The sequence below is a fragment of the Halomonas sp. EF61 genome, from assembly GCF_040147045.1.
GTDB classification, from domain to species: Bacteria; Pseudomonadota; Gammaproteobacteria; order Pseudomonadales; family Halomonadaceae; genus Halomonas; species Halomonas litopenaei.
The window spans coordinates 461,238-576,580 of sequence record NZ_JAMSHM010000001.1; the positions used below are offsets into that span (position 1 = coordinate 461,238).

96 protein-coding genes, 2 tRNA genes and 3 rRNA genes (2 of these 101 cut by a window edge) are annotated in these 115,343 nt (G+C 64.0%); 36 read left to right on the forward strand and 65 right to left on the reverse strand.

Annotation, left to right across the window (positions count from 1 at the left end; genetic code table 11):
* The 8 genes from NFI08_RS01900 to radC all read right to left on the reverse strand — a co-directional run.
* Positions 1-4, reverse strand: the beginning of a protein-coding gene (locus NFI08_RS01900; RefSeq protein WP_349586775.1) for a TraR/DksA C4-type zinc finger protein. The gene continues 419 nt to the left of window position 1, outside the view; the window shows 4 of its 423 coding nt (coding positions 1-4); the start codon lies at positions 2-4; its stop codon lies off the left edge, out of view.
* A gap of 418 nt (positions 5-422) precedes the next feature.
* Positions 423-881, reverse strand: a complete 459-nt coding sequence (locus tag NFI08_RS01905; RefSeq protein ID WP_222516081.1) for an acyl-CoA thioesterase — start codon at positions 879-881, stop codon at positions 423-425.
* Positions 871-1,206, reverse strand: a complete 336-nt coding sequence (locus tag NFI08_RS01910; protein ID WP_108132274.1) for a putative signal transducing protein — start codon at positions 1,204-1,206, stop codon at positions 871-873. Before NFI08_RS01910 ends, NFI08_RS01905 begins: the two co-directional genes overlap by 11 nt.
* Positions 1,207-1,398: 192 nt before the next feature.
* On the reverse strand, positions 1,399-2,589 hold the full coding sequence (locus NFI08_RS01915) for a class I SAM-dependent rRNA methyltransferase (protein WP_045991285.1): 1,191 nt from the start codon (positions 2,587-2,589) through the stop codon (positions 1,399-1,401).
* A gap of 64 nt (positions 2,590-2,653) precedes the next feature.
* Positions 2,654-3,583: a bifunctional DNA-formamidopyrimidine glycosylase/DNA-(apurinic or apyrimidinic site) lyase gene (gene mutM, locus NFI08_RS01920; RefSeq protein ID WP_349586780.1), complete on the reverse strand. Its 930-nt coding sequence runs from the start codon at positions 3,581-3,583 to the stop codon at positions 2,654-2,656.
* A gap of 155 nt (positions 3,584-3,738) precedes the next feature.
* Positions 3,739-3,894, reverse strand: coding sequence for a 50S ribosomal protein L33 (rpmG, locus tag NFI08_RS01925; RefSeq protein ID WP_016856547.1), 156 nt, complete (start codon positions 3,892-3,894; stop codon positions 3,739-3,741).
* A 112-nt stretch (positions 3,895-4,006) separates the two neighbouring features.
* On the reverse strand, positions 4,007-4,243 hold the full coding sequence (rpmB, locus tag NFI08_RS01930; protein WP_045991211.1) for a 50S ribosomal protein L28: 237 nt from the start codon (positions 4,241-4,243) through the stop codon (positions 4,007-4,009).
* Positions 4,244-4,641: 398 nt separating this feature from the next.
* Positions 4,642-5,316, reverse strand: coding sequence for a RadC family protein (radC, locus tag NFI08_RS01935; protein ID WP_045991212.1), 675 nt, complete (start codon positions 5,314-5,316; stop codon positions 4,642-4,644).
* A 317-nt stretch (positions 5,317-5,633) separates the two neighbouring features.
* On the opposite strand from radC, the gene coaBC reads away from it, so the two are divergent.
* The 5 genes from coaBC (at position 5,634) to slmA (ending at position 10,621) form a co-directional block, all read left to right on the forward strand.
* Positions 5,634-6,980 (forward strand): bifunctional phosphopantothenoylcysteine decarboxylase/phosphopantothenate--cysteine ligase CoaBC, encoded by a 1,347-nt coding sequence (gene coaBC / locus NFI08_RS01940; RefSeq protein ID WP_349586785.1) that lies wholly within the window; start codon positions 5,634-5,636, stop codon positions 6,978-6,980.
* Positions 6,981-7,040: 60 nt separating this feature from the next.
* On the forward strand, positions 7,041-7,508 hold the full coding sequence (gene dut / locus NFI08_RS01945) for a dUTP diphosphatase (RefSeq protein ID WP_253553723.1): 468 nt from the start codon (positions 7,041-7,043) through the stop codon (positions 7,506-7,508).
* A gap of 58 nt (positions 7,509-7,566) precedes the next feature.
* Positions 7,567-8,949, forward strand: coding sequence for a phosphomannomutase/phosphoglucomutase (locus NFI08_RS01950; RefSeq protein ID WP_045991214.1), 1,383 nt, complete (start codon positions 7,567-7,569; stop codon positions 8,947-8,949).
* A 21-nt stretch (positions 8,950-8,970) separates the two neighbouring features.
* Positions 8,971-9,876 carry an acetylglutamate kinase gene (gene argB / locus NFI08_RS01955; RefSeq protein WP_045991215.1) on the forward strand — a complete coding sequence of 302 codons (906 nt, stop codon included), beginning with the start codon at positions 8,971-8,973 and terminating at the stop codon, positions 9,874-9,876.
* 136 nt (positions 9,877-10,012) lie between these two features.
* Positions 10,013-10,621, forward strand: coding sequence for a nucleoid occlusion factor SlmA (gene slmA / locus NFI08_RS01960; protein ID WP_045991216.1), 609 nt, complete (start codon positions 10,013-10,015; stop codon positions 10,619-10,621).
* A 133-nt stretch (positions 10,622-10,754) separates the two neighbouring features.
* Here slmA and NFI08_RS01965 read toward each other — a convergent pair whose 3' ends face one another.
* Both NFI08_RS01965 and NFI08_RS01970 read right to left on the reverse strand, forming a co-directional pair.
* Positions 10,755-11,195 (reverse strand): VOC family protein, encoded by a 441-nt coding sequence (locus tag NFI08_RS01965; RefSeq protein WP_045991217.1) that lies wholly within the window; start codon positions 11,193-11,195, stop codon positions 10,755-10,757.
* A gap of 47 nt (positions 11,196-11,242) precedes the next feature.
* Positions 11,243-11,695: a DUF411 domain-containing protein gene (locus NFI08_RS01970; RefSeq protein WP_108449731.1), complete on the reverse strand. Its 453-nt coding sequence runs from the start codon at positions 11,693-11,695 to the stop codon at positions 11,243-11,245.
* 151 nt (positions 11,696-11,846) lie between these two features.
* Between NFI08_RS01970 and NFI08_RS01975 the strand changes: the two genes are divergently transcribed.
* Positions 11,847-12,380, forward strand: coding sequence for a DNA-3-methyladenine glycosylase I (locus NFI08_RS01975; RefSeq protein WP_045991219.1), 534 nt, complete (start codon positions 11,847-11,849; stop codon positions 12,378-12,380).
* Complete coding sequence (locus NFI08_RS01980; protein WP_349586793.1) at positions 12,368-13,528, forward strand: metal-dependent hydrolase; 1,161 nt, start codon at positions 12,368-12,370, stop codon at positions 13,526-13,528. Before NFI08_RS01975 ends, NFI08_RS01980 begins: the two co-directional genes overlap by 13 nt.
* A 110-nt stretch (positions 13,529-13,638) precedes the next feature.
* Here NFI08_RS01980 and NFI08_RS01985 read toward each other — a convergent pair whose 3' ends face one another.
* The 3 genes from NFI08_RS01985 to metE all read right to left on the reverse strand — a co-directional run bounded on the left by NFI08_RS01985 (position 13,639) and on the right by metE (position 17,700).
* Positions 13,639-14,244 (reverse strand): FMN-dependent NADH-azoreductase, encoded by a 606-nt coding sequence (locus NFI08_RS01985; RefSeq protein ID WP_045991221.1) that lies wholly within the window; start codon positions 14,242-14,244, stop codon positions 13,639-13,641.
* Positions 14,245-14,435: 191 nt separating this feature from the next.
* Entirely contained in the window at positions 14,436-15,191 is a 756-nt protein-coding gene (locus NFI08_RS01990) for a COG3650 family protein (protein ID WP_108132266.1), read from the reverse strand.
* Positions 15,192-15,399: 208 nt separating this feature from the next.
* Positions 15,400-17,700 carry a 5-methyltetrahydropteroyltriglutamate--homocysteine S-methyltransferase gene (gene metE / locus NFI08_RS01995; protein WP_349586797.1) on the reverse strand — a complete coding sequence of 767 codons (2,301 nt, stop codon included), beginning with the start codon at positions 17,698-17,700 and terminating at the stop codon, positions 15,400-15,402.
* A gap of 104 nt (positions 17,701-17,804) precedes the next feature.
* Between metE and NFI08_RS02000 the strand changes: the two genes are divergently transcribed.
* On the forward strand, positions 17,805-18,719 hold the full coding sequence (locus tag NFI08_RS02000) for a LysR family transcriptional regulator (protein ID WP_045991224.1): 915 nt from the start codon (positions 17,805-17,807) through the stop codon (positions 18,717-18,719).
* A 136-nt stretch (positions 18,720-18,855) separates the two neighbouring features.
* Here the strand turns inward: NFI08_RS02000 and NFI08_RS02005 are convergent, their stop codons facing one another.
* Together NFI08_RS02005 and NFI08_RS02010 are read right to left on the reverse strand one after the other, a co-directional pair.
* Positions 18,856-20,460 (reverse strand): ATP-binding protein, encoded by a 1,605-nt coding sequence (locus NFI08_RS02005; protein WP_045991225.1) that lies wholly within the window; start codon positions 20,458-20,460, stop codon positions 18,856-18,858.
* A 4-nt stretch (positions 20,461-20,464) separates the two neighbouring features.
* Positions 20,465-21,178, reverse strand: a complete 714-nt coding sequence (locus tag NFI08_RS02010) for a winged helix-turn-helix domain-containing protein (RefSeq protein WP_083970186.1) — start codon at positions 21,176-21,178, stop codon at positions 20,465-20,467.
* Positions 21,179-21,557: 379 nt separating this feature from the next.
* On the opposite strand from NFI08_RS02010, the gene NFI08_RS02015 reads away from it, so the two are divergent.
* The 3 genes from NFI08_RS02015 (at position 21,558) to NFI08_RS02025 (ending at position 26,247) form a co-directional block, all read left to right on the forward strand.
* A complete protein-coding gene (locus NFI08_RS02015; protein WP_045991227.1) occupies positions 21,558-24,446 on the forward strand; it encodes a ribonucleoside-diphosphate reductase subunit alpha in 2,889 nt (962 codons plus the stop codon).
* Positions 24,447-24,578: 132 nt separating this feature from the next.
* Positions 24,579-25,823 (forward strand): ribonucleotide-diphosphate reductase subunit beta, encoded by a 1,245-nt coding sequence (locus NFI08_RS02020; protein WP_045991228.1) that lies wholly within the window; start codon positions 24,579-24,581, stop codon positions 25,821-25,823.
* A 115-nt stretch (positions 25,824-25,938) separates the two neighbouring features.
* Positions 25,939-26,247 (forward strand): hypothetical protein, encoded by a 309-nt coding sequence (locus tag NFI08_RS02025; RefSeq protein ID WP_045991229.1) that lies wholly within the window; start codon positions 25,939-25,941, stop codon positions 26,245-26,247.
* A gap of 96 nt (positions 26,248-26,343) precedes the next feature.
* Here the strand turns inward: NFI08_RS02025 and NFI08_RS02030 are convergent, their stop codons facing one another.
* The 5 genes from NFI08_RS02030 to NFI08_RS02050 all read right to left on the reverse strand — a co-directional run bounded on the left by NFI08_RS02030 (position 26,344) and on the right by NFI08_RS02050 (position 31,575).
* The gene (locus NFI08_RS02030) at positions 26,344-26,580 is read right to left on the reverse strand and encodes a hypothetical protein (protein WP_045991287.1); all 237 of its coding nucleotides are present in this window, start codon (positions 26,578-26,580) and stop codon (positions 26,344-26,346) included.
* A gap of 109 nt (positions 26,581-26,689) precedes the next feature.
* Positions 26,690-27,643, reverse strand: coding sequence for an aromatic amino acid exporter YddG (gene yddG / locus NFI08_RS02035; protein ID WP_204248910.1), 954 nt, complete (start codon positions 27,641-27,643; stop codon positions 26,690-26,692).
* 48 nt (positions 27,644-27,691) lie between these two features.
* Complete coding sequence (locus NFI08_RS02040; protein WP_045991230.1) at positions 27,692-28,477, reverse strand: helix-turn-helix transcriptional regulator; 786 nt, start codon at positions 28,475-28,477, stop codon at positions 27,692-27,694.
* A gap of 315 nt (positions 28,478-28,792) precedes the next feature.
* Positions 28,793-29,047, reverse strand: coding sequence for a hypothetical protein (locus NFI08_RS02045; RefSeq protein ID WP_045991231.1), 255 nt, complete (start codon positions 29,045-29,047; stop codon positions 28,793-28,795).
* An 80-nt stretch (positions 29,048-29,127) separates the two neighbouring features.
* Positions 29,128-31,575: an outer membrane protein assembly factor BamB family protein gene (locus tag NFI08_RS02050; protein WP_349586807.1), complete on the reverse strand. Its 2,448-nt coding sequence runs from the start codon at positions 31,573-31,575 to the stop codon at positions 29,128-29,130.
* A 234-nt stretch (positions 31,576-31,809) separates the two neighbouring features.
* Between NFI08_RS02050 and NFI08_RS02055 the strand changes: the two genes are divergently transcribed.
* Entirely contained in the window at positions 31,810-32,427 is a 618-nt protein-coding gene (locus NFI08_RS02055) for a glutathione S-transferase family protein (protein WP_108449728.1), read from the forward strand.
* Positions 32,428-32,669: 242 nt separating this feature from the next.
* Positions 32,670-34,526 (forward strand): monovalent cation:proton antiporter-2 (CPA2) family protein, encoded by a 1,857-nt coding sequence (locus NFI08_RS02060; protein ID WP_108449727.1) that lies wholly within the window; start codon positions 32,670-32,672, stop codon positions 34,524-34,526.
* 143 nt (positions 34,527-34,669) lie between these two features.
* Here NFI08_RS02060 and NFI08_RS02065 read toward each other — a convergent pair whose 3' ends face one another.
* Together NFI08_RS02065 and NFI08_RS02070 are read right to left on the reverse strand one after the other, a co-directional pair.
* On the reverse strand, positions 34,670-37,006 hold the full coding sequence (locus tag NFI08_RS02065) for an ATP-dependent DNA helicase (protein WP_108449726.1): 2,337 nt from the start codon (positions 37,004-37,006) through the stop codon (positions 34,670-34,672).
* Positions 36,999-38,693: a VRR-NUC domain-containing protein gene (locus NFI08_RS02070; RefSeq protein ID WP_349586812.1), complete on the reverse strand. Its 1,695-nt coding sequence runs from the start codon at positions 38,691-38,693 to the stop codon at positions 36,999-37,001. Before NFI08_RS02070 ends, NFI08_RS02065 begins: the two co-directional genes overlap by 8 nt.
* A gap of 428 nt (positions 38,694-39,121) precedes the next feature.
* On the opposite strand from NFI08_RS02070, the gene NFI08_RS02075 reads away from it, so the two are divergent.
* From NFI08_RS02075 to NFI08_RS02090, 4 genes are all read left to right on the forward strand, one after another.
* Positions 39,122-39,901: a 3-hydroxybutyrate dehydrogenase gene (locus NFI08_RS02075; protein ID WP_045991236.1), complete on the forward strand. Its 780-nt coding sequence runs from the start codon at positions 39,122-39,124 to the stop codon at positions 39,899-39,901.
* Between the two features lie 121 nt (positions 39,902-40,022).
* On the forward strand, positions 40,023-41,051 hold the full coding sequence (locus NFI08_RS02080; RefSeq protein ID WP_045991237.1) for a patatin-like phospholipase family protein: 1,029 nt from the start codon (positions 40,023-40,025) through the stop codon (positions 41,049-41,051).
* 258 nt (positions 41,052-41,309) lie between these two features.
* Positions 41,310-41,690 carry a carboxymuconolactone decarboxylase family protein gene (locus tag NFI08_RS02085; protein ID WP_052704215.1) on the forward strand — a complete coding sequence of 127 codons (381 nt, stop codon included), beginning with the start codon at positions 41,310-41,312 and terminating at the stop codon, positions 41,688-41,690.
* Positions 41,691-41,750: 60 nt separating this feature from the next.
* Positions 41,751-42,140 (forward strand): cupin domain-containing protein, encoded by a 390-nt coding sequence (locus NFI08_RS02090; RefSeq protein ID WP_052704216.1) that lies wholly within the window; start codon positions 41,751-41,753, stop codon positions 42,138-42,140.
* Between the two features lie 372 nt (positions 42,141-42,512).
* Here NFI08_RS02090 and NFI08_RS02095 read toward each other — a convergent pair whose 3' ends face one another.
* Together NFI08_RS02095 and NFI08_RS02100 are read right to left on the reverse strand one after the other, a co-directional pair.
* Positions 42,513-43,547 carry an NAD(P)H-dependent flavin oxidoreductase gene (locus NFI08_RS02095; protein ID WP_349586817.1) on the reverse strand — a complete coding sequence of 345 codons (1,035 nt, stop codon included), beginning with the start codon at positions 43,545-43,547 and terminating at the stop codon, positions 42,513-42,515.
* A complete protein-coding gene (locus tag NFI08_RS02100; RefSeq protein ID WP_108132253.1) occupies positions 43,544-44,104 on the reverse strand; it encodes a retropepsin-like aspartic protease family protein in 561 nt (186 codons plus the stop codon). The genes NFI08_RS02095 and NFI08_RS02100 overlap by 4 nt, the downstream gene beginning before the upstream one ends.
* A gap of 134 nt (positions 44,105-44,238) precedes the next feature.
* Between NFI08_RS02100 and NFI08_RS02105 the strand changes: the two genes are divergently transcribed.
* Both NFI08_RS02105 and NFI08_RS02110 read left to right on the forward strand, forming a co-directional pair.
* Positions 44,239-45,504, forward strand: a complete 1,266-nt coding sequence (locus NFI08_RS02105; protein ID WP_349586821.1) for an E22 family MetX-like putative esterase — start codon at positions 44,239-44,241, stop codon at positions 45,502-45,504.
* Positions 45,505-45,691: 187 nt separating this feature from the next.
* Positions 45,692-46,330: a flavin reductase family protein gene (locus NFI08_RS02110; RefSeq protein WP_108449722.1), complete on the forward strand. Its 639-nt coding sequence runs from the start codon at positions 45,692-45,694 to the stop codon at positions 46,328-46,330.
* Between the two features lie 89 nt (positions 46,331-46,419).
* On the opposite strand, the gene NFI08_RS02115 is transcribed toward NFI08_RS02110, so the two are convergent.
* A complete protein-coding gene (locus NFI08_RS02115; protein WP_045991241.1) occupies positions 46,420-47,178 on the reverse strand; it encodes a sulfite exporter TauE/SafE family protein in 759 nt (252 codons plus the stop codon).
* 65 nt (positions 47,179-47,243) lie between these two features.
* Positions 47,244-48,593: an MFS transporter gene (locus NFI08_RS02120; RefSeq protein ID WP_231498595.1), complete on the reverse strand. Its 1,350-nt coding sequence runs from the start codon at positions 48,591-48,593 to the stop codon at positions 47,244-47,246.
* A gap of 164 nt (positions 48,594-48,757) precedes the next feature.
* Between NFI08_RS02120 and NFI08_RS02125 the strand changes: the two genes are divergently transcribed.
* Complete coding sequence (locus NFI08_RS02125) at positions 48,758-49,582, forward strand: helix-turn-helix transcriptional regulator (protein WP_349586826.1); 825 nt, start codon at positions 48,758-48,760, stop codon at positions 49,580-49,582.
* 9 nt (positions 49,583-49,591) lie between these two features.
* Here the strand turns inward: NFI08_RS02125 and NFI08_RS02130 are convergent, their stop codons facing one another.
* Entirely contained in the window at positions 49,592-51,757 is a 2,166-nt protein-coding gene (locus NFI08_RS02130; RefSeq protein ID WP_349586829.1) for an autotransporter outer membrane beta-barrel domain-containing protein, read from the reverse strand.
* A 274-nt stretch (positions 51,758-52,031) separates the two neighbouring features.
* On the opposite strand from NFI08_RS02130, the gene NFI08_RS02135 reads away from it, so the two are divergent.
* From NFI08_RS02135 to NFI08_RS02165, 7 genes are all read left to right on the forward strand, one after another.
* Positions 52,032-53,495, forward strand: coding sequence for an aminotransferase (locus tag NFI08_RS02135; protein WP_222569973.1), 1,464 nt, complete (start codon positions 52,032-52,034; stop codon positions 53,493-53,495).
* A gap of 124 nt (positions 53,496-53,619) precedes the next feature.
* The gene (locus NFI08_RS02140; RefSeq protein WP_349586833.1) at positions 53,620-54,201 is read left to right on the forward strand and encodes a Na+/H+ antiporter NhaC family protein; all 582 of its coding nucleotides are present in this window, start codon (positions 53,620-53,622) and stop codon (positions 54,199-54,201) included.
* 15 nt (positions 54,202-54,216) lie between these two features.
* Complete coding sequence (locus NFI08_RS02145) at positions 54,217-54,969, forward strand: Na+/H+ antiporter NhaC family protein (RefSeq protein WP_349586836.1); 753 nt, start codon at positions 54,217-54,219, stop codon at positions 54,967-54,969.
* Between the two features lie 8 nt (positions 54,970-54,977).
* Positions 54,978-56,150, forward strand: coding sequence for an agmatine deiminase (aguA, locus tag NFI08_RS02150; protein WP_108450150.1), 1,173 nt, complete (start codon positions 54,978-54,980; stop codon positions 56,148-56,150).
* Positions 56,151-56,292: 142 nt separating this feature from the next.
* Positions 56,293-56,541: a YMGG-like glycine zipper-containing protein gene (locus NFI08_RS02155; RefSeq protein ID WP_045991247.1), complete on the forward strand. Its 249-nt coding sequence runs from the start codon at positions 56,293-56,295 to the stop codon at positions 56,539-56,541.
* A complete protein-coding gene (locus NFI08_RS02160) occupies positions 56,513-56,776 on the forward strand; it encodes a hypothetical protein (protein ID WP_349586840.1) in 264 nt (87 codons plus the stop codon). The genes NFI08_RS02155 and NFI08_RS02160 overlap by 29 nt, the downstream gene beginning before the upstream one ends.
* A 132-nt stretch (positions 56,777-56,908) precedes the next feature.
* A complete protein-coding gene (locus NFI08_RS02165; RefSeq protein ID WP_045991248.1) occupies positions 56,909-57,151 on the forward strand; it encodes a YMGG-like glycine zipper-containing protein in 243 nt (80 codons plus the stop codon).
* Between the two features lie 63 nt (positions 57,152-57,214).
* Here the strand turns inward: NFI08_RS02165 and NFI08_RS02170 are convergent, their stop codons facing one another.
* From NFI08_RS02170 to NFI08_RS02185, 4 genes are all read right to left on the reverse strand, one after another.
* Positions 57,215-57,892 carry an extensin-like domain-containing protein gene (locus tag NFI08_RS02170; protein ID WP_349586843.1) on the reverse strand — a complete coding sequence of 226 codons (678 nt, stop codon included), beginning with the start codon at positions 57,890-57,892 and terminating at the stop codon, positions 57,215-57,217.
* A gap of 96 nt (positions 57,893-57,988) precedes the next feature.
* Positions 57,989-58,168, reverse strand: a complete 180-nt coding sequence (locus NFI08_RS02175; RefSeq protein WP_349586846.1) for a hypothetical protein — start codon at positions 58,166-58,168, stop codon at positions 57,989-57,991.
* A gap of 147 nt (positions 58,169-58,315) precedes the next feature.
* Positions 58,316-59,965, reverse strand: coding sequence for a BCCT family transporter (locus tag NFI08_RS02180; protein ID WP_045991251.1), 1,650 nt, complete (start codon positions 59,963-59,965; stop codon positions 58,316-58,318).
* Positions 59,966-60,327: 362 nt separating this feature from the next.
* Entirely contained in the window at positions 60,328-61,995 is a 1,668-nt protein-coding gene (locus NFI08_RS02185; protein ID WP_222569970.1) for a BCCT family transporter, read from the reverse strand.
* Positions 61,996-62,439: 444 nt separating this feature from the next.
* On the opposite strand from NFI08_RS02185, the gene NFI08_RS02190 reads away from it, so the two are divergent.
* The gene (locus NFI08_RS02190; RefSeq protein WP_349586851.1) at positions 62,440-63,435 is read left to right on the forward strand and encodes an LLM class flavin-dependent oxidoreductase; all 996 of its coding nucleotides are present in this window, start codon (positions 62,440-62,442) and stop codon (positions 63,433-63,435) included.
* A gap of 31 nt (positions 63,436-63,466) precedes the next feature.
* Here the strand turns inward: NFI08_RS02190 and NFI08_RS02195 are convergent, their stop codons facing one another.
* The 10 genes from NFI08_RS02195 to NFI08_RS02240 all read right to left on the reverse strand — a co-directional run bounded on the left by NFI08_RS02195 (position 63,467) and on the right by NFI08_RS02240 (position 74,944).
* Positions 63,467-65,038, reverse strand: coding sequence for an amidase (locus tag NFI08_RS02195; protein ID WP_349586854.1), 1,572 nt, complete (start codon positions 65,036-65,038; stop codon positions 63,467-63,469).
* Positions 65,039-65,115: 77 nt separating this feature from the next.
* Positions 65,116-66,588 (reverse strand): xylulokinase, encoded by a 1,473-nt coding sequence (gene xylB, locus NFI08_RS02200; RefSeq protein ID WP_108450154.1) that lies wholly within the window; start codon positions 66,586-66,588, stop codon positions 65,116-65,118.
* A gap of 61 nt (positions 66,589-66,649) precedes the next feature.
* Positions 66,650-68,122 carry a mannitol dehydrogenase family protein gene (locus NFI08_RS02205; protein ID WP_349586858.1) on the reverse strand — a complete coding sequence of 491 codons (1,473 nt, stop codon included), beginning with the start codon at positions 68,120-68,122 and terminating at the stop codon, positions 66,650-66,652.
* A gap of 60 nt (positions 68,123-68,182) precedes the next feature.
* Positions 68,183-68,806, reverse strand: coding sequence for a nucleoside triphosphate hydrolase (locus NFI08_RS02210; protein WP_108132238.1), 624 nt, complete (start codon positions 68,804-68,806; stop codon positions 68,183-68,185).
* Positions 68,807-68,831: 25 nt separating this feature from the next.
* Positions 68,832-69,635, reverse strand: coding sequence for an L-iditol 2-dehydrogenase (locus tag NFI08_RS02215; protein WP_349586861.1), 804 nt, complete (start codon positions 69,633-69,635; stop codon positions 68,832-68,834).
* The gene (locus NFI08_RS02220; protein ID WP_349586864.1) at positions 69,632-70,312 is read right to left on the reverse strand and encodes an HAD family hydrolase; all 681 of its coding nucleotides are present in this window, start codon (positions 70,310-70,312) and stop codon (positions 69,632-69,634) included. Before NFI08_RS02220 ends, NFI08_RS02215 begins: the two co-directional genes overlap by 4 nt.
* Positions 70,313-70,321: 9 nt before the next feature.
* Entirely contained in the window at positions 70,322-71,464 is a 1,143-nt protein-coding gene (locus NFI08_RS02225; RefSeq protein ID WP_045991259.1) for an ABC transporter ATP-binding protein, read from the reverse strand.
* A gap of 203 nt (positions 71,465-71,667) precedes the next feature.
* Positions 71,668-72,558, reverse strand: a complete 891-nt coding sequence (locus NFI08_RS02230) for a carbohydrate ABC transporter permease (RefSeq protein ID WP_045991260.1) — start codon at positions 72,556-72,558, stop codon at positions 71,668-71,670.
* A 56-nt stretch (positions 72,559-72,614) separates the two neighbouring features.
* Positions 72,615-73,505 (reverse strand): carbohydrate ABC transporter permease, encoded by an 891-nt coding sequence (locus NFI08_RS02235; protein WP_045991261.1) that lies wholly within the window; start codon positions 73,503-73,505, stop codon positions 72,615-72,617.
* A gap of 89 nt (positions 73,506-73,594) precedes the next feature.
* Entirely contained in the window at positions 73,595-74,944 is a 1,350-nt protein-coding gene (locus NFI08_RS02240) for an ABC transporter substrate-binding protein (protein ID WP_108450158.1), read from the reverse strand.
* A gap of 752 nt (positions 74,945-75,696) precedes the next feature.
* Between NFI08_RS02240 and NFI08_RS02245 the strand changes: the two genes are divergently transcribed.
* Positions 75,697-77,004, forward strand: a complete 1,308-nt coding sequence (locus tag NFI08_RS02245; RefSeq protein WP_108450159.1) for an MFS transporter — start codon at positions 75,697-75,699, stop codon at positions 77,002-77,004.
* Positions 77,005-77,143: 139 nt separating this feature from the next.
* On the opposite strand, the gene NFI08_RS02250 is transcribed toward NFI08_RS02245, so the two are convergent.
* From NFI08_RS02250 to NFI08_RS02265, 4 genes are all read right to left on the reverse strand, one after another.
* Positions 77,144-78,103 (reverse strand): sugar-binding transcriptional regulator, encoded by a 960-nt coding sequence (locus NFI08_RS02250; RefSeq protein ID WP_349586871.1) that lies wholly within the window; start codon positions 78,101-78,103, stop codon positions 77,144-77,146.
* Positions 78,104-78,171: 68 nt separating this feature from the next.
* A complete protein-coding gene (locus tag NFI08_RS02255) occupies positions 78,172-79,527 on the reverse strand; it encodes an ATP-binding protein (protein ID WP_349586874.1) in 1,356 nt (451 codons plus the stop codon).
* A complete protein-coding gene (locus tag NFI08_RS02260) occupies positions 79,524-80,201 on the reverse strand; it encodes a winged helix-turn-helix domain-containing protein (RefSeq protein ID WP_349586877.1) in 678 nt (225 codons plus the stop codon). The genes NFI08_RS02255 and NFI08_RS02260 overlap by 4 nt, the downstream gene beginning before the upstream one ends.
* A 48-nt stretch (positions 80,202-80,249) precedes the next feature.
* Complete coding sequence (locus NFI08_RS02265) at positions 80,250-80,639, reverse strand: PepSY domain-containing protein (RefSeq protein WP_349586880.1); 390 nt, start codon at positions 80,637-80,639, stop codon at positions 80,250-80,252.
* A gap of 167 nt (positions 80,640-80,806) precedes the next feature.
* Between NFI08_RS02265 and NFI08_RS02270 the strand changes: the two genes are divergently transcribed.
* The gene (locus NFI08_RS02270) at positions 80,807-81,286 is read left to right on the forward strand and encodes a PepSY domain-containing protein (RefSeq protein ID WP_349586883.1); all 480 of its coding nucleotides are present in this window, start codon (positions 80,807-80,809) and stop codon (positions 81,284-81,286) included.
* Positions 81,276-81,629, forward strand: coding sequence for a hypothetical protein (locus NFI08_RS02275; protein ID WP_349586886.1), 354 nt, complete (start codon positions 81,276-81,278; stop codon positions 81,627-81,629). Before NFI08_RS02270 ends, NFI08_RS02275 begins: the two co-directional genes overlap by 11 nt.
* A 34-nt stretch (positions 81,630-81,663) precedes the next feature.
* On the opposite strand, the gene NFI08_RS02280 is transcribed toward NFI08_RS02275, so the two are convergent.
* Positions 81,664-82,509 carry an ion transporter gene (locus tag NFI08_RS02280; protein ID WP_349586888.1) on the reverse strand — a complete coding sequence of 282 codons (846 nt, stop codon included), beginning with the start codon at positions 82,507-82,509 and terminating at the stop codon, positions 81,664-81,666.
* A gap of 221 nt (positions 82,510-82,730) precedes the next feature.
* Positions 82,731-83,954 (reverse strand): 4-hydroxybenzoate 3-monooxygenase, encoded by a 1,224-nt coding sequence (pobA, locus tag NFI08_RS02285; RefSeq protein ID WP_108450165.1) that lies wholly within the window; start codon positions 83,952-83,954, stop codon positions 82,731-82,733.
* A gap of 172 nt (positions 83,955-84,126) precedes the next feature.
* Here pobA and NFI08_RS02290 point away from each other — a divergent pair, with 172 nt between their 5' ends.
* Positions 84,127-85,059 (forward strand): helix-turn-helix domain-containing protein, encoded by a 933-nt coding sequence (locus NFI08_RS02290; RefSeq protein WP_108450166.1) that lies wholly within the window; start codon positions 84,127-84,129, stop codon positions 85,057-85,059.
* Positions 85,060-85,214: 155 nt separating this feature from the next.
* On the opposite strand, the gene NFI08_RS02295 is transcribed toward NFI08_RS02290, so the two are convergent.
* The 6 genes from NFI08_RS02295 to NFI08_RS02320 all read right to left on the reverse strand — a co-directional run bounded on the left by NFI08_RS02295 (position 85,215) and on the right by NFI08_RS02320 (position 93,071).
* Complete coding sequence (locus tag NFI08_RS02295) at positions 85,215-87,254, reverse strand: CocE/NonD family hydrolase (protein ID WP_349586892.1); 2,040 nt, start codon at positions 87,252-87,254, stop codon at positions 85,215-85,217.
* 138 nt (positions 87,255-87,392) lie between these two features.
* The gene (locus tag NFI08_RS02300) at positions 87,393-88,694 is read right to left on the reverse strand and encodes an ATP-grasp domain-containing protein (protein ID WP_108450167.1); all 1,302 of its coding nucleotides are present in this window, start codon (positions 88,692-88,694) and stop codon (positions 87,393-87,395) included.
* Positions 88,695-89,073: 379 nt separating this feature from the next.
* Positions 89,074-90,093: an IS110 family RNA-guided transposase gene (locus NFI08_RS02305; protein WP_108450237.1), complete on the reverse strand. Its 1,020-nt coding sequence runs from the start codon at positions 90,091-90,093 to the stop codon at positions 89,074-89,076.
* Between the two features lie 141 nt (positions 90,094-90,234).
* Positions 90,235-91,524 (reverse strand): TRAP transporter large permease, encoded by a 1,290-nt coding sequence (locus tag NFI08_RS02310; protein WP_349586897.1) that lies wholly within the window; start codon positions 91,522-91,524, stop codon positions 90,235-90,237.
* Positions 91,514-92,041, reverse strand: coding sequence for a TRAP transporter small permease (locus NFI08_RS02315; protein WP_108450169.1), 528 nt, complete (start codon positions 92,039-92,041; stop codon positions 91,514-91,516). The genes NFI08_RS02310 and NFI08_RS02315 overlap by 11 nt, the downstream gene beginning before the upstream one ends.
* Positions 92,042-92,045: 4 nt before the next feature.
* Positions 92,046-93,071, reverse strand: a complete 1,026-nt coding sequence (locus NFI08_RS02320; RefSeq protein WP_108450170.1) for a TRAP transporter substrate-binding protein — start codon at positions 93,069-93,071, stop codon at positions 92,046-92,048.
* A gap of 320 nt (positions 93,072-93,391) precedes the next feature.
* Here NFI08_RS02320 and NFI08_RS02325 point away from each other — a divergent pair, with 320 nt between their 5' ends.
* On the forward strand, positions 93,392-95,461 hold the full coding sequence (locus NFI08_RS02325; RefSeq protein ID WP_108450171.1) for a TonB-dependent receptor family protein: 2,070 nt from the start codon (positions 93,392-93,394) through the stop codon (positions 95,459-95,461).
* A gap of 169 nt (positions 95,462-95,630) precedes the next feature.
* On the forward strand, positions 95,631-96,188 hold the full coding sequence (locus NFI08_RS02330) for a HutD/Ves family protein (protein WP_162816548.1): 558 nt from the start codon (positions 95,631-95,633) through the stop codon (positions 96,186-96,188).
* 768 nt (positions 96,189-96,956) lie between these two features.
* On the opposite strand, the gene rrf is transcribed toward NFI08_RS02330, so the two are convergent.
* The 7 genes from rrf to ilvC form a co-directional block, all read right to left on the reverse strand.
* A 5S ribosomal RNA gene (gene rrf, locus NFI08_RS02335) occupies positions 96,957-97,072 on the reverse strand.
* Positions 97,073-97,167: 95 nt separating this feature from the next.
* Positions 97,168-100,055: ribosomal RNA gene (locus NFI08_RS02340) — 23S ribosomal RNA — on the reverse strand.
* Between the two features lie 200 nt (positions 100,056-100,255).
* Positions 100,256-100,331: transfer RNA gene (locus NFI08_RS02345), tRNA-Ala, on the reverse strand.
* Positions 100,332-100,458: 127 nt separating this feature from the next.
* A tRNA-Ile gene (locus tag NFI08_RS02350) sits at positions 100,459-100,535 on the reverse strand.
* 101 nt (positions 100,536-100,636) lie between these two features.
* A 16S ribosomal RNA gene (locus NFI08_RS02355) occupies positions 100,637-102,174 on the reverse strand.
* Together the 16S, 23S and 5S rRNA genes with 2 tRNA genes alongside form the textbook arrangement of a ribosomal RNA operon.
* A 799-nt stretch (positions 102,175-102,973) precedes the next feature.
* Positions 102,974-103,795, reverse strand: a complete 822-nt coding sequence (pssA, locus tag NFI08_RS02360) for a CDP-diacylglycerol--serine O-phosphatidyltransferase (RefSeq protein WP_045994259.1) — start codon at positions 103,793-103,795, stop codon at positions 102,974-102,976.
* Positions 103,796-104,058: 263 nt separating this feature from the next.
* Complete coding sequence (ilvC, locus tag NFI08_RS02365) at positions 104,059-105,219, reverse strand: ketol-acid reductoisomerase (RefSeq protein ID WP_260425399.1); 1,161 nt, start codon at positions 105,217-105,219, stop codon at positions 104,059-104,061.
* A gap of 83 nt (positions 105,220-105,302) precedes the next feature.
* Between ilvC and ilvY the strand changes: the two genes are divergently transcribed.
* Positions 105,303-106,190 carry an HTH-type transcriptional activator IlvY gene (ilvY, locus tag NFI08_RS02370; RefSeq protein ID WP_045994257.1) on the forward strand — a complete coding sequence of 296 codons (888 nt, stop codon included), beginning with the start codon at positions 105,303-105,305 and terminating at the stop codon, positions 106,188-106,190.
* Between the two features lie 74 nt (positions 106,191-106,264).
* Here ilvY and ilvN read toward each other — a convergent pair whose 3' ends face one another.
* Complete coding sequence (gene ilvN / locus NFI08_RS02375; protein ID WP_045994256.1) at positions 106,265-106,756, reverse strand: acetolactate synthase small subunit; 492 nt, start codon at positions 106,754-106,756, stop codon at positions 106,265-106,267.
* Positions 106,756-108,480 (reverse strand): acetolactate synthase 3 large subunit, encoded by a 1,725-nt coding sequence (locus NFI08_RS02380; RefSeq protein ID WP_349586907.1) that lies wholly within the window; start codon positions 108,478-108,480, stop codon positions 106,756-106,758. The genes ilvN and NFI08_RS02380 overlap by 1 nt, the downstream gene beginning before the upstream one ends.
* Before the next feature lie 863 nt (positions 108,481-109,343).
* Here NFI08_RS02380 and NFI08_RS02385 point away from each other — a divergent pair.
* Positions 109,344-110,720 (forward strand): sugar porter family MFS transporter, encoded by a 1,377-nt coding sequence (locus tag NFI08_RS02385; RefSeq protein WP_108449270.1) that lies wholly within the window; start codon positions 109,344-109,346, stop codon positions 110,718-110,720.
* Positions 110,721-110,975: 255 nt separating this feature from the next.
* Here the strand turns inward: NFI08_RS02385 and clpB are convergent, their stop codons facing one another.
* The 3 genes from clpB to rluD form a co-directional block, all read right to left on the reverse strand.
* Positions 110,976-113,558, reverse strand: a complete 2,583-nt coding sequence (gene clpB / locus NFI08_RS02390; RefSeq protein WP_045994253.1) for an ATP-dependent chaperone ClpB — start codon at positions 113,556-113,558, stop codon at positions 110,976-110,978.
* Positions 113,559-113,718: 160 nt separating this feature from the next.
* Entirely contained in the window at positions 113,719-114,474 is a 756-nt protein-coding gene (pgeF, locus tag NFI08_RS02395) for a peptidoglycan editing factor PgeF (RefSeq protein ID WP_045994252.1), read from the reverse strand.
* Positions 114,471-115,343 carry the 3' portion of a 23S rRNA pseudouridine(1911/1915/1917) synthase RluD gene (gene rluD / locus NFI08_RS02400; protein ID WP_349586912.1) on the reverse strand. It continues 87 nt past the right edge of the window, so the window shows 873 of its 960 coding nt (coding positions 88-960); the start codon falls outside the window, past its right edge — the gene reads right to left on this strand; its stop codon occupies positions 114,471-114,473. Before rluD ends, pgeF begins: the two co-directional genes overlap by 4 nt.

Sequence of the window (115,343 nt, forward strand, 5' to 3'; positions counted from 1 at the left end):
GCATCTCACCGCTCCTCCCGCCACGCCGATTGCACAAGGCGTCTGAGACCATCACACTCGCACAAAACGTTATGTTATAACATTTCTTTCGGGTGTCACAATACACCCGCAAATCCTGCCTCCCAGGGTCACCTCGCTGAGGCGGTCGTTGACCACGTCGCCGTCCACGGCCACCAGGCTGACCCTCCCGCCTCTACCTCGTGGTCCAAAGTGCTGCAGTTCTTCCATGAACCCAGGGAGTCTTTAGACGCATTCAGGAACAAAGTGCGACCTATCACACCCAGGGTCAGGACAAAAAAGCTGCCAGTATTGAGACTCGCCAACTTGACACCCAGGGAGCCAGAAAATTGCCGGGAGGGGTGGAGGCCAGCTGAGTACGCTCAGGTCGGTGTGGTCAGGTCTCTGTCGTCAGGACGTTATCGTCAGCTTTCCGCGACCAGGGCGCCGCCGTAGGCGCTGACGAATTCGGGAGGAAGACGGCGGGGACGGCCGCTTGAGAGAGCGATGCAGGCGTAGCGGGTACGTGCACGCAGCAGGGTGACACCATCCTGCGGGCGTATCAGTTGAAAGCGGCGGGTCAGGGTCAGGCGCGAGTCGCAGGCGACGATCCAGGTGGCCATGGCCAGGCGTTCGCCCTCGAAACCCGGCGCCAGATAGTCGAGTTCGTGACGGTGCACCGCCATGGCGCGATCCAGCGCCCGGTAGTGTTCCAGGGTCAGACCCAGCTGGCCGGAGTGCTCCCAGCTGGCCTGTTCCACCCAGCGCAGGTACTGGGCGTTGTTGACGTGGCCATAGTGGTCGATGGCCTCGGGCGCCACCAGGATGTCGATCACGAAGGGCCGGGGCAGATCCCAGTCGAAGGCACCCTGTTCAGCGGTCATGATCGTCCTCCTTGCGGCCACCGCAGTTCCAGCAGGTATCGAAGGCTCCTTCGAGCTCCTCGCCGCAGGCCCGGCAGCGCCAGGCGCTGTCCGGCGCTGGCTCCTCGAGCGCCTGTTTCACCAGCGCTTCGGCTCGCTCACGGTTGTGCTCGGCGACCCACACCTGGGGCTCGCACTCCAGCGGCGGCAGCTCCCCGGCGCCACCGCCGAGGGTCATGTTGCGCAGTTCGCAGGGGATCCCGGCGGCGTCGAGCAGGTTGCGCACGTGGCCCACCAGCAGGGCGTTGCCGTGGGCAAAGATCAGGGTCCAGGGAACCTCGGTCATGGTGTCTTCCTTGGCGCGGGCTTGCCCAGGCACGATGTGACACTTCCATCGCCCGAGGCAAGCCCCTGCGCCTTTTTCGGCCCAGCTAGTTCGGCCCAGCTAGTTCGGCCCAGCTAGTTCGGCCCAGCCTGTTCAGCCACGGCGAGTCACGTCGCGCCTATCTAGCTCATGCCTTGTTCAATCGCGCCTTGCTCAGTCGCGAAAGACGCGCACACCGAGCGCCTTGAGGTAGGCGGTTTCGGGGATCGCCGGGTGCACCGGGTGATCCGGCCCCTGATGGCCCTGGAACAGGATCTGTCCCTGACGATCCTGGTGACGTACCGCACCGCGCACCACGTCGACCAGGCGATCCTGTGCCAGGTGCATGGAGCAGGAGGCGGACAGCAGCAGGCCGTCGCGGCCCAGCAGGCGCATGGCGTCGCGATTGAGTCGGGCGTAGGCACGCTCGCCGTTGGCGATATCCTTGCGCCTCTTGATGAAGGCCGGCGGATCGAGCACGATCACGTCGAACTTCTCGCCGTCGGCCTTGAGCGCCGCCAGCGCCTCGAAGGCGTCGCCGTGACCCACAGCGACCCGCTCGTGCTGGCCGTTGAGCGCGGCGTTCTCGGCGACGCGATCCAGCGCCGACTCGCTGGCATCCACGCACAGCACTTCGCTGGCGCCATGGGCCGCCGCCTGCACGCCCCAGCCACCGACGTAGCTGAACAGGTCCAGCACCCGCTTGCCGGCCACCCGCTGGTTGAGCCAGGCGCGATTGATGCGGTGGTCGTAGAACCAGCCGGTCTTCTGGCCGTCGAGCACGGGGGCGGCGAACTGCACGCCGTTCTCTTCCAGCAGCACCTGCTCCGGCAGCTCGCCCTTGACCACCTCTACCACCTCGCTGAGGCCTTCCTGACGACGACCACTGGTGTCGTTGCGCAGCACCACACAGGCAGGGGACAGCACCTTGTCGAGTGCGTCGAGCAGCTCGTCCTTCACCGCTTCCATGCCGGCGGTGTTGAGCTGAACCACCAGCACCTCGGCGTAGCGGTCGATGACCAGCCCCGGCAGCAGATCGGCCTCACCATGGACCAGGCGGTAGAAGGGCTTGTCGAACAGGCTCTGGCGCAGCGCCAGGGCCTGATTCAGGCGATGCACCAGCAGCGAGCGATCCAGCCGCATGCTCGGGTCACGCGAGACGATGCGGGCGCAGATCAGCGAGTTGGGATTGACGTAGGCCAGACCCATGGGCTTGCCATTGGCGGCCTCGACGATGACCTGCTCACCGACTTCGAGCCCCTTGAGCGGCGTCTCGGCGATGTCGATCTCGTTGGAATACAGCCACAGGTGGCCGGACTTGAGGCGACGATCGGCGTTCTTTTTCAGGCGCAGCGGACGAGTCACGGTGATCACTCTCTCTACGGAAACTACATGAATAATTGGGCGAGCCCTTCAAGCATCGACAGGACTAACGTTGGCAACGAGGGCAAAACACACTGGCGCGCTGCCCCAGGGTCACGTGCTTCAGCTCACCGCCACAACGGCGGCAGGGTGCGCCGGCACGCCCATAGACGTTGAGGCGCTGGGCGAAGTAGCCGGGTTCGCCGGTGCCGCTGACGAAGTCGCGCAGGGTGGTGCCGCCCTGGGTGATGGCCGCGGCCAGCACCTCCTTGGCGGCGGCGGCCAGGCGATCGTAGCGCTCGCGTCCGATGCGTCCGGCCGCGCGGCGCGGATCGATACCGGCCAGAAACAGCGCTTCGCTGGCGTAGATATTGCCCACCCCGACGACCACGGCGTTGTCCATCAAGAACGGTTTCACCGCCGCCTGGCGCCCCCGCGACAGGGCGTACAGCCGGGCGCCGTCGAAGGCCTGCGACAACGGCTCGGGGCCTAGCCGCGACAAGCGGGTATCGTGGGCCTCGTCGTCCCGGAGCCAATCGACGAAGCCGAAACGACGCGGGTCGTGATAGCGCAGGATGACGCCGTCCTCGAGCACCAGGTCCACATGGTCGTGCTTCCTGGGCAGCTCACCGAGGCGGGCAATACGCAGGCTACCGGACATGCCCAGGTGCCACAGCAGGGTGCCCTTTTCGCGCACTCCGCCGCCGTCGTCCGCCCGGGACGCGACCGTGCAGGCACCCTCGGTGCTGGCGACCGTCTCGCCGATCTCGACGCTCTCTGCGCTCTCACCGCCCTCGCCCGACAGCACCGGCAGCAGCAGGTACTTGGCGCGACGGCGAATCTCGCCGAGGCGGGCGCCGATCAGACGATCGGCGAGATCCTCAGGCACCGGCACCCGCAGGCGCGACTGGCGCACCAGCACCTCACGGATCTCGCGCCCTTGTACGTGGGGGGCGATGCCGCGCCGGGTGGTCTCGACTTCGGGAAGCTCTGGCATGGCACACCTGGGGCCTGGGGTTAGAGCGGCGAGCAGCGAGCGACATCATGCCATCGCCCAGGGCCGCTGACAGGGACATACGCAAGAACCCGACCTCGGGGCCGGGTTCTCGGTGACAGGCGACAACTCGCCTGCGGTGGAAGCGAGATCAAGCCTTACTTGATCTTGGCTTCCTTGTACATCACGTGCTTGCGAACCACCGGATCGAACTTCTTCATTTCCATCTTGTCCGGAGTGTTACGCTTGTTCTTGTCGGTGGTGTAGAAGTGGCCGGTACCGGCGCTGGACACCAGACGAATCTTGTCACGCATGAGACTTCTCCCAGTTTGCCGCCTGGTACGCGTCGTGCACACCAGGCCAGTCATTCAAGTCGGCGGAGGCCGTTCGCTCAGGCGAACCAGTGGGCTCCCGAGGACGTCATCCTTAGATGGCGTCGCCGCGCTTACGGATATCGCTGAGCACCTCTTCGATGCCCTTCTTGTCGATGATGCGCATGCCCTTGGAGGAAACACGCAGGGTCACGAAACGCTTTTCGGACTCGACCCAGAAGCGATGGCTGTGAAGGTTCGGCAAGAAACGACGACGGGTCTTGCGCTGGGAGTGTGAAACGTTGTTACCAGTCACCGGGCGCTTGCCGGTAACCTGACATACTTTGGACATGAGAGCCTCCAACCGCGTGGCGAGTTGTTCAAAACCTGTCGGGCAAACCGGGAAGGGCGAGAACCGAAGGGATGTGTCGCAGACTGGCCGCGCGGTGCCGGCGAAAGTCCGCATTCATCATGCCCTCAGCAACCTCGAGCCCTGTCATGAGCCCCGTGCTTTTGACCCAAGGGAATTCAAAGGGTGCACTTTATACCAGACCCTGCCTCCATGGGCAAGGGATACACCAACGTTCGCCAGGTCGCTCGCTCACGGCCCGTGTCGAGGTGCTCGAAACGGCTCCGCTGCGTCGACGGCGATGACGTGACGTGTTCGGGTAGAGAGTCGCCCGGCCAGGACGCGATAGGATCGAGACGATCCTCGCCCCGCCTGGGCCAGCTCTCTTTGCGCGCGGCGCATTATACCCAACCTCGCTCGGCAAATGACACCACTTCTGCGTCTCCCACCACAAAATGATCCAGTACACGGATATCGAACAGGCCCAGTGCCTCTTTCAGGCGATCGGTGATACGCCGGTCGGCATCACTGGGCTCGGCCACCCCGGAGGGATGGTTGTGGCACAGGATCAAGGCGCCCGCCCCCAGCGCCAGGGCACGTTTGGCCACCTCACGCGGGTACACCGAGGCGCTGTCCAGGGTGCCGCGAAACAGCACCTCGAAGCGGATCACCCGATGCTGGGCATCGAGAAACAGTGCGGCGAAGGCCTCGTGGTCCAGATGACGAAGCTGGGCGGAAAGAAAGGTCCTGACCCGTGCAGGAGAGTTCAGCGCCTGGCCCCGCTCCAGATGGCTCGCCAGATGACGGCGCGACATCTCCTGGGCGGCCTGCAACTGAACGAAAGTGGCAAGCCCCAGGCCACGCTGGGCACAGACCTCCTGCTGATGCGCCTCGAGCAGGGCACGCAGTCCGCCGAAGGCACCCAGTACGTCCCGCGCCAGGTCCACCGCCGAGCGTCCTGCCACCCCGACCCGCAGCACAATCGCCAGCAGCTCGGCGTCGGATAGCGCGGTGGGGCCCAGCGTCAGCAGCTTCTCGCGAGGGCGTTCGCCCTCTGGCCAGTCTCGTATCGACATCCCTGTCTCCTGCTCCGTTTCTCGTCACGCCCTGTCGTCACACCCTGTCGTCACGCCCTGTCGTCACGCCCTGTCGTCACATCCTCTCGACACGCTCTGTCATCACACCCAGCCGCCACATCCTCTTCCCACATCCTCTTCCCACATCCTCTTCCCACATCCTCTTGTCACATCCTCCCTTCACGCCCTGTCGGCGAGCGCCGACATACCCGTTGAGTCTAGTGCGGTCTGCCTGATCTGGAGCCAGGGTGCGCGGCTACGCATGATCCGGTACCGGTGGTAAGGTAGAGGGCTGACTCTGGCTGCGGACTTTTTTCATGTTGCACGCTCCCTCCTCTTCCGGTTGCGGCCTGACCGGCTCAGGCCCCGGCGGCCTGCGCCCCGGGCAGCGGGTTGTGCTGGGCATCAGCGCCGGTATTGCCGCCTACAAGAGCGCCTCCCTGGCCCGACTGCTGGTGCAGGCGGGCTGCGAGGTGCAGGTAGTGATGACAGAGGGAGCCCAGGCCTTCATCACGCCGCTGACGCTGCAGGCGCTGACCGGACGCGCGGTGCGCACCTCGCTGCTGGATCCCGACGCCGAGCTCGGCATGGGTCATATCGAACTCGCCCGCTGGGCCGACCTGATTCTGATCGCCCCCGCCACCGCCGACCTGATGGCGCGCCTGGCCCAGGGCATGGCCGACGATCTGTTGACCACCGCTTGCCTGGCCAGCGACGCCCGGCGGATGCTGGCCCCGGCGATGAACCAGGCCATGTGGCGCCATCCGGCGACCCAGCGCAACGCCGCCCGGCTGGTCGAGGATGGCTGGGCCCTGCTGGGCCCCGACCAGGGTGACCAGGCCTGTGGCGACGTCGGCCCGGGACGCATGATGGAACCGGAGGCCATTCTCGGCGCCCTGCTGGATGCCGGCTCTCCCTCCACGCCCCGGACAGCGACAAGCGTCGTGGGAGAGAAAGGCGAAGCAGTGCCCCCGGACGCAGACCTTCATGTGGTGATCACCGCCGGCCCCACCCGGGAGCCGCTGGATCCGGTGCGCTACCTGTCCAATCACAGCTCCGGCAAGATGGGTTTCGCCCTGGCCGAAGCGGCCCGGGACAGTGGCGCACGTGTCACCCTGATCGCCGGCCCCGTCAGTCTGCCGACGCCCCCGGGCGTTGCCCGCCACGACATAGAAACCGCACAAGAACTCCTCGCCACGGCCGAAGGGCTGATGGATGGCTGCGACATCTTCATCGGCTGCGCGGCGGTGGCGGACTATCGCGCCGAGGCTCCGGCCGAGCACAAGATAAAGAAGCGCGATGACGACGACGGTCTTACCCTGAAGCTGGTCAAGAATCCCGACATCATCGCCACCCTGGCTGCCCGCGATCCGCGTCCGCTGATGGTCGGCTTCGCCGCCGAGACCCGCGACGTGGTGCGCTACGCCGAGGACAAGCTCGCGCGCAAGGGGCTCGACATGATCGTCGCCAACGACGTCTCCCGGGAGGGACTCGGCTTCGGTTCGGACCGCAATGCCGCAACCCTGGTGTGGCGCGACGGCGAGTCTCTCGCCCGCCGCGAAGAGACCGACCAGGACAAGGCCAGCCTGGCCCAGGCCATCATCGCCCAGGCCCGAGCCTGCCTCGAGGCGCGACGTCAGATGGTGCGGCCGAACCCGCGCTGAGCCACGACACCACTTATTTATCAGGAAGCCTGTCTGGCTGCCGAAGACCAAGGACCTTTCATGCACGACATCGCCTCGCGCCCTCGCCTCGCCGTCAAGATCCTCGATGAACGGATCAAGGAGCGCATGCCCCGCTACGCCACCGACGGCTCGGCCGGGATGGACCTTCACGCCCTGCTCGACGCGCCGCTGACGCTGGCCCCCGGGGATTGCGAACTGGTCCGCACCGGGCTCTCGATCCATATCGCCGATCCGGGCCTGGCCGGCATGATCCTGCCCCGCTCGGGGCTTGGCCACAAACACGGCATCGTGCTCGGCAACCTGGTCGGCCTGATCGACTCCGACTACCAGGGCGAACTGATGGTGTCGGTGTGGAACCGATCGACCACCGCCTTCACCCTCGAGCCCTTCGAACGTCTGGCCCAGTACGTGCTGGTGCCGGTGGTCCAGGCCGAGCTGGAAGTGGTCGAGGACTTTTCCGAGAGCCTTCGCGGCGGCGGCGGTTTCGGCAGCTCCGGCCGCCACTGACGCCCAGGTTCGACTACCCGTTCATTCAAGCGCCACGTCAAAAGGACAGGACCCTCATATGACTCAAGTCCCCTCCACGATCTTTCGTGCCTACGATATTCGAGGCGTCGTCGACGAGACCCTGACCGAAGCCGGGGTCGAGGCGATCGGCCAGGCCATCGGCAGCGAAGCCCAGGCCCGCGGCGAATCCCGTGTAGTGGTGGCCCGCGACGGGCGACTCTCCGGCCCGCGCCTGATCAAGGCCCTGACCCGCGGCCTCACCGCCAGCGGCTGTGACGTGGTCGACATCGGCATGGTGCCGACGCCGGTGCTGTACTTTGCTACCCACACCCTGGAAGGTACCCGCTCCGGGGTCATGCTGACCGGCAGCCACAACCCGCCGGACTACAACGGCCTGAAGATGGTGCTGGGGGGCGAGACGCTCTCTGGCGAGGCGATCACCGCGCTCTACACTCGCCTTCAGAACGGCGATCTGCGCGAAGGCCAGGGCCAGGTGTCCGAGCACGATGTGCGTGACGCCTACCTGAAGCGCATCCTCGAAGACGTCTCGCTGTCGGGCTCGATCAAGGCGGTGGTGGACTGCGGCAACGGTGTGGCCGGTGAACTGGGCCCGCGCCTGGTCGAACAGCTCGGTGCCGACACCGTGCCGCTGTTCGAGGACATCGACGGCAACTTCCCCAACCACCACCCGGACCCCGGCAAGCCGGAGAACCTCAAGGACCTGATCCACGCGGTGGCCGAGCACGGCGCCGACATCGGCCTGGCCTTCGACGGTGACGGCGACCGCCTCGGCGTGATCACCCCCAAGGGGCGCCTGATCTACCCCGACCATCTGCTGATGGCGTTCGCCGAGGACATGCTCGGTCGCAATCCGGACGCCCGGGTGATCTTCGACGTCAAGTGCACCGGCAAGCTGATCGAGGTAATCGAGAAGGCCGGCGGCACGCCGGAAATGTGGCGCACCGGCCACTCCCTGATCAAGGCACGGATGAAGGAAACCGGCGCCCTGCTGGCCGGCGAGATGAGCGGCCATATCTTCTTCAAGGAACGCTGGTACGGCTTCGACGACGGCCTTTATGGTGCCGCCCGCCTGCTCGAGATCCTGTCGCGCTTCGACGGCGACGCCGACACCTTCTTCGATCGCTATCCGCAGAACCTGAGCACCCCGGAGATCAACATCGAGGTCACCGACGAGACCAAGTTCGACCTGGTCGCGCGCCTGGCCCGGGAAGGTGACTTCGGTGACGAGGGCGTCAAGACCACCCTGGACGGCATCCGCGTGGACTACCCGGATGGCTGGGGTCTGTGCCGCGCGTCCAATACCACGCCGATGCTGGTGCTGCGCTTCGAGGGTAACGACGCCGCCGCGCTGGAGCGCATTCGCACGCGCTTTGCCGAGGCGCTGGCCGACGTGGACGCCTCGCTCACCCTACCCAACTGACGTGCAGGAGACATGACGCCCATGAGCGAACAGGCACGCGATCCGCGCCTGGTGGTGGAGGTCCTCTCCGAGGCCCTCCCCTATATCCAGAAATTTTCCGGCAAGACCGTGGTGGTCAAGTATGGCGGCAACGCCATGACCGAGGACGCCCTGATCGACTCCTTCGCCCGGGACATGGTGCTGATGAAGGAAGTCGGCATCAATCCGGTGGTGGTCCACGGCGGCGGCCCCCAGATCGGTGATCTGCTGGCCAAGCTCAACATCGAGTCGCGCTTTGTCGGTGGCATGCGTGTCACCGACGCCGAGACCATGGACGTGGTCGAGATGGTGCTCGGCGGACTGGTCAACAAGGATATCGTCAACCAGATCAATCAGTGCGGCGGCAAGGCCATCGGCCTGACCGGCAAGGATGGCGCCCAGATCCGCGCGCGCCAGCTCAAGGTCGAGCACCAGAGCCCGGAAATGACGGCGCCCGAGATCATCGACATCGGCCATGTGGGCGAAGTGGAACACGTCTCCACCGACCTGATCGAAATGCTCGCCGCCCGGGATTTCATTCCCGTGATCGCCCCCATCGGGGTCGACGGCGAGGGTCGCAGCTACAATATCAATGCGGATCTGGTGGCCGGCAAGGTGGCCGAGGCGCTCGGCGCCGAGAAGCTGATGCTGCTGACCAACGTGGCCGGGTTGATGAACCGCGACGGTGAGGTGATGACGGGACTTTCCACCGCTCAGGTCGACGAATTGATCGCCGACGGCACCATCCACGGTGGTATGCTGCCGAAGATCCGCTGCGCCCTCGACGCGGTCAAGGACGGGGTCGTCAGCGCCCATATCGTCGATGGCCGGGTGCCCCACGCCACCCTGCTGGAGATCTTTACCAACGCGGGTGTCGGCACCCTGATCACCAACGAATCGCCCAACTGAAGTACCCGTACCAAGGCGATACGAAAGCGACACGATAACGACGCAAGGAAGTGCGAACCGGGCACAAGCTCCGGACGCAAGGGAACTCGCCCGCCGGCGCCCCGGCGGGCCATCAACGACAAAAGAATTCGATATCATGACGCAGGAAAAGACCCCAAGTCGGCGGGACCAGATACTGCAGGCGCTGGCCCTGATGCTGGAAGAAGACAGCGGCAAGCGCATCACCATCGCCGCCCTGGCGCGCCAGGTCGGCGTCTCGGAGGCAGCGCTCTACCGCCACTTCCCGAGCAAGGCCAGGATGTACGAGGGCCTGATCAGCTTTATCGAGGAGACCCTGTTCGAGCGCATCACGCGCATCCTCGACGAGCAGCAGGAAGCGCTGCCGCGCTGCCATCAGATCATGACCCTGGTGCTGGCCTTCACCGAAAAGAACCCGGGCCTGTCGCGGCTGTTGGGCGGCGACGTACTGACCGGCGAGACGGCGCGACTGAGGCAGCGTATCCACCAGCTGTTCGAGCGGCTGGATACCCAGTTCAAGCAGGTACTACGCGAGGCGGAGCTGCGCGAGGGTCGCCGGCTGGCGATGCCGGCCAGCGCCGGCGCCAACCTGCTGACCGCCCAGATCGAGGGACGCATCGCCCAGTACGTGCGCAGCGACTACCGCCACCGCCCCACCGAGCACTGGGAAGACCAGTGGCCGGCACTGTCGTCACACCTGCTGAGAGACAGCGCCATCCCCGCCTGAGCAAACGACGCCCGCGCGGCGGGTCACGTGGCAAGCTGCAAGACAAGGCGTCGATGGGGGAGTCAGCTCCCCCATCCCTTCGCTGCCCCTTCGGCGCCGCTCGCTGGCACGATCGACAGCGGCCTTTCGCTCGCTACCAGCTGCCGGTGTTCTCCATCGAGGCCCAGGGCTCGGCGGGTTCCAGGGCGTCGCCCTTCTGCAGCAGTTCCACTGAAATGCCGTCCGGGCTCCTGACGAAGGCCATATGGCCGTCGCGGGGGGGCCGGTTGATGGTCACGCCGTTGTCCATGAGCTTCTGACACAGGGCGTAGATGTCATCGACGCGATAGGCCAGGTGGCCAAAGTTGCGTCCGCCCTGGTACTCCTCCGGGTCCCAGTTCCAGGTCAGCTCGAGCTCCGGCGCGTTGAGCTGGCTTGAGCGTTCCTCGTCCTCTGGCGCCGCCAGGAACACCAGGGTAAAGCGTCCCTTGTCGTTGTCCTTGCGACGCACCTCCTTGAGGCCCAGCAGGTCGCAATAGAAGTGCAGAGAGGCGTCGAGGTCGCTGACACGCACCATGGTGTGTAGAAATTGCATTCGGGTCTCCTCGGAGTTCAGGGGTAGGCCGCGTCTGCTGCGCGAGCTCAAGGGTAACGGGCCACTACCTTGGCGCGGCCATCGTCGACTGTAAAGCCAAGCACCGCGTAGTCATCGAGGCGACCGGTCTCCATCCCGGGCGAGCCATGGGGCATGCCCGGCACCGCCAGACCATCGATATCCGGGGACGTCTCCAGCAGCCAGGCCACCTGCTCGGCGGGGACATGGCCCTCGATCAGGTAGCGCCTGCCGTCTTCATTGGTCAGGGTAGCGGTATGACAGGACGCCAACGCCTGGGGAACCCCCAGGCGCTGCTTGACCGCCGCCATGTCGGGGCTATCGTGAAGACGCACCTCGAAGCCGGCCTCACGCATATGCTCGGCCCAGGCGCTGCAGCAGCCGCAGTTGGGATCCTTGTGCATGTCCAGGCCGGCGGCCAGTGCGAGCGGACTGAAGACACCCATGAGAACGGCGCCCAGGGCGCGAGAAAGACGTGTCATCGCGTATGATCTCCTGACGGAAAAAAGAGAAGGACAGGCCTCAGGATCGCAGAATCGCGCCATCAAGGGTATGCCGAGTCGGTACCCTTTTTGTCCTAGCGCAGATCGGTCCCAAGGGAATCGAGACATCCTACCAACAAGAGCAAGCCGCATGAGCGAGTACTGCGACCTGGCCCCGGGGCATCCGCTGCACGGGCCCTACCATGACAGCGAATACGGGTTCCCGATCCGAGGCGAGTCCGACCTGTTCGAGCGCCTGGCACTCGAGATCAATCAGGCCGGTCTGTCGTGGCTTACGGTGCTGAAGAAGCGCGAGGGCTTCAAGCGCGCCTTCGACGGTTTCGACGTCGATCGGGTCGCCGCCTACGACGACGATGATCGGGCACGTCTGCTGGCCGACGCCGACATCATTCGTCACCGCCTGAAGATCGAAGCGGTGATCCACAACGCCCGGGTGATCCAGGCCATGCGGGAGTCCCACGGCGGCTTCCAGGCCTGGCTGGATGCCCACCACCCACGTGAGCACGCTGACTGGGTGAAGCTGTTCAAGCGTCACTTTCGCTTTACCGGGCCGGAGATCGTCAAGGAGTTCCTGATGAGCGCGGGCTACCTGGCCGGCGCCCACCGCGACGACTGCCCGGTGCAAGCCCGAGTACTGGCGGCGGCGCCACCATGGACTCGCTGACCCAGGCCGCCCTCGGCGCGGCCCTGGGCGGCGCGGTTCTGGGCCGTCACCTGGGCCGCAAGTCATTGCTCGCCGGCGCGGTGGTCGGCAGCCTGCCGGACCTGGACGTGCTGATCGACTACGGCGACGCCGTGGCCAATGTCACCTACCACCGTGGCTTCAGTCATTCGCTCTTCGTATTGACGGGGCTCTCGCTGGTGCTGGCCGGGCTAGCTCAGCGACTAGCCCAGCGACTGGCCGAGCGTCGGGCCAGACGCCCGCCCCCGGCACAGGGCCGGGGCTTGAGCTCGGGTCTGAACCCGGACTTGCAACACCTTGGCTTGTTGCGCTGGTGGCTGTTCTTCTGGCTGTGCCTGGTGACCCATCCGCTGCTGGACTCGCTGACCACCTACGGCACCCAGCTGTGGTGGCCACTCGAGGTCACCGCGCCCAGCGCCACCCCGCTGGTGTTCATCATCGACCCGGCCTACACCCTGGCCTTGCTGGTCGCGCTGGTGATCGCACTGTGGCGTGGCCATCGGCCAGCGACCTTGCAACGCGCCGCCAGCTGGGGCCTGGTGATCTCGACGCTGTACCTGCTGCTGGCGCTGGGCGCGCGCGGCTGGGTCGATGCCAGGGCCGACGAGGCGCTCGACCGAGTCGGCATGGCCGAGGCACCGCGCCTGATCCAGCCGGCGCCCTTCTCGATCCTGCTGTGGCGGGTCACCGCCGTGGACGGCGATCGCCACGCCGAGACGCTGGTCGGCCTGCTCGACGGAGATACCCGCCCGGTCGTCGAACTGTTTCGACGCGGTACCGAACTCGAGGCTGCCGCCCTGGCGCTCGACAGCGGTCGCCGCCTGGCCTGGTTCGCTGGCCCCTTTGTGCGCTACGAGGTGGAGCGCAAGGGAGACGCCGAACGTCTGCTGGCCACCGACCTGCGCCTGGGCTTTCCCGGCTTCCATCCGTTTCGCTTCGCCCTGGCGCAACGCCAGAATGGCGCCTGGCGCACCCTGGAACCGACCCTGCAACTGCCGATGAGCGCAAGCCAGCGTCCCATGGGACAATTGTTCGAGCGCATGCTGTCACCACAGCCCGCGCTGTGTGTCGCTGACTTCGTCGATTCCCGCTGGCATCTGGGCGCAGGCGACGACTGCGACGCTCGCTGACACCCGGCCGGGTGTCGGCCTCTTCCCTGAGCGACGATCACCATACGCACGCCGCCGTGGCCCTGGCCACGGCGGCGTGCGAATCAGTGTCTTCAGACCTCGGGCGCGGCTTACAGCCTGGCGACCAGCGCCTCGATCTCGGCGTGGGCAGTGGTGAGGGCCGCTTCCTTGTGTTCGTCACCCATGCTGAGCCCTTCGGCAAACACCGTCTCGACCTCATTGATGCCGATCAGGCCCAGCATATGGCGCAGGTGCGGTGTCTGGGTATCCAGAGCACTACCGGCGTACTGACCGCCTCGAGCGCCGAGCACGATGGCACGCTTGCCCTCGAGCAGCCCCACCGGGCCATCCTCGGTGTAGCGGAAGCTCTTGCCCGCGCGCAGGATACGGTCGAACCAGGCCTTGAGCTGGGAGGGAATGCCCAGGTTGTACAGTGGCGCGGCGAGCACCAGCACGTCGTGGGCCTCGAGCTCGGCGAGACGCTCATCGGAGCGTGTCGCCAGCTCGCGCTGTGCCTCGCTGCGCTCTGCGTCCGCCACCTGCCAGCTGGACAGCTCGTCGAGGCCCAGGTGTGGCAGGTCGTCGGCGACCACGTCGCGATGGGTGATCTCGATATCGTCACGCTGGCGCGCCAGGCGCTCGAAGTGGCGTGCCAGCTGGGTGGACTGGCCCTGGTCGGCGAGGATGGATGAGGTGACAAGCAGTACGCGGGTCATGGCGAGTTCCTGTGGAAGATGATGTCTGCGCACAGTTTACCGCCAATAAAATTGTCGAAAAGCGAATAAATCTCGGAATATCTTTCGATAAAAACGAATAAAGCGCCGCTCGGCGCTTTATTCGCGTGTGCTGGCTACACAAGCCAAGGACGCTTTCGTCGGCTTGCCAAGCGCGTCCACGTCGCCCCCCGTCAGGGCGCGATGCCCTGCCCACACCCCTGCAGCTGACGTCCGTTGACGTTCAAGGTGACCTGGGCCGGCCAGGGCGTGCCCGCCATATCATCGAAGCAGGCACCGGCCTCGATGCGCAGCTCGAAGGGCGCATCGGCGCGGCCGCTTTCCAGGATCACTCGACCGGCACCGTTGTCCAGGGTGGTGACGCGATAGGGCAGGCTCACTTCACGCTCGCCGTAGTCCAGACTCATGTCGATGCGCGGCACGTCATTGGCCAGTTCGAGGTGCCAGCCTGGCTCGTTGCCCCGGGCCAGGAACATCACCCCGGGCTTGTCGCTGCGCCGTAGGGAGTCGCGGCGGGTACGGGCCTCGCACTCGAGCCGACCGCGGGAGCTCTTGATCACCGCCCGATCACCAATGATATGGGCGCTGAGTTCCCCTCGCTGGTAACGCTCGCCCTGGTCCACCACCGCCTGGGGCAACTGCTCGGCACCGTGGGTGGTCCACAACCTGAGCGAATCCTCCTGGGTCGCCGAGACCATGTCCTGACTCGGCGAACAGCGCCAGCCAACGAAGGTAGCGCCATCACCGACAAAGTAGGCAGAGGGCAGTAGCGGCGCCTTCTGCTCCACCGGCGCATCGGTAAAGGAACCGCGCCGCTCCGCGCGATCGGTCTGCTCGCTGGCAGGACCGGGAGCGCTGGTAGTGGCGCACCCCACCAGTCCACTCAGCATCACGACAAGGAGGGGTGAGACGACAGCGGGACGACACATGACAGGCTCCTTCGATCACGACATCAGTACGATTCCGTGGCCCCGCCAGGTGCCGTCTGGCGTGTCCCTGTCGGGGCCTACTGGCGAAGCTTACCAGCCACATCGTCAAAAGGCGCGGCTCTGCCACCATGGGATCGCCCCCTCGCACAATCGACGAACTTTCAACCGCGCTTCCCGGCGTCATGGGCCCTCTAGTGCTGCGCGGTCGTCAGGCGTGGCGTCGACGCAGCTCCTTGGCGGCCTGGACCATATTGGCCAGCGCCGGTGTCACCTCCTCCCACTGACGGGTCTTGAGGCCGCAGTCCGGGTTGACCCACAGCCGCTCCAGCGAGATGCGCTCGGCGGCCTTTTCCATCAGCGCCACCATCCAGTCCACCTCGGGCAGGTTCGGTGAATGGATGTCGTAGACCCCCGGTCCGATCTCGTTGGGATAGTCGAAGTCACGGAAGGCGTCGAGCAACTCCATGTCGGAGCGCGAGGTCTCGATGGTGATGACGTCGGCGTCCAGCTCGGCGATGGAGGCGATGATGTCGTTGAACTCGGAGTAGCACATGTGGGTGTGGATCTGGGTCGCGTCCGCTACGCCGCTGGCCGACAGGCGGAACGCCTCCACCGCCCAGTCCAGATACTCCTGCCACTCGGCCTTTCGCAGCGGCAGACCTTCCCGCAGCGCCGGCTCGTCGATCTGGATGGCGCGAATGCCCGCCGCCTCCAGGTCACACACCTCGTCACGCAGTGCCAGGGCAATCTGGCGGCAGGTGGTCGCGCGAGGCTGGTCATCACGCACGAAGGCCCACTGCAGCATAGTCACCGGGCCGGTCAGCATGCCCTTCATCGGCGCCCCGGTCAGCGACTGGGCGTAGCGGCTCCACTCCACCGTCATCGGTGCAGGACGGCTCACGTCGCCGAACAGGATCGGTGGCTTGACGCAGCGTGACCCATAGCTCTGGACCCAGCCGAAGCGGGTGAAGGCGTAACCGTCGAGCTGCTCGCCGAAGTACTCGACCATGTCGTTACGCTCGGCCTCGCCGTGGACCAGCATGTCCAGGCCCAGCTCTTCCTGCAGCCGCACCGCCTGGGCGATCTCCTCGCGCATCCTGGTGTGGTAGTCGTCAGCGGACAGGCGTCCTGCCTTGTGGTCACGACGGGCAGCGCGAATCTCAGCGGTCTGGGGGAAGGAGCCGATGGTGGTGGTCGGAAACAGCGGCAGTCCGAGGGCGCGACGCTGCTGCTCGGCGCGCTGCAGATAGGGGCTCGGGCGCTGGCTGTCGGCCTCGCCAAGCGCCGCCAGGCGTGCACCGACCTCGGGACGATGAATGCGTGGCGACTCACGCCGCGAGGCAATCGCCTGCACGCAAGCCGCCAGCAGCGCCTCGTCTTCGGGTCGCACCCGGCCAGCGAGCAGTCTTGCCAGGGTCACGGTCTCGTCGAGCTTCTGGCGAGCGAAGGCCAGCCAGCTTCTGAACTCGGCGTCGAGCTCGGTCTCGCGCTCCAGGTCCACCGGCACATGCAGCAGCGAGCAGCTGGGGGCGATCCACAGACGCTCGCCCAGACGGCTGGCGGCGTTGGTCCACTGATCGCGCAGGGCAGCCAGGTCGGCGCGCCAGATGTTGCGTCCGTCGATGACGCCCAGCGACAGCACCTTGTGAGGCAGCAGACGGTCGACCACCGTCTCGACCTGCTGTGGGGCACGCACGGCGTCCAGGTGCAGCCCCGCCACCGGCAGATTGACCGCCAGGGTCAGGTTGTCGCCGAGGCCGCCGAAGTAGTTGGCCACCAGCAGCTTGACCCCCGACCCCTGCAGATGATGGTAGGCACGTTCGAAGGCTACCTTCCAGTCGCCGGGCAGGTCCTGGGCCAGGGCCGGCTCGTCGAGCTGCACCCACTCCACACCCAGCTTGGCGAGTCTGGCGAACACCTCGGCGTAGACCGCCAGCACACCATCGAGCAGCGCCAGACGATCGAAGGACGACTCGCCCCGCTCCTTGCCGAGCCACAGCCAGGTCAGCGGCCCGACCAGCGCCACCTTGACCGCGTGCCCCTGCTGCTGCGCCTCGACGACCTCGTCGAACAGCCGCGTGCTGGCCAGGCGGAAGTCCTGACCCTGGTGCAGTTCCGGTACCAGATAGTGGTAGTTGGTATCGAAGTACTTGGTCATCTCGCAGGCGGCAGCGGGTTCTCCGCTGGGTGCGCGGCCCCGGGCCATGCGAAAGGCGGTGTCCAGATCGACTTCACCACGCTCGAGCTCGGCCTTGGCAGCAAAACGCGCCGGCACGGCACCCAGCAGCAGCGACACGTTTAGCACCTGGTCATAGAAGGCGAAGTCGCCCACCGTCACCAGGTCCAGTCCCGCCTCGCGCTGATCCTGCCAGTGACGCTTGCGCAACTCGCGACCGGTCGCCTCCAGGCTGGCCCGATCGGCGTCGCCCTTCCAGTAGGCTTCGGTGGCGCGCTTGAGCTCGCGGTCGGCACCGATGCGGGGATACCCCAGAATATGAGAAAAAGTCATGGTGATTCACCTTGATCATGAATGATACGACGAAGTGTCGCTGGCATCCGAAGGGTGAATCAAACTAAACTTCTTAATCTTTACTATGAAAGAAGCTCACGATAATGCTCGAACTCCGTCATCTGCGCACTCTGATAGCGCTGCGCGACGCCGGCTCCCTGGTGGAGGCCGCCGAACGGGTCCACCTGACCCAGTCGGCGCTGTCCCACCAGCTCAAGGATCTGGAGGAGCGTCTGGGCGGGCCACTGTTCCTGCGCAAGACCCGGCCGGTGGAGTTCACCCGGGCCGGGCTGCGCCTCTTGAACCTGGCCGAACAGATCCTGCCCCAGGTGCGCATGGCCGAGCGTGACCTGGCGCGCCTGGCCGGCAACGAGCAGGGCCGCCTGCACATGGCGATCGAGTGTCATAGCTGCTTTCAGTGGCTGATGCCCACCGTGGATCACTTCCGCGACCATTGGCCGGAGGTCGAGATCGACATCCCCGGCGGCCACCACTTCGATCCGCTGCCGGCGCTGGCCCGCGAGCAGCTCGATCTGGTGATCACCGCCGACCCCCAACCCCTGCCCGGCGTTCACTACGAGCCGCTGTTTCGCTACGAAGGCCTGCTCGCCGTGGCGCGTCAGCATGCCCTGGCCGGGCGCTCCCACGTCTCGCCCCAGGATCTGGCCGACCTGACCCTGATCACCTACCCGGTGGAACGTTCGCGTCTGGATGTGTTCACCCAGTTCCTCGACCCGGCCGGCGTCACCCCCAGGGAGGTGCGCACCGCCGAACTGACGATCATGATGATGCAACTGGTGGCCAGCGGTCGCGGAGTCTGTGCGCTGCCCAATTGGGCACTGACCGAGTACCTGGAGCGGGACTACGTCAAGGCCGTCGCGCTCGGCGAGGATGGTGTCTGGAGCACGCTCTTCGCGGCGATCCGCGAGGACACCCGGGAAGCGCCGTGGATGGTCGACTTCCTGCGCACCGCGCGGGAGACGTCCTTTGCGGTGCTGGAAGGGATCAAGCCGGCCTGAGCGGGAGACGTCCTTTGCGGTACTGGAAGGGATCAAGCCGGCCTGAGCAGAAAGCATCGTCGAGGCGCTGAACGAATCAGGCCCGCCCGAAACAGGGGCCGTTCACCGGCATTCAGGTTGGCCCGCGGGCAGATTCTCAGACCCGGCGGGGGATGATCAGCGAGAAGCGCGCGCCCTTCAGGCCGGGACTCTCGTCCACGCTGACGGTGCCGCCGTGCCAGGCCATCACCTTCTGCACGATGGACAGCCCCAGCCCGTAGCCGCCGGAGCGGCGGGTTCGGCTGTCGTCCAGGCGGGCGAAGGGCTTGAAGATATCCTGGCGTGCCTCCGGCGGAACCCCTTCCCCATCGTCCTCCACGTCGACCCTCACCTGGTTGGGTTCGTCGAGCAGGCTGACCTTGACCCGGGTGCGGGCGTGGCGGCAGGCGTTGGCCACCAGGTTCTGGGTGGCCCGTTGCAGATAGCGGGAATCGGCGTGGACCTCGATCTCCGGCCCCGCGGTCAGACGCACGTCAAGATTGCCGTGCAATGGCATCAGGGAGTCGATCACCCGCTCGCAGATATCACGCAGCTCCACCGGTTCGGGGGAAGCTTCGACACCGTGGATGGTCTCGCTGTCGAGGCGCGCATAGGTGAGGATTTCGTCGATCAGATCGTCGAGTTCATCGATGTCGCTGTCGACCCCCTGCAACTGGCGCCTGACCAGGGCATCCTCGGACATGTCCTCGACCATCTGCACCGCAAAGCGAATCCTCGCCACCGGCGTCCTGAGTTCGTGGGACACAGCGCGGATCATGTCCTGCTGGGCCCGCAACAGCGACTGCACCTGGGAGGCCATGCCGTTGAAGGCCATGCCGACACGCCCGAGAAAGTCGCCGCTCTCGACCTTGACCCGGGTATCGAGGCGACCGCTGGCAAGCCGGGTGGCGGCCATCTCGAGTCGCGCCATGCGCGCCTCGATACCCCGCACGATCAGGTAGATGACGATCGCCAGTGCGCCCATCAGCAGCACCAGCATCGACGCCAACAGCGCCGGCGGAAGCGCCTCGTAGCTGGCCATCGGCCCTACCGTCAGCCAGAAGGGGGCTTCGCCGGGCGGCGTCACCTGCATGAACAGCACCACCGACCAGTGCTCGGGCAGTAGCTGCATCATCACCTCGCCACCGGCCAGGCGGTTGCGCTGACGTGGCTCGAGGATATCCGGAGGGGACTGGCTGATCGATACCGGCAGATCGCCACGGGTCATGCTGTCGATGCTCGCCTGGCGCGCCCCCGCCGGCAGGCTGGCGAGCCATTCCCCGCTGAGCTGGGTCAGGCCCCGCAACTGGCGCTCCGACATGCCGGACAGCGACACCTGCAGGACCGCGCCACCGGCGGGCATCAGCCGCCAGAAGCGCCACTCATGGGGACTGTCACGCCCGACCAGCACGCCGCCGCGCTGCAGTCGAAGACGGGTGAAGTAGCTCGGCGACAGCGACGACAGGGGCACGATCGACATCGACATGTCCAGCGCCTCGGACTTCTCGGCCATCCACTCACGCCGCTCGCCCCGCGGCATGCTGTCGATCATCGTCGCCAACAGGTGCATGGGCGCCTCGGCCAGCTGTTCGCGATAGTGCTCGATGCGCACCTTGTCGATCAGCGTCATGCCCACCATCGCCACGCCGAGCGCCAGCACCAGGGTCGCCGCCAGCATGACGTAGACCCGCAGGAAGGTACTGTCGGCCAGGGCGCGACGCATGGGTTCAGCTGTCCTTCACGAACAGATAGCCCTTGCTCCTGACCGTCTTGATGCGGTGCGGATGATGGGGGTCATCGCCTATCTTGGGCCGAATCCGCGACACCCGCACGTCGATGGAGCGGTCCTGGCCGTCGTAGCGGATGCCACGCAACTGGGAAAAGATTTCTTCGCGGGTCAGCACCCGACCGGCGTGGCTGGCCAGCAGCCACAAAAGGTCGAACTCGGCGCTGGTCAGATCGATACGCTCGCCCTTGAGCCAGGCCTCGCGGGTGGCGTTGTCGATTTCCAGGTCCTGGAACGTCAAGCGGCTTTCGCCACTGACCTCGGCTCCGTCAAGACGACGCAGCAGGGCACGCATGCGTGCCAGCAGTACCCTCGGCTGCACCGGCTTCGGCACATAATCGTCGGCGCCCATCTCGAGCCCCAGGACCTGATCCATGTCGTCGGTCCGCGCGGTCAGCATCAGGATCGGACCACCGTAGTCGCTGCGAACTCGACGACAGATCGACAGGCCATCCTCGCCCGGCAGCATCAGATCCAGAATCACCAGATCCGGCTGCAGCGACAGAATACGATCGACGCCGCGACCGCCGTCATCCTCCAGGCTCACCCGGAAGCCGTTGGCTTCGAGGTAGTCCCGCGTCAGACCAGCGAGACGCTCATCATCTTCGATGATAAGTACGTGATCCTGTTCTCGTTGCTCTGAACGTTCTTCCATAGGGGGTCTCATTCCTTTTGGCGAATGCCGGGCATTATCCAACCTGGCCGAATGACTGGTGCTGAGCAATGTCACACGCGATAACACAAGGATACCCGAATTTTGCGCTGTCGCCTGCCCTCGCCCGGATGCGCATCAAGGCCGCCACCACGGCGTCCACGTCGGTTGTGCCCAGTTGCCCCCTTGATGACCACACCTCATCCACAGACTTATCCACTTGATGACGGGCAAGAAGCACACTATCTTGTGTCCGAACATCCAGAGAGACACCACATCATGTGTCTCTAGCAATATCACAGAAGCCTGTCAACTGCCTCTTTCTCGCAGTTGGTCACGCCTGTTTTCACGACTTTTTTACCTCATAGGGAGCCTCGGCGCCATGGATACCCTCGCTAGCCCGGACCGACCGTCCGTCTCCGTCACCGCCCCCGACACGCTGCGCGTGATCAAGCGCACCGGGGACGTGGTGCCCTTCGACGCCGGCAAGATCGCCGTGGCCATCAGCAAGGCATTCATCGCCGTCGAGGGGGACAATGCCGCCACCTCTAGCCGGGTCCGTGACTTCGTCAAGGAATCCGCCGAGGCCATCGAGCAGACCTTTGCCCGTCGCCTGGCCGACGGTGGCACCGTGCACATCGAGGATATTCAGGACCAGGTCGAGCTGGCGCTGATGCGCAGCGGCGAGCAGAAGGTCGCCCGCGCCTACGTGCTGTACCGCGAGGAACACGCCCGCGCCCGCGAGGAAAGCGGCATCGAGAAGCCGCACCCGACCCTCAACGTCACCGCCGCCGACGGCAGTCGTCGTCCGCTGGACCTGGGGCGTATCGAGACCCTGGTGTTCGACGCCTGCGAAGGCCTCGAGAACGTCGACCCCAACAAGATCGTCCAGGACTCGCTGAAGAACCTGTACGACGGCGTGACCATCGATGGCGTGTCCCAGGCGCTGATGATGACCGCCCGCACCCTGGTCGAGAAGGACCCGAACTACACCTACGTCACCGCTCGTCTGCTGCAGGACAACCTGCGCCGCGAGGCGCTGTCGTTCCTCGACGTGGCCGAGGACGCCACCTACGGCGACATGGCCGAGCTCTACAAGCCGGCCTTCGTGCGCTACGTCGAGCGCGGCATCGAGTTCGAACAGCTCGACCCCGAGCTTGCCAACTTCGACCTGGAACGTCTGGGCGAGGCGCTCGACCACAGCCGCGACAACCAGTTCACCTACCTGGGCCTGCAGACCCTGTACGACCGCTACTTCATCCACCGCGATGACGTGCGCTACGAGCTGCCCCAGGTGATGTTCATGCGTGTGGCCATGGGCCTTGCGCTGAACGAGGACGACCGCGAGACGCGGGCCATCGAGTTCTACGAGCTGCTCTCCAGCTTCGACTACATGGCCTCCACCCCGACCCTGTTCAACGCGGGCACCGTGCGCAGCCAGCTCTCCAGCTGCTACCTGACCACCGTGCCGGATGACCTCGAGAGCATCTACGGCGCGATCCGCGACAACGCCATGCTGTCCAAGTGGGCCGGCGGTCTCGGCAACGACTGGACCCCGGTGCGTGCGCTCGGCTCCTACATCAAGGGCACCAACGGCAAGTCCCAGGGTGTGGTCCCCTTCCTCAAGGTGGTCAACGACACCGCCGTCGCGGTCAACCAGGGCGGCAAGCGCAAGGGTGCAGTCTGCGCCTACCTCGAGACCTGGCACCTGGATGTCGAGGAATTCCTCGAGCTGCGCAAGAACACCGGCGATGACCGTCGTCGTACCCATGACATGAACACCGCCAACTGGGTGCCGGACCTGTTCATGAAGCGGGTGTTCAATGACGAGGAGTGGACCCTGTTCTCGCCGTCCACCTGCCCGGACCTGCATGACCTGTACGGCGTGGCCTTCGAGAAGCGCTATGCCGAGTACGAGGAGATGACCCGCAACGGTCAGCTCAAGCTGTTCAAGCGGGTCAAGGCCAAGGACCTGTGGCGCAAGATGCTGTCGATGCTGTTCGAGACCGGCCATCCCTGGATCACCTTCAAGGATGCCTGCAACATTCGCAGCCCCCAGAGCCATGCCGGCGTGGTCCACAGCTCCAACCTGTGCACCGAGATCACCCTCAACACCTCGCCCGACGAGATCGCGGTGTGCAACCTGGGCTCGATCAACCTGGCGCAGCACGTGGTCGACGGCGAGCTCGACAACGACAAGCTCAAGAAGACCGTGCGCACCGCGGTGCGGATGCTCGACAACGTCATCGACATCAACTATTACGCGGTGCCCCAGGCGCGCAACTCCAACTTCAAGCACCGCCCGGTGGGCCTTGGCCTGATGGGCTTCCAGGACGCGCTGTACGCCCAGGGCATCGCCTACGCCAGCGGCGAGGCGGTGGCCTTTGCCGACCGCTCCATGGAGCTGATCAGCTACCACGCCATCGAGGCCTCCAGCGACCTGGCCGCCGAGCGCGGACGCTACGAGAGCTTCGAGGGCTCGCTGTGGAGCCAGGGCGTGCTGCCGATCGACTCGGTCGACAAGCTCAAGGCCGAGCGTGGCGAGCAGTACATCGAGGTCGACACCAGCCAGACCCAGGACTGGGATCGCATCCGTGACAAGGTGCGCAGCCAGGGCATGCGCAACTCCAACGTGATGGCCATCGCCCCCACCGCGACCATCTCGAACATCTGCGGCGTGACCCAGTCGATCGAGCCGACCTATCAGAACCTGTTCGTGAAATCGAACCTGTCCGGCGAGTTCACCGTGGTCAACTCCTGGATGGTCAACGACCTCAAGGAACGCGGCCTGTGGGACGAGGTCATGATCAACGACCTCAAGTACTACGACGGCAGCGTCCAGCCCATCGACCGCATCCCGGACGACCTCAAGGCCAAGTACGCCACCGCCTTCGAGGTCGAGCCCAAGTGGCTGGTCGAAGCCGCCGCACGGCGCCAGAAGTGGATCGACCAGGCCCAGTCGCTGAACCTCTACATTCAGGGCGTGTCCGGCAAGAAGCTCGACGTGACCTACCGCATGGCGTGGTTCCGTGGCCTCAAGACCACCTACTACCTGCGCGCCCTCGGCGCCACCTCGGTGGAGAAGTCCACGGTGGACCGCGGCAAGCTCAACGCCGTCTCCAACGGTACCGCACCCCAGGCGTCTGCACCGGCGGCGGCACCCGCAGCCGAGGAGCCCCGCGGCATCGAGGACTTCCTCAAGGGCAAGGGTGGCCAGCGTCCGCCGTCCGCCGGGGAAATCGACGAGCTGGGCTGCGAGGCCTGCCAGTAACACCGGCGACAACGCCATGACGGACGAGCGGGCCAGGCCCGCACACCTCGCCCCGGCACCGCCGGGGCCACCAGACAACCCCACGCCGACGCCAGGCGCGTCGGCCGATCAGATGATCGGGAGACCGCAACAATGCTGAACTGGGACGAGTTCCACGAGGACGACACCGCCACCGCAGAAGTACCTGAGCCGAAGAAGGCACCCGAGCCGACCCCGGCCCCGGCTGCCGAGGCGACGGATGAGGTGCGCGAAAGCGCCGGCAACTACCAGGCTGCCGACCAGGACCGCATGGCCCGGGCACGCAAGTCGCTGGAAGAGCTCGACGTGGCCGCCGGCCTCGAGGAACTCGAGATGGGCGCCGCCCGGATCGAGGTCGACGACAAGAAGATGATCAACGCCCGTGCGGACCTGAACCAGCTGGTGCCGTTCAAGTACGAGTGGGCCTGGCAGAAGTACCTGGACGGCAGTGCCAACCACTGGATGCCCCAGGAAGTGAACATGAACGCGGACATCGCGCTGTGGAAGAGCAACGACGGCCTGACCGCCGACGAGCGCCGCATCGTCGAACGTTCACTGGGCTACTTCTCCACCGCCGACTCGCTTGTCGCCAACAACCTGGTGCTGGCGCTGTATCGCCTGATCACCAACCCGGAGTGCCGCCAGTACCTGCTGCGCCAGGCCTTCGAGGAAGCGATCCACACCCACGCCTACCAGTACTGCGTGGAGTCGCTGGGCATGGATGAGGGCGAAGTCTTCAACATGTACCGAGAGGTCCCGTCGGTCGCCGCCAAGTCCGCCTGGAGCCTCAAGCACACCCAGTCGCTGGCGCGTCCTGACTTCCAGACCGGCACCGTCGAGACCGACCAGGAGCTGCTGCGTAACCTGATCGCCTTCTACTGTGTCACCGAAGGCATCTTCTTCTACTGCGGTTTCAGCCAGATCCTGTCCATGGGCCGGCGCAACAAGATGACCGGCGTGGCCGAGCAGTTCCAGTACATCCTGCGCGACGAGTCGATGCACCTGAATTTCGGCGTCGACATGATCAACCAGATCAAGATCGAGAACCCGCAGCTGTGGACGCCGGAGTTCCAGGACGAGGTCACCCAGATGATCCTCGAGGGCACCGAGCTCGAGATCAGCTACGCCCGCGACACCATGCCCCGCGGCGTGCTGGGCATGAACGCGGCGATCATGGAGGAGTACCTGCACTTCATCTGCAACCGTCGCCTGGCCCAGATCGGCCTGAAGGAGCAGTTCCCGGGTGCCCAGAACCCCTTCCCGTGGATGAGCGAAATCATCGATCTGCGCAAGGAGAAGAACTTCTTCGAGACCCGCGTCACCGAGTATCAGGTCGGCGGCGCGCTGAGCTGGGATTGATCGAGACGACGCCCGGGCCTGACGGCTCGGGCGTCTTTCCTTCACTCCACCGACAACCCCACCAGGGAATGGCGACACCACCAATGTTCTGACGTGATTTCAGGAGGGCAACAGCATGGCTGTTTCCAATGGAAGACCCCAGCAGCATGACACCCGCGCCTGGCAGTCCGCCCTGGACCGGGCTCTGGCCGCCCACGGCGGCGAACGCGCCCTGGCCCGCTACGACCACCTGGCCCACGCCTTTCCTTCCCCCGAGTACGATCCCCGCGACGAGCACCACCCGCACCTCAACCTGGACGCCTTGAAGCGCTGGGCGCTATATCGCGGCTGGCGGGCGCAGCCCGATACCGACCGCATGAGCACGGCCAGTACCCCACCGATCTGCTTTACCCGCTTGTCGCGCCATCGCGTCAGGAGTCATTGACGACGGCCTCACTGGCATAAAAATGCGCAAGGCCCGTCACCGGGCCTTGCGTGTATCGAGCGCTCTGCCGGCGTCGTCGGCGTCTTCAGACAAGCCCTAGCGGCTGACCAGCAACCTCGCCTTGGGCTCCACCCTGATCACATCCTGCAGCGCACTGCGCATGGCCTCGCCGGAGCACGCCGCCGCGCGGCAGAACTGCAGCGCGATTTCATCATCGTGGGCCCTGCCGACCAGGGCGTCGCGGCAGCCGTCGTCACACAGCCGCTCGGCGAGATCCTCGGGGTTCACCCCTCGGGGCAGTCGAAAACGTAGTTCGAAATCGTGTTCTTTCATGACTGGCGTCCTCCTTGAAGACCGACGTTATTGTCGAACGCCGAGGCCAGTTTGAAAGACGCGCTTGAGGCTCCCTATTGTCCCAAGGATACAGTCGCCCGGCTGGGTATCAGTCCGACGCCCGGGACGACCTTCTACGCCCAATCCAGCCGCTGCCGATCAGCATCCCAAGGGTGATCAGCACCGCCGCCCCGGCAAGCCACAGGGTAGGCGCGGCGAAGCCGGTCACCACCAGCACCAGGGTCGACAGCAGCGGCGTGAAGTAGGCCAGCAGACCCAGCAGCCGCAGGTCCCCCTGCTTGACCCCGATATCCCAGGTAAAGAAGGCGCTGCCCACCGGTCCCAGGCCGAGAGCGATGACACCGAACCAGGCGCTGCCCTGGGGCCAGCGGCCGGGTTCGAAGGCCAGATGACACGCTGCCGCCAGTATCGCGGTGACCAGACAGAAGCCCCCCACCGCGGCGGTGGGTACCGTGCGGGTGGCCCGGGACAGCACCGAATAGCCACTCCAGACGAAGGCACAGGCGAAGGCGGCGGCGTAGCCCAGGAGGCTACCGCCGGCGTCGACGTCTCCGCCGATCAACAGCACCGCCCCGCCGAAACCGAGCAGGCTGCCGACCACGTGAAACCCGCGCAGGCGCTCGCCGGGCAGCAGAGCGACAAACAGCACGATCAACAGCGGCCAGAGATAGCTGATCAGGCCGGCGTTGGCCGGCGGCGCGTTCTGCTGGGCGATAAAGTAGAGGGCGTGGTAGCCGAACAGCCCGCCGACGCCCAGCGCCCAGACCAGTGGCGGCTGGCGCATCGGCGCCAGCACCGCCTCGCCGCGCAGGCACTGATAGACCACAAAGCACACAAAGGCCACGCCGAACGCCAGAGCGGTGAGCAGAAACGGTGGCACGGGCCCCGACAACTGGGTAAAGAGGGCCAGCATGGCCCAATTGAGCACCGTGGTGGCACCGATCCAGGTGGCGCGCCTACGCGAGATGTCGACCGCATCGGAGGATGCCCCCGCCTGGGCAGAGGAAGAAGATGAAGAAGAGGAAGATGAGGAAGAGCGCATAAAGACCTCCAGAGCACCGAGGTCTCGAGTGTGGGCCAGCCGCCCACACTAGGTCTTGTACGATTCTGACCTGTAGTGCCTGGCGGTTGCGGCTTGACGCCGCCAGGCGCCGGGAGAAACGTCATGGGCCTCGCGGAAGACGCGGGAAAAGTGGGCGGCGTCGTGGAACCCGCAGACCAGCGCGACCTCGCTGAGGGCCATGGCCGAGCCGGAACGAGTCCGGGCGACCAGCAACTGTCGCGCCAGGGCCAGCCGCTCACGACGCAGCCAGATCGCTGGCGGCACCCCGAGCAGCTCACGAAACTGACGGGCGAAGACCGCCTCGGACAGGTGGCACAGCGCCGCCATCTCCTTGACGCGCCAGGGGTGGGCCAGCTCGCCGCGTAGCCTTGGCAGCAGCTGGAGCAGACGCAGACGCGGCGCCGGGAGCGGCCTGCCGCGCCCTTCATCCAGCGCGTGCTGCAGGCGGGAAAGCCACCGGGCCAGCGCCTCGACGCCGGCGCCCGGGGCAGGCGCGGCCTCGACCAGGCTCGCCGGCGCGCGATAGCCCCTCGCTCGCTCGTTTTCGAAGATCCCCTCCACCCCCAGGGCCTGGCACCAGGCCACCGGCAGGTCAAGCACCAGAATGTCGTTGGCCCCCGGCGCGAGATAGTGGTGAGTCTCGCCGCTGGGGACCGGGGCCAGTACGCCCGGCCCTACGCGCAGACCACGTCCGCCAACGTCCAGTTCCACCATGCCGCCGCGGCCCAGCAACAGCTGCTGAAAGTCGTGGCGGTCACTCAACACTCGGTCTGGATAGTGTCGATGTTCGATCAGGGGGGCGTGGGTGCTCATCGGTCTAGCCCCGCACTCGCTGCGCAGGCAATGGTCGCTTCCCTTGATGCAGGTCAAATGTGATTTGATGGCAAAAGATATATGCTCTCATTTACAACCTCATCAGGCTCTGGTAGTGATGAGGACTATCGGAGGTCCTCTCCATGGAACATGCAGGAGGTCCGTCATGGCGACATCCAAGAGTGTCATCAAGCGAGTCTACGTTCCCACCCACGTCAAGACGCTGCCCAATGGCGAGCGCGTCAAGATCCCCGGCCACTATAAACAAAAGGCGCCCGGCGACTGAACAGAGCGCCAGCCTCTGTCCTGCGCCAGTCAGATCGAGGACGGCTCCCTGCACACCCGCCACCAGCCAAGCCCCACGGGGACCCCGTAAAGCAGCGCATGGACCAGCAACTCTTCGCCCAGGGCGTAGCCGTGCGACAGCCCGACGCTCAGGTTCCAGGCGCATATCGCCAGCCAGGCGAGGCTGAATATCCACATGGCGGTGTGCTGTCGCGGCTTGGGGCAGCGCCACAGCAACACCAGGACCACGACCACCCCGACGACGACAATCAACATGGTTCTCATGGGTGCCCCCTGCGTAACCTGCAATGTTGTTTTTCAGCATAGCCATGGCCGGGCGCGGCGGGACCGACGCCCGCCATCGCTCACTTCGTGCCCCCCCCTTGGGGCAAAGCCTCGGGCGCTGCGTACACCACCAGTTCGGCGGCCTGGTCTGAAGGCGCTGCACCTTGCGGCAGGACAAGCGCCACCACGTTCGCCTCGCTCCTGCCCTGGTGAGTAAGTTGGCTTGCACCCCGCGCCCCCTCGACCATTCGCTGGCGCCACAATGCCCGGCCATCATCCAGAGCGAAGGCGTAGAGCGCGACTGACCTTGTCTGGTCCGCGACGACCACCGCTGCGTCGCCGGAACTACCCGCGAGCATCATCGGCGTGGACAGGTTCGCCGTTCCGACAGGCAAAGAAAGCTCGAACGGCAAGCGCAACTCCTGGGGCAATTCGACGTCGAGGTCACCGACGGTACGACGCCAGACGATCGCCGAGCTATCGCTACCATCACTATCATCACTACCATCACTGCCGTGCAGAGCGTAAAGCGTGGACAGCTCGACCTTGACCAGCTCCCCCCAGGGAGGCGTACGGCAGGATAGCCAGGGATGACGAGGGTCGGCACCACGGGAGCCGACGCTGGCGTAGAGCGCTTGCCCATCCGGGCCGAGCCTCAGCGCCACACGGGGTGACGCCAAGGGTAGCGTCGGTCGGATCAGCCGCTCCAGCGACGCCGGCAAGGTGACTGGCCCAGCGCTGTCCCTGGCCCGCAGGCGAATACGGCAAAGCAGTTGATCCACCGGCGAAAGTCCCCACATGTCGCGTTCGCGCAGTGCCTTCGGGTCAGAGGGCGGGGTTCGCCAGGTCTCTGCCGACAGCGGCGGTGGTGGCATCAGGTCGAGCGACGCCAGGGTCTCCCCGCTGGGCATGTCCAGCATCAACAGCCGGCCCTCGCTCGTCGCCACCACCGCGGCCTGGGGTCGATCGTCCAGGCTGACCATGACAACATCCTTTGCTGCCGCCGACGCTGTGATCGCCGCATCGACAGGCATGGGGGCAAGATCCAGCGCTCGCGTCCATAGCGGTTCACCGGTGGTCACCTCCAGCGCCGTCACCCGGCCCCCCGGGCCCTGCTCACTCTCATCTCGGGTGTTGTCGCGGCGCTCGGCCCCAGAGGCAGCAGGGTCAGCAGGGTCAGCAGGGACAGCCACCATCAGCAGGCCCTGGGTCTCATCGACGGCGACGATCCGAAGGTTGTCGGCGCCTGGCGTCTCGGGCCGCCAGCGCCAGATGCGATCGCCGGTGGCGATGTCCAGCGCCACCACCTCGGGGCCGAACCCCGTCAGCAGTACCAGTCGCGAGGTGACCTGGATGCCAGCGGTTCCCTTCAGCACCTCGGCGGATGTGTCGGCACTTACGTCAGCCGCGTCAGCCGCGTCAGCCACGTCAGCCACTTCGGCCAGGTCGACCTGGCCGTCGGTGCCGAAACTCTCGCAGTGTCTGCCGGTGTCGGCATCCAGCGCCAGCAAGCGCCGATCTCGGGTGACAACGAACAGCCGCTGCGGACAGACCAGATCGCTTTCCGCGACCCCCTCTTCCCCGGCACCTTCATGGGTCGCCGACATTTCCAGGGGATCCGGCTCGCCCTCCCCGGGGGTCGGCGCAAAGACGCCCTCGACCATATCCTGCGTTCGCTCAGCGGCATCGTGATAGGCAAGCGTGCGACAGGGCCCCAGCGGCTCGACATTGTCCTCGTTGCCCTTTCCATCGCTGTTCGGGTGCCCGTCGCTGTTCGAGTGCGACCAAAGACGCTCGCCGGTAGCGACCATGCGGGCTTCGATACCGCTCGAGGTGCAGACAATCAATCTGTCGTCGATGATGACCAGAGGGAAGGCGGTGGCCAAGTGGCTCTCTGTCTCTCCCTCTGCCTCTGCCTCTGCCTCCGCCCTATCCTGCTCCAGCTCGAGACGCCATAGCGCATCAAGGCCAGTGGCGGACTCACCCTGGGGGTTTGCCGGGGCCTTGGGCACCGAGGAGCCAGAACTCTCGGGACGCGAAGACAAGGACGGTTCGACAGCAGGGAGAAAGGCCAGCAACAGCAGCAAGGACAAGCAAGAGAGCGTCATCAATCCCAGCGCCTGCCTACAGCAGGCGTAGGCACCGCGGGCGAACCAGGGCAACAGCAGCACCAGCCCCAGCAATGCCGGCAGGCCCAGACGCGGCAGCAGGCGCCAGGCGTCCAGCCCCACTTCCCACAGTGCCCAGCCAAGGGTTGCTCCAAGCAGTAAAGCGTAAAGCCCCGGGGCGAGGCGCCATCGTGCCATCAGGCCGCATCCCGTCAGCGCCAGCCCCCCCGCTGCCAGCACGTAGTACGCCGAGCCACCCAGCGCCAGCAGGTAGCCCCCGGCGGCCAGTGCAACCAACGCTGTCGCCAGCACCAACAGGCCAAGCAGTCGTGCTGGCCACCTTGCGGCACGCCTGTCATCCATCGCCTTACCTCCGGCATCCTTGACTTCGAGTCGGGCCAGCTCGACGCTCTTGCCCATCCTGCCGCTCTTGCCGCTCTCGCCGCTCTTGCTACTGGGGCGCAGCTCCATGCTACAAGGGGTAGACTACCCTTCGGTACGGGGCGGCCCTGACCGCCTGGAACAGGATAGAAGCTGCCAGATGCCACTGCGACTCCCGCAGCGTCGCTCAGTGCCGAATCGCGCTGTCGACCTTCCCGCCTCCCGCAATAGTGACACCATAGACTCATCATCCATGCACCAGGGGACACCTCCATGAATCTCTACGGCGATACACGCTCGGGAAACTGCTACAAGATCAAGCTGCTGGCATCGCTGCTGGACATTCGCATGGTGTGGATAGGCATCGACATCCTGGCCGGGGACACCCGCGAAGAAGACTTCCTGGGCCGCAACCCCAACGGCAAGATCCCCCTGCTCGAGCTGGATGATGGACGCTTTCTGGCGGAATCCAACGCTATCCTCCACTACCTGGCCAGCGGCAGTGAGTGGCTGCCCGAGGATCGTTACCGCCATGCCAAGGTGCTGCAGTGGCAATACTTCGAACAGTACAGTCATGAGCCCTACATCGCCGTGGCGCGCTTCATCTCGCTCTACCTCGGATTGCCGGAGGACCGGCGGGCCGAATTCGATGCCAAGCAGCAAGGCGGCTACAAGGCGCTCGGCGTCATGGAGCATCAGCTGGAGGCTACGCCCTTTCTGGTGGGCGAGCACCCCACCATCGCCGACATCTCGCTCTACGCCTACACCCATGTGGCCCACGAGGGCGGCTTCGATCTCGGCGCCTTTCCCGGCATTCGTGCCTGGATCCAGCGTATCCAGGCACTGCCAGGCTATGTCGCCCTCGGTGAGGACAGCCTCTCGTCCGAATGAGCAGAAGCCCCCGCTGCGGCCCACGGCGCTAAAGGTGGCGTGACGCCGGGGGCTGTCCAGCACCGCGAACCAGCCCCCGGCACCAGCACACCGCAGCAAAGCTCCGCCTCAGAGCCCTGCATCAGAGCCCTGTAACAGAGCCCTCCTGCAACAGAGCCCACGCTGCCATCGGCATAACATGCATGCCGGTGACATCAGGTATGCTATGGGGCCCACCCACGAGCCGCCCTGGAGACCCGACCTTGGCCACCGCGCTGCTTCTCAACGTCTTGATCTTTCTCACTGCGGCGGTGCTGGTGGTCCCGATCATCAAACGCCTTGGCCTGGGGGAAGTGCTCGGCTACCTGATCGCCGGCGTGCTGATCGGTCCCTCGGCCCTCGGCCTGGTACCGGACGCCGAAGGGGTACTGCAGTTTTCGCAGGTCGGTATCGTCTTTCTGCTGTTCGTCATCGGCCTGGAGCTGAAACCGGCGCGGCTCAAGCTGATGCGCAAGGCGGTGTTCGGCTTTGGCAGCCTGCAGGTGGCCATCACAACCCTGGTGCTGGGGCTGACCGCCCTGGCACTGGGCCTTCCGCCGGTGGCGGCGGCGGTGGTGGGCTTCAGTCTGGGGCTTTGCTCTACGCCGCTGGTACTGCACCTGCTGGGCGAGCGCCAGGAACTCAACAGCCGCCACGGACGCCATGCCTTTGCGCTGCTGCTGTTCCAGGACATGGCGGCCATTCCGGTACTGGCGGTGATTCCGATCCTTGCCGCCGACTCGCTGGTCAGCGGCGGCATGACTGCGGTGCTCAAGGAAGTCGCCATCGCCGTCGTCGCGTTCACCGGTCTGATCTTTGGCGGGCGCAAGCTGCTGCCGCCGCTGTTCCGCCTGGCCGCGGCCACCGACAGCCGCGAAGTGTTCGCCGGCATGTCGTTGCTGGTACTGATCGGTGCCGCCCTGCTGATGGAGCTTGCCGGACTGTCCATGGCACTTGGCGCCTTTATCGCCGGTATCCTGCTGGCCGATTCCGAGTATCGCCACAGCATCGAGGCCGACATCGAACCGTTTCGCGGTCTGCTGCTGGGGCTATTCTTCATGGCGGTGGGCATGACCGCCAAGGTCGGCCTGCTGGCACAGTCCCCTGGGCTGGTGCTGGGGCTGACCGCACTGCTGCTGCTGGCCAAGGGCGCCAGCCTGATGATCGCCGCTCGGGTCTACCGCTGCGGCTGGCGCGAGACCACCACCCTCGGCGTGCTGTTGTCACAGGGCGGAGAATTCGCCTTCGTGCTGTTGACCGCCGCGGGTTCCGCCGCCTTGCTGGCGCAGGACCTCGTGCACGTTCTGGTGCTGGTAGTGTCGCTGTCCATGGCCGCCACCCCGATCCTGTTTCTGGGCCACGAACGGCTGGTGCGGCCATTGTTCAAGAAGCCTCGGCCCAAGCGTGACTTCGATGCCATGGACGATGATTCGCCACGCATCATTCTGGTCGGCTTCGGTCGCTTCGGTCAGATCATGGGGCGTGCGCTTCAAGGGCTCGAGATCCCCTACACCGTCCTCGACATCAATGCCGACCACGTCGACTTCGTGCGTCGCTACGGCAACAAGGTGTACTACGGCGACGCTACCCGACTGGACCTGCTGGATGCCGCCGGCGCGCGTCATGCCCAGGTGCTGGTGGTCGCGGTCGGCGATCCGGATATCTCGATGCGCATCATCCATCGCGCCAGCAAGCGCTTCCCCCACCTCAAGATCTATGCACGTGCCCGAGATCGTCACCATGCCCAACTGCTGATGCGTGCCAAGGTTGGCTTTATCCTTCGTGAGCTGCTGCCGGCGAGCCTGGAAATGACCCGTGAGGTGCTGATCGGGCTCGGTGTGCCCCGCGACCAGGCCCAGCACACCATCGACACCTTCCGCCCCCACGACGAGGAGACCCTGCGGCGTCAGCTCGAGGTCTTCGGCAACGAGAAGAAGCAGATGCAGACCGTGCGACAGGCGGCCAAGGAGCTCGAGACTCTATTCGAGGCCGACGAGGACATCCTGACCCGGGTCGAGGAAATTCCCCGGCGCCAAGCCTCGGATGGCGACGACACCAAGCGCTCGGCCAACGAGTCCTGACCTCCGGCCCTCATGCCAGAACCTCCGGCCCTTGTGCCAGAAGTCGCTTGCACTGCCATTCACCGGCCACGTCGACGGCCAGTCTGCCCTGGCGAGGACAGAGAACGGACAAGGGCAGCGACAGGTCAGACACAGGGACGACGTCAGCGCCGGGCCGTTTCCCACCAGCGGGGCAGCCTCGCCTGCACCTCAGGTCTGGCGAAGCGATCGTCCAGCAATACCAGGGTGCCGGTATCCTGGGGCCCGCGAATGACCCGCCCGGCCGCCTGGACCACCTTGATCAGCCCGGGGATACGATAGGCGTAGTCGTCACCGCGACCGAAGCGTTGCTCGAGGCGTGTCTTCAGCGCCTCCTGGCGGGCATCGCTGGGGGGAAGTCCCAGGGTGGCGACAAAGGCACCGATCAAACGCTCGCCGGGCAGGTCGACGCCTTCGGCGAAGGCGCCTCCGAGTACCGCGAAGGCGATCCCCTCGCCCCCTGGCACAAAATCCTCCAGAAAGGCCTCTCGCTCCGCCTCGCTCATGGCGCGTCGCTGAGTGCGCTGAGGAATGTCGGGATGGGCCTCGGCCAGGGCTTCTCGCACCTGCTCCAAGTAGGCGAAGCTCGAGAAGAACGCCAGATAGTGGCCGGGACGTCGACGGTACTGCTCGCTCATGACGTCGAGTATTCCCGGCAGGGATCGCTTCCGATCGCGGTAGCGGGTAGACAGCTGCGCGCACACCCGCACCTCGAGCTGCTCGGCGACAAAAGGCGACGCGACCTCGGACCATACCGTGTCCTCGGCTAGCCCCAGCAGGTCGATCTGATAGCGTGGTGGCGCCAGGGTCGCGGAAAACAGCACGCTTGCGTGAGCCGCGGCGAAACGGGGCCGCAGGAAGTCGGCGGGCACCTGGTTGACGATGGCCAGTCGTGCCCGCCCGCGCCCGTGACGGGTGAGCTCGCACAGCGAATGATCACCGAAACGCTCCGCCAGCCGAACGAAGGCCAACGCCTCGAACAGGCAGTCGGTCAGCGCCGGCTGGGTGTCCTCCGGATGTTCGCCCAGGTGGTCGCCGATGGCACCACAGAGCCCCTGAAGGGAGCCGATCAACTCCGCCGGCAAGGCGTCGAGGGCAAACCAGCGTGGCGCTTCGCGACTGCCCGGGTCCTCTCCGCCGTGCTGACGCACAAGTGCCTGCCACTGCTTGATCACCCTGGCCAGAGGCTGGCGCAGCGCCCCCGGCGCCTCCTTTTGCAAACGAGCAAGACGGCGCTGGTCGAGGCTCGCCGAGTACATGCCACGGGCACGCTCGATCAGGTTGTGGGCTTCGTCCACCAGCACACCCAGGCGCCACTGTCGCGCCTGGGCCAAGCCGTGCAACAGCGCGCTCGAGTCGAAATAGTGATTGACGTCGCCGACCACCAGATCGCACCAGCGAGCCATCTCCTGGCCCAGGTAGTAGGGGCAGACGCGATGCTCAAGCGCCACCTGCCTGAGTCCGTCACGATCTAGCCAGCCCTGCTCCACTGCCGCCTGCCTCGCCTCCGGCAGTCGGTCGTAGAAGCCCTCAGCCAGAGGACAGCTATCTCCGTGGCAGGCCAGTTGCGGATGCTCGCAGGCCTTGTCCCGAGCGATCAGCTCCAGCGTGCGCAGCTTGCGCAGTGGGCCAGGGTCGAGCTGCGCAAGTGCCGCCAGCGCCAGCTGTCGGCCGGTGGTCTTCATGGTCAGAAAGGCGGCGCGGTCCAGCGCCTGGCGGGGCATCGCCTTGAGCAGCGGGAACAGGCTCCCCAGCGTCTTGCCGATGCCAGTCGGCGCCTCGATCAGCAGATCCCGGCCAGTGGCGACGGCCTTGTAGGTGGTCTCGGCCATCTCGCGCTGCCCAGGCCTGAACGCCGGGTAGGGAAACGTCAGACGGTCCAGCGCTTCATCTCTCCGCCGGCGATGTGAGGCCTCGGCCAGCGCCCAGGCTCGATAGGCGCGACAGGCCGACTCAAGCTCCTGCCACAGCGTGGCGGCCTCGGCCTCGACGCTCAGGCAAGTCTCGCGACCGCTGACCAGATCCAGATAGACCAGCGCCAGGGTAATCCGCTCGCGCCCCTGCTGGCGGCACCAAAGTGCGCCGTAGGCCCGCACCTGGGCCCAGTGCAACGCGCGCTGATTGTCGGCCATGCGCTCCAGGCGTCCCCGGTGGGTCTTGATCTCTTCGAGTCGCCCACCGTTCTCGGCCACACCGTCGATGCGCCCCTGGACCTTGAGTCCCTCGAGGGTGGCGACCACCATCACCTCACTGCGGTAGTCTTCGCCACGTCGGGCCACGACGCGGGCATGGCCCTCTATCCCTTCCCGCGAGCTGGGGGCCGGGGTGAAGCGGTGATCCAGATCACCGCGTCTACCGGTGAACTCGCACAGTTCACGCACGCCGACGCTGAGAGAGACCGACTCGGCCGTGTCCGAGGTAGCTGTCTCGGCATCGTCAGACGTTGAAGATCCCTCAGCCATCGGACCACCTCACGTGGCACACCGACACCGGAATGCCGTGGCACTGGAAGTGCTCAAGCCAACGTCGCTGGTTGTCCTGCAGCCGGTCTCCTGGCGCCTTGACCTCGATCAGACGATAGCGGGGCTGGCCCTGCCCAGCATCGGGAAAGAACTGGATCAGGTCCGGCCAGCCCGATCGGTTGGCCTTGAGATCCTCGAGAAGGCGCTCGAACAGCACCGCCAGGTGTTCAGGCGCAATACAGTGAAGTGCCAGTTCCAGCAAGGCTTCGTCGAGCACTTCCCAGTAGACGAAGGGGTTGGCCAGCCCCTGCTTGTCGCGCCAGCTGGCCCTGATACGCTCGCGGTAGTCGCCGCTCGCCAGCGCCTCCAGGCAGGCATCGAAGCGATCACGCCGCCGCGATACGAAGTCTGGCCGATACAGATCCGCCGGCCCGCGATGGAAGGGATGAAAGAAGGCTCCCGGCAAGGGGGCGAAGATGACGTCCCAGCAGAGCAGCCCGAAGAGCCCGCCGAAGAGGTGATTCTCGACGTAGAAGGCTGGGGCCTCATCCCGGGCCAGGTGATCACGCAGCGCCAGCTCCACCGAGCCACTGACCGCCAGCGATTGTGGCGGCAAGCTCAGGCTCCAGCTCTTCGGCGGCGCCTGTGCTGCCGGCTTGAGCACCGGCAGACCCAGGCGGCGCTGCAATCGCGGCACCAGCCGGGCAAGCGCCTGGCGCTCGGCGTCGTCCAGCGGTGCCTCAAGCGCCTGGGTCGCCAGCGTCAACGCCTGGTGATGCTCGCCCTCTCGCTCCAGCAGGCGCAGTCGACGCACCCGCGCTTCGCCCGGGCCAGCAAAGGAGAAGATCTCCAGCGCCAGCGCCACCTGCCCCTCTCGCTGGGCCTGCTGGCCCAGACGCAGCAGCAGGCGAGACCGCCGTGCCGCGAGCCAGGGGTTGTCGTCGGGCAGCCTTGGTACTGCCGACCAGATATCAGCCACGGCTTCGCCGTCGTCGAATCGCTCTCGCAGCCGATGCAGGCAGAGATAGGCATCCACCTCCTGACGCTGCTGAAACCCCCGCGACGCGGGATCGAAACTCACCCGTTCATAGCGCATATGGCCAAGCTCGGCCATCACGAAATCGGACCAGCTCTGGCGCAGATTGCCGAAGAACATCAGGCGCAGTCGATCACACTCCGACATTACCGAGACCCGCACCAGGGTCTCGTCGGACTCAGGCCACCAGACGCTCCAGCGCCGCGGCGTGAACTGGCCGTCCAGCGCCTCGCACAGACGCGACTTGGAGACCGAGGTGGGCAGACCGCAAGCGGACACAGTTTCGGCGAAGACCCGTCGAGCCTCGGGCAGGCGCAACTGTGCAAGCAGGTCATCGAGACTCAGCACGGGATCAAGCTCCACCAGCTGCGCCGCCGCCAGTCGGCTCAGCGCCTGCTCGAGATCATCGACCTCGGTGTAGACCAGGCGACTTGTGCGAAACAGCTCACCCTTGCGCGAGACCATGCGTACCAGCAACGCCTGGGCTGCCTCCGGCAGCTCGCCGAAGGCCATGATAAAGCGCTGTTCTGGCTCTGCCAGCAGGTCGGCGTGGCGTGCCATCACCCAGTCGAGCACAAACTGAAAGTGACGCAGATAGTAGAGAGGATCGTCGCGCAGGTCGGCGGGTAGCGTGGGCGACTTGGGATTCATGCAGGCATTTTACCAGTGGTTCGCTGCGCTCCCAAGGAAGTTACCGACGCGCGCCCGGGTATTCGTCAGGCGGCAAACGGCTTTGCTGCTAAGCATTGATGAGCATTATGTGGATAAAGCCATTTCAGCAAAAGCCGAATCTTGCATGCCAGTCTATGCTGGTGACACTGTCGAACAAGGCCATGACTAACGAGCCTGCTGCCGGCCTGTCGCCTGATCGGACTCGGTGAAACACGTCGAGCTCTGTGGGGCTGGTCGATGTCGATGACGGCATCGACAAAGCTCGTCGATACAGCCCGACGATGAAGCCATCGAAAAAGCTCGTCGACGAAGCGAGGCCAGTGAAGCGACCTATCGGTCAAGCCATGAACACGCTGCAAGTTCCTGCCGGCCAGCACCGGCGATCTCGTCTCTAGAGGAAGTGATCCATGCCCCAGCAGAAGACCGCCATCATCACCGGCTCCACCAGCGGTATCGGTCTCGGTATCGCCGAAGGCTTCGCCAAGGCGGGCATCAACCTGGTCATCAACGGTATCGAGGCCGCCGCGGACGTGGAGGCCACTCGCGCCAGTCTCGAAAAGCACGGCGTCAAGGTCGTCTATGACAACGCCAACATGATGGACCCCGGCGAGATCAGCGCCATGCACAAGCGGGCCGAGGCAGAATTCGGCAGCGTGGACATCATCGTCAACAACGCCGGTATTCAGCACGTGGCACCGGTGGACGAGTTCCCCGAGGACAAGTGGAACGCGATCATCGCCATCAACATGAATTCCGCTTTCCACCTGACCAAGGCCGCCTTGCCTGGCATGAAGGCACGTGGCTGGGGGCGAGTGATCAACATCGCGTCCGCCCATGCTCTGGTGGCATCGCCTTTCAAGTCGGCCTATGTGGCCGCAAAGCACGGCGTTCTGGGACTGACCAAGACCGTGGCGCTGGAAGTCGCCGAACACGGCATCACCGTCAATGCCATCTGCCCGGGATACGTGCTGACGCCTCTGGTCGAGAAGCAGATTCCCGACACCGCCAAGGCACGCGGTATCTCCGAGGACTCGGTCATTCGCGACGTCTTGCTCGCCAACCAGCCGACCCGCCAATTTGTCACCACCGAACAACTGGCGGCCACGGCGCTGTTCCTGTGTTCGGACGGCGCCGCCTCCATGACGGGAATCGCCCTGCCGGTCGATGGCGGCTGGACAGCACACTGAAGCACCGTTCGACAGGGTGAAGCATGCGGCGAACCTGCCGCCGACGCCGCTGCTGCCGCACTTTTCCCGGCAAGGGAAGACGGCCTCACGGACGACCGCACCAAGATGACAGGAGAGCTTGATGGCCAAGCCACCCAAGAAAATAAGTCTGGCACTTCAGGGTGGAGGCGCTCACGGCGCCTTTACCTGGGGGGTCCTCGATGCCCTGCTCGACGACCCATGCATCGAGATCGAGGCCATTTCCGGCACCTCCGCTGGCGCCATGAACGCTGTCGTTCTGGCCGATGGTCTGGTCCAGGGCGGGCGAGAGGCTGGGCGCGAAAAACTGGAAACGTTCTGGCGTGCCGTGTCCCAGTCGGCGCGCTTCAGCATTCTGCAGCGCACCCCCTGGGATCGTCTTAGCGGAAACTGGAGCCTCGACTACTCGCCGGGCCACGTGTACTTCGACCTGATGACGCGATTCTTCTCGCCGAGCCAGTTCAACCCCATGAAGTACAACCCCCTGCGGGACATCATCGTCGAGCAGGTCGACTTCGACAATGTGTGTGGCTGCGACCAGATGAAGGTCTTCGTGGCCGCGACCAACGCCGAGACCGGGCGCGTCAAGATCTTCGATCGCGCCGAACTCACCCCCGACATGGTGATGGCGTCGGCCTGCCTGCCCTTCCTGTTCGAAGCGGTCGAAGTCGACGGCGTGCCCTACTGGGACGGCGGCTATTCCGGTAACCCTCCGCTGTTTCCCTTCTATCACACCACCGAGTCCCGGGACATTCTGATCGTCCAGGTCAATCCGGTGGAGCGTGAGGGGTCGCCGACCAGCGCCCAGGAGATCCTCAATCGCACCAACGAGATCACCTTCAACGCCAGTCTGCTCAAGGAGTTGAGGGCGCTTGCCTTCGTCAAGCGACTGATCCACGAAGGCCACCTCGACCCCAAGAACTATCGCGACATGCTGGTCCATATCATCGATAGCCAGGACCTGCTGAAACCCCTCGGGGCCTCATCGAAGCTCAACGCCGAGTGGGACTTCCTGTGCCATCTGCGAGATCTCGGCCGCAAACGCGCCCAGGACTGGATCGAGCAACACTACGACGACATCGGCAAGCAGGACAGCGTCGACCTGAGAGCCATGTTCGAGGGCACCCACTGATCGGCAACGGGCCCCGATAGGCGTTATGGCATAGCGGTGCCGGTAAGGTTGCAGACCCGGCACCGACCAAGCTGAGCAAACGGATCAGTCCGACGCGAAATGATGACTCAGCAAGATAAAACAGTCGTATGTTTCAAACGACATAGAGATTGGTAGCGGCAAAAAAATGGCTTGTCTTCCTGCTGCCGCCGATTACGGAAAGGCCGACACGGAATGCGATTACCCCGACCACTATCGTCGCCATGAGGATGCTGGAAAATGAGTTCCACCGCCGTTTCACCCAACATGGAGAAGGGACTCGCCTTCTTCCGTAAGCACAATCCCGCCGCCGCACAAGCGTTGGAGGAAAAGCTCGGTGACTTCGCCCCCGACCTGATGCGCCTGGTCGCCGAATTCCCCTTTGGCGAAATGTACGGTCGTGATGGCCTGGACCCCAAGCTGCGCCAGAGCGCCACGCTCTCGGCACTGGCCTGTGGAGGCCACGAGAATCAGCTACGCATCCATATCGGCATCGCACGCTCACTGGGCTTCACCCGTGACGAGCTGGTCGAACTGTTCATGCAGCTGGCGCCCTATGCCGGCTTCCCGGTCACCATCAATGCGGTGCTGGCCGTCAAAGACATCTACCCCGATACCTGAAGATCACCACGGTGATACACGCCCCACCAAACCCAACGCTGCGCAAGAAGGAATTACGCCATGTTTGAACATCAGAAAAATCCGCCGATGGAACCCGTTGACGAGGTCGATACCACACTGGCCTACATCGACCTTGCGGACGTCAAGCTGCCGGCAGGCGCTGCACCGCTCGAGCAACGTCACCTGCGCTTCCGCCGCGTCGACGTGGCACCAGGTGGCATCGTGCCTTACCACTCCCACGAAAACCGCCCGGCTATCCTGTTCGTGTTCCAGGGCGAGATCGTCGAGTACAACTCCAAGCATGAGCAGCCGCGCGTTCACAAGGCGCCGTCGATCATCGCCGAGTTCAACGAGATCTGGCACTGGTGGAAGAATGAGACAGACGGTGACGTCATCATCTACGCCGCGGACCTGGCCGAGACCGAGAAGTGCGCCGAAGGCGAGTGCTGATCGACAGACCGAAAGCATGCTCGGCGATGTCGTTCGCCCCGCCACAAGGCGGTAATACATCGGTAAAGCAATAATCAACCGATATCAGCAGAAGCCGCGGCCACTCATCGCCGAGTGCCGCGGCTTTTTTATGCCAGAGCGAAGCTGGATGTTATGCCAGAGCGCCGAGGCCTTACGTGCCAGAGCAAAGCCGCAGGTTATGCAAAAGCGCCGCGGCCTTGCGTGCCAGAGCGAAGCCGCATGTTATGCAAAAGCGCCGCGTGATTTCCGAAGCGTTAGCGCTGCCTCGCGACCCTGACCTGCCCGCAGGAACCGCAATCTACGCTTGTCGCCAGGTTGGCGTTGCGAGCGCACAGAACGACGTGCCCCTCATTACTCCTCGAGTTCGCTGGCCAGCCACTGGAGTTGCTCGGCCACCGGTACCTCACGACAGTGGCGCCGATTCTGGCCCGCCCACAGCGGAGAAAAGTCACCGCTGCAACGGGACTCGTGGGCCGCGCGCAGCTCGCACAAGGCGCTGGCAGCCAGCGGAAAGTCGGGTACCTCATCCGACAGCGGCCCCAGCTCGCGCATGGCACGATTGACGATCCCGCGGGCGGGCCGACCGGAGAAGACATTGGTGATGTCGGTGGAGGCTTCATCATCCAGCAGCGCCCTTCGGTGGACGGCCCTCACCGAGGCCTCGGGGCAGCACAGCAGTGCGGTACCGATCTGGACCGCCTGGGCTCCCAGGTCCAGTGCCTGCCGGACCCCCTGGGGGTCGCCGATCCCTCCGGTCGCCACCACCGGCAACGAGATAGCCTCGACCACCCGGGGCAGCAATGACGCCAGCGGCAACTGAAGACTCAGGTCGTTACTCAAGAAATGTCCCCGGTGACCGCCTGCTTCAAGGCCCTGGGCGATCACCACGTCGGCGCCATGGGCTTCCAGCCACCGGGCCTCATCCACCGTGGTGGCGGTAGACAGCACCAGCGCTCCGCAGGCCTTCACCCGCTCGACCAGTTGTGCCTCAGGTAGACCGAAATGAAAGCTCACCACTGCGGGACGGTGGCGCTCGACGATGGCACAGGCATCGCTGTCGAACGGCCGTCTGGTAGGCGTGTCACTTGGAGGTGGCGGCGCGATTCCCAACTCTTCATGGTAAGGGGCCAGCAACGCTCGCCACTTCTCCAGTCGACTCGGTTGAGGCTCGGGCGACACATGGCTGAAGAAGTTGACGTTGACCGGGCCTTGTCCTTCCACCGCTGCAAGGGCCTGATCCAGCGCCTCGAGGGCCAGCATGCCGGCAGGCAGGCCTCCCAGGCCTCCGGCTGCGGTGACCGCAAGCGCCAGTGTCTCGTCCTGGGCGCCGGCCATGGGAGCCTGGAGGATGGGCCACTTCAGCCGCAATCGAGAGAGCGCGGTCATGGTTGAATCTCCTTGTGTGGAGCGGCGTCGGCTCTCGGTGACGAGGAGCCGCGCGCCTGCAATTCCAGGATATCGCCACGGATGGCAATGTCGAAGCGTCCGAGAAAGCTCATGCCCAGCAGCGCCGTCTCACCTTCCATGCCCGGGCTGATGGAGCCATCGACCCGAGTCGCCGACAGGCCGCCCAGGGTAACGCTGTCGAGGCGTGTCAGGGTGCCTTGTGCACGACCATTGGCGGTATGAAACCAGGCGCTGCCGAGGTCCGGCAACGACAGTCTTGCCGCCAGATCTCCCGGCAGAGCGACACGGGTAGCGCCGGTGTCGACAAGGAAGGTCACCGGCGTGCCATTGATACTGCCGGGCGCAACGAAGTGTCCGCCAGGCCCGCGCTTGAGCCTCAACGGCTCGCCCTCGGCCACCTGATTCAGGTTGGCATTGGGGTTCAGGCGCTGCTCCAGCCAGGACGTCGCCCACCAGCCACCGAGCCCCATGAACAGCACCCAGAACAACAGCATCATGGCGAGCCCGGGGCCACGTGTCCCCTGTCGCTGGGTCATCGGTTTCTCCTCACGGGCGGTTTCGTCCTCCTCGCGCCGGGACGACGAAGGCAGCATGGCGAAGGCGCCAGGTGAACGCTGTACTGGTGTCTGTACGCGGCATCGTCCGCGCCAACCACCACCAGGGAAGGTTCATGATGACAGTTTATGCGTCCGCTCTCCATGACCGGCGCCAGCCTGGCGCCGCCGTCGCCCTTGGCCTCCTCGTCGCCTCGATCTGGCTTATCGCCTCGCCGGCACTGGCCAGCGCCGACAACCATGACGAGGCGGCCTCCACCGGCCTGGACAATGTCACCAAACAGGTCTTCGAGATGCCAAGCTACACCACCGTCGGCGGTGACACCATCGCCCCGGTCAGAGTCGGCTGGGAGGCCTATGGCGAGCTTAACGAGGCAGGCGATAACGCCATCCTGATCACCCACTTCTTCTCCGGCACCAGTCACGCCGCCGGCCGCTATGACGGTGAAGAGACCCCGGGCTACTGGGATGCCATCATCGGCCCCGGCAAGCCGCTCGACACCGACCGCTATTACGTCGTGTCGTCGGACACCCTGGTCAACCTCAACGCCGGCGACCCCAGAGTCACCACCACCGGCCCTGCCAGTCACAACCCCGACACCGGCGAGCCCTGGGGCACCGACTTCCCGTTGGTGACCATTCGCGACTTCGTCAATGTGCAGAAGGCCTTGCTGGATGATCTCGGTATCCAGCGCTTGCACGCGGTGATGGGTGCCTCCATGGGGGCGCTGCAGGCTTACGAGTGGGCCAGCGCCTATCCCGAGCGGGTCGAACGCCTGATTCCGGTGATCGGTGCGGGCGTGGCCGATCCCTGGCTGATCGCCAGCCTGGACGCCTGGGCCGCCCCCATCACGCTGGACCCCAACTGGCGCGGCGGTGACTACTACGCACAGACGCCACCGCTCGACGGTCTACGCGAGTCGTTGAAGCTGATCACCCTGCAGGCCAACCACTGGCGTTGGGCGGACGCCACCTTCGACCGCGACTGGGCCGACGCCAACACCTCACCGATGAGCTCACTGGAAGCCCAGTACGAGGTCGAGGCGACCCTGGACAACGTCGCCGAACAGCGGGCTGCCACCGCCGACGCCAATCACCTGCTGTATCTGGTCAAGGCCAACCAGGCCTTCATGACTGGCCATGGCGACAGCCTGGAGGCGGGCCTGGCCGCCATCGAGGCCCCGACCCTGATGCTCTACAGCGAAGACGACCTGGTGTTCTCGCCCCAGAAGGTTCGCGAGACCGCCGCACTGATCGAGGCCGACGGCACTCCGGTGACCCTCGAGGCCCTGGAGGGTGACCGCGGCCACATCGACGGTGTGGTGAACATCCAGCAGGCCGAAAAACAGTTGCGTGACTTCCTCGAGGCACCGATTCCCTGAACGCTCGCCGTCGCCGACCAGGCACCGGGGCCTGATTGGCGGCCCTGGCGCCTTTCCAGGACCGAGGCGATGGCCTCGATCACGCAGCTCCGCCAAGGCTGGACCTGTCGGGCTCGGCGTGCTGGGATAGCGCCTGGACCGCCCCACGCCAACTGGCACCAGCACAACGGGTGCTGTTGCAACGACAATGAACACAAGGAGTTCGACAGTGAGCGACGACGCCACCCTCAAGGTCAGCGAGCTGGACGCCGGCCTGATCTATCGACTGTTCTCCGGAGCCATCGCTCCGCGTCCCATCGCCTGGGTGTCGACCCTGAGCGAGAGCGGTCACGCCAATCTGGCGCCCTTCTCGTTTTTCAATGTGGCCAGCGTCGATCCCCCCGTGCTGGCGTTTTCTCCATTGCTCAACGGCGAAGGCGCCACCAAGGACACCATCGCCAACCTCAAGCAGGTCGGCGAGTGCATCGTGCATATCGGTGGTGAGGCGCTGGCCGAGGCGCTCAACGCCACCAGCGCAAGCCTGCCGCCCGAGGGAGACGAGTTCGACCATGCCGGGTTGACCAAGGCCAGCCTGGGAGACCTGCGGGTACCGCGTATTCAGGAGGCACCGGTTGCCTTCGGCTGTCGCCTTCACGATATCCTGCACTTCGGCGACCGTCCGCTGTCAGGCAACCTGGTACTGGCCGAGGTGACCGTCATCCACGCCGATCCCCGGGTGTGGAACGGTCGACACGTCAGCTGCGACGCCCTGGCCCCGATCGGGCGCATGGCCGGCAGCGACTACGCACGCTGCACCGACCTGTTCTCACTGGAACGTCCGAAGTAACGAACCCTGGGGCGCCCCGGCAACCCCTGACGGCGCCTGCAACGGCCCAATGCAGCTCTCGATGAAGCTCGGGTCGCCCGGGTCGTTGCTCAAGCCGCAAGCAGCGAACGCGTCACCAGGTAGCCGCCCATGGCCAGCAGGCCAAGCAGAAACACCTGGCGAAAGCGCGCCTCGGATAGCCGGCGTCTGAGCCAGGCGCCCCACCACATGCCAAGACTCGCCGGCAGCAGCGCCAGGCTCGACGCCAGCAGCAGGTCGGTGGAGAGCAAGTCCCTCTCGCCGAGTGCCAGCGCCAGGCTCAGGGTCGACAGGCTGAACAACAGCCCCATGGCCTGAACCAGGGCGTCCCGTGACAGACCGATGGCCTGCAGAAAGGGCACCCCGGGGAAGACGCTGGAGCCTGTCAGCCCGGTCAGGACGCCATTCATCGCGCCGACGGCGCCGGCCTGGACCGGGCTTCCCGAGAAGCGCAGCCGTCGCCCGCTCAGATTCATCAGTGCGTAGAGCATCAGCAACAGCCCCAGCAGCAACGACAGCCAGTGAGCCTCGACGCTGGCCAGCACCCATACCCCCGGCCAGACCGCCAGCACCGCCGCCAACAGAAACAACCAGAGCCGACGGCATAGCGCCAGCAGATGCCCTCCCACCAGGGCCTGCCAGACGTTGGTGACCACCGTGGGCACCAGCATCAGCGCCATGGCCAGAGGCAGCCCCAGGGTCGCGGTCAACAGCGCCAGCAGTACCGTGGGCATGCCCATGCCGAGCACTCCCTTGACCAGTCCTGCCAGGACGAAGATGGCCGACAGCAGGATCAGGGTATCGGGTGCGAACAGCGCGTCCGGCAGCATTCAAACGTCCTCGGAGCGGGTCTCTCGGCCAAGGTCCTCGATAGCGTTCCCTCGGCCCAGGTGGTTCAGTGCGTATCGTCCAGCCTGGCTTCCCACTCCCCTGCCACCCGCTGGCCGCGGCGCTGATTGACGCCAGCGCAGATCACGATGGCGATGATGAAGAAGGCAGCGCACAACAGGATCGAAGCCTTGAGCCCCACCGCCGCCTGCAGCAGTCCCAGGCCGACGATACCGATGACCCCCGCCAGCTTGTTGGCCAACCCCCAGAACCCGAAGAACTCGGCCGCCTTCTGGCGGGGCGAGAACAGGCCTACCAGGACCCGGCTGGCCGACTGGCTGGAGCCGAGGCTGAGGCCCGCCAGGCAGCCGACCACCAGAAACAGTTGCTCGGCCTGCCAGTCGAGTCCCCAGGTAGCGTTTAGCCAGGCGGTGACCTCGGGGGTGGCCCAGATGGCCAGGATCGCCAGCACCCACAGCACCAGAGTCATCAGATAGGTCACCAGGGTACCGATGCGGTCCTGGATAAAGCCAAATCCGAGTGCCCCTGCCGCGGCGGTGATCTGGACGATGATGAACATCAGGTTGCGGGTGCTTTCCTGCCAGCCGATGACCTGGGCGCCATAGATGAAGGCGAAGGCGATGATGATGTAGACGCCAGCCATGGAGAACAGCACCGAGGTCAGAAACAGACCCAGGTCACGGAACCGACGCAGCTCGTGCAAGGTGGTCGATACCCGCTGCCAGGCGATGCGGGCGAAGGGCTGGCGATGGGGCTGTGGTTCGGCGCGCTCCTTGAGCCAGACGAAGGTTGGTATCGCCGCCAACAGGAAGAATCCCGCGGCGAAGGGCCCGACCCAACGGATCCGCTCGAAGTTATCCGCGGTGGCCTCGCCCAGTATGGCCAGGGTGAAGCCAGCTGCCACCAGTCCGCCGACGTAGCCCAGCGCCCAGCCGAAACCGGAGATGGCGCCGAGCTTCTCTGGCGGCCCAAGCCCCGGAAGAAAGGCCGCGATAAAGGACTCACCCATGGAGTAGGCGTAGTTGGACAGGATGATCAACACAAAGCCCAGCGCCACGTAGCCCGGCTCGACGAAGTAGAGCATGGCGGTGGTGGCGATGGTGGCCAGATAGCTGGCAAACAGGAAGCGCTTCTTTTCGGCGCGGTAGTCCATCACCGCACCACACAGCGGACCGGTCACCACCACCAGCAGAAAGCTCAGCGCCAGCGCCAGGCTCCACAGCAGGTTGGCCAGGCGAAAGTCGTCGCCTCGGTCGCCGACGATCACCGTGGTGAAGAGTTCACCGAACACCACGGTGATGATCAGCAGGGTGTAGGCCTGATTGGCGAAGTCGAACATCGCCCAGCCGAAGATCTCGCGCCGGCTCGCCCTGTCGCCGCCCCTTGGAGTCGTCATGCTCACGCTCATGCTGCCGTCCCGTTGGCAAAGGAGTCCAAGATAGCAGCCCGACTCGCCCCAGCGCCACGTCACGCCGAGCCCGGCAGACCCTCGGGACGACCACTGACACCAATAACGAAGTGATACAGTGTGGGCTTCAGACTTTCGACCCAGCGAGCCTCATGACTCCCATCGACTACCTGGCATCCAGCGCGGCCCAGGCCTGGCACCAACGACTGGCTGGCCTGATTCAGGGTGCCGATCGCAGCGACCTTCCGCGACAGCTGGAGCAGGCACTCGCCGAGCTGGTGCCCATGGACACCCTGATCCTGCATGCCTACCAGGGCCGAGGCCGTCCGCGAGTGGTCCATGACAACTATCCCCCCGAACGCCGCCAGCGCGACATCGACCCTTATCTGAGTCGCGTCTACCTGCTCGACCCGATGTTCCAGGCCATCGAGTCTGGTCAGGATAACGGTACCCATCGACTGCGCGATCTGGCGCCGGACCGTTTCGAGAGCAGCGAGTACTACCACCACTACTATCGCGGCCTGGGACTCAAGGATGAGATCGGACTCTTCGCACGGGTCAGCGACGACACCGTGATGGTGCTGTCTCTCGGCTTCCGTACCCAGTCGCGACCGGTGACTCGGCGCACCGTACAGGCGCTACGCCACCTGACGCCCATCGTCGAAGCCCTGCTTCAGCGGTTCTGGAGCTGGCAACGCAGTGCCTTCGAACCGCAACACCAGGAGGTCGAGCCCGTCGACGCCGCCTTCTCGAGTTTTGGCCAGGGTGTGCTCACCCGCCGCGAGCAGGATATCGTGCGCCTGCTGCTCGCGGGCCACTCGGCCAAGTCGGCGGCGCGAGAGCTCGGCATCAGCGACGGCACCGTCAAGGTCCACCGCAAGCACGTCTATCAGCGCCTGCAGGTCACGAGTCAGGCCGAGCTGTTTCGCGCCTTTCTCGATCACGTAGCGCTGATCTCCCGCCAGCAGCGTGACTGACGCACCCGCTCAGAAGCGGTAGGAGAGATACAACCGCCCCTCCCAGATATCCAGGTCATCATGGCCGATGCTGAGATAGCCGGCGCTGGCCTCGAGCAGGGTGGCCTCGCCGACAAACCAGCGGGCGCCAGTGCGCAGGGTACCCGTCAGGTCAGAAGGGTCCTCCCACTCCAGATCCTCGTTGAGGTAGCGCCCGTCGTTGGGCTGCTCGAAGGCCCAGTCCACCCCCAGTTCGGCGTAGGGCATGATCAGACCCGCGTGGTCAGTGTGGTAGATACGGCTAAGCTCACCACTGACCGACGCGACGCCAGTGCTGTAGGAGTCGCCGGGCACTTCCACCTCCACCGGTATCCCCAGGATCTTGCCGTCCAGGTCATAGTCGTCGCTGCGCTCACGGGAGTAGAACAGCGAGACGGTGGGACGCAACAGGGCCTCCCCCCAGCGGTACTGACCGTGGGCATTGAGCGCGCCGCCGAAGCTACGGGTGTCGAAGCTGCCTTCCAGGGTCGCCAGTTCGGTGTCATTGTCACCCCAGCGCCAGATCAGTGATGCGTCCAACGCCCAGCGCTCGGACAGTCGATAGGCGACATAGGGCGAGATGCTGAAGCCATCGCTGTCGCTGTCCCAGGCGCCGCCAAAGTTGTCAGAGCGGCTCGAGTCGACGCTGAAACTGACCCCCGCCACCGTCTGCTCCGACACCCAGCGGTCGACACCCACCGCCACTACCTGGGCCTCGCCATCCAGATCCTGGCCATCACGGTCATCGGAGATATCGGTATAACGAGCATCCACCCAGGTGTTCCAGGGAGAGACCGGCTCTCCCTGACGCCCTGCGGTGATCGGCACCTGTTCCATCACGGTGGCCTCCAGCGCGTTCCGGGTTCTTGCCTGGGCGTGCTGGCGCAGCAGGTTCTCGGGGCAGGTCACCACCGGCAGGGTACCGTCGGCCAGCGGTGCGCCCCCGAGCCTGGGGTCGTGACGAGGGTCGATGCAGCGGTTAGCCGGCAGCGGCACCCGCCCGGCATACCACTCGGCCGCGTCGACACGGCCAACGATCTGGCCCTGGGGCATCGATGGCACAGAAGGTGTCAGACCCGACGGCGGACGCTGTTCAGGCGGTACGACGCCGATGGGAGGTGTCACCCCGGAAGGTGGCCTGACATCCGGAGGCACGACACCGATGGGGGGCGCTACCTCGCCCGGCCGCGCAACGTTCGGAGGAAGGCTCCATTGCCCCAGGGTGGGCCGCCCCGGCGTCACCCCCACCGGCGGACGCTCGGGGGCGGGCACCGTACCTATCGGCGGCGTTACGCCGGTGGGGGGCCGGAAGCCTGGAGGCACCGTACCTACCGGCGGCGTCACCCCGGTCGGGGGTCGGAAGCCTGGCGGCACCGTGCCTATCGGTGGCGTCACCCCGGTCGGGGGTCGGAAGCCTGGCGGCACCGTCCCTATCGGCGGCGTCACTCCGGTGGGCGGCCGGAAGTTCGGAGGCACCGTACCGATCGGCGGCGTCACCCCGGTCGGCGGCCGGAAGCCTGGAGGTACCGTGCCCACCGGCGGCGTCACCCCGGTGGGCGGTCGGAAGCCCGGAGGCACCGTACCTATCGGCGGCGTCACCCCGGTGGGTGGCCGGAAGCCTGGCGGCACCGTCCCTATCGGCGGCGTCACCCCGCCAGGGCGGGAAAAATCCGGAAAGATCTTGCCGATGGGAGGGGTAATGCCCGGACGCTCCGGCATCGGGATCTGCCCGGCCGGCGGCAATGTGAAGCCACCCTTCTGGTTCTGGGTATCCAGCAGACAATCCTTGTTGCCCCCCAGATCCAGAAGCTTGTGCACACCACCGTTGCCGTTGGATACCACTGGCGACAGGGTCAGGTGCAGGCCGCCGGCATTGCGCGTCCACTCATCGACGCTCTGCTTTCCCTGCGCCGCCTCCAACCCGAAGTCACCCGGCGAGGTCCCCGACAACCACACCGAGCGCGAACCATCGTTGGTGACACCGACAAAAGCCAGCCCTCCCGAGGCACCACAGTTGGCGGCGATAGCGGGTAACGGGGCCGACATCAGAAAGGCGACAAGGGTGCCCAGGGCACGACGAGTAAAGGGTGGTGCTGGCAACATGGCAAAGTATCCGGACTGACCATTCAGCATCCGCCGCGCCAGAATCTGGGCCACCTCTTCCGGCACCTGCGGATCATTACGGCACAGCCTACACCAACGTCGGAGGATCGCTACGTCTGCCTCAAGTCTCGGTAGTGCCGTTTCGCGCACCCCTCTCTCAATCATGAGGTAGATCAAGGTCATGGCAACCTGAGTCGATCATAGGCTACCCCATCGGTGATACCGGCACTGCCGCCGCCTGGCGGCCCGAGGAGACCTACCCTCATAAGGATATGTCATCGACAGGGGCAGTCTGGCGAGACTGGAGACCTTCCCAAGGAGGTTTCCAATGACAACACCCGACACTCGCCTCTCGTCCCGCCCCTCGACTCCCGTCGCCGACACGGCTCCGGTTCCGGCCCCAGTCCCAACAACAGTGGATGCCGAGACCCTGTGGCGCCAGGATCGGGACCACTTCGTCCATCCCTTCACCGACTTCAGCGTCTTCCACGACAAGGGCTGCGAGCTGATCACCGATGCCGAGGGCATCCACGTTCAGGACATTCACGGCAACCGCTTTATCGACGGCATCGCCGGGCTGTGGTGCGTCAACGTTGGCCACGGTCGCGCCGAGATCGGCCAGGCCATGGCCGAACAGGCCACCCGCATGGCCTACTTCTCGACCTTCAACAATCTGTCCAACGCACCGGCTACGCGGCTGGCCGCCAAGCTCGCCGAACTGGCCCCGGCCCACCTCAACCATGTCTTCTACAGCTGCGGAGGCTCCACCGCCAACGACGCCACCATCCGCCTGGTGCACTACTACTTCAACCGCCTGGGCAAGCCGAACAAGAAGCGTATCCTGTCGCGCCGCAACGCCTACCACGGCACCACCTACCTGGCCGCGAGCCTGACCGGCATCGAGAGCAACAACTGGGAATTCGACACCCTCGATGGTCTGGTCACCCATCTAAGCGAGGCCAACCTCTATCGTCGCCCCGAAGGCATGGATGAAGCACAGTACTGTGATCATCTGGTCGCGGAACTCGAGGCCACCATCGCCGAGATCGGCGCCGACAATATCGCCGCCTTCATCGCCGAGCCGATCATGGGAGCCGGCGGCGTACTGGTGGCCCCCCGGGGCTATCACGCCCGCATGCAGGAGGTGCTGCGCGCCCACGACATCCTGTATATCGCCGACGAGGTGGTCACCGGCTTCGGTCGCCTCGGCCACATCTTCGCCTCGGAAGCGGTATTCGACACCCAGCCCGACGTCATCAACCTGGCCAAGGGCCTGTCCTCGGGCTATGCCCCGCTCGGCGCGACCCTGATCTCCGACCGCCTCTACGAGGTGCTGGGCACGCCCCAGGGCAAGGGCGGAGTACTCAGCACCGGCTTCACCTACTCCGGACATCCGGTCAGTTGCGCCGCGGCGCTCAAGAATATCGAGATCCTCGAGCGAGAAGAGCTTTGCGCCAACGTCCGCGAGGTCGGCCCCTATCTGGAGCAGGCACTGGCGACGCTGTCACGACATCCCACCGTCGGCGACGTGCGCGGCAGCCACTTCATGATGTGCATCGAGAACGTGGCCGACAAGGACACCAAGGCGCTGTTCCCGGTGGACGCGCGTGTCGGCGATCGGGTGGCCTTCGAGGCCCAGCAGCGCGGACTGATCATTCGCCCGGTGGGGCATCTCAACGTGATCTCGCCGCCCCTGATCTGGACCCGCGACACCGTCGACGAGGCCGTCGCCATCCTCGACGAGGCGCTTGCCGCCACCGCCGAGTCCCTGCGTCGCGACGGCTATCTCTAGCCACGAATGCCCCTGCAACACGAGGCCGCACGCTTTTTTGCCGCGCGGCCAGCGCAGGGCTCGCCCCTGCGCGATAGCTTCCGTCCAATAACAACCGTCGCCACAGGCGATACAAGGAGCTTGCATGGAAACCTACGGCGTCTGGAGCCTGGTTCCCACCCTGGTGGTGCTGGTCACCGCCATCATCACTCGTCGCACCATCGAATCACTGCTTGCCGGCTGCCTGGTCGGGCTCTTGATGATCGCCCCCAGCGAGGTCGTCACCCGCGGGTCGGACATCCTGCTCACGGTCCTCGGCAATGACACCGTCACCTGGATCATCCTGGTCTGCGGCCTGTTCGGCAGCCTGATCGCCCTGCTGGTCAAGACCGGCGGCGTGCTGAGCTTCGGTGACGCCATGACCAAACGACTGCACAGTCGTCGCCAGAGCCTGCTGACCACCTGGGTGCTGGGGCTGGTGATCTTCGTCGACGACTACCTCAACGCCCTGACCATCAGCGCCTCGATGAAGAAGATCACCGATCGCTTCGGCGTCTCCCGCGAAAAGCTGGCCTATCTGGTGGATTCCACCGCCGCCCCGGTGTGCATCCTGGTGCCCTTCTCGACCTGGGCGGTGTTCTTCGCCGGCCTGCTCGAGGACAACAACGTCGCCGACAACGGCATGTCGCTGTACATCTCGGCGATCCCGTACATGGCCTACGCCTGAGTGGCGGCGGCCCTGGTGCCCCTGGTCGCGCTGGGCTGGCTGCCTGACATCGGCCCGATGAAGACCGCCGAGGCCCGTGCCAAGGCCGGCCAGCCGGTGCCCGATGGCGGCGAGGAGCACGCGCTGCAGATCGACACCAACTACGATGGCCAGAGCCCGCATCTGCTCAACTTCCTGCTGCCCATCGCCAGCCTGATCGTCGCCACCTGGTACTTCGATATCGACATCCTGCGCGGGGTCATCGTTGCCCTGGCCGTCACCCTGGTGCTGATCGCCGTCCAGCGTCTGCTGAGCTTCAATGACACCTTCGATACCGCCCTGGAAGGCTTCAAGGCGATGATCATGCCGCTGGGCACCCTGGTCGCCGGCTTCTCGCTCAAGGAGGTCAACGACGTCCTGGGCCTCACCGAGGTGGTGATCCAGGCGGTACAGCCGCTGATGACCGCCGGCCTGCTGCCCGCCGTGGTATTCGTCACCATGGCCTTCCTGGCCGTTGCCACCGGCTCCTTCTGGGGGCTGTTCGCGGTGGCCATGCCTATCGTGCTGCCGTTGGCGATCAGCATGGACGCCAATATGCCGCTGGTGGTCGGCGCCTTGATCTCGGCCAGCGCTTTCGGCAGCCACGCCTGCTTCTACGGGGACTCCACGGTGCTGTCGGCCCAGGGTAGCGGCTGCAGCCCCATGGCCCACGCCCTGACCCAGATCCCCTACGTGTTGATCGCCGCGGCCCTGGCCACCGGCGTGTTCCTGCTGATCGGATTCTTGTGAGAGCCTACATGAACCAGACACACCATTCGTCTTCACCGACCCCGGCCCCTATCGCGTCCCCTATCGCGTCGCGTTCCGCTGGCAGCGACGCGCACAGTCCCGCCCGACTTGGCTGGTCCATGCCGGCGGAATTCGCCCCTCACGACGCCTGCTGGATGCTGTGGCCCCAGCGCCCGGATACCTGGCGCCTGGGAGCCAAGCCCGCCCAACAGGCCTTCGTCGCGGTGGCCAGCGCCATCGCCGAGAGCGAGACCGTCTACGTGGGCGTCAACGACGATCAGTACGAAAACGCCCGTTATCAGCTTCCGGAATCAATTCGCGTGGTCGAACTATCCAGCAACGACGCCTGGATGCGGGACGTGGGCCCGACCTTTCTGACCCACCCCGAACATGGCCTGGCGGTGGTGGACTGGGAATTCAACGCCTGGGGCGGACTCAAGGGCGGGCTTTACTTTCCCTGGGACAAGGATCGCCGGATTCGCCCCAAGATCGCCGAAATGCTGGGCATCCCCCGCTTCGATGCCGGTATCGTGCTGGAAGGCGGTGCCATTCACGTCGACGGCGAGGGCACCCTGATCACCACCGAGGAGTGCCTGCTCAACCCCAACCGCAACCCGGGTCTGGATCGCGCCGCCATGGAGGCGCGCCTGGGTGAGCAGCTGGGCATCAGCAAGGTCATCTGGCTTCCCCGGGGCTGCTACCTCGATGAAACCGACGGCCACGTCGACAACCTCTGCTGCTTTGTGGGCCCCGCCGAAGTTGCCTTGACCTGGTGCGACGACGCCGCGGACCCGGAGTACCAGATCTGCCGCGACGCCCTGGCGGTGCTGGAAGCCAGTACCGATGCCTGCGGTCGACCGTTCACCGTGCACCGCCTGCCCCAGCCCGGCCCGCTGTTTATCGGTGAAGACGAGGCCAGCGGCATCGACCGGCTCTCGAGCTCGCACCCACGCCAGCCCGGGGACCGCATGGCGGCCTCCTACGTCAACTTTTACATCGGCAATCGAGTGGTGGTCATGCCCCTGCTGGATGAACGCCGCGACAACGAGGCTCGCGACATTCTGGCGAGGCTTTTTCCCGAGCGTCGGGTGATCGGCGTGCCCGCCCGAGAGATCCTGCTCGGCGGCGGCAACGTCCACTGCATTACCCAACAACAGCCGAGGGATCCAAGACGTACCTGACAGGCGGGCGTCGTCGTCGGTAACGACACGGCACCAGAAAATGTCTGCTGAAAGCGACACCGCATCGGAGAATCAAGGGGTTGTGCTCGGCTCTCTTGGCCAATAGGCTCGATATGGCACATAACAGCATAGGAGAAACATCATGAGGAAGGGTTCCATCAAGACACTCTCCAGCCTGCTGCTGGCCACTTTCATGACCTTGGGCCTCGCCGCCTGCGGCACCGGCACCGGTGAACGCGCCGCCAGTGGCGCTGGCGTGGGTGCCGCCGTAGGTGCCGGCGCCGCCGCCGCCACCGGTGGTGACGTCGCCGAAGGCGCCGTGATCGGCGGTGGCGTAGGCGCGGCCACCGGCGCCGCCACCGATGAGGACGACGTCGACCTGGACAACTAAGGTCCTGGGCCTGGGGCGAGGCGAGGGCGCCTCGTTCCAGACCTGCTCGACGCACAAGAACACCGCCGGCTTGCCGGCGGTGTTCTTGTATCTGGCCGGTCGTGTATCTCGCCCGGGTCTGTCCGGCCGGGTATCGCGCCTGGGTCTGGCCGGTCGGGTATCTCGCCTGGGTCTGGCCGGTCGGGTATCTCGCCTGGGTCTGGCCGGCCGTGTGTCTGAGCTGTCGTGTGTCTGACCTGGTTCGACCAAGCGAGCACGGCTCCCACAATTGGCGCCAATTGGCGACAATTGCTGCATATTTGCTTCACTTGCTCCTTTCTGTGCCGTTGTTACTGTTAGGGTCATCCCCCAGCATGAGGACGACGACATGAAACTTCTGAAGATGACCGGGCTGAGCGCTACTGCCCTGACCATGGCCCTGGCACTGTCGGCCTGCGGTACCGGTACCGGAGAACGGGCGCTGAGTGGCGCGGGGGTCGGTGCAGCGGTAGGTGCCGGCGCGGCGGCGATCACCGGCGGCGACGTGGGCAAGGGCGCGGTCATCGGCGGCGGCGTGGGTGCGGCGACCGGTGCTGCCACCGATTCCCGGGACATCGACCTCAGTCGCTAAGTCCAGGCCCGAGGAGTCCAGGCAGGTTTCGACCCCGCCCCGATCCGAGCCAGGATGCCGCCCTCAGCGGCAGACCCGACCGCCCACGCCGAGATGAAAGTGATCGGCGTGGGCAGCATTGTAGTCCGGCCCCAGCACGGTGCCGAAGACCTTGCAGGCGCGCTGCCCCACTTCCTTCAGGAAACGTCCTTCGGCTCCCTTGCCCCAGTGGCCCGACAAGCTGACGCGACGACCGTCCTCGAGTTCGAAGGCGGCCACATCCAGGGCCTCGGCACTGGCATGCTGGCTGCGACGTCCCTCGGCCCGACCATAGATATTGCGGCAGGCGAAGCTGCCAAAGTGTTCGATCTGGGCCACGTCCACGCCAAGGTGGGCGCGCGCAGCGGTGTTGAGCTCATGACGCTCGAACACCGCCCAGGCCACCGCCAGCGGGCAGCGTGTCATCACGCTCGGCTGCATGCGCGACTGGCCACCGGCGTACCGCACCAGATTGGAAAGCTCGCACTGGCCCCGGGTGACGTCATCCAGTGGGGTATATCGCTGGGGCGGGTCCGCCGCCAGCACCGCACGGCAGGCCTCGGGGTCATCCGCCAGCCGCGCCAGCTTCCAGCCGAGGAAAGGACCAGGCGGCGTCTCGATCAATATCGGAGTCCAGGGCAACCAGCGATCCGGAATTGCGATCATCCCCTTGTCCAGGGCAACGCCCAACACCAGCAGCATGATCAACAGCCACTGCCCCATATAGTTCCTTCCTGTGCCCGACCCTTTCTGTGCCCAACCCTTCCTGCGCCCGACCCTTGGCCACGGTTCATCCCACGACCGGGGCGTCGAGTACGATCAGGGGTCCACCAACAAGGATAGCGCCAGAGCGACGATACCGACCGTCACGGCGGTTACCACCGCCAGGATGACGATACGGTCCAGCCAGCGATCGAAGGTGACCCAGTTGAATGTCAGCCGCCTGCGACGAGGCGGAGGCCCGCGGCGGGTCGCGCCGCGGGCAGGGGGTGAAGACATGGCCGAGATCCTTCCGACGATACCCTGAGCTTACGTCCTGGCACTCTTCCTGACTACCAATGCATCGTGGATACTGCATTTTGCGCCAAGTTTCGTTTGACGGTGCTCGCCCGGGGTCACAGATCGCCGGTGCCGGTCGACGTCACGTCAGTGGTTGATGCGCCGGTTGACCACGTTGGGGGCACGCCGCAGACGCTCCTCCTCGGCCAGATTGCCGGCCTCGAACGGATCCGCGCCCACCGGGGTCTCGCCATGCTGACGGTACAGCTGTGACAGCATGTTGCGGCGATCCGCCTGCAGCTCCTTGACCAGCACGAACATCATCCCGAACAGGATGAACGAGAACGGCAGGGCCGCCAGCACAGCGGCGGACTGCAGTCCCTTGAGCCCACCTGCAACGATCAGCGTCAGACAGATGGCGGCAATCAACAGCCCCCAGCAGATCCGCTTGTACAGCGGCGGCGCGATGGAGCCATGGTCGGTCATCTGGGCGACGATAAAGGAGGCGGAGTCTGCCGAGGTGACCAGAAAGATAAAGATCAGGATCATGGCGAGCACCGACAGCACCGTGGAAAACGGCATCAGGTCGAACATCTCGAACAGTGCCACGGTGATATTGTCCTGGGTGGCGGCAGCCAGGCCGGCATCACCGCCCAGCTCCATATGCAGGGCCGCCCCGCCGAACACCCCGATCCATAGACACGCCAGCAGCGGCGGCACCACCAGCACGCCGAGTACGTACTCGCGGATGGTCCGTCCCCGCGAGACCCGAGCCACGAAGGTGCCGACAAAGGGCGACCAGGCGATCACCCACGCCCAGTAGAAGATGGTCCAGCTGGAAGCCCAGGGGTCATCGTTGTAGGGCGACATCTTGAGGCTCATGCCGATGAAGTTCTGCAGGTAGTCGCCGATGCCCAGGGTGATGGTCTCGAGGATCTTGACCGTGGGGCCGGTGAACAGCACGTACAGCATCATCGCGATGCACAGCGCCATATTGAGGTTGGACAATCGCTTGATGCCCTTGTCGAGCCCCGACCAGGTCGAGGCCATGTACGCCACGAACATCACCCCGAGGATACCCGCCTGCCAAAGGCCGCTTTCCGGCAGCCCGAAGACCGCATTGAGGCCACCATTGACCTGCAGTACCCCGAGCCCCAGCGAGGTCGCCACCCCCATCACCGTGGCGACCACGGCGAAGATGTCGAGCCAGTCGGTGTAGGGGCGCAGCGCCGGGCGCTTGGCGGTCATCGACGACAGCACCGAGGAGACCAGCCCGGCCTGGTCCTTGCGGAACTGGAAGTAGGCGATGATCAGCCCGACCAGCGAGAATGCCGCCCACTGGTGCACCCCCCAGTTGAAGTAGCTCATCTGGATGGCGTAGCGCGCCGCTTCCACGCTTTCGGCGGGGACCGCGCCATAGGGAGGCTCGGCGAAGTGGGTCATGGGCTCGGCCATGCCGTAGAACACCAGACCGACGCCGAAGCCGGCCGCCAGTAACATGCTGATCCAGGAAAAGGTGCCGTAGGTGGGGGTGCTATCCTGGGGCCCCAGGCGCACCTTGCCGTACTTGCTCATCGCCAGCGCCACCAGAAAGATGACGAAGGCGAACACCGCCATCAGGTAGAACCAGCCAAAGTAGTGGGTCACCTGGCTAAGCGCGGTGTTGGCGGCGTCACCGAAGGCGTCGGGGAAACTGGCGCCCACGGCGACCAGGGCGATGATGATAAGGGCAGATAGACGAAAGACGCGATCCTTGCCAGACAGCGGCAGGCGCTCCTGCAGCGCTCGACCGTTCATGGACACTCCTTGCCAGACGGCGGTCATGATGTGAGGGGCGTAGCACCCTAACAAAAGTCGGACTCTCCATCACGGTAGGCGAATATTCGATTCGGCACAAAAAATTGCCGGCACCCTGGGGTACCGGCAATAGTGCCGGAAATAGTACCGGCAATAGTGTCGGAAATAGTGCCTCCAATAGCGCCGTCAGTTAACGACATAGCAGAAGGCCCGCCATGGGGCGGGCCTTCTGGTTTCCTGCGGTCAGGTCTGGCTCCGTCTGTCCTTTACCAGCCTGCTTTTTACCGGCCGCCCGTCCAGCAGGGGCCAGTCCAGCCGGGTCTATCACAGACGGGTGATCGAGGCCCGGCCGCCACTAGTGGTTACTGCGGTTTCGGTGTGGCCATCGCCTCGCTGGAGCCACCCTCCTCACTGTCATCCATTTTCAGCGCTTCCTCGGGGGGCTCCATGCCTTCGGTCTTGGCCTGGTCACGCGCCTCGAAGGCGTCTGCACCGACCGGCATCTCGCGGTAATGCTGATAGAGACCGTCGAGCATCAGCTTGCGATCCTTGCGCAGCTCTCTCACCAGCACGATCACCATCATGTAGAGGATGAAGGTGAACGGCAGCGCCGACAGCACCGATGCCGACTGCAGTCCCTTGAGGCCGCCAGCGGCGATCAGCGTCAGGCAGATGGCGGCGATCAGCACACCCCACAGCACCCGCTTGTAGAGGGGAGGATTGATCGAGCCGTTGTCGGTCATCTGGGCAACGATATAGGACGCCGAGTCTGCCGAGGTCACCAGGAAGATGAAGATCAGCATCATCGCCATCACCGACAAGAGTCCCGAGAAGGGCATCAGATCGAACATCTCGAACAGCGCAACGGTGATGTTGTCCTGGGTCGCCTGGGCCAGGCCGAGGCCCTCGTTGGCCAGTTCCATATGGATGGCGGTGCCACCGAACACGCCCAGCCACAGGCAGGCCAGCAGTGGCGGCACGAACAGCACGCCGAACACGTACTCCTTGATGGTGCGGCCCTTGGAGATGCGCGCCACGAAGGTACCGACAAAGGGCGACCAGGCGATGACCCAGGCCCAGTAGAAGATGGTCCAGTTCTGGGCCCAGGGATTATCGTTGTAGGGCGACATGCGCAGGCTCATCACGAAGAAGTTCTGCAGGTAGTCGCCCAGTCCCAGGGTGATGGTCTCCAGCAGCTTGATGGTGGGGCCGGTGGCCAACACGTAGACCATCATGGCGATACACATGATCATGTTGAGGTTGGACAGTCGCTTGATCCCCTTGTCCAGGCCCGACCAGGTGGACGCCATGTAGGCCAGGAACATGCAGAACAGGATGATGAACTGCCACAGGCCGTTCTCCGGAATGCCGAACACCGCGTGCAGGCCGCCGTTGGTCTGCAGCACGCCAAGCCCCAGCGAGGTCGCCACCCCCATCACCGTAGCCACCACGGCAAAGACGTCCAGGGCGCCGTTGAACTTGCGCAGCCCAGGTCGCTTGGCGGTCAGCGGACGCAGCACCACCGACACCAGGCCCGCCTGCTCCTTGCGAAACTGGTAGTAGGCGATGATCAAGCCCACCAGGGCGAAGGCCGCCCACTGATGAATCCCCCAGTTGAAGAAGCTGTACTGAATCGCGTAGCGGGCCGACTCCGCGCTTTCCGGCGTCATGTCTGCGTAGGGTGGTGCAATATAGTGGGTCATGGGCTCGGCCATGCCGTAGAACACCAGGCCAACCCCGAAGCCGGCGGCCAGCAGCATGCTGACCCAGGAAAAGAAGCCGTATTCTGGCTTGCCGTCCTGCGGCCCCAGGCGCACCTTGCCGTACTTGCTCATGGCAAGGCCGAGCAGGAATACCACGATGCCGGTGACCGACAGCAGATAGAACCAGCCAAAATAGTGGGATACGCCTCCCAGGGCGCGACTGGCGACTTCGCCGAAACCTTCAGGGAACATGGCCCCCAGGGCCACCAGAATCAGGATGATGATCGCGGAGACGTAAAAGACCCGCTGTCCTTCATTGCGTTGCATATCGCCTTCCTTTTGTTCGACTGCTTGTTGGAAGGCCTGTGCAGCGCCGCTCCGGCGAAGACCACGCTCGGACGCTCCTTATCGAACGCTTCTGCCCGGGCATTCGCCGAGCAGCCTTTGCAGACCCGTACTTTGATAACAGTTAGGTTGTTATCTATCATCCCCGGGCAGCCCACCGATCCGGCTTGGCACTAAGCTGACACTGGACTGCCACTGGAGAGTCGAAGCACCGATGAGGCACCTCGGTGACATCATAGTGAAGTTCGCCACCAAGACAGCGGAATCCACCACCCGCCAGTCGGCGCAGCAAAACATCCGCCAAATTCGTCGCCTCAGGTACGAATTTTCCCGGCCAAAAGCACGGCTACAGGCACGGCCAGAAACCCGGCCAGAAACCTGACCAAGAACCCGGCCAGAAACTCGGCCCAAAAGAAGGAGAGCCCCATGGCCCGTCTCGACACTACGCCCCTTTCGGTCCTGGACCTGGCGCCGATCCGGGATGGAGGCACCGTCGCCGACAGCTTCCACGACAGCGTTGCCCTCGCCCGCCTGAGCGAATCGCTTGGCTTCACCCGCTACTGGCTGGCCGAACATCATGGGCTGGAGGGGATCGCCAGCGCGGCGACCTCGGTACTGATCGGACACCTGGCGGAGAAGACCTCACGCATCCGCGTGGGCAGCGGCGGCATCATGCTGCCGAACCATCCACCGCTGGTGATCGCCGAACAGTTCGGCACCCTGGAGACGCTCTATCCGGGCCGCATTGACCTGGGACTGGGCCGGGCTCCGGGCTCGGACGCGGCCACCATGGCGGCGATGCGCCGCGATCCACACGCTGGCGTCGAGGACTTCCCCCAGCGTCTGGCCGAACTGGAAGGCTTTCTTGGGGAGGCCCGACCGGAGCAGCGGGTCCGGGCGGTGCCCGGCCAGGGCACCCGAGTACCGATCTGGCTGTTGGGCTCGAGCCTGTACAGCGCCCAGCTGGCCGCCCACAAGGGGCTGCCCTTTGCCTTCGCCGCCCAGTTCGCCCCGGCCCAGCTCGACGAAGCGCTGGCCATCTATCGCCGCGACTTCCGCCCCTCCGAGGTGCTCGCGGCGCCCTACGCCATGGTCGGTCTGCCGGTGCTGGCCGCCGCCACGGACGAGCGCGCCGACTACCTCGCCAGCACCGCAAGACAGAAGTTTCTGGGCCTGATTCGCGGCCAGCGCGGACGCGCCCGGCCACCGGTGGCGACGCTGGACTGGACCCCCATGGAGCGCGCCCAGGTGGAAGGGTTTCTTGGCGCCGCGGTGATCGGCAGCCCGGCGACGGTACGCGACGGGCTGGAGCGCCTGCTCGAACGCACCCAGGCCGATGAGCTGATGATCAACACCGACACCTATGCCCTGGAGGATCGCCTCGAGAGCTACCGCCTGGTCGCTGAGGCCTGGCAGGGCTGAGCCCCGCCAGACAACGTGGCGCGACGGGTGCTCAACGCGGCGGGTGAGCCCCGGGCGTACGCCATTCGGGCTCGCGCTCGAGCCAGTCGGGAGCGGCCTGTTCGAAGGCATGAGCCCAGCGCAGCAGGTCGCGATCACGGCGATGGGGAGCGATGAGCTGGACGCCCATGGCCTGGCCGCGCGGGTTGAAGCCTGCGGGCAGATTGATCACCGGGCACCCCGACAGGGAGCCGGCGATCACCACCTCCATCCAGCGATGGTAGGTGTCCATCGTTCGCCCGGCGATCTGCCCGGGCCAGGGTGTGTCGACGTCGAAGGCAAATACCTGGGCGCTGGGCAGAGCCAGCGCATCGAAGCGCTCGAACAGTCCGAGCAGACAGGCGTACCAGGCACTGCGCTCGACGTTGGCGCGGTGCACATCCAGCGCCGTTCGGCCCATGCCCTGCTCGACCTCCCAGCAGGCCTCGGGCTTGAGCTGGCAACGACGGCTATCGTCGGCCCAGACCTCTGACAGACTGCCCGCCACCGCCCACTGGCGCAGCACCAGCCAGCTTTGCCACAGCCGCTCGGGTGACATCTCCGGCACCACCGGCTCGACCCGGGCACCGAGGCGCTCGAACACCGACAGCGCCCCCTGGCAGACGTCCAGCACACCCTCTTCCATCGCCAGGTAGCCCTGCCAGTCGCCGAGCCAGCCGATACGCAGGCCCGACGCCGCGTCAGCGTCATCGAACGGATCGGCGAGACGCTCGGGATCATCGGCGAGTGACAGGGGAGCGCGGGGGTGGGCCCCGGCCTGGGTCGCCAGCAGCCTGGCAAGGTCGCCGACGCTGCGCGCCATGGGCCCTTCGGTGGCCAGCTGATGGCCGAAGATATCAGGGCCTGGACCATGGGGAACGCGACCGAAGGAAGGCCTCATCCCGAACAGGTTGTGGTAGGCGGCGGGGTTTCGCAAAGACCCCATCATGTCGCTGCCATCGGCCACCGGCAGCATGCGCATGGCCAGGGCGGCAGCGGCCCCGCCGCTGGAGCCACCGGCGCACAGGGCGGGATCGAAGGCGTTGCGGGTCGCGCCGAAGACGCGGTTGTAGGTCTGGGAACCGAGGCCAAACTCCGGCGTGTTGGTCTTGCCGACAAAGATGGCACCGGCCTCACGCATCCGCCTGACCATGATGCCGTCCTGCTGTGGCACCTGACCCTTGAACAAGGGCGAGCCCATCGAGGTCGGCAGGTCACGCGTGGCCGAAAGGTCCTTGATCGCCTGGGGAATGCCGTGGAGCCAGCCGCGAGAGCGCCCCGCCGCCAGTTCGCGGTCGCACTCCCCGGCCTCTTCCATCAGCACCTCGTGGTCACGGCGAGAGACGATGGCGTTGACCACCGGGTTGGCCGCGTCGATCTGTGCCAGGTAGGCGTTCATCACCTCGCGGCAACTAAGCTCTCGTGCATGGATCGCCCGGGACAGCGCAAGCGCTCCCAGCGCCAGGATCTCGCGCTGGGCAGGGCTGGTGGCGCCCTCGCCCACGGACGGAGCAGAGGATGAAGCGCCGGGCGGTGAGGTGGGCGAATCAGACGGTAAAGGTGACGATGGCGGTGGAATAGGCATGGCGTCCTCGCTGCACGGCATTGAGACGAGCGGGCTGGCCCGACATGTTCCAACGCTAGCGGGCGGAGCCTCAGCTGTCATCCATGCAAACGGTCGAGGGCGACCAGCCAGCCCAGGTAGACCTCACCATAGCGCTTGACTCGGCCTGCGTCGGGCTCGGCCCGGGAGCCTTCATCCAGCTGCACCAGCGTCTGACACAGCTCGTCCAGCTCGCCCTCCCTGGCACACCAGGCCGCCTGGATGGCGCCGCCAAGCGCGGCGGCGTCGGTCACCCGGGGGCACACCACCTCGGTGGCGGTGATGTCCGCCACCATCTGGCGCCAGGCGGCGCTGTGGGCGCCGCCGCCGATCAGCCGAATCTGGCGTGCCTGGTCGGCCAGCGGCCCCATCAGGTCAAGGCCGTAGCGCAGACAGAAGGTGGCGCCCTCCACCACCGCGCGACACAGATGGGCGGGGCTGGTATTGCGACTGGTCAGGCCGAGAAAGGAGGCGCTGGCCTCGGGCAGGCTCGGTACCCGTTCGCCGTTGAAGAACGGCAAGACCGTCACGCCATCGGCGCCGACAGGCGCCTGGGCCAGGGCCTGGTTGAACCCCGCCAGGTCGAGACCGAACAGCTCACGCACGCGATTGGTGGCCGAAGTGGTGTTCATGGTGCAGACCAGCGGCAGCCAGCCCGCGTGGCTGGCGCAGAAGTTGGCGACCATGGCGGAATCGGCCAGCACCGGGTGATCGGAGTGGGCGCAGACGGTGCCCGAGGTGCCAAGGCTCATGGTTACCTTGCCCGGCACGATGTTGCCGGTGCCGATGGCGCCGAGCATATTGTCTCCGCCGCCGCTGGCGACCGCGACGCCAGGGGAAAGCCCCAGCTCCCGGGCCAGCACCGGCCGGACCTGCCCTGCCGTGTCGCGGGAATCGATCAGTCTTGGCAGCACCCGGGCCGGGTCCAGCTCAGGGGCGATCCACTGCCACACCTCAGGACTCCAGCGCCGTGAGCGACTATCGAAATAACCGGTACCCGAGGCGTCTCCCGCCTCGCTGACACGCTCGCCGGTCAACCACAGATTGAGGTAGTCGTGGGGTAACAGCACGCCATCCACGCGATCATAGATGTCGCGATGGTGCTCGCGCAGCCAGGCCACCTTGGAGGCGGTGTAGCCGGTCTGAGGCACCAGGCCGAGCCGCGCCAGGCAGCCCTCTTCCCCGCCCAGAGCGCCAATCAGGGCCTGGTTGTGGGCATGGGTCTCGGTATCGCACCACAGCTTGGCCGGGTACAGCACCTGGTCCCTGGCATCCAGCGCCACCATGCCATGCTGCTGGCCGGAGACACCGATGCCGCGGATATCACCGGCGCTGACACCGGCCGACGCGATCGCCGCGTGGAAGGCGCCGATAAAGGCCTCGATCCACTGTGCCGGGTCCTGCTCGCGCCGCCCCCTGGCGCCCTCGATCATGCGGTGGGGTCGACTGGCCTCGCCAATAGTGGCGCCACGCGCCAGATCCACCACCACCACCTTGGTGCTCTGGGTGCCGCAATCCACACCGAGATACATGAAAAGATTCCTCGTTGGCGCATCGACACGGTGCGTCGAAGCCGACGCGCTCAGCGGTGGGTCAGGACGCCAGCGCCTCCAGGGTCGCCCTGGCGCCCTTGTCCTGCAACAGCTTCAGCGCCTCGACGTAGGCCACCACGAAGCGCGGCGAGTCGGCGAGATCCCCGAACAGCTCACGGTTCTCGATAAAGGCGGTGGGGTGCTCGCGCTGGGAACCGGCGAGCTCGGTCAGCCGATCCTTCCAGCGATCGACGATCACGATGGGCTGGCCCTGCTCGTCCACGCCTTCGGCGTAGCGCGCCCAGCTTGCCACCACCGCGGCAGAACGCTTGAGTTCGCCGCCGTGTTCGAGCTGGTGACGAATGACCGGCAACAGCCACTTCGGAATTCGGTCCGAGCTTTCAGCACAGAGTCGCGATAGCGTGTCCCGAACCTCGGGGTTGGCGAAACGCTCGATCAGGGTGTGCCGGTACTGATCGAGATCGACGCCAGGGACCGGAGGCAGTGTCGGGCTGCCCTCCTCGGCCATGTAGCCAAGCAGGAAGTCGATGAACAGCGGATCCTGACAGACCTCATGGGCGTAACGATAGCCGGCCAGATAGCCGACATAGCAAAGCGCCTGGTGGCCTGCGTTGAGCAACCTGAGCTTCATCAGCTCGTAGGGCTCGACGTCCTCGACCAGCTGCACGCCGACCTCATCAAACGCCGGTCGGTCACTGGCAAAATGATCCTCCAGCACCCATTGGGTGAAGGGTTCGCAGATCACCGGCCAGGCGTCTTCCAGTCCGAAGCGCTCGGAAAGCTCCTCGATGTCGCCCGGCGTGGTCATCGGCGTGATGCGATCTACCATTGAACTGGGGAAAGGCACTTCCGCCTCGACGTACTGCCCGAGCGCGCGATCACGAGCGTAGGCAAAGGCCGTGAACATCCGCCTCGCCACCTCGCCGTTGCCCGGGATGTTGTCGCAGGACATCACCGTGAAGGGCGGGACGCCGCGCTCGCGCCGACGCTCGATCGCCGCCACGATCAGGCCAAAACTGGTACGCGGACGCTCGGGGTTGCACAGGTCATACACCACCTCGGCGGCATCGAGATCGAACTCGCCGGTGACCGGGTGGACGTTGTAGCCGCCCTCGGTCACCGTCAACGAGACGATCCGGATGGTCGGGTCCGACAGGGTCTCTATCACCGTCTCGGGGTCGTCCGGCGCGAAGCGGTAATCGATGATCGAACCGATGACGCGGGGTTCCAGCGCGCCATCGGGATGCTTGACCACCAGGGTATAGAGGTGGTCCTGGCTGGCCAGCGCCTCCTGCATGCGCTTGTCGCCTGGCATCACGCCGATGCCGACGATACCCCAGTCATGGGCCTGCCCGGCTTCCATCAGACGATCCAGGTACATGGCCTGATGGGCCCGATGAAAACCGCCGACGCCGAAATGGGCGATGCCCGGTGTCAGCGCCCGACGATCGTAGCTGGGCACCGAGATATGCGGAGCGAGGCCAGCCAGTTCCGCGTTGCAAAGTCGTGTCATGAAGGCTCTCCGCCAGATGAACAATGAGAAAGCAGAGCCGCTTTCCAAAAATGGGAATGGCTAGTGCCAATGGAGATCGGCGGTGATCGAGCGGGTCTTGATCAGGCGCGCGTTGAGCATGTCCTTGTCCCGGGTCTTGGCGATGGCCCCGGCCTGGTCCTGGCCCATGCCGAGCCAGCGCTCGATCAATCGCTGCTCGAGCACCGTATCGGCGACCTCGAGAAACAGGCTGAAGTCGAAGTAGTCCGCCAGCGCCGGCCAGGGCCCGTGATCCAGCAGCAGGTAGTTGCCCTCGACGATCAGCACCCGATGACCGGGCGTGATCACCCGGGCGCCCGCACGCGCCAGGTCCAGCGGTCGGTCGAATACCGGTACGGCCACGTCCCGGTCGGCTCGTTTCAGCCGCGCCAGGTCATGGCGCAGGCCATCCACATCGAAGGTTTCCGGCGCGCCCTTGATGGGCAGCAGCCCCTGCGATTCCAGCACGCCGTTGTCGAAGTGATAGCCATCCATGGGTACCACCTCAGCGACGCCGGGTTGCCGCTCGTTGAGCTGACGCGCCAGCCAGGCGGAGCGAAAGGACTTGCCGGCCCCCGGCGGGCCGGCCAGAGCAACGATATAGCGCGCCCTGCCCTCGCTGCGCGTCAGCAGTTCGTCAGCGATCGCTTCCATGGTGGGGGTCATCTGTCACCTCGCTCGTGCCCGTGGCTCAACTCATCCAATTGCCGCCATCGACGTTCAGGGTCTGGGCGATGACATAGTCGCTGTCGGCGCTGGCCAGAAACACCGCAGCGCCGGCGTAATCGTCCGGTCGCCCCATGCGGCCACAGGGTACCGCCTCGCCGACCAGTCGCTTCTTCTCGCCGAGGGGGCGTCCCTCGTAGCGGGCGAACAGGGCGTCGACCTCGTCCCACATGGGGGTATCGACCACCCCCGGGGCGATAGCGTTGACACGGATACCGTGGCGAATCAGGTCCAGCGCGCAGGACTGGGTCAGACTGATCACCGCTGCCTTGGTGGCGCAGTAGGTGCTGACCAGAGGCTCGCCACGCCGCCCGGCCTGGGAGGCCATATTGATGACGACACCGCCACGTTTCGCCTCGACCATGGCCCTGGCCACCGCCTGCAGGGTGAAGAACAACCCCTTGACGTTGACCGCGAACTGCCGCTCGAAGTCGGCCTCATCCACCTCGAGCACCGGCGCCATGCCAAAGACCGCCGCATTATTGACCAGCACGTCGATAGCGCCAAAACGTTTCTCTACCTTTCGAACCATAGCAGTGATGGCGGCGTTGTCGCGGACATCCAGCGCAGTACCCATCGCACGCTCGCGGTCGAAGCCTTCCAGCGCCTCGTCGATGGCCTCGCTGTCGAGATCGGCGATCACCACGCGCGCGCCTTCCTCGGCGTAACGCCGGGCGATGGCGAGCCCGATCCCGCGTGCACCACCGGTGATCACGGCGGTCTTGTCCTGGAGCTTGCCCGCCACCGGGCCAACAGAGCCGTTTTTCATACGCTGGCCTGCTGACGCTGCTGCCAGTTGGACACCAGGGCGGGCAATTGCGCCATATGGGTCATCACCTGCCACACACCGAGTTGGCTCAGCCGTTCGGCGTGATCGGCGGGCAGATGGCTTGCCCCGACGAAGCCGATGACCGTCATGCCGGCGGCCAGCGCGGCGCTGGCACCGGCGATGGAGTCCTCGACCACCAGGCAGGCACCAGGGCTGACCCCCAGGGTCTCGGCGGCCAGCAGGTAGACGCCGGGATCGGGCTTGGGCTTGTCGACCTGCTCGGCACAGAAGATCGGCGCCGTGCCCAGCACCTGATCCAGACCAGTGCGCGACAACGAGGCGACGACCCGCTGACGACGACTGTTGGAGACCACCGCCTTGGCACCGGGAATCGCCGCCAGCGCCTGCGCCACGCCATCGATGGCGGTGAGTTCGCGAGCGAGGCGGGCTTCGATCTCGTCGTCGAGCAGGGCCAGCGCGTCCTTGGGCAGCGCGTGGGCGCTCTGGCCGTCGAGAAGTTCGAGAATCGCCGCGGTGGTGCGGCCCAGGGCTTCATTCAGGGCCGCCTCGACGTCGAGGTCGGGTAGCCACTCGGCCAGCCGCTCGGCCAGGGTCGCCTCGGCGATCACCTCACTGTCCACCAGCACGCCATCGCAGTCGAAGATCAGGGTCGTCATGGTCGCTCCTCAGGCTTCCGCGGTACTGGCGGCACGATTGTCCTGGCGGGTCAGCGACGCCAGCGGGTGACGCTCCAGACTTGCCAGCGCCAGACCCTGCTCACCGAACAGATGTGCCCGGCCCGGCTCGAAGCCGAAGCGGATCTCGTCTCCCACCCGGTGGGTCACGTCGCCATCCACCATCAGCGTCAGCAAGTCGCCGTCCATTTCCACGTACAGCGAGGTCTGTCCGCCCAGCCGCTCGATCACGCTGACGCTGGCTTTCAGCGGTCCCTGGTCGTCGAGCATCAGATGCTCGGGACGGATGCCGAGCTCCAGCGCCTGGCCCTGGGCCACCTCGTCGCCTTCCACCGGCACCTTGACGGTATCGCCGCCCGGCACACGCACCTCGACCCCCTGGGCGTCACCGGCAACGGCCTCGACCTTCAGGAAGTTCATCTTGGGCGAGCCGATGAACCCCGCCACGAAACGATTGCGCGGATGGTGATACAGCTCCATCGGCGAGCCGACCTGTTCCACCACGCCGCCCTGGAGCACCACGATCTTGTCGGCCATGGTCATGGCTTCGATCTGGTCGTGGGTCACATAGATCATGGTCGCCTTGAGCTCTTCGTGCAGACGCGCCAGTTCGATGCGCATCTGGACCCGAAGCGCCGCGTCCAGGTTGGACAATGGCTCGTCGAACAGGAAGATGCTGGGGTTGCGCACGATGGCGCGGCCGATCGCCACGCGCTGGCGCTGACCGCCGGAAAGCGCCTTGGGCTTGCGCTCGAGCAGGGGCTCCAGCTGCAGGATCTTCGCCGCGTCCAGCACTTTCTGGCGGCGTTCCTGCTGGGACACCCCCGCCAGCTTGAGGCTGAAGCCCATGTTGTCCTCCACCGTCATGTGGGGGTACAGCGCATAGCTCTGGAACACCATGGCCAGCCCCCGCTCCGCCGGCCCCAGGTCGTTGACCCGCTGGCCGTCGATGACGATATCGCCGTCACTGGTGCTTTCGAGTCCCGCGATCATCCGCAAAAGGGTCGACTTGCCGCAGCCGGACGGGCCGACGAAGACCACGAATTCCTGGTCCTTGACCTCCAGATCGACGCCCTTGATGACGTGGGTGTCGCCGAAGCTCTTGACCACCTGGTTGAGTGTCAGTGTTGCCATCTTGTTGTCCTCGAAGTTCTGTCAGGGGCGCCTCGGCGCCGCCTGGAATATCTGTCTGCCGGTGCGTCGTTCACCGCGCCGAAGATCGGTTTTTTCATCGCGCCGAAGATCGCTCACTTCACCGCGCCAAAGGTCAGGCCACGGACCATCTGTTTCTGGATTTGTGAAGAGCACCATCCAAGGTTTCTTTCCCGTCGATCCTCTCACTTCACCGCGCCAAAGGTCAGACCACGGACCATTTGTTTCTGAGTCAACCAACCAAAAATCAGGATCGGCGCGATGGCCATGGTCGAGGCCGCCGACAGCTTGGCCCAGAACAGTCCCTCGGGGCTGGAGAAGGAAGCGATGTAAGCGGTCAACGGCGCCGCCTGAGAGGTGGTCAGGTTCAGGCTCCAGAAAGCCTCGTTCCAGCTCAGGATCACCGACAGCAATCCGGTGGAAGCGATCCCCGGCAGGGTCAGCGGCAGCAGCAGGTACCACACCTCCTGGAAGGTACTGGCACCGTCCATGCGGCCCGCTTCCAGAATCTCCCTGGGCAGGTCCTTGAAGAAGGTGTAAAGCATCCACACCACGATCGGCAGGTTCATCAAGGTGTAGACGATGGTCAGGCCGATTCGGGTATCGAGCAGGCCGAAGTCGCGGAACAGCAGATAGATCGGTACCAGCACGCCCACCGAGGGCAGCATCTTGGTGGACAGCATCCACAGCAGGGTGCCCTTGGTGCGCTTGGTCGGCAAAAAGGCCATGGCATAGGCCGAGGGCACCGCGATCAACAGCGCCAGCAGGGTCGAACCAAAGGAAACGACAACACTGTTCCAGGCGAACTTGAGATAGTCGGCCCGCTCCTGTACCTCGACATAGCTTTCCAGCGTCGGGGTGAAGATCAGGCTCGGATCGGCGATGGCCTCGGCTTCGGTCTTGAAGCCGGTGACGATCATCCAGAAGATCGGAAAGAAGATGATCAGGGCCACGCCCCAGCCCAGCAGGGTGATGCCGAACTTGCGCCTGCGCTGGGCGCGCAGGGCCGAGGCACCTCGCCCGGCGTCGGCGACCGGCGCCTTGACGCTGTCGCCGGTGGTAGTGGTGGTGGTCATGTGGTGCACCTCGTCAGCTTGTTGTTGGTCGATGGGTCGTCAGCGGCCGCAAGGCGCTACTGCTCGAGGTTCTTGGCCACCATGCGCACCAGGAAGATGGCGACGATGTTGGCCAGGATGATGGCGATGACGCCGCCGGCGGAGGCGGTGCCCACGTCGAAGTCGAGCAGCGCGCGGATGTAGATCAGGTAGGCCAGGTTGGTGGTGGCCAGCCCCGGTCCGCCCGAGGTGGTGACGAAGATTTCGGCGAAGATCGTCAGCAGGAAGATCATCTCGATCATCACCACCACACTGATGGCACGCTTCAGGTGCGGCAGGGTGATGTAGAAGAAGATCGCCACCGGGCCTGCGCCATCCATGCGCGCCGCCTCGACCTGGTCGTCGTCCAGCGACTGCATCGCGGTCAGCAGGATCAGCAGTGCAAAGGGCAGCCACTGCCAGGACACGATGATGATGATCGAGGTCAGCGGCAGGCTCGAGAACCAGTCCACCGCCGGCAGCCCCAGGCTCTCGGCGAGCCAGGCGAACACGCCGTTGGCCGGGTGCATCATCATGTTCTTCCACACCAGGGCACTGACCGTGGGCATCACGAAGAACGGCGAGATCGCCAGCACTCGGGCGACGCCACGCCCCATGAAGTCCTGCTGGAACAGCACCGCCAGCAGGGTGCCACCGACCACGGTGATGGCCAGTACCCAGCCCACCAGCAGCAGGGTGGTGCCCATCGCCGACCACAGCGCCGGGTCGGTCAGCAGGTATTCGTAGTTCTCGAAACCGGCAAAGCCGGTCATGCTCGGCATCAACAGGTTGTAGCGCTGAAACGAGAACCAGACGGTCATCGCCAGCGGCACGATCATCCACAGCAGCAGCAGAGTAACGGCCGGCGCCTGCAGCGAGAGGGTGCGAAGCCCTCCGACGGTGCGCCCGGAAGTACGGTTCTTGTTCATGGGGGATCACGCTTGGTCAGGCCTGCGGGGTAAGTCCGCAGGCGATCGGAGCCAGGGGCCGACCGTGGAGGCCGGCCCGCGAACGAGCTTCAGTCGGTGTAGCCGGCGCGCTTCATGGTGCGCTCGGTGGCCCGCTGGGCGGCGGACAACGCCTGCTCGACGCTGGTCTCGCCGGTCAGGGCCGAGGCCACCATCTGGCCGACCTGGGTGCCGATGGCCTGGAACTCGGGGATGCCGACGAACTGGACGCCCACGTAGGGGTTCGGCTCGAGGCTCGAGTCGAGCGGGTCGGCCTTGCTGATGGCGTCGACCACGAAGCTGGCGAAGGGCGCGGCCTCGATGTACTCGGCGTTGTCGTAGGTGGACTGGCGGGTGCCGGGGGGCACGCTGGTCCAGCCTTCACGCTCGCCGACCAGGGCCACGTACTCCGGCGAGGTGGCCCAGGTCACGAACTGACGAGCCGCATCCTTGGCATCCGAAGAAGCGGGGATGGCCAGCGCCCAGGCCCACAGCCAGTGAGAGCCCTTGGGGGTCTCGGCCACCGGCGCCGGGGCGAAGCCCAGTTGGTCGGCGACCTGGGACTCATCGGCATCGAACAGCTTGCCCGCCGCCGAGGTGGCGTCTACCCACATGGCACAGTTGCCGCGCGAGAACAGCGCCAGGTTTTCGTTGAAGCCATTGGAGCTGGCACCGGCCGGCCCGTAGTTGTCGAGCAGGTCGACGTAGAAGGCGACCGCCTCCTGCCAGGCCGGACTGTCGATCTGGGCGTTCCAGTCCATGTCGAACCAGCGGCCACCGAAGGTGTTGGTCAGGGTGGAGACGAAGGCCATGTTCTCGCCCCAGCCCGGCTTGCCACGCAGACAGATGCCGGCCACTTCGCCGTCGTCGTCGTGCAGGGCTTCTGCCCAGTCACGCACCTGGCTCCAGGTGGGCTGCTCGGGCATCTCGATACCGGCCTCGGCGAACAGATCCTTGCGGTAGTAGAGCATCGAGCTTTCGGCGTAGAACGGCAGCGCGTAGAGGCTGCCTTCGTGGCTCAGGCCATCGCGCACGGGTCCCAGCAGGTCATCGACCTGATAGCTCTCGGGCAGATCATCCAGCGGCTCGAGCCAGCCTCGCTCGGCCCAGATCGGGGCCTCGTAACTGCCGATGGTCATGACGTCGAACTGGCCACCCTGGGTGGCGATATCCGTGGTCATGCGCTGACGCAGCACGTTCTCTTCCAGTACCACCCAGTCGAGGGTGATGTCCGGATGCGCCTTCTCGAACGCTTCGGTCAGGCTCTGCATGATCACCATGTCGTTGTTGTTGACGGTGGCCACGGTGATGGTCTCGGCCTGGGCGGCTGACGCGCCCAGCGACAGCACCAGCGCGCTTGCCGGCACCAGCGGCCTGGACAGCGCCGCGCAAAGAGGACGGAGGGTGTAAGACGGCTTCATGGCGCACTCCTGATCGTTACCCGCTTGGCGGGGATATTGTTGTACCGCCGACGCGAATCCTCGGACTCGTCGTGGTGGTCGGGCCTTGCGTGCATCCGAGCAAGCCAACGCTGCGGATACCTCTCCCAGAAAATGATCAATCAAATCTCTTGATGATCAAATGATCGGACACAGCCACACAAAACGCAAAGCCGATAGCTTTAGACTTTAGCGGTACACGGACGCCTTTCAGCCCCTACCCCGGCAACCACTCATCGACGTAAATCAGCCAAACGTCTGGCCTTCACCGAGCTCGCACAAAACAGCAAATATTAGATATTCAGCCTCTTCATTACCTTGTTGTTTAAAGGCTTTTCATCCTCCCATCGTATTTTCCCGTTCCTGGCTTCAGCCTGGCCCCTTACATCGAAAAGCCGTTGTAGCAGTCAGTACTTTCTTTAAAATCAATCAACTACCCCAAGCTCCTCCTTATTTTCCATATATAGAAACCTTATTCCCTATATGGAATAAAATTGACGCTCTCAGACCCGCCTCCTAGGCTTCGATCGATCGCTGATCCGGCAGTTCGATGCGTCCTTTGCGGCACTTCTGCAGATCCACCGCGCGACCTGTCATTTATTTCCCCGCCTTCTCGTCCGGTGCCCCGGGGCCCTTGCGTGAAGCGCCGGCCAGGGCCTCGCCGAGCATGCCTGCAGGCCCCACGCCACCACGCATGCCAAGCCAATCGATCCTGGATCGAGGGAGCCACAACAATGACAGACCACGCTGCTCTGCCTCCGGCCATCGCCAACAAGTCCAATCGCAAGCGCTACTTTCAGTTCAGTCTGATGCTGCTGGCGGCAGGGTCCATCTATCCCCTGCTCTACCTGCGCCAGAACTTCGAAACACCGATCCTCGAGGTCTTCAACATCACCTCGAGTGAACTCGGTAACTTCTATTCCATGCTGGGTGTCGTGTTCTTCCTGTGCTACCTGCCCAGCGGCTGGCTCGCCGACAAGTTCTCGCCCCGCCTGCTGGTGACGGTCTCCATGGCCGGCACCGGGCTGCTCGGATTACTGTTCGCGACCATCCCTTCCGGCGTCATGCTGACGATGGTCTTTCTCGGCTGGGGACTGACCTCGGGACTGACCTTCTGGTCGGCGATGCTGAAGGGGGTGAAGATGCTGGCCAAGAAAGACGAGCAGGGCCGCTTCTTCGGTATCCTCGATGGCGGGCGCGGACTGATCGAGGCGATCCTGGCGACCATTGCGATCAGCCTGTTCGCGTACTACCTCAACGACCAGCAGGACAACACCACCGAGGCGCTCAAGGTGGTGGTCTACATGTATTCGTTCACCTGTCTGGTGATCGCCGCCTTGACCTTCATCTTCTTCACTCGCCATGACGGCTCCGAGATACGCGCCAAGAAGTTCAAGACCAACGGCAATGTACTCGCCGACCTCAAGCATCTGGCGTCGATTCCGGCGCTGTGGCTGGTTGCGCTTATCATCCTGTGCGGCTACCAGCTGTTCTGGGCGACCTATTCCTTCTCGGCCTATGTCCAGGAGGGATATGGCGTCACCGCCGTCGCCGCCGGCGCCATCACCGTGGCCAAGCTGTGGATGCGCCCTATCGGCGGCATCACCGCCGGCTTTCTCGGTGACCGCTTCGGCAAGACCAATGTGCTGGCACTGCTGTTTTTAGGCGCCACCGCCTTTCTGGCCACCTTGATCCTGATGCCGACCTCGGTGGGCACGGTGGCCTTGCTGGCGGTGGTGCTGATGATCGGTGTGCTCACCTATGCGTTGCGCGGACTGTACTGGGCGATACTCGACGACTGCGATATTTCCATGGAGGTGGCGGGACTGGCCATCGGCGTAATCTCGCTGCTCGCCTACACCCCGGACATCTTCCTGCCGCAGATATACGGCTTCCTGTCGGCACGCTTCGAGGCGGTCACCGCCTACCAGCTGTACTTCGGCTACATCGCCTGCATGGGCATCGTCGGGATGCTGGCATCGCTCAAGCTCAAGGCGATCACCACGCGCAAGGAGCAGCAGTTGCAGCACCAGCAGGCGTGAAGGCATGAAGGCAAGCAGGCCAGATCCACACGAAGTGACGAAGCAGCGCATCAGACAACTCCCTCGCGCCCCGGCGGGGCGCGAGGGCGCCAGGAAGGGGGCCAGGCAAAGGCGCTCGACGATACAGCAGCCGTGCTGCCTAGATGTGCGAGGAAAGGCGCTCGACGATATAGCGCGCCGCCTGATCGTCGGTGATCAGACTGGTCAGCCAGCCGCCGCGCAGCGCGGCCAGGATGGCCGGCCCCTTGTCGCGGCCGCCGGCCACCGCCACCATCGCCTGACGCTTCAGCGTGGTCAGCGGCAGGCTGGTCACTCGCTGACTGGTGGAGCAGTCGATCAACCGGCCATCGGCATCCATCGGCCAGCCCACCAGCTCTCCCACAGCGTCCAGCGCCAGCAGTTCGTCGAGTTCCGACTCGCTGATGAAATGATCCTGAAACAGCGTCGCCTGGCGATCGATCCGCCCTACCCCGACGAAGGCCGCGCTGGCCTGTTCGGCCACCTCGCCGATGGCGCGAAACAGCGGCTGTGCCGCCAGCGCCCGCTTCTCCTCGACCGAGCTGGCGACCACCGGCGTCGGCAGCAGGTAGCGCTCGCCGCCGGTCTTGTCCGCCGCCACCATGACCCCGTCGTAGCGGTTGGACGAGCCGTCCCTGGCCACGTTACCGACCAGCGAGACGAAGCGATGACGTGGACGGTCGATCCGACTCAGGGCCTCCACGGTCGCACGAATCGAGCGGCCGGAGCCCAGCGACAGGGTCTGCGGCTCGCTGCGCTCGATGATGCGTGACAGACGCTCGGCGCCGGCCACCGCCAGGTAGGGGGTACTGTCCTCGGCGGTGGCGGACGCAGGCACCACGTCGCAGTAGTCCAGTTCGAAGCGTTCACGGATGGCCTGGGACAGTGCGGTGCAGTGGGCCACGGGGTGGTCGATATGGACCTTGATCAGGCCTTCCTGCCTGGCCAGCGCCAGCAGTCGCTGCACGCCCGGCCGGGAGACCCCAAGCTGTGCGGCGATCTCATCCTGCGTCTGTCCACCCACATAGGAAAGCCAGGCGGCTCGTGCGGCCTGGTCCAGCTTGACCTCGAACTTGTCCACGCATCGTCTCTCTGGCTGATCGTACAGCCTGCATCATCGCAAGCCAGGGACACCGGCACAACGCAGGCTTACTCGGCCGGCGCCTTTTCCAGCAAGCCGCCGGGCAGCGTGACGCTTACCCTCAGTCCACCGAGCGCCGCGGGATCCAGGGTCATCGTGCCGCCGTACAGTGACACCAGTTCCTCGACGATGGAAAGCCCCAGCCCACTGCCGGGGCGGCGCTCATCCAGACGCACGCCGCGCTTGAGTACCGCCTCACGCTCTTGCGCGCTCATGCCCGGACCGTCATCTTCCAGCCGCAGGCGCACGCTGTCCCCCTCGAGCCAGAGATCGAGCTCGACCCGGGTGCGCGCCCAGTCGATGGCGTTCTCCAGCAGGTTGCCGGTCAGCTCCTGCAGATCGTTGGGATCGATGCGCAGCGCCAGCCCATCCGCCACGCGGGTCTCGAGACGGATACCGCGACGCGTTGCCAGCCGAGACAGGCCGTCCAGCACCGGCGCCAGCACCCTGGCCAGACGTACCCTGGCGGCCAGGGCGGCGCTGCCGACGGCGCTGGCACGGGCCAGGTGGTGGCGCACGGCAGCATCGATACGTCCTAGCTCCTGGCGCATCCTGGCTCGCTCGGTCTCGGGAAGGCGTTCCGCCTGGGTCATCAATACGCTGACCGGCGTCTTGAGCGCGTGGGCCAGATTGCCGGCGGTGGCGCGACCGCGCTCGATCAGCCGCCGGTCATGGTCGAGCACCTCGTTCATGGTCACCGCCAGTTCCGCGAGCTCGGTCGGCAGCCGGGTATCGAGGCGCTCCCGCTGGCCGCCCTTGACCGCCGCCAGATCCGCGTGAAGCGACCTCAAGGGCGCCAGCCCCCAGCGGATCTGCAGCGCCAGACCGGTCAGCAACAGCACGCCGAGCCCAAGCAGCGACAGCCATAGCAGCCATTCGAAGCGTGCCACTTCGGCATCGAGCTCCTGACGGCTGACCGCCAGGCTGACGTGAACGGGGTGGGGATGTCCCGACAGCCTGAGGGAACGCTCGACCAGCCTCAGCCGCTGCCCACGAGGCCCTTCGATGGTACGCCAGACGGTGTCCGGGGAGGCGGTGATCGGCAGGCGCTGATCCCACAGCGAACGCGAGCCCCGGGAAAGGCGCTCGCCGTCGCTGATCTGCCAGTACCAACCGGAGAACACCTGATCGAAGCGCGCATCGCCGAGACTGTCGTTGACCACCAGGGCACCGCTCTGGGGGTCTCGATCCAGGGCCGCCAGCAGCACCCGGTGCATCGACGACAGGCGTTCGTCGAACGAGGCCGAGGCGGATTCGCGAAAGCTGTAGGACAGCCCACCGCCGACCAGCGGCAGGATCACCAGCACCAGCACCAGCGACGCCAGCAGCAGCCGCCGGGTCAGCGAACCGCGCGGCGGCGTCACGGCGCATCCTCTCCCGCCGGGGTCACCAGGCGATAGCCCTCGCCGCGCCGTGTCTCGATCCGCTCGCTGCCCAGCTTGCGCCGCAGGCGACTGATCTGGACGTCGATGACGTTGGAATCGGGTTCATGGTCACGGTCGTAGACGTGCTCGGCCAGCTCGGCGCGACTGACCACCCGCTCGCGGGCGTGCATCAGGTAGGACAACAACCGTGACTCCTGGGCCGTCAGTGCCACCGGCCTGCCGGCCAGCGTCACGGCCCCCGTGTGGGTGTCGAAGCTGAGCACCCCGGCGCTGAGCACAGGGTGGGCGTGGCCGTGGCTGCGGCGCACCAGGGCCCGCAGCCGAAACATGACTTCGGCGGTCTCGAAGGGTTTGGTGACGTAGTCGTCGGCCCCGGCAGAAAAGCCCGCAGCCTTGTCGGACCAGCGCTCTCGCGCGGTCAGCACCAGTACCGGCAGGTCGATGTCGTCGTCGCGCCACTGGGCCAGCCAGCGCGTGCCATCGCCATCCGGCAGTCCCAGGTCGAGCACGACTGCGTCGTAGCGCTCGGTGCGCAGCAGAAAATCCGCCTCGCCTCCGGTCGCCGCGACTTCCACCAGCAGCCCGCCTTCCTCAAGGGAGGCCGCGAGCGCTTCGCTCAGCGCCTGGTCATCCTCGACCAGCAGAATCTTCATGCCACGCCTCCTCCGGCGTCATCCCTGTATTGCGGTGATCCCCGCGGGCTAGTCGGCATCGCGCGGCGCGGGGCGCTGCATGGCATCGATGCCGACCCCTTCGATGCTCAACAGCTCACCACTGCCTGCGTCGAACTCGAACTCCACGACCTGTCCCTGGGCGCCGACCAGTTCGATCTCGTAGAGGATTCTGCCGTCGTCACGTTCGAGCTCCACTTCGAGCACCTGCCCGTCGTAGCGCTCATCGAGCCAGTCCAGCAGCGTCGGCAACGCCACCAGCCGGCCTTCACGCACCTCCTGGTGCAAGTCACGCCAGTCGTCATCCGCGCTGGCGAAACCGATTCCCAGCGACTCGCTCGCCAGTGCCGCGAGGCTGACGTCGTCGCTCGGGCGCGGGGCCTGGGCCAGGCTCGCGGCCATCACGGACGTGCATAGCAAGAAAAGTGTCTTGGAGGTCATGAGGCGAAGTCTGACCCACTGCAGATGAATGAAAGATGAACGATCCCGTCAGGCTGGCGACAGGTCCCCCCTGCCAGGATGGTCCCACTCGCCGAGATCACCAAGCACACGGTGAGCTTACCTCAACAGCGAATGGAGTCCCCAGCATGAACAAGACTGTCACCCTGAGCCTGGCCGCCCTGACCTTGAGCGGCACCCTCGCCACCACCGCCATGGCCGACGATGAAGCGGTCAACCGGGAGGAGATCGACCGCCTGCTGGCCAGCACCGGGGAGTACGGCTTCACCCACTACGATGAGCTGGGTATCGACGACGGCGATCGTTTCGAGGCGGAAGGCTGGCGCGACGACGGCTGGCGCCTCGACGTCGACATGGACCTCAGCGACGGCAGCCTGCTGGGCGAACACCGGCGCCAGAGCGAGATCCCGACCTGGAGCCTCAGCGGCGACGATGTCGGCACGGCACTGGACGCCGCCCAGTCGGCCGGCCTGGAACTGTTCAGCTCGCTGGATGTCGACCGTACAGGTGATATCGAGATCGAAGGCTACGACGCCCAGCACCAGGAGCTCGAGGTCCGTCTCGATCGCCAAACCTTTGACGTGACCGGAGTCCAGCATGACGACTGATCATTCCTTCAGCACCGACGACTACCAGCACAACGCCGCCTGGAGGGCGGCGTCCCGTTGGCAGCAACGCGCTCGCCAGGCACGCCCCGCCCGCCGGATGGGTGGCTTCAAGCTGGCTCTCGCCACCCTGGTCGGCGCCGTCACCCTGGTGCTGGCCACCATGATGGCCCTGGTGCTGAGCCTGGTGGGACTGGCGCTGATGCCGCTGGTGCGTCACCGCATGAAGAAGCGCATGGAGGCCTACCGCGCCGATCATGCTGACGACATCACGCCGGGGGTGACCACCCGAGCCCCCGGTCAGGACGATGCCCGCGTGTGGGAAGGCCAGTATGAGGTCAAGTGAAGCACCCGGCGGGCGATGCAGCGACGAGTGCGCGTCACTCGCGCGGATCGCCTCCCGGCAGCCGTTCGGGACCGGGCTCGGGCACCTGATCAGACCCGCCTGCCCGGTCTTCGCGGGCAACCTGCCCGCTTGACGGGGCGTCGCTGCTCCCATCGAGTGCCCCCCTCAGGGCCACCACCTCGGCCTTGAGTTCTCGCACCTCGCGGTGCAACTCTCGCAGCATGTCTCGATTGATCCGATGCAGCCGTTCGGACTCGTCCTCCTGATCATCGATGAAAAGTGAACCGACGTAGGCCGCGAAGCTACCGAACAGACCCACACCGGCCACCATCAACAGCGCCGCCACGACCCGTCCCAGCGACGTCACCGGATAGTAATCGCCGTACCCCACCGTGGTGACGGTGACGAAGGCCCACCACAAAGCCTCTTCGGCGGTATCGATGGCGCTTTCCGGGTTGGGGCCTTCCACCACCAGGATCACCACCGAGCCGAAGATCAACAGCAGTACCGTGGCCGAGGCCACCGAGGCGAAGATGCCCTTGGCCTTGTTGCGAAACAGCAGGTTCCAGATCAGGTGTACCGACTTGATCGCGCGCAGCATGCGGATGATCTGCACCACGCGCACCAGACGGCCAGCCATGAAGAAGCTCACCGGGATGCTCGCCAGCAGATCGATCCAGCCCCAGCGCATAAAGCGCCACTTGCTTTCCGCACGGTGGAAACGGATGCAGAAGTCGGCAAAGAAGAAGCCGCAGACCACCAGGTCCAGCTTGAAAATCAGGTCATCGACCTCCGGCGGCAGGTCATTCAGCTCCTGCACCGCCATGGCACCAAGCACGTAAAAGGAGAGGATCAGAATCAGGATCTGAAATGGAGTCAAGCGCTCTTGTTTCATGGGGTTCGACATCGACCGGGAAGCAGAATCACGACCTTACGCGATGCACCGGAAGCTGCCTAGCGGCAGGACACGCCCCGAGCCCTCACCAGGTCAACGTCGACCCCATTGCACCTTTCCCTGTCGATGCCCCGATGTCGGTATTGCCCCTGACCGAGAGCCGCTTTTCCCTCGCAGGTCCCTCGCCGGCAGATACCTCTATGACGCTACTCCAGGGGTTCGTAGGGCAGCCCCACGTAGTTTTCGGCGATGGTGGTCAGGCCCGCTGTCGAGCCGGTCAGATAATCGAGCTCCGCCAATTGCATGCGCGCCTCGAAGTCTTCCTCGTCGCTGAAACGATGCAGCATCGACGTCATCCACCAGGAGAAGCGCTCGGCCTTCCAGATACGCTTGAGGCACACCTCGGAGTAGCGCGGGATCAGATCGCTGCGCCCTTCGTTAAACACCTTCACCAGCAGGCGATACAGGGTGTTGACGTCACTCGCCGCCAGGTTCAGCCCCTTGGCACCGGTGGGCGGCACGATATGGGCGGCGTCCCCCACCAGAAACAGGCGACCATACTGCATCGGCTCGACCACGAAGCTGCGCAGTGGTGCGATGCTCTTTTCGATCGAAGGTCCCGTCACCAGAGTCTCGGCCACGTCATCCGGCAGGCGCCGTTTCAGTTCGTCCCAGAAACGCTCATCGGACCAGTCCTCGACCTTCTCATCGAGGCCCACCTGCACGTAGTAGCGGCTGCGATTCTCCGACCGCATGCTGCACAGGGCGAAGCCCCGCTCGTGGCGTGCGTAGATCAGCTCATCGGTCACCGGTGGCGTATCGGACAACAGCCCCAACCAGCCAAACGGATAGACCCGCTCGAAGGTCTTCAGACGCTCCTGCGGGATCGATTGGCGTGACACGCCGTGGTATCCATCGCACCCCGCCACATAGGCACAGCGCAGACGGTACCCCTTGCCTTCATGCTGAAAGGTGAGGGAGGGCGACTCGCTCTCCAGATCATGGGGGGTGACGTCGCTGGCCTCGTAGTAGCTGATACCGCCTTCTCGCTCGCGTGCTTCCATCAGGTCCCGGGTGACTTCGGTCTGGCCGTACACCATCACCTGCTTGCCATCGGTGTGCCCCGCAAGGTCGACGCGTACCCGGCGGTTGTCGAAGGCAAGCTCAAAGCCGTCGTGGGGCAGGCCCTCGGCATCCATGCGTTGGCTGACGCCGGCTTCACGCAGCAGGTCGACCATGCCCTGCTCGAGCACCCCGGCACGAATACGTCCCAGCACATAGTCGCCGCTCTTGCGTTCGACGATCACATTGTCGATCCCGGCCCGGCTGAGCAGTTGCCCCAGCAGCAGTCCGGAGGGCCCGGCCCCGATGATGGCGACCTGGGTCGTGAGTTCACTATCGATACGCTCGGGGGAAGATGTTGTCGTCATGGTGGCTACCTCGTCAGCGGAACGTTATGGTTATGCCTTGTATTTTTCGCTGAAACACCACCCCAGATAAGGCATATTCCTCGCCACAAACTGGACTTTTCGCGGAATCTACCCTGACATTTGTCGTAGTCACGCTCAATCACCCCCCCGGCAACCGCCAGGAGCGCAGACCATGAACCCCGAGACCCCGTCCACCACGATATCGTCAGCGGTTCCCACCTTTACCCTTTACGGGGAAACCGGTAGCTGGCCGACCCCCGACCTGCTGCACTGCGAGTCCATCGCCGAACGCAGTCGGCTTCACGATTGGCGCATCCATCCTCACCGCCACGTCGACCTGACTCACCTGCTGCTGCTGTACGCGGGCGAGGTCGAACTGCAACTGGAAGACAGCCGACAACGGCGGGCCGCCCCGCTGCTGATCCTGGTGCCTGCGCTCACCATTCACGGGTTTGCCTTCGCTCCGAACATCCAGGGCCACATCCTGACCCTGGCGGCACCGCTGGTCAGCCACCTCGAGCAGGTACTGCCGGACGCCAGCAGGGTCTGGCGCAGCGCGGGAGTCACTGCACTAGCCGACGCCAGACACCGACTGCAGGCATTGGTGGAACATATCGACGGGGAATACCGACGGCCGGCGCGGGACCGCGACGTGCTGCTCGACGCCTTGATCCAGGCGCTGACGGTGGAAGCGGCTCGCCTGGCGACGCATCCGGCCACCCGGGCCAGGTCTGCCGTGAGCACCGATCCCGGCCACGGCCACCTGGCCCGCTACCAGACACTGATCGAGCGGCGCTTTCGCCAGCAGCCGAGCATCGAGGAAATGGCGCGCGAGCTGGACATCAGCGCGGCCCACCTCAACGCCCTGTGCCGGCGCCTGGCGGACCAAAGCGCCCTGGCGGTGCTGCACCAGCGTCTACTGCTCGAAGCCAAGCGCGAGTTGACCTATACCAACCTGACCATCGCCCAGATCGCCGATGGCCTGGGATTTTCCGAGCCCGCCTATTTCACCCGCTTCTTCAAGCGGCTCAGCGGAGTGGCTCCCCGCGACTTCCGCCGCCGCCAGTTCCATCGTCAAGGCGACGGATCGCCAAGCTCGCCCTAGGCGCTGTCCGAAAAGTCGACGAGCGAAGGTTAGACAAGGCAAAAATCGGTGAGAAAGCGCAGTTTACGGGGTGTAAATGAGTATTTTGACCGGGCTGGCGTACCAGACGATTTTTAACGCCGTATTACCGAGCGCAGGCACTTTTCAGACAAGCCCTAGACCAGATCCCGGGGGAAGACCTCATCCCAGCTTCGCGAGAAGATTCGAGTATCGCCCTGCCAGGCGTCCAGGGTGGCACGCACCCGAAAGCTGTCGGCGTCGCTGGTCAGCCGAGTGCGGGTCAGGGTGTGGATCTCCCAGTCCCCCCGGCGGAAGGTACGTTGCCACTCGGTCCAGCCGGTAACACTGTCGTAGTTGCCGTAGGAATAGCTGTAGCGCTCGGTCACCGAGCCGGAGATGTCCAGCGCGATATCGTCCAGCCGGTAGCTGCCCTCGTCGTGGAACACCTCCAGTGTGGTCTGGTCATTGGCCAGATCTCGGATCACCTTCCAGCTTTCCTGGGAAGGCTGCAGCAGCGTCTTGGCCAGCGGTGGCGCCCCTTCCGGCTCCTCGAAGGGGCGCAGAGCCGCTTCTTCCGCCGGCCTGGGGACCCTGGTCGGCAGCACCAGGCGACAGGCACCAGGCCACAGTGTCAGGCGTACCGGCCTTGGCGCAGGCCATACCAGCGGCCAGTAGCTGGTCGAGATCGCCAGCCGGATGGCGTGCCCCGCCGGAAACTGCTGGGCAATATGCTTGAGACACACCGTCACGCGGTAGCGGCGCCCCGGCACCAGAGGCTCCGGGTGTTCGTCGCTGTCACGATGGGTCAGGTTGAGCACCCCATAGGACACCCGTGTCGCCTTGTCGTCTTCGGCGATATCGACAAGACGCAGCGCCACCATCGCCACCGGCTGGTCGGCGGACAGTTCCAGCTGCACCGATGGGGCACCACAGATTTCCAGATCCTGCTCGAGCCGGGGCGTCTGGAAAATCAGGGCGCCGCCGTCCTCGTCACGCTGGTCGTGAGGCAGATCCGGCGGTGCGTTGTAGGAACACCACTTGCCGGCATACAGGCCCACCGACAGCGGCGAGCGGATATCCAGGCTCTCGTCGTCATCGCCGTCCTTCGCGTCGGTGCCGTCCTCGCCACGCAGGTCATGTCCGCTGGTCAGCCGCCAGCTCCGGGACATGATGTGGGGAGAGGGCCAGCTCGGCTCGGCGACCCAGCGACCGGGACGAGCGCTGTAGCGCGCCGATGGCGGCATCGATTGCTGCATCCAGACCCTCAGCATCGGTTCGTCCATGATCCCGGTATCCTGGTCCTTCAGCCAGTGGTCCCACCACCGTAGCCCTTCCTGCAGGAAGCCGATGGCCGGCCCCGGTACCCCGAGGTGGGGGTACTTGTGAGCCCAGGGGCCCACCAGCCCCTTGCGTGGCGAGGTCAAACCGGCCAGCAGCCGGAAGACGGCGTTGCAGTAACCATCCGCCCAGCCGCTGATGGCGTACACCGGCACCTGGATACGGCTGTAGTCCTCGCACACCGAGCCATGTTTCCAGTAGTCGTCACGTCGCTGGTGCTGAAGCCAGCGCGAAAGCCAGAGGCCGCTGCCGTCCAGGCGATCGAGCCACATCCTGAACCAGTCGCCACCCACCAGCGCCGGGTCGGGCGGGATGGCATTGCCATCGAACATGGTCGACGCCCAGGAAAGATTGTCGGCCAGCAGGCAGCCACCCATATGGTGGATATCATCGGCGTAGCGGTCATCGGTAAAACAGATGGTGATGACCGCCTTGAGCTGCGGTGGGCGCATGGCGGCGATCTGCAGGCCGTTGAAGCCCCCCCAGGAAATACCGACCATGCCGACACTTCCCGTACACCAGGGCTGGCGTTCCAGCCACTCGAGTACCGCCACCCCGTCGTCCAGTTCCTGCTGCAGGTACTCGTCGGTCAGTACGCCATCGGATTCGCCGGTGCCTCGGATATCGACGCGAACCCCGGCATAGCCATGCCCGGCCCAGTAAGGATGCACCTGAGCGTCTCGCTCCGCGGTCAGGTCACGCTTGCGATAAGGCAGGTACTCGAGGATCGCCGGCACCGGATCATCGTCGGCGTCGACCGGCCGCCAGATACGGGCAGCCAGACGCGTGCCGTCGGCCAGTAGAATCCAGGTTTCCTGCTCCATCACCTTGCGCGGAAAATCGCTGACCACCCGCATCGTCGCTCCTTGCACTGGCTTCAAGCTCACCCTGTCGAGATCGCCCTGTCCATACCGCGCTGCCGAGATCGCCCTACCCCTGCAACCTGGCCACTCCAGCGCTCTCGGTGACGCTCGGTACAGCGGCGGCGCGCCGACTCAACTATCGATATCGCCGAATGCGAAGGTCAGTCGGGCCGCCAGTTGCTGATAGCGACGAAGCAGCGTCTGATAGTCGTCGCCCCCCATCCAAATATAGGCCAATGCAAAGCTGTAGCTATCCTGTTCTGGCAGGCTCGACAGACGCTGCCCCTCCTCCACCTGCAGACTGATCACCGTGCCGGGGTAGTCCTGTTCGAGTTGTGCGAGGGTCTGCGCCGACGGAACCCGTTCGACGGTGGCGTCATGGAAGAACACGCGGTAGAAGAACTTGGCCGCGACCGCGTAGGCGCCCTCCCGGTGGGGCAGTCTCGGACGCTGCCCCAGCGCCAGGTCCACCGTCACCTGCTGATGGCTGATCCCGTCGACCTTCTCGAACAGGTCGCAATGTGACTGGGAAATGCGTGTGTTGATCTCGAGCAGCCAGATGCGATCCTGGAGTTCGTCCCAGAAAAACTCGACGTTGAACGCGGATTGATCGAAGCCGGTGCGGGTCATGACCAGGCGGGTGGCGTCGATCATCTGCTGCTGAACCCTTTGTGGCAGGGCCGAGGGGTACAGATAGTGGAAGAAGCTCAACACCCCTGGGTAGCGAATCGAGTCGACCACACCATAGACCACGACCTCGCCATCGTGGACGTAGCCTTCCAGCGTGCATTGCCAGCCGCCGATGATTTCCTCGGCCATGCAGTAATGGCCATCGATCGCCGCGATCTCCGGAGGCAGGTTGGCCTGATCCAGCACGCTGTTGAACGGCTCGGCGATGGAACCGATCTCCGCCTTCAGACGGTCAATGGCAAGCGCAAAGTCTTCCGGCGTCTCGATGCGAAAACCGAGCCGTGAGCCCGACGACTTGATCGGCTTGACGAAGAAGGGAAAGGACAGCCCCGCCGCACCGATCTGACCCAACGCCGCATCGTCGAAGGGGTCGAAGGCGGTGAACCCGGGGATGTACTGCGGCACCACCTCGCGCTGAACGCAACGGCTCCAGTACTTGTGCTCACATTTCAGCAAGCTTTCCAGCGACGTCGATCGGGTACCGAATCGCTTGCACAGGATCGGCAGCATGGTGGATACCGGAAAATCCATATAGCCGATGATCGCGTCTATCGGCCTGCCGAATCGGTCCAGGGTCTGGCCGGCTTCCTCGAGCATCGCGGGAATATCGAATTCCTCGGTGTCATAGACCGCCTCCGGCGCAATAATTCGGTGAAAGCGCCATTCTTCGGCACCCTTCAAGCGCAGCAGACGCTCATGATTGTCATCGTTCAGCCCCACCACAAAAATATTGCGCGCACTCACGTCAAGCCCTCGCGTCATTACGATGGTGTCACGCTGCAAGCTTAGTGAAACGCGCCTCCCACAAAGGCTCATATTGGACTAGAGCGCCATATCAGAAACCTCATCCAACCGACATTAAATGCATCAAAATGTATGGTCAGCCTGGCTTTTGCAACGTGGATCTACGACATTGACAAAGTGGGCTTGCGCCAATGTATTCGGGCTCTCGATGGGCACGCATCACTGGCGCCCGGCCCTCGATGAGAAGCCGCGCCTGTCCGACCTCAAAAAAGCCTCAGCATCAATGTGCTGTTTTTGTTGTCAGGTTCTCGGACAGGCAGTGAGCCGTTTGTCGTCATCGTGATCCTACGCCGCAAAACCCGTGACAGGGTATCTCCTCTCAGGCGAGTGTCGCCCCCGGCGATGGACGGAACTCACCCCCTTTGGCCAGGATCGCCCAGGCGATTCTGGCCATCTTGTTAGCCAAGGCACAGGCCACAACATTCGAATGCCGTCGGCAACCCAGTGCTCTCAGCCAGTCACCTAATTGATCGTTACGCTGATCCTGGCGCTGCATCACCGCGCGGGCACCCTGCACCAGCAAGCGTCGTAGATGGCCATCGCCGCGTTTGCTGATACCCAGGAGTCGCGGCTTTCCGCCGGTTGCGTACTGGCGAGGCACTAGCCCCAGGGCGGCGGCGAACTCACGCCCCGAACGGTAGTGCGAGGCATCACCTACCGCGCCGACGATGGCGCTGGCCGTGATGGGTCCGATTCCTGGCACCGTCATCAAGCGGCGGGCACCATCGTTACAGCGGGTATGCTGCTCGAGCGTTTTCTCGAGAACCGCGATCTCGTCACTTAGCCAGGTATAGTGCCCTTGGAGGCGTTGAGCCAACGCCACGAAAGCGGGTGGCAAGCCTTCCAGATAGCTCGTGAGACGACGGATCGCCGCATGCCCGACCGGCAAGGCCACCCCGAATTCGAGCAGGAAGCCGTGCAGGCGATTCATGATCGCGGTGCGTTCGGCGACCAGCCCTTGGCGAGTACGGTGTAGCGCACAGAGGATCTGCTGGTCTTCGCTCTTGATCGCTGCGAAGCGCATGGCCGGACGTGAGGCCGCTTCGCAGATCGCCTCGGCATCCACGAAATCGTTCTTGTTGGTCTTGACGAAGGGCTTGACGTACTGGGGCGGAATCAGCCGTACGTCGTGCCCTAACGCCTGGATCTGGCGGGCCCAGTAATGGCTTCCGGCACAGGATTCCATGACCACCCGACAGGCAGGCTGCTGGGCCAATTGCGACAGCAGTTTCTGGCGTGACAGCGCCTTGCGGAACAAGGGTTTGCCGTGGCGAGTTTGAGCATGCAGATGGAAGCTGCGTTTGCCCAGGTCGATACCGATGATGGCGGGAGCGGTCATGAGCGTGGTCCTCTGAAAAGAAGAAGCCCAGCAAGCATAGCCTGCTGGGCTTCGAGGTCAGGCTGACCATCTCATTAAAGCCCGCCGTATGGCGGGCTTGGGGTGAGCTGAGCGTAATACTGGCCGCCGCTTGGATGCCGACTACAGCAAAAAGAGGGTGCTCAAGGTCGGGAACAACAGCAACAGAGCCAGGCGCACAAAGTCAGACACGATAAAGGGAGAGACGCCTCGGAAGATCTCTCCCAGTCCCACATGGGGCGCCATGGCCTTGATCACGAAGACGTTCATCCCCACCGGGGGCGTGATCAGCCCCAACTCGACCGTCAGCACCGTGACGATGCCAAACCACACCGGGTCGATACCCAGGCTCTGAATGATCGGGAACACCACCGGCACCGTGATCACCAGCATGGCGATCGAGTCCATGAACATGCCGAGCAGGAAGTACATGGCCAGGATGCACAGCACGACAACGAAGGGCGTCAGCTCCATGGCAAACAGACTGTCGCTGATGGAGAACGAGATGCGTGAGAGCGAAATGAAGTAGCCCAGCGCCTCGGCACCGACCAGCATGAAGAACACCACCGCCGACAGCGCCAGGGTCTCCTGGACCGCAGACCACAGCTCCTGTGCACGCAGCCCCTTGACCAGGGCGTAGATCAGGGTGGCAAAGGCACCGACGCTGGCCCCCTCGGTGGGAGTGAAGATGCCCAGGTAGATGCCCAGGATCATGACCAGGAAGACCGCGAAGAAGGGCACCAGCCCGCCGAGCGAGGCAAGCTTCTCGCCCCAGCCCGTCGCTTCCCCTGCCACCGCCAGATCCGGCTTTACCCGCATGACCACGCTGACGGTCAGGGCGTACAGCACCAGCCCCAGGAGCCCGGGCACCAGACCCGCCATGAACATGTCACCCACCGACTGCTCGGTCAGGATGGCATAGATCAGCAGGGCGATACTGGGCGGAATCATGATGCCGAGGGTGCCGCCCGCGGCCAGCGCCCCGGTGGCCAGGCCACGATGGTAGCCATATCGCTCCATCTCCGGCAGGGCCACCCGGGTCATGGTGCTGGCGGTGGCCAGAGAAGATCCGGAAATCGCCGAAAAGACGCCACAGGAGCCGACGGCGGCGATCGCCAGGCCGCCCTTCCAGCCACCGCAGATCACCCGAGCCGACTGGAAAAGCTTGCCGGCCATGCCAGAATGCGCCGCCAGCACGCCCATCAGGATGAACATCGGAATCGCGCTGAAGCTGTAGTTGGACAACACCTCCACCGGCACCGACTTCAACATCGATACCGCCGCGCCTAGATCGATGATCGAGGCAAAACCACCGACACCGACCAGCAGCATCGCCAGAGCTACTGGCACCCGCAGGATCATCAACACCAGCAACAGCAGCAGCCCGAACCCGCCGATCGTCTCAGTCGCCATGGGACACCTCCGCACTCTGGCCGAACAGCGCCCCCAGGAGCGCGTGCAGCAGGCTGCGCAACGCCAGCAGAGCACTGAGCACTGCAGCGACAAGATAGATCGGCCCGAGCGAGATCCTCAGGTCCTGGGTGACCTCGCCGTACTCGACAGCGGCGTGGGCCGCACCCACCAGGCCCGTCGCCAGCACCCCGCCAAGCACCGCAAAGCCCAGCAAATAGACGCCATGCAGGCGCGCTGCGATGGACGCAGGAAGACGGTGGGAAAAGGCCTCGACCACCACCTGGCTCTTCTCCACGCTGGCCGACATGGCCGCCAGCAAGGCAAACAGCATCAGGTAGCTGATCAGTTCGACGCTACCGAAGACCTGAAAGGAGATGGCGCCATCGGTCAGACGCTGCAGGTAGCGTGTCACCACGTCGGCGATGGTCACCGCCAGCATCAGTATCAGACAGCCGCCCGCCACCCAGCGACAGACCAGGGCCAGCCAACGGCTGGCCCCTTCCAGAAAGGGTTGCATGGCGTCACTCCGTCCCGGCGCAGCTTTCACGTGCCGCCAGCGCCGCCTGATAGACGTCATGCGCCTGGCTCAAGCCGCGCTCCTCGAGTCCGCTCAGGTAATCCTCGATGCCCTGCTTGAGCGGCGGTGCCCAGTCGGCGTTGTCGAGGGGCGCATCGACCACCCGAATGGTGTGACCGGCATCCACCGCTTCCTGGCGCCCCACCTCGTCGATGGCGTGGAACACCTCCCCCGCATTGAGTGCCCACTGCATGCCGGAGTTGGCATCGATGACCGCCTGCTGCTCCGGCGTCAGCCGATCGTAGGCACGCTGGCTCATGGTCGCCACAAAGATCAGCGAATAGAACGGCACTTGGGTGTGGTATTCGACCAGTTCGTTGATACGAAATCCCTTCATGCCTTCCCAGGGAAAGCTCAAGCCATCGAGCACGCCCCGCTGCATGGAGGTATAGATATCCGGGGCGGGCATGCCTACCGGGCTTGCCCCCATGTTTTCGAGGATATCGCCTGCCACCGCGGTCGGGCGACGGATTCGCAGCCCTTCCAGATCAGCCGGTACCTGGACGTCGGTATCCACGGTATGGATGTAACCGGGACCGGTGGTGAACATGAACAACACGCGAGTGTCGTCGTACTCTCCTCCCAGGCCGCCATCGTCGTGCAGGGTCTGCAGAATGCATGAACCCTGTATCGCAGAATCGGCCACCCCGGGGAGCTCGACGATCTGCGACAGCGGGAAGCGCCCGGCGGTATAGCCCTGAGCGGTGGCACCGATATCGGCGATGCCGTTTACGGTCGCCTCATAGATGTCGTCAGCCTTGGCCAGGGTACCGGAGGGAAAGACCTGAACACGCAGATCACCGCCGGAGTCTTCCTCCACCGCCTTGGCCCACTGCTCGAAGATCTCGGTATTGATACCAGAGGCACCAGGCCAGAAGTGGGCCATGCGCAGCGTGGTCGCCGCTTGAACCGAGGCACAGGAAAGGGCCGTCAGGGATGCGGCCATCAGGCACGCGAGGGGGGTCTTCATGGGGATCCTCCGGACTTTATCGTTATCGGCGACGCGCGCTCATTATTGGTCTCTCGCTCGACACCGTTTCCGGCAACTCGACCAGCGGCGCTCGTTCGCATAGTGAACTTCTGTTCGTTTTTTCAGTTCAAAAGATAAACTACCTGGCCACACAACGAAAAGCGACTTTGGTCTAGCGGAAGGCCTCCACCGACGGGAACCAGGCTCTCTTCACCAGAGTGGTGCCAAGGATGCGACTTCTCTAGAATTGTGCTTAAACGATAAAGATGCTCTTTCGAGCCACCACTCCCTTCTCGCCTCGCCGTTCAAGGATGAACCTGATGACCTCTCGCCCGGCCGCCGCCCTGCTGCTGCTCCCGCTGGCAACGCCTGTCACCGCACAGACTGCCGCAACCGACGACCGCGCCGTCGAGTTGCAGCACCCCGTGTTGACGGTGTCGGCGCCGCGCCTGGAGCGCGAGCTACTCACCACCCCGATGGCTGTCTCGGTGGTCGATGAAGACGACATCCATCAAGGTCAGCAGCGGGTCCGTCTCGATGAATCCCTGGTTCGAGTGCCCGGGGTCTTCATCCAGAATCGCGACAACTTCGCCCAGGGTGCTCGTGTCTCCATCAGGGGCTTTGGTGCCCGCGCTCCCTTCGGCGTGCGCGGCATCACCATATTGGTGGACGGTATTCCCTACACCCTCCCCGATGGCCAGGCCCAGCTCGATGCCATCGACCTGGACAACGCAGAACAGATCGAGGTCATCAGGGGACCGGCGTCGGTTCAGTACGGCAATGCCGCCGGTGGCGTCATTTCGGTCACGACGGCGGACGGGCGTGACGAAGGTGACGACTCGACGACGATACGTGCCGGTATCGGTAGCGACGGCTACAACAAGCAATCCCTTTCCACCGGCGGCGAGCACGACGGCTGGGCCTACCACCTGGGTGCCTCGCGACTGGAACTAGCCGGCTATCGGGATCACAGCCGCACCGAGAAGCGCTTGCTGAACGCCAGCCTGTCACGGGATATGGGCGATCAACGCCGTCTCACCGCCATCATCAACCTGCTCGACAACCCCCGTTCCGAAGATCCTGGTGGCCTGACCCAGGACCAGGTCGATGAAGATCGCCGACAGGCGGGCCGCTTCACCGAGGACTACGACACCGGCCAGGAGGTGGACCAGCAGGTCGTGGGATTACAGTACGAGGATCTTGGCTTCGGCCCCGGGGAGCTCTACCTCAAGGGATTTACCACCTGGCGAGACTTCGAACAGCAATTGCCCTATCCGGGCGACAGCTTGATCGACTACCGACGTCACCACTTCGGTGGCAGCGCCGAATATCACCAACGCTTCAACCTAGCCGGCATGACGCTGGACAGCATGGTGGGTATCGACGGCGCTCGCCAGGAAGACGACCGCCATCGCCGCGATGTAGCCTTCGATGGCAGCGTGACGGGAGAAGTGGCCGACGAGACCCAGACGGCGACCAGCCTGGGTATCTTCGCCCAGGGCGACCTTGCCCTGAATGAGCACTGGACACTGTCGGCCGGCGGACGCTTCGATCGCATCGACATGGAAATCGATGACGACTACGACAACGATGGCGACCAGAGCGGTGAACGCACCTTCCACGAAACCAATGGAAGCCTGGGAATCAGCTACCGCTTCCATCCCTTGCACCAGGTCTACGCCAACACCTCCACCGCCTTCGAGACACCGACCTTCTCGGAGTTTGCCAATCCCGCAGGTGGTGGCTTTAACCCCGACGTCGAGCCCCAGGAGAGCTGGAGCCGTGAGCTCGGGGTGCGCGGCACCCTGCCCACCGGACTGGATTACGACGTCACCCTATTCTCGATCGACGTCGACGATGAACTGGTCCCCTACGAGATCGATGGTAGCGATCGCACCTTCTACGAAAACCTTGGCGACACCAGCCGCGACGGGCTCGAAGTCGCGCTAGGATGGCAGCCCTCGGCGCGTCTGGAGCTCAATACCGCCCTGACCCTGGCACGCTACGAGTTCGACCAGGTTTCCGGTAGTGACCTGGACGGCAACCGTCTGCCCGGGCTTCCGGAGACAACCTGGGTCAACCAGCTCACCTGGTACGGGACAGGCAGCCAGGACACACGTTACTTTGCCACCCTGGAAACCCAGTATGTGGGCGACATGGTCGCGGACAATGCCAACCGGGTAGACGTCGACAGCTACTGGCTGGTCAACCTTCGTGCGGGTGACGGCTGGCGACTGGGCGGCAACCAGATACTGTCGACCTACCTCGGCATCCGCAATCTGTTTGACGAAGACCACTATGCCAATGTCCGCATCAATGCCAGCAACGACCGCTATTTCGAACCGGCGCCAGACCGTTCCTTCTATGCGGGCGTAGAACTATCATTTTGATGTAAGCACAATTTTTTCGCCGTACTGTTGCGATTCGGGAGTCAGCGCCGAGCGAGAGTCGCTCTACCCCAGCATCTCTTGAGCCAGATCAAGCACGTCGACTTAAACCCTTGAGACGATGAAACGATCCTTGGCAAAAGGAGACGCAGCACTCGCTGGCCAACCTCCCATGATCATTCGACGCTCATCCGAGACACCCGCGCGCCTCTGGTCCGGCGGCACGACGCGGGAGCTGTTTATCGCTCCCGTTGACAGTGACTATGCCGACCGGACCTTTCAGGTCCGCCTGAGCACCGCCACGGTAGAGTCCGAAGAGTGCCTGTTCACCCCTCTGGCAGGCTACGAACGACACCTCATGGTATTGGAAGGCGAGGCCCACCTTGAGCATCAAGGGCACCGCTCCAGGGACCTCAGGCGCTTCGAAGTCGACACCTTTGACGGCGCCTGGCAAACCCTGAGCCAGGGGCTCTATCGCGACTTCAACCTGATGGTGAGATACGGCAGTCGCGGCTACCTCACACACCAGTTGCTCCGCGAACAGGAAACCCTGCACCTGTCACCGGAACCCGCACTACTTCGAGCCTGGTACCTGATCAGTGGTCGTGTGGAACTCGTCTCCGGCGAGGTACTCGCGGCCGGTGATCTTCTGGTCATCGAACCCGGCGACCGCCTGGGCCTGCGTTCGCTGCAAGCGAGCCAACTGGTCGTCTCCACCATCGCGTTCTAGGCACAGAGCCGCGACAATCGTCTTGCTGAAACTTGCCTGAAACCAAAGAAGCCCGCCTCCTCTCGGAAGCGGGCTTCTTCGTGATACATGCCTGATCTGTTCCCGACAGGGTAGTCGCATGGGGGTGAGTCACCTCGCCTTATTCGGCTGAACTTGTAGAGAGCCATGCATGCGCTCTTTACAAAAAGAAGGCCCAACTCCTCTCGGAATTGGGCTTCTTCTGAATAAATGCCTGACGATGACGCTTAGACAGCAAGGTCGCTCGCATGGGGGTGAGTCACCCCAGGGTTTTGCGGCAACGCCGCAAGGGGGGACGAACGACGCGAGCCTGCCCTTGAGAAGAGCCAGGCCGAACCGCGCCGAGGGGGGTTATCGGCGCGGCCCCACATATAAAGAGAGGGGCTGAACTTGTAGAGAGCCATGCATGCGCTCTTTACAAAAAGAAGGCCCGACTATCTCTCGATAATCGGGCCTACTTCTGAATAAATGCCTGACGGACGGGCCGACCTTCTGATCTACAGCGCCCGCCCAGACCGCCGCTCCGCCCCTGAAGACTGCCGGATGACGCCACCAAGGTAACAATGTTTCTCGCATGGGGGTGAGTCACCCCAGGGTTTTGCGGCAACGCCGCAAGGGGTGACGAACGACGCGAGCTTGCGAGCGGCCGGACCGCACGCAGTGCGGCCCCACATATAAAGAGAGGGGTCTTCCCCATGCATGCGAAAAAGCCCGATTATCTCTCGATAACCGGGCTTCTTCTTAATAAATGCCTGACGATGACCTACTCTCGCATGGGGAGACCCCACACTACCATCGGCGCTGAGCGGTTTCACTTCTGAGTTCGGCAAGGGATCAGGTGGTTCCCACTCGCTATGGTCGTCAGGCGGAAAAAAGACAATATATATCATGCCGACGATACGCTTCATCGTATCCGTCAATTAATTCGAGACATCATCGACCAAAACCCTTTGGGTGTTATATGGTCAAGCCTCACGGACCATTAGTACCGGTTAGCTCAACGCCTTGCAGCGCTTCCACACCCGGCCTATCAACCAGCTGGTCTTGCTGGGTCCTTTAGGAGGCTCAAGGCCTCAGGGAGATCTCATCTTGAAGGGGGCTTCCCGCTTAGATGCTTTCAGCGGTTATCCCGTCCGTACATAGCTACCCGGCAATGCCACTGGCGTGACAACCGGAACACCAGAGGTACGTCCACTCCGGTCCTCTCGTACTAGGAGCAGCGCTTCTCAAATCTCCAACGCCCACGGCAGATAGGGACCGAACTGTCTCACGACGTTCTAAACCCAGCTCGCGTACCACTTTAAATGGCGAACAGCCATACCCTTGGGACCGACTTCAGCCCCAGGATGTGATGAGCCGACATCGAGGTGCCAAACACCGCCGTCGATGTGAACTCTTGGGCGGTATCAGCCTGTTATCCCCGGAGTACCTTTTATCCGTTGAGCGATGGCCCTTCCATACAGAACCACCGGATCACTAGAACCTACTTTCGTATCTGCTCGACGTGTCTGTCTCGCAGTTAAGCACCCTTATGCTCTTGCACTCACTGCACGATTTCCAACCGTGCTGAGGGTACCTTCGTGCTCCTCCGTTACTCTTTGGGAGGAGACCGCCCCAGTCAAACTACCCACCACACACGGTCCTCGAACCGGATTACGGTCCTGAGTTAGAACGCCAATGATGCCAGGCTGGTATTTCAAGGTTGGCTCCACCCCATCTGGCGACAGGGTTTCAAAGCCTCCCAGCTATCCTACACAAGCAACATCAGCGTCCAGTGTGAAGCTGTAGTAAAGGTTCACGGGGTCTTTCCGTCTAGCCGCGGGTACACAGCATCTTCACTGCGATTTCAATTTCACTGAGTCTCGGGTGGAGACAGCGTGGCCATCATTACGCCATTCGTGCAGGTCGGAACTTACCCGACAAGGAATTTCGCTACCTTAGGACCGTTATAGTTACGGCCGCCGTTTACCGGGGCTTCGATCAGGAGCTTCGCGTGAGCTAACACCATCACTTAACCTTCCGGCACCGGGCAGGCGTCACACCCTATACGTCCGCTTGCGCGTTTGCAGAGTGCTGTGTTTTTAATAAACAGTTGCAGCCACCTGGTATCTTCGACCGCGTCAGGCTCCGGTCGCGAGGACCTTCACCCTAATGCGGCGTGCCTTCTCCCGAAGTTACGGCACCATTTTGCCTAGTTCCTTCACCCGAGTTCTCTCAAGCGCCTTGGTATTCTCTACCTGACCACCTGTGTCGGTTTGGGGTACGGTCTCACAGTATCTGAAGCTTAGAGGCTTTTCCTGGAAGCGTGGCATCGATGACTTCCTGACCGTAGTCAGTTCGTCTCGCCTCTCGGCCTTGAGGATCCGGATTTACCTGAATCCTCAGCCTACCGGCTTTCACCAGGACAACCAACGCCTGGCTCACCTAGCCTTCTTCGTCCCCCCATCGCAATACTGTGAGGTACGGGAATATTGACCCGTTTCCCATCGACTACGCCTTTCGGCCTCGCCTTAGGGGCCGACTCACTCTGCTCCGATTAGCGTCGAACAGAAACCCTTGGTCTTCCGGCGGGGGAGTTTTTCACTCCCCTTGTCGTTACTCATGTCAGCATTCGCACTCGTGATACCTCCAGCATGCTTCTCAACACACCTTCATCGGCTTACACGACGCTCCTCTACCGCTCGTCATTCGACGAACCCGTAGCTTCGGTACCTGGTTTGAGCCCCGTTACATCTTCCGCGCAGGCCGACTCGACTAGTGAGCTATTACGCTTTCTTTAAAGGATGGCTGCTTCTAAGCCAACCTCCTAGCTGTCTAAGCCTTCCCACATCGTTTCCCACTTAACCAGGATTTCGGGACCTTAGCTGACGGTCTGGGTTGTTTCCCTTTTCACAACGGACGTTAGCACCCGCTGTGTGTCTCCCACGCTTGCACTCACCGGTATTCGGAGTTTGCCTCGGGTTGGTAAGTCGGGATGACCCCCTAGCCGAAACAGTGCTCTACCCCCGGCGGTGATACGTGAGGCGCTACCTAAATAGCTTTCGAGGAGAACCAGCTATCTCCGGGCTTGATTAGCCTTTCACTCCGATCCACAAGTCATCCAAATCTTTTTCAACAGATCCTGGTTCGGTCCTCCAGTTGATGTTACTCAACCTTCAACCTGCTCATGGATAGATCGCCCGGTTTCGGGTCTATTTCCAGCGACTGGTCGCCCAGTTAAGACTCGATTTCTCTACGCCTCCCCTATACGGTTAAGCTCGCCACTGAAAATAAGTCGCTGACCCATTATACAAAAGGTACGCGGTCACCAAACAAGTTGGCTCCCACTGCTTGTACGCATACGGTTTCAGGATCTATTTCACTCCCCTCTCCGGGGTTCTTTTCGCCTTTCCCTCACGGTACTGGTTCACTATCGGTCAGTCAGGAGTATTTAGCCTTGGAGGATGGTCCCCCCGTCTTCAGTCAAGGTTTCACGTGCCTCGACCTACTCGATTTCACAACACTCAGGTTTCGGTTACGGGGCTATCACCCACTATGGCCAGACTTCCCAGTCTGTTCACCTACCAGTTGTGTTGCTTAAGGGCTGGTCCCCGTTCGCTCGCCGCTACTAGGGGAATCTCGGTTGATTTCTTTTCCTCGGGGTACTTAGATGTTTCAGTTCCCCCGGTTCGCCTCTCATGTCTATATATTCAACATGAGATACCCAAGTTACCTTGGGTGGGTTTCCCCATTCAGAGATGTCCGGGTCGCAGGTCGTTTGCCACCTCGCCGAACCTTATCGCAGGCTTCCACGTCTTTCATCGCCTCTGACTGCCTAGGCATCCACCGTATGCGCTTCATCGCTTGACCATATAACCCCAAAAGGTCTGTCAATCGATGATGTCACGACAATTGCCGGATACGCTTGAAACGTATCTTACTTTGTCAGCATGATATACATTGTTAAAGAGCGTTAGAGCAAAAGCTCTAAGCGAGAGACTTGATATCGTCTGATGGCGAACAAGCCTCTTGCTTAGAACTTGACGACTGTTTTACTCGAGATCGAGAAATGGTGGAGCCAAGCGGGATCGAACCGCTGACCTCCTGCGTGCAAGGCAGGCGCTCTCCCAGCTGAGCTATGGCCCCATATCCTGTCGGGTATGCTTGACCAGAACCAGCTATCAAACGATGGGCCTGGGCAAATCCGATGCTACCCGGCGAGCTCACCGATCTTCACCACACCAAAGGCGTGCACTCGCTGAACTTATGAAGATGGTGGGTCTGGGCAGACTTGAACTGCCGACCTCACCCTTATCAGGGGTGCGCTCTAACCAACTGAGCTACAGACCCATTGCCGAGCAATATTGGGCATAAATCCCAAACAGTCGTTACTCTTGCTTGATCAGGTAATTCATTGTGAGCACTTACCGACAGTCAGATGACGTGTCGTTTAAGGAGGTGATCCAGCCGCAGGTTCCCCTACGGCTACCTTGTTACGACTTCACCCCAGTCATGAACCACACCGTGGTGATCGCCCTCCGAAGTTAGGCTAACCACTTCTGGTGCAGTCCACTCCCATGGTGTGACGGGCGGTGTGTACAAGGCCCGGGAACGTATTCACCGTGACATTCTGATTCACGATTACTAGCGATTCCGACTTCACGGAGTCGAGTTGCAGACTCCGATCCGGACTGAGACCGGCTTTATGGGATTAGCTCCACCTCGCGGATTCGCAACCCATTGTACCGGCCATTGTAGCACGTGTGTAGCCCTACCCGTAAGGGCCATGATGACTTGACGTCGTCCCCACCTTCCTCCGGTTTGTCACCGGCAGTCTCCCTAGAGTTCCCGACCGAATCGCTGGCAAATAGGGACAAGGGTTGCGCTCGTTACGGGACTTAACCCAACATTTCACAACACGAGCTGACGACAGCCATGCAGCACCTGTCTGAGAGTTCCCGAAGGCACCAATCCATCTCTGGAAAGTTCTCTCGATGTCAAGGGTAGGTAAGGTTCTTCGCGTTGCATCGAATTAAACCACATGCTCCACCGCTTGTGCGGGCCCCCGTCAATTCATTTGAGTTTTAACCTTGCGGCCGTACTCCCCAGGCGGTCGACTTATCGCGTTAACTGCGCCACAAAGCTCTCAAGGAGCCCAACGGCTAGTCGACATCGTTTACGGCGTGGACTACCAGGGTATCTAATCCTGTTTGCTACCCACGCTTTCGCACCTCAGCGTCAGTGTCAGTCCAGAAGGCCGCCTTCGCCACTGGTATTCCTCCCGATCTCTACGCATTTCACCGCTACACCGGGAATTCTACCTTCCTCTCCTGCACTCTAGCCTGACAGTTCCGGATGCCGTTCCCAGGTTGAGCCCGGGGCTTTCACAACCGGCTTATCAAGCCGCCTACGCGCGCTTTACGCCCAGTAATTCCGATTAACGCTCGCACCCTCCGTATTACCGCGGCTGCTGGCACGGAGTTAGCCGGTGCTTCTTCTGTGAGTGATGTCCTCCCTCGAGGGTATTAACCTCAAGGCTTTCTTCCTCACTGAAAGTGCTTTACAACCCGAAGGCCTTCTTCACACACGCGGCATGGCTGGATCAGGCTTTCGCCCATTGTCCAATATTCCCCACTGCTGCCTCCCGTAGGAGTTCGGGCCGTGTCTCAGTCCCGATGTGGCTGATCATCCTCTCAGACCAGCTACGGATCGCAGCCTTGGTGAGCCGTTACCTCACCAACTAGCTAATCCGACATAGGCTCATCCGATAGCGCAAGGTCCGAAGATCCCCTGCTTTCCCCCGTAGGGCGTATGCGGTATTAGCCTGGGTTTCCCCAGGTTATCCCCCACTACCGGGCAGATTCCTATGCATTACTCACCCGTCCGCCGCTCGACGCCTCCTAGCAAGCTAGGATCGTTTCCGCTCGACTTGCATGTGTTAGGCCTGCCGCCAGCGTTCAATCTGAGCCATGATCAAACTCTTCAGTTTAAAGTCTGATAGTCCGTTAAGCGGACCAAACTTGGCTCAAGGTTCAAACGTCTCGTTTGACGAGTCGCTTGCCTTGATATTTCAGTGACAGTGTCACTGACTCATCGGCAAGCGCCCACATGAATTACCTGATCAAATTATTAAAGAGCATGCTCTGGACTCTATAGAGAGCTTAAAGAGCGTCTCGCTTTGCTGCGCCGCAGCCCGAATCGTTAACCCGAGCCCTTGTCACAGCGCCCTGCGAGGAAGGCGTATTCTACAGAATCGAAGCGTTTCGTCAAGGCTTTCTTTTTTCGCCGTGCAAGCGATGCCTGCAGGACCCAAGAGAAAGCGAAGCGAGCCTGACGCACATCCTGCGATGCCGTCCTGGCGACTCCGATCGAGTGGCGAGCATTCTATCGATTTCTCGTTGCCCGTCAAGTGGAGAATTTTTCGAAGACTTGAAAAAGTCTTTTCAAAACAATCACTTTTACCACCCTTCACCGCCTGTGACGTTTGCTCGTCGCCGGCAGCGGATGCGTACTTTACGCATCACCTCCGGCCTTGGCAAGCGCTTTTCGGAAAAAAATACCAGATCATCGAGCAGTGTCGATCCAACAGCGGCACCATCTTGTCCACACCGCTCTATGGAAGCCCCCCTGTGGATGAATGCACAGACAGCCCCAGAAGGCGCTTTCGGCACTCATACAAGAACAGGAACGCCCGCGCTAGGCGGGCGTTCCTGTCGGTCGTCAGTATAACGAAGCGTTGGGCTTGCTGCTCACATCGGCCTGTATTGTTACCGCAAGATGATCCTGGGCTAGGTCTTGAGCTTGCGCATCAGCGCCATCGTCGGACCGGACGCCACATAGGTACCGAACAGCAGCAACAGCATGACCGACGGCTCGATCGAGATCACGACAAATCCCAGCACGATGGCCAGCAGGGCCACAAAGGGCACTGGCCCCTTGAGATCGACATCCTTGAAGCTGTAGTAGCGAATGTTGCTGACCATCAAAATGCCAGCCGCCCCCACCACCAGCAGCATCAACAGCTTGAAGCCAAGAGCGGTGGCGTCGAAGCTGTGGAACGTCCACACACTGGCCGCCACCAGCGCCGCCGCCGACGGGCTGGGCAAGCCGATGAACCACTTCTTGTCGACGCTGCCGATCTGCACGTTGAACCGCGCCAGGCGAAGCGCCGCACAGGCCACGTACAGGAACGCCACCACCCATCCGGTCTTGCCGATGTCCTGCAGGATCCAGGTAAAGGCGACAAGCCCCGGCGCCATGCCAAAGGAGATCATGTCAGCAAGGCTGTCATATTCGGCGCCAAACTCGCTTTGTGTATTGGTCAGCCTGGCTACCCGGCCGTCGAGGCCATCGAGCACCATGGCGATGAAGATGGCCACCGAAGCGGCGGTGAAATCGCCATTGAGGGCGGCGACAACGGCGAAGAATCCCGAAAACAGCGCCGAGGTGGTGAACAGGTTCGGCAACAGGTAGATCCCCCGCCGTCGCACCTTCTTGCCGTCCTCGACCGCTTCTTCCACGACTTCGGATTCCCGCATGAAGGCGCTGGCCAGATCTTCATCCTGGGGCTCTCGTGGTTCCTGCTCACGCTTGCCTGCGTCTTCGCTCATCTCTGTCATCCATTGGCTTCGAGTATGGGATCATTCTACACGACCGGCCGGCCGTTACCGCCAACCTCGCGGCAGCCGTCCTCTACCTCCAGCCTCGGGCACCTGCGGGCCAAACGCAAGGCACAGCGCAGGATTCATGCGGCAGCACCATGACCACTCAGTCGTTCACCCATGACGCAACGGGGGAGGAGCACTGAGTGTGCTCCTCCCCCGTTTCTGTCCCCATCGGCGGGCAAGCCCGACGATGGGTTACCAGGAACCCATCAGTTCTTGGATTTGTCGACAAGCTGGTTGGCGGCGATCCAGGGCATCATGCCACGGAGCTTCTCACCGACCTGCTCGATCTCGTGCTCGGCGTTCAGGCGACGACGTGCGGTCATCGAGGGGTAGTTGCTGTTGCCCTCGTTGATGAACATCTTGGCGTACTCGCCGGTCTGGATACGCTTGAGGGCGTTGCGCATGGCGGCACGCGACTCGTCGTTGATGACCTCAGGGCCGGTCACGTACTCGCCATACTCCGCATTGTTGGAGATGGAGTAGTTCATGTTGGCGATGCCGCCTTCGTACATAAGGTCAACGATCAGCTTGAGCTCGTGGAGACACTCGAAGTAGGCCATTTCAGGGGCGTAGCCCGCTTCTGTCAGGGTCTCGAAGCCGGCCTTGACCAGTTCGACAGCGCCACCACACAGGACAGCCTGCTCACCGAACAGGTCGGTTTCGGTCTCGTCCTTGAAGGTGGTCTCGATGATGCCGCTGCGGCCACCACCGATGGCGGCGGCGTAGGACAGGCAGAGTTCCTTGGCCTGGCCGGTGGCATCCTGGTGGATGGCGATCAGGTCAGGAATACCGCCGCCACGGGCGAATTCGGAGCGCACAGTGTGGCCCGGCGCCTTGGGGGCGATCATCACCACGTCCAGATCCTTGCGCGGCTCGATCTGGTTGTAGTGGATGTTGAAGCCGTGGGCGAAGGCCAGGGTAGCGCCTTCCTTGAGGTTCGGCTCGATTTCCTGCTCGTAGATAGCCTTCTGGTTCTCGTCCGGCGCCAGCACCATGACGACGTCGGCGGACTGGCAAGCCTCGGCCACAGAGGCCACCTTCAGGCCGGCGGCCTCCGCCTTGGCGGCGGAAGAAGAACCCGGGCGAAGCGCGACGGTGACGCTGACGCCGGATTCCTTCAGGTTGTTGGCGTGGGCGTGGCCCTGGGAGCCGTAACCGACGATGGTGACCTGCTTGTTCTGGATCAGCTGAAGATCGCAGTCCTTGTCGTAATAAACGCGCATCTGGTGCTCCTGAAAACGAGTGCCTGCTCGGCGATAGAAGAGATCTTGTCTGTGTCGTGTTGCGTTCAGCGTTGATGGCCACCCGCGCCGTCTTGTGCGGCGCTGGGCAGACGAGAGGGCTCGCCCTCCGTCGATGCATCCCACCTTACGCCAGCGCCCGTATTGCGTAAAACGCTATATTTGCAATACTACGTGCCAAAATATGCAATTACAGGTCAGGACTCCCCATGGACTTCCGCCCCCTGAAGCACTTTCTGATGCTGGCCGATTCACTGCACTTCGGCCGTGCCAGCGAGGCCTGCCACGTGAGCCCATCGACCCTGAGCCGCTCCATTCGCCAACTGGAACAACAGCTCGGCGTGGTGCTGTTCAACCGTGACAATCGCCACGTGGTGCTGACCCCCCAGGGAAAGCGCTTCCAGCGCTATGCCAAGGAAGCCCTGGAAGAGTGGGAACAGGTCCGCCTATCGTTGCAGAGCGAGGCCAAGCGCCTCAGTGGTGAAATCAGCATCTACTGCTCGGTGACCGCGAGCTACAGCTTTCTCTACAGCCTGCTGGCCGACTTCCGCCAGCGCTATCCCGCCATCGAGCTCAAGCTGCACACCGGCGACCCAGCCCGAGCCATCCAGCGAGTGCTGGCCGGCGACGAAGACATGGCCATTACCTCACGCCCGCGCCGCCTGCCCGATGGTCTCGCCTTCAAGTCGCTGACCCGTTCGGCACTGGTGTTCATCGCCCCACAAGAGCAACGACCGTGGGTGCCACAGCAGCCGATGAGCCCGAGCCAGACACAGTGGCAAGGGGTGCCAATGATCCTGTCGGAGGCTGGGCTATCGCGGGAACTGGCCGACACCTGGTTCAAGGCGCTGGGCGTGACCCCGACCATCTACGCCCAGGTAGCCGGCCACGAAGCCATCGTCAGTATGGTCGGACTCGGCTTCGGCATCGGTGTGGTGCCACGCATCGTGCTGGAGGCGAGCCCGCTGGCCGAACGCGTGAGAATACTCCCGGTCAAGCCGGAACTGCCGCACTACGACGTGGGCCTCTGTGTGCTGGAGCGGCGCCTGAAGAGCCCGTTGATCGATGCCCTGTGGCAGGAAGTCGTGGAGCGTTGAGGCCGGGCACGAAAACGCCGCCCCGAGAGGCGGCGTAACAGGTTCACCGGCTGCCCACCAGGGCCAGCGGCTTGCTAGAGGCTCAGCACCTTGTCACCACGGGCGATACCCGAGACGCCGGTGCGCGCTACTTCGAGAATGCCCACGGGGCCCATCGCCTGCAGGAAGGCGTCGAGCTTCTCGGCATCGCCGGTGATCTGCACGGTGTACAGACTCGGGGTGACGTCGACGATCTGGGCACGGAAGATGTCTACCGTGCGCTTGACCTCATCGCGGGCAGCGCCCAGCGCCTTGACCTTCACCAGCATCAACTCACGCTCGATATGGTTGCCTTCGGTGAGATCCACCAGCTTGACCACGTCGATCAGCTTGTTGAGGTGCTTGGTGATCTGCTCGATCACCCGGTCGTCCCCGACGGTGGTCACGGTCAGACGCGACAGGGTCGGGTCATCGGTGGGCGCCACGTTGAGGGTTTCGATGTTGAAGTTGCGCTGGGAGAACAGCCCCACGACCCGCGACAGCGCACCCGGTTCGTTTTCCATCAGAATCGAGATGATATGTCGCATCAGGTCCGCTCCGTCTTGGAAAGCAGCATGTCACGCATGGAGCCCAGAGGCACCTGCATCGGATAGACGTGCTCGTGCGGGTCCACCGCGACGTCGAGGAACACCAGCTCATGGGTGTCGGCGAAGGTACGCGCCAGCGCCTCTTCCAGATCCTCTTTCTTCTCGACCCTGAGCGCGGTGAAACCGTAGGCCTCGATCAGCATCTGGAAGTCCGGCAGCGACTCCATGTAGGAGTGAGCATGGCGGGACTTGTAGTTGAGGTCCTGCCACTGGCGCACCATGCCCAGCGAGCCGTTGTTGAGATTGATGATCTTGACCCCACCACCGAACTGCTTACAGGTGGAGAGTTCCTGCATCATCATCTGGAAGCTTCCTTCGCCGGTCACGCAGACGACCTCCTCATCGGGGAAGTTCTGCTTGACGCCCATGGCCGCGGGAAAACCGAAGCCCATGGTGCCGAGTCCACCGGAGGTGATCAGCCGGTTAGGCTTGTCGAACTTGTAGTACTGGGCTGCGAACATCTGGTGCTGACCCACGTCGGTGGTGACGTACGCCTCGCCACGAGTCACCCGGCAGATGGCCTCGATCACCTCCTGCGGCTTGAGCACCTCGCCGGGCCTGGACGGCTCGTAGAGCTTGCCCTTGCGATCGTCGCGCCACTCGTCGATGGTCTTCCACCAGTCCTTGAGCGCGTCGGGATTGGCGATCTCATGGCCCTGCACCAGGCTGATCATTTCGTTGATCACGCTGGCCGCAGGTCCAACGATGGGCACGTCTGCGCGCACCGTCTTGGACACCGAGCTGGGGTCGATATCCACGTGGATGATCTTGGCCGTGGGGCAGAACTTCGAGGTATTGTTGGTCACACGATCGTCGAAACGCGCGCCGATGGCGATCACCAGGTCGGCGTGATGCATCGCCATGTTGGACTCATAGGAGCCGTGCATGCCGAGCCAGCCCAGGCACTGATCGTCGCTCTGGGGGTAAGCCCCGATGCCCATCAAGGTGGTGGTGATCGGAAAGCCGAGCTGCTTGACCAGATCGGTCAGCCCCTCGCAAGCACGCCCCTGGACCACGCCACCACCGGTGTAGAACACCGGACGACGGGCCTTGAGCATCAGCTCGACGGCCTTCTTGATCTGTCCGGTATGGCCGCGACTGACCGGGTTGTACGAGCGGATCTTGACCTTCTTCGGATAGACGTACTCGTAGCGCTCGGTGGGCGCCGTCATGTCCTTGGGTATATCCACCAGCACCGGACCGGGACGCCCGGTGGCGGCGAGATAGAAGGCCTTCTTGAGCACCTCGGGAATCTCGCTCGGGTGCTTGATCGAGAAACTGTGCTTCACGATCGGCCGGGTGACACCGACGATATCGGTCTCCTGGAAGGCATCGTCACCGATCAGATGGCTCATCACCTGACCACAGAGCACGACCATCGGGATCGAGTCCATATAGGCAGTGGCGATGCCGGTCACCGCATTGGTGGCCCCCGGACCCGAGGTGACCAGTACCACCCCGGGCTTGCCGGACGCCCGTGCATAGCCGTCGGCGGCGTGGGTCGCGGCCTGCTCGTGGCGAACCAGGATGTGCTTGACCTTGTCCTGACGGAACAAGGCATCGTAGATGTGTAGTGCGGCGCCGCCCGGATAGCCGTAGATGTATTCCACGCCCTCATCCTGGAGGAAGCGGGCGATCATGTCCGCGCCTGAAAGCAATTCCACAGATGTATCTCCCCTGGAGGTCTCGAGTGCGATTCGCACCTGTCGTGGGTACGAAGTCGAGTGCAGCGGTATGCTGCTGCCGGCGCACCGGCACCTGATGCCAAACCCTGGCGTCCGTCGGCCCGGTTGGGGCCTGCACTCTCATCACGGCGGGTCACCGCGTCGGGGCGTTGGCCAGGCGGGGCGGTTAACCCGAACCTGGTAGTCCTTCGGCGGGTAGAGGCCCATTGGCCTACCCTTCACGCGGCGTTGGGGGTCACCCATCGTGCCGCGCCCGCAGTCAGGAACCCTCAAGATTCCAATAGCGCTCTGTGACTGTCAACCGCCGTTCCCATCGCGCTCGGTCAGAGCACTCTGAAAGGCCTCTTTTCGCGGGTGCAGCAAGACCAATGTCTAACGCCGTTTTCTCGAAATCTGGCCATGACGCTGCTGTAATGACGCCAGGTGACACGATTCACTTACTTTACCAGACACCGATGGAGAGGGTGCGGCGGAAAGTCGCCACGACAGCCGGAGCATGACGACAGGAGAGTTTCTCTCTGCCCCGCCCCGGGTCTGATCGGCACCGCTGACGATCAGCGAACGACTCGCCGACGCTTTCGAATCGGGTCGCTGACACTTGCCATCTGGATCGCTGACGCCTCAAGAGAGAATCGATTCATCCAAGGATTTCTCTAGGCGCAGTCCGAAAAGTCGACGAGCGAAGGTTAGACAAGGCAAAAATCGGTGAGACAGCGCAGTTTACGGGGTGTAAATGAGCATGTTGATCCGATTTTTAACGCCGTATTACCGAGCGCAGGCACTTTTCAGACAAGCCCTAGACAACCACAACAACGCCCCCCTTTCACAGGAGGTAGCACTACATGTCTCGCATCGTGCAATGGTCCATCACCGTGGCGCTGGCAGGATTCCTGTTCGGCTTCGACACCGCGGTCATCTCCGGGGCCGACAAGCCCATCCAGGCGCTGTGGGGTCTCAGCGACCTGCAGCATGGCCTGCTGATCATGTCCATGGCCCTTTGGGGCACCGTGATCGGTGCCATCTTCGGCAACTGGCCCACCGATGCGCTGGGAAGGCGCGCCACCCTGCTGATGATCGGTGTGCTGTACCTGGTCTCCGCGGTGGGCTCGGCGGTGGTGTCCGACCCCTGGCTGTTCGCCTTCTTCCGCCTGATCGGCGGCATCGGCGTCGGCATCTCGTCGGTGGCGGCCCCCACCTATATCTCCGAGATCGCCCCGCCGCGCCATCGCGGCTTTCTGGTCGCCATGTACCAGTTCAATATCGTCTTCGGCATCCTCATGGCATTCGTCTCCAACTATGTAATCGGCAGCCTGATGAGCGACGACGCCTGGCGCTGGATGCTGGGTATCGAGGCCATCCCTGCACTGATCTACACCCTGATGATCACCCGTGTACCGCGCAGTCCGCGCTGGCTCATCCTCAAGAAGAACGCTATCGAGGAAGCCGGCCAGGTACTTCGCCAGATCAACCCTGATGCCGATGTCGACGCCGAGATCAACGCCATTCGCGCCGCCGAAACCGACGAAGCGTCCGCCAAGGCCCCCTTCTTCTCGCGTCGCTATCGTCTGCCGATTCTGCTGGCCTTCCTGATCGCCTTCTTCAACCAGCTCTCGGGCATCAACTTCATCATCTATTATGCCCCCCGGGTGCTCGAAGCCGCCGAACTCGGTAGCCAGGCAGCGCTTCTGTCCACCGCCGGCATTGGTCTGGTCAACCTGGTCTTCACCATGATCGGGATGTCGCTGATCGACCGCTTCGGCCGCCGTACCCTGCTGTTCATCGGCTCGGCCGGCTATCTAGTGTCGCTGGTGCTGATCTCTCGCGCCTTCTTCGCCGACGCCCTGGGCGGACTCGAAGTCCCGCTGCTGCTGGGACTGTTCATCGCTGCCCATGCCATCAGTCAGGGTGCGGTCATCTGGGTGTTCATCTCCGAGGTCTTCCCCAACCACGTGCGTGCCCGCGGCCAATCCTTCGGTGCCTCGATCCACTGGGTCTTCGCTGCGCTGATCACCCTGGTCATGCCCTGGGTGCTGGGCACCTTCAGCGGCGGGCCGGTGTTCGCCTTCTTCGCGGTAATGATGCTGCTGCAACTGGTGTTCGTGATATTCCTGATGCCAGAGACCAAGAACGTCAGTCTCGAGGAACTGCAAAAGCACCTGGTGGGCGACAACGTACGCCTGCGACGCGTGCACCTTTCCGGCGCCCGGGCGACGCGCTAGGGCTTGGCAAGAATAAGCCCGCGCACTTCGACCTTTCAAACAGCCCCAGGCCTTGAGGAACACCACGAAAAAGCCCGCCGGGTGGGGAACCGGGCGGGCAAGGGGGTCACAGGACGCAACCTGACCTTCAGTATAGCGACCGATTAACCATTTGCTTGAGAATGGGTATTCGAATTACCAATCATGCACGAATGCCAGCCGAAGGCATCAGGCCCCTCCTTGATGAAGGGGCCTTCTTGCGTGATCGACCCGTGGTCAGCGGTCGAAACGTAACTGACCATCGTCGGCGACCACGCGGATCACGTCGCCAGCGCTGAACTTGCCGGCCAGCAGGTCCTGTGCCAGCGGGTTCTCGATCCGGCTCTGCAGGGCGCGCTTGAGCGGACGAGCGCCATAGACAGGGTCGAAGCCGACCACCGCCAACAGTGCCAACGCCTCGTCGGAGACCGTGAGCCCGAGATCGTGTTCTGCCAACCGCGTGCGCAGACGTTCAAGCTGGATGCCGGCGATCGCCTGGATCTGATCCTGGCCGAGGGCGTGGAACACCACCACTTCATCGATGCGGTTGATCAACTCAGGCCGGAAGTGGCTTCCGACCACCTCCATCACCGTCTGGCGCATGCTGTCGTAGTCGGCGTCGTCACCACCGAACTGCTGGATGATGTCGGACGCCAGGTTGGAGGTCATCACGATGACGGTGTTGCGGAAATCCACCGTGCGCCCCTGGCCGTCGGTCAGGCGACCATCCTCCAGCACCTGCAACAGGATGTTGAAGACGTCCGGGTGGGCCTTCTCCACCTCGTCGAGCAGCAGCACCGAATAGGGTTTGCGGCGCACCGCTTCGGTCAGGTAGCCGCCTTCTTCATAGCCGACATAGCCGGGAGGCGCGCCGATCAACCGCGCCACCGAGTGCTTCTCCATGAACTCGGACATGTCGATGCGCACCATGGCTTCCTCGGTGTCGAACAGGAAGTTGGCCAGCGACTTGCACAGTTCGGTCTTACCCACCCCGGTCGGGCCGAGAAACAGGAAGGAGCCGTTGGGCCGGTTGGGGTCGGCCAAGCCCGCGCGGGAGCGCCGCACCGCGTTGGCCACGGCGGTGACCGCCTCGTCCTGACCGATGACCCGCTCGTGCAGGGCCTCCTCCATGCGCAGGAGCTTGTCGCGCTCGCCCTCGAGCATCTTGGCCACCGGAATGCCGGTCCAGCGTGACACCACCTCGGCGATTTCCTCCTCGGTGACGTTGGAGCGCAAAAGCTTGTGGTGACGGGTGTCCGCCTCGGCATCGCCGCTCTCGGCAATCTTCTTCTCGAGCTCCGGAATCACCCCGTACTGCAGTTCCGACATCCGCCCCAGGTCGCCCTGGCGGCGAGCCTGCTCCAGGTCGACCCGCGCCCGGTCTAGCTCGTCCTTGAACTGGGCCGCGCCCTGGATGCTGGCCTTCTCGGCCTTCCAGATCTCGTCCAGGTCGGCGTACTCGCGCTCCAGCTCGCCGATCTGTTCCTCAAGGGTATCGAGGCGCTTGCGCGAGGCCTCGTCGGTTTCCTTCTTGAGGTGCTCGCGCTCCATCTTCAACTGGATCAGGCGACGATCCAGACGGTCCATTTCCTCCGGCTTGGAGTCGAGCTCCATGCGAATGCGCGACGACGCCTCGTCGATCAGATCGATGGCCTTGTCCGGCAGCTGACGATCGGTGATGTAGCGCGTCGACAGCTTGGCCGCCGCGATGATCGCGCCGTCGGTAATGTCGACGCCGTGGTGCACCTCGTAGCGCTCCTTGAGGCCACGCAGGATCGCCACCGTGTCTTCCTCGCTGGGCTCATCCACCTGCACCTTCTGGAAACGCCGCTCCAGCGCCGCATCCTTCTCGATGTACTTGCGGTACTCGTCCAGGGTGGTGGCACCGACACAGTGCAGCTCACCCCGGGCCAGCGCCGGCTTGAGCATGTTGCCGGCGTCCATGGCGCCCTCGGCCTTGCCCGCACCGACCATGGTGTGCAATTCGTCGATGAACAGGATGACCCGCCCTTCTTCCTGGGACAACTCGTTGAGCACCGCCTTCAGGCGCTCCTCGAATTCGCCGCGAAACTTGGCGCCAGCCAGCAGCGAGCCCATGTCCAGCGACAGCACGCGCTTGTCCTTGAGCCCCTCGGGCACCTCGCCGTTGATGATGCGGCTGGCCAGCCCCTCGACGATGGCGGTCTTGCCGACGCCGGGCTCGCCGATCAGCACCGGGTTGTTCTTGGTGCGCCGCTGCAGCACCTGGATGGTGCGACGGATCTCGTCGTCACGCCCGATCACCGGATCCAGCTTGCCGTCGGCGGCCCGCTGGGTCAGATCCAGGGTGTACTTCTCCAGCGCCTCGCGGCTGTCCTCGGCGTTGGCGTCATCCACCTTCTGGCCACCGCGCACGCTATCGATGGCGCCCTCCAGCGACTTGCGCGCAAGGCCAGCCTGGGTCAGCGCCTTGGCCACGGCATGCTTCATGGCGATTGCCGCCAGCAGTACCAGTTCACTGGCGATGTATTGATCGCCACGCTTCTGGGCCTCGGCATCGGTGAGGTTGAACAGCTTGATCAGATCCCGGGACGGCTGCACTTCGCCGTCGAACTGGGCGACCTGGGGCAGATCGTCGATCTGGCCCGCCAGGGCGTCACGCAGCCGACCGGCGTCGCCCCCCGCCTTCTGTACCAGCGCCTTGACGCCGGTGTCGCGGTTGTCGAGCAGCGCCAGCAGCAGGTGCGCAGGTTCCATCTGATTGTGCCCACGCCCCACGGCGAGGGACTGGGCGTCGGCGATAGCCTGCTGCAGCTTGGCGGTAAACTTGTCAAAACGCATCGATATCTCCTTTCGGGATGGCGATGCGTTCGGACGCACCGCTTGACCCTGTCAATGTGACTTGACAGAGATATGGCGGTGCTTTAGGGACGTTTCAAGTCTAGAGAAGCAGTTTGACGTCTAGAAGGGAGTCTCGGGATAAGTGCGACGTCGGTCCGCTCTATCGCAGCCAGATCACGCTGGCCATGCGTCCAGTGACGCCGTCGTCACGACGATGGGAATAGAAGCGTGATTCACAGGCGGTGCAGAAGTGCCCGCCGCTGACGTGGGAGACGCCAAGACGTTCAAGCCGCAGACGCGCCAGCTTGTAAAGGTCCGCCATATAGTGCCCCAGGCGATAGGGGCTCGGTTCAAAGGCGCTGGCTGCCTCGGGGTGCACGCCGCAGAAGGCCTCACGCACCTCGGGGCCAACCTCGAACTGAGCGTTGGAGATCGCCGGCCCCAACCAGGCCATCAGTTCCCCAGGCGCAGTGCCCAGGGAGGCCACGGTAGCCTCCAGCACGCCACCGGCCAGGCTGCGCCAGCCAGCATGGGCCAGCGCCACGCGCTCACCGCCACGATCACAGAAGAACACCGGCAGACAGTCCGCCGTCAGTATCACGCAGGCGTAGTCACGGGTGGTTGCCACCGAGGCATCGGCCTTGGGTATGGTGTCACTGAAACCATGCTGGACGCTGGCGCCGTGGACCTGATCGAGCCACAGCAGCGGACGCTCATCGCCCAGTTCCTTGCTCAACTGGCGCCGACAAAGCTCCACATGTTCCGGCTTGTCGCCGACGTGACTCGCCGGGTTGAAGGCGGCGTAGGGTCCCTGACTGGGGCCGGTCTCGCGGGTGGTGACGAAGGCACCGACATTGGCCGGAGCAGGCCAGTCGGGCACGATCACGCTGGGGCGCAGGTCGAGGGCATCGATCATTGCATGGTCTCCGCATCGTCACGCAGGAAGTCCAGCAGCATCAGCAGGTCATCCGGCAGCGGCGCCTGGAAGCTGACCTCCTCACCGCGACTCGGGTGGACGAAGGCCAGTCGACGCGCGTGCAGCGCCTGGCGCGGAAACTCGCGCAGGATTTCCTTGAGCGTCTGCTCCGCTCCGGGCGGCAGCTTGAGTCGCCCACCGTAAACCGGGTCGCCGATCAATGGAAAGCGCCGGTGCGCCATGTGCACGCGAATCTGGTGAGTACGGCCGGTCTCCAGCTTGCAGCGAACGTGGGTATGGGCACGAAAGCGTTCCACCACCCGATAGTGGGTCACCGCCGGCTTGCCCGAGGCGGTAACCGCCTGGCGCTTGCGGTCCTTGGGATGCCGGCCGATCGGCGCATCCACGGTGCCACCAGAGGTCATCTTGCCCACCACGATGGCGTCATACTCCCGCGACACGCTTCGCGCCTGCAGCTGCGCTACCAGGTCAGCGTGGGCGGCCAGGGACTTGGCCACCACCATCAGACCACTGGTGTCCTTGTCGAGGCGATGCACGATACCGGCACGAGGCAAGGTGGCAGCGTCGGGAAAGTGGTGCAGCAAGGCATTGAGCAGGGTCCCGTCGGGGTTGCCCGCAGCGGGGTGAACCACCAGCCCCGGCGGCTTGTTGACCACCAGCACCTGGTCGTCCTCGAACACCACCTCAAGCGGAATATCCTGCGCCTCGAAGCGAGTGTCATCCTCGATGAAGGCCTTGAGCACCAGCCTTTCACCGCCGTGGACCTTGTCCTTGGGCTTGGCCGCAGCCCCATCCAGGGTCAGGGAACCGTCCTTGATCCAACCCTTCAACCGCTCCCGGGAATAGTC

Bases quoted from the DNA above. Each gene is read 5' to 3' on its own strand.
- NFI08_RS01905 (WP_222516081.1), bottom strand. From the start codon at position 881: ATGACCGCTGAACAGGGTGCCTTCGACTGGGATCTGCCCCGGCCCTTC.
- NFI08_RS01910 (WP_108132274.1), bottom strand. From the start codon at position 1,206: ATGACCGAGGTTCCCTGGACCCTGATCTTTGCCCACGGCAACGCCCTG.
- mutM (WP_349586780.1), bottom strand. From the start codon at position 3,583: ATGCCAGAGCTTCCCGAAGTCGAGACCACCCGGCGCGGCATCGCCCCC.
- rpmG (WP_016856547.1), bottom strand. From the start codon at position 3,894: ATGCGTGACAAGATTCGTCTGGTGTCCAGCGCCGGTACCGGCCACTTC.
- rpmB (WP_045991211.1), bottom strand. From the start codon at position 4,243: ATGTCCAAAGTATGTCAGGTTACCGGCAAGCGCCCGGTGACTGGTAAC.
- radC (WP_045991212.1), bottom strand. From the start codon at position 5,316: ATGTCGATACGAGACTGGCCAGAGGGCGAACGCCCTCGCGAGAAGCTG.
- coaBC (WP_349586785.1), top strand. From the start codon at position 5,634: ATGTTGCACGCTCCCTCCTCTTCCGGTTGCGGCCTGACCGGCTCAGGC.
- dut (WP_253553723.1), top strand. From the start codon at position 7,041: ATGCACGACATCGCCTCGCGCCCTCGCCTCGCCGTCAAGATCCTCGAT.
- NFI08_RS01950 (WP_045991214.1), top strand. From the start codon at position 7,567: ATGACTCAAGTCCCCTCCACGATCTTTCGTGCCTACGATATTCGAGGC.
- argB (WP_045991215.1), top strand. From the start codon at position 8,971: ATGAGCGAACAGGCACGCGATCCGCGCCTGGTGGTGGAGGTCCTCTCC.
- slmA (WP_045991216.1), top strand. From the start codon at position 10,013: ATGACGCAGGAAAAGACCCCAAGTCGGCGGGACCAGATACTGCAGGCG.
- NFI08_RS01965 (WP_045991217.1), bottom strand. From the start codon at position 11,195: ATGCAATTTCTACACACCATGGTGCGTGTCAGCGACCTCGACGCCTCT.
- NFI08_RS01970 (WP_108449731.1), bottom strand. From the start codon at position 11,695: ATGACACGTCTTTCTCGCGCCCTGGGCGCCGTTCTCATGGGTGTCTTC.
- NFI08_RS01975 (WP_045991219.1), top strand. From the start codon at position 11,847: ATGAGCGAGTACTGCGACCTGGCCCCGGGGCATCCGCTGCACGGGCCC.
- NFI08_RS01980 (WP_349586793.1), top strand. From the start codon at position 12,368: ATGGACTCGCTGACCCAGGCCGCCCTCGGCGCGGCCCTGGGCGGCGCG.
- NFI08_RS01985 (WP_045991221.1), bottom strand. From the start codon at position 14,244: ATGACCCGCGTACTGCTTGTCACCTCATCCATCCTCGCCGACCAGGGC.
- NFI08_RS01990 (WP_108132266.1), bottom strand. From the start codon at position 15,191: ATGTGTCGTCCCGCTGTCGTCTCACCCCTCCTTGTCGTGATGCTGAGT.
- metE (WP_349586797.1), bottom strand. From the start codon at position 17,700: ATGACTTTTTCTCATATTCTGGGGTATCCCCGCATCGGTGCCGACCGC.
- NFI08_RS02000 (WP_045991224.1), top strand. From the start codon at position 17,805: ATGCTCGAACTCCGTCATCTGCGCACTCTGATAGCGCTGCGCGACGCC.
- NFI08_RS02005 (WP_045991225.1), bottom strand. From the start codon at position 20,460: ATGCGTCGCGCCCTGGCCGACAGTACCTTCCTGCGGGTCTACGTCATG.
- NFI08_RS02010 (WP_083970186.1), bottom strand. From the start codon at position 21,178: ATGGAAGAACGTTCAGAGCAACGAGAACAGGATCACGTACTTATCATC.
- NFI08_RS02015 (WP_045991227.1), top strand. From the start codon at position 21,558: ATGGATACCCTCGCTAGCCCGGACCGACCGTCCGTCTCCGTCACCGCC.
- NFI08_RS02020 (WP_045991228.1), top strand. From the start codon at position 24,579: ATGCTGAACTGGGACGAGTTCCACGAGGACGACACCGCCACCGCAGAA.
- NFI08_RS02025 (WP_045991229.1), top strand. From the start codon at position 25,939: ATGGCTGTTTCCAATGGAAGACCCCAGCAGCATGACACCCGCGCCTGG.
- NFI08_RS02030 (WP_045991287.1), bottom strand. From the start codon at position 26,580: ATGAAAGAACACGATTTCGAACTACGTTTTCGACTGCCCCGAGGGGTG.
- yddG (WP_204248910.1), bottom strand. From the start codon at position 27,643: ATGCGCTCTTCCTCATCTTCCTCTTCTTCATCTTCTTCCTCTGCCCAG.
- NFI08_RS02040 (WP_045991230.1), bottom strand. From the start codon at position 28,477: ATGAGCACCCACGCCCCCCTGATCGAACATCGACACTATCCAGACCGA.
- NFI08_RS02045 (WP_045991231.1), bottom strand. From the start codon at position 29,047: ATGAGAACCATGTTGATTGTCGTCGTCGGGGTGGTCGTGGTCCTGGTG.
- NFI08_RS02050 (WP_349586807.1), bottom strand. From the start codon at position 31,575: ATGGGCAAGAGCGTCGAGCTGGCCCGACTCGAAGTCAAGGATGCCGGA.
- NFI08_RS02055 (WP_108449728.1), top strand. From the start codon at position 31,810: ATGAATCTCTACGGCGATACACGCTCGGGAAACTGCTACAAGATCAAG.
- NFI08_RS02065 (WP_108449726.1), bottom strand. From the start codon at position 37,006: ATGGCTGAGGGATCTTCAACGTCTGACGATGCCGAGACAGCTACCTCG.
- NFI08_RS02070 (WP_349586812.1), bottom strand. From the start codon at position 38,693: ATGAATCCCAAGTCGCCCACGCTACCCGCCGACCTGCGCGACGATCCT.
- NFI08_RS02075 (WP_045991236.1), top strand. From the start codon at position 39,122: ATGCCCCAGCAGAAGACCGCCATCATCACCGGCTCCACCAGCGGTATC.
- NFI08_RS02080 (WP_045991237.1), top strand. From the start codon at position 40,023: ATGGCCAAGCCACCCAAGAAAATAAGTCTGGCACTTCAGGGTGGAGGC.
- NFI08_RS02085 (WP_052704215.1), top strand. From the start codon at position 41,310: ATGAGTTCCACCGCCGTTTCACCCAACATGGAGAAGGGACTCGCCTTC.
- NFI08_RS02090 (WP_052704216.1), top strand. From the start codon at position 41,751: ATGTTTGAACATCAGAAAAATCCGCCGATGGAACCCGTTGACGAGGTC.
- NFI08_RS02095 (WP_349586817.1), bottom strand. From the start codon at position 43,547: ATGACCGCGCTCTCTCGATTGCGGCTGAAGTGGCCCATCCTCCAGGCT.
- NFI08_RS02100 (WP_108132253.1), bottom strand. From the start codon at position 44,104: ATGACCCAGCGACAGGGGACACGTGGCCCCGGGCTCGCCATGATGCTG.
- NFI08_RS02105 (WP_349586821.1), top strand. From the start codon at position 44,239: ATGATGACAGTTTATGCGTCCGCTCTCCATGACCGGCGCCAGCCTGGC.
- NFI08_RS02110 (WP_108449722.1), top strand. From the start codon at position 45,692: ATGAACACAAGGAGTTCGACAGTGAGCGACGACGCCACCCTCAAGGTC.
- NFI08_RS02115 (WP_045991241.1), bottom strand. From the start codon at position 47,178: ATGCTGCCGGACGCGCTGTTCGCACCCGATACCCTGATCCTGCTGTCG.
- NFI08_RS02120 (WP_231498595.1), bottom strand. From the start codon at position 48,593: ATGACGACTCCAAGGGGCGGCGACAGGGCGAGCCGGCGCGAGATCTTC.
- NFI08_RS02125 (WP_349586826.1), top strand. From the start codon at position 48,758: ATGACTCCCATCGACTACCTGGCATCCAGCGCGGCCCAGGCCTGGCAC.
- NFI08_RS02135 (WP_222569973.1), top strand. From the start codon at position 52,032: ATGACAACACCCGACACTCGCCTCTCGTCCCGCCCCTCGACTCCCGTC.
- NFI08_RS02140 (WP_349586833.1), top strand. From the start codon at position 53,620: ATGGAAACCTACGGCGTCTGGAGCCTGGTTCCCACCCTGGTGGTGCTG.
- aguA (WP_108450150.1), top strand. From the start codon at position 54,978: ATGAACCAGACACACCATTCGTCTTCACCGACCCCGGCCCCTATCGCG.
- NFI08_RS02155 (WP_045991247.1), top strand. From the start codon at position 56,293: ATGAGGAAGGGTTCCATCAAGACACTCTCCAGCCTGCTGCTGGCCACT.
- NFI08_RS02160 (WP_349586840.1), top strand. From the start codon at position 56,513: ATGAGGACGACGTCGACCTGGACAACTAAGGTCCTGGGCCTGGGGCGA.
- NFI08_RS02165 (WP_045991248.1), top strand. From the start codon at position 56,909: ATGAAACTTCTGAAGATGACCGGGCTGAGCGCTACTGCCCTGACCATG.
- NFI08_RS02170 (WP_349586843.1), bottom strand. From the start codon at position 57,892: ATGGGGCAGTGGCTGTTGATCATGCTGCTGGTGTTGGGCGTTGCCCTG.
- NFI08_RS02175 (WP_349586846.1), bottom strand. From the start codon at position 58,168: ATGTCTTCACCCCCTGCCCGCGGCGCGACCCGCCGCGGGCCTCCGCCT.
- NFI08_RS02180 (WP_045991251.1), bottom strand. From the start codon at position 59,965: ATGAACGGTCGAGCGCTGCAGGAGCGCCTGCCGCTGTCTGGCAAGGAT.
- NFI08_RS02185 (WP_222569970.1), bottom strand. From the start codon at position 61,995: ATGCAACGCAATGAAGGACAGCGGGTCTTTTACGTCTCCGCGATCATC.
- NFI08_RS02190 (WP_349586851.1), top strand. From the start codon at position 62,440: ATGGCCCGTCTCGACACTACGCCCCTTTCGGTCCTGGACCTGGCGCCG.
- NFI08_RS02195 (WP_349586854.1), bottom strand. From the start codon at position 65,038: ATGCCTATTCCACCGCCATCGTCACCTTTACCGTCTGATTCGCCCACC.
- xylB (WP_108450154.1), bottom strand. From the start codon at position 66,588: ATGTATCTCGGTGTGGATTGCGGCACCCAGAGCACCAAGGTGGTGGTG.
- NFI08_RS02205 (WP_349586858.1), bottom strand. From the start codon at position 68,122: ATGACACGACTTTGCAACGCGGAACTGGCTGGCCTCGCTCCGCATATC.
- NFI08_RS02210 (WP_108132238.1), bottom strand. From the start codon at position 68,806: ATGACCCCCACCATGGAAGCGATCGCTGACGAACTGCTGACGCGCAGC.
- NFI08_RS02215 (WP_349586861.1), bottom strand. From the start codon at position 69,635: ATGAAAAACGGCTCTGTTGGCCCGGTGGCGGGCAAGCTCCAGGACAAG.
- NFI08_RS02220 (WP_349586864.1), bottom strand. From the start codon at position 70,312: ATGACGACCCTGATCTTCGACTGCGATGGCGTGCTGGTGGACAGTGAG.
- NFI08_RS02225 (WP_045991259.1), bottom strand. From the start codon at position 71,464: ATGGCAACACTGACACTCAACCAGGTGGTCAAGAGCTTCGGCGACACC.
- NFI08_RS02230 (WP_045991260.1), bottom strand. From the start codon at position 72,558: ATGACCACCACCACTACCACCGGCGACAGCGTCAAGGCGCCGGTCGCC.
- NFI08_RS02235 (WP_045991261.1), bottom strand. From the start codon at position 73,505: ATGAACAAGAACCGTACTTCCGGGCGCACCGTCGGAGGGCTTCGCACC.
- NFI08_RS02240 (WP_108450158.1), bottom strand. From the start codon at position 74,944: ATGAAGCCGTCTTACACCCTCCGTCCTCTTTGCGCGGCGCTGTCCAGG.
- NFI08_RS02245 (WP_108450159.1), top strand. From the start codon at position 75,697: ATGACAGACCACGCTGCTCTGCCTCCGGCCATCGCCAACAAGTCCAAT.
- NFI08_RS02260 (WP_349586877.1), bottom strand. From the start codon at position 80,201: ATGAAGATTCTGCTGGTCGAGGATGACCAGGCGCTGAGCGAAGCGCTC.
- NFI08_RS02270 (WP_349586883.1), top strand. From the start codon at position 80,807: ATGAACAAGACTGTCACCCTGAGCCTGGCCGCCCTGACCTTGAGCGGC.
- NFI08_RS02275 (WP_349586886.1), top strand. From the start codon at position 81,276: ATGACGACTGATCATTCCTTCAGCACCGACGACTACCAGCACAACGCC.
- pobA (WP_108450165.1), bottom strand. From the start codon at position 83,954: ATGACGACAACATCTTCCCCCGAGCGTATCGATAGTGAACTCACGACC.
- NFI08_RS02290 (WP_108450166.1), top strand. From the start codon at position 84,127: ATGAACCCCGAGACCCCGTCCACCACGATATCGTCAGCGGTTCCCACC.
- NFI08_RS02295 (WP_349586892.1), bottom strand. From the start codon at position 87,254: ATGCGGGTGGTCAGCGATTTTCCGCGCAAGGTGATGGAGCAGGAAACC.
- NFI08_RS02305 (WP_108450237.1), bottom strand. From the start codon at position 90,093: ATGACCGCTCCCGCCATCATCGGTATCGACCTGGGCAAACGCAGCTTC.
- NFI08_RS02310 (WP_349586897.1), bottom strand. From the start codon at position 91,524: ATGGCGACTGAGACGATCGGCGGGTTCGGGCTGCTGCTGTTGCTGGTG.
- NFI08_RS02315 (WP_108450169.1), bottom strand. From the start codon at position 92,041: ATGCAACCCTTTCTGGAAGGGGCCAGCCGTTGGCTGGCCCTGGTCTGT.
- NFI08_RS02320 (WP_108450170.1), bottom strand. From the start codon at position 93,071: ATGAAGACCCCCCTCGCGTGCCTGATGGCCGCATCCCTGACGGCCCTT.
- NFI08_RS02325 (WP_108450171.1), top strand. From the start codon at position 93,392: ATGACCTCTCGCCCGGCCGCCGCCCTGCTGCTGCTCCCGCTGGCAACG.
- NFI08_RS02330 (WP_162816548.1), top strand. From the start codon at position 95,631: ATGATCATTCGACGCTCATCCGAGACACCCGCGCGCCTCTGGTCCGGC.
- pssA (WP_045994259.1), bottom strand. From the start codon at position 103,795: ATGAGCGAAGACGCAGGCAAGCGTGAGCAGGAACCACGAGAGCCCCAG.
- ilvY (WP_045994257.1), top strand. From the start codon at position 105,303: ATGGACTTCCGCCCCCTGAAGCACTTTCTGATGCTGGCCGATTCACTG.
- ilvN (WP_045994256.1), bottom strand. From the start codon at position 106,756: ATGCGACATATCATCTCGATTCTGATGGAAAACGAACCGGGTGCGCTG.
- NFI08_RS02385 (WP_108449270.1), top strand. From the start codon at position 109,344: ATGTCTCGCATCGTGCAATGGTCCATCACCGTGGCGCTGGCAGGATTC.
- clpB (WP_045994253.1), bottom strand. From the start codon at position 113,558: ATGCGTTTTGACAAGTTTACCGCCAAGCTGCAGCAGGCTATCGCCGAC.
- pgeF (WP_045994252.1), bottom strand. From the start codon at position 114,474: ATGATCGATGCCCTCGACCTGCGCCCCAGCGTGATCGTGCCCGACTGG.